The organism is Sphingomonas sp. R86521 (assembly GCF_042466235.1).
Classification (GTDB): domain Bacteria; phylum Pseudomonadota; class Alphaproteobacteria; order Sphingomonadales; family Sphingomonadaceae; genus Sphingomonas.
This window is the reverse complement of sequence record NZ_JAXHBY010000001.1, coordinates 1,683,463-1,798,805: the sequence shown is the minus strand read 5'-3', so window position 1 is coordinate 1,798,805 and position 115,343 is coordinate 1,683,463. Positions and strand designations below refer to the sequence as shown.

Sequence of the window (115,343 nt, the reverse complement as noted above, 5' to 3'; positions counted from 1 at the left end):
CGCGCATCGCCTTGTCGACCGATTTGCGGGTGCGCTCCACCTCGGCGGCGAACAGCGGATAGCGCTTGGCGTCCGCCGCCATCAGCTTCAGGCCAGCGCCGTCGAACAGCACCGGCGCGGTCTGCGCGTGCCCGATGCCCGGCGTCGTCGTCGCCAGCACGATGCCCAAAGTCCAAAGCGGAATACGCATCAAAGGCCCTTTTCATTGTCGGCGATCACTTCTCGGGGCGGCCCCCGATAGGTGAGTTCGCGCACCGCCGGCGACGGCGTGCGCGTGAAGATGTTGTGGCGGATAAGCGTGTGCGGCGATCCGACGCTGTGCGCGATGCGGATACCGGTCGCGTGGCGGAAGCGGTTGCCGGATATCGTCGTGTCCTGGACGCCGGACAGCATGATCGCGCCACCACCGGTGATCGTCGAGCCGGACAGCGTGAAGCGTGGCCCGAAGGTACTTTCATCGGTACCGGCGCGCAGCATGTCGGCGATCGTGGCGACGCGTTCGAACTGCGCCCCGTCGATCGTCACCTGCTCGGCGCCGTACCAGCCCTTGCCACCCGTCTCCGCTGCCAGCGCGAGCACGGCGCCCGAGACACCGGCGATACGGCTGTCGCGGATCGTGATGTCGCCGGCCAGCGTTCCCGGGGTGGTCGCCAGCACGCCGAATCCGGGCGCGCCATCCATGTGTTCGAAACGGGCGTTGGTGACGAGGATACGGTAGTTGGCGAGCATCGACCGTGCGCTGGTGCGGATCACGGCGTTGCCGGCGATTTTGGGCGCACCGGTGCCATCGATCACGACGCCGTCGAGCGCCAAGCTGCCGCCGTCCTCCAGCTGGAACAGCGTCGCCGCTTGCTGCCGTAGCGTCGCGCCGCCCGCAGGGGTCGCGCGGACCGTGAGCGGGTGCCGGACGATCAGCGGTACCGCGACCGGATAGTCGCCGGGCGCCAGTTCCAGCACGCCGCCGGGGGGCGTGCTGGCGAGTACGCCGCCGGATGCCACGCGAACGACCGGCCCGGTGCCGAATGCCACGGTTCGCGACGCCGGCTTCGGGTACCAGTCGACGCCGACCTGCGCACGGGTGATCGGCGCCAGATCGCGGCCTGCTCCCACCCCCGCGAGTGCGGGATCGACCGGGTAGAGCAGGCCGTTCTTTGCGCGCACGAGCTTGACCGCGCGCTGGGCCAGACCGGGCGCGGACGGGCTGGCGGCATCCATGACGTTGCCCTCAAACGTGACGCCCGCTGCGTCGCCCTCGAGCCGCAGCGGATCCTGCCCGCCCGCGCCGGTGATGAGGTTGCCTGCCATCCGCGTCTCGCGCGGCGGCTGCGACCGTTCGGCATCCGCGCCCGCACCGATCGTCACCTGCGCGACCTGGATCAGGCTGTTGCGCTCGATCGTTGCCAGCCGCACCGGCATGTAGCGGTTGACGGGCGAGTTCGGGACGCCGTTCATGACCGCGATCGCGCTGGTGAAGTCGACCCCGGCGAGCCCCTCCATGTAATTGTTGCGGATCGTCTGGCGCTCGTTGATCACGCGGATCCCGCCGGTATGTGCGACGCCCTGCCCCAGGAACACATTGTCCTCGACGCGATTGCCGCTGCCGTGGCGCAGCACGACCGAGCCCTGCGAGCGCAGGAACAGGTTGCGGCGGACGCTGTTGCCGCCCGACTTGACCGAGACGATCTCGACCTCGCCGTCGCATTCCTCGAACAGATTATCCTCGACGATTGTATGCGAATCGCTGCCGGATTCGGTGCTGGTGCCGATCCGGATCGTCTCGCCGCCGTTGGACCCGAGCGGCGGGCGCGGCCCGAAATAATTATGGTCGATGCGCAGCCGGTTATCGAGCGGCATACCCTTCTGCCGCACCACCACCATCATCGCGCCAGCGTTCTGCTTGCCCTCGAAATGCGAATGATCGACGCGATTGTCGCTGCCGTAGATCGCAATCCAGTGATCCTCGCGCCGGCGATCGGGGTTGTTGAAGCGATCGATGACGACGCCGGTCAGGCGACTGTGATCGGCCCAGTGCTTCGCATCGGTACGGAACGCGATGACGTCGCCGCCCGTTGCGTGGCCGTCCCGGAAGACGAGGTTGGCAACGACGAGATAGCGGCCGGCGAGCTTGAGGCTCGACGTGCCCGTCAGGACGACCCGACCGGGATGCTGCGCGGTCAGCGTGATCGGCCGATCCGCCGTCCCGTTTCCGACCAGAACCAGCGCAGCGTCGCGCCACTCGCCATCGGCCAGCGCGATCGTATCGCCCGGCTGCAGCCGCGGCACCGTGTCCCCGAACTGCGCGACGTCACCGACTAGCCAGTCGCGCGCCAACGCCGGTGCCGCCCCCGCCATCAGGGCCGATATCGCGATGATCGATAAAACGCGCAAACCTCATCCCTCTGACGCGGCCGTTCGCGGACCTGCTATTGGACTAGCAGATATATGCCGATCTGCGGGACGCATGTCCATACCAGATTGTCGCACCAGAAATCATCGAAGGGAGCAACGCTTATCGGCCGTGGTCGCGATTGCCCCTCTCTAGTGCGGCGTACCGCGAACGGCTAAGGCCCCGTCGACAGACCACCAACGCGGTCTGCGCACTATTCCCGTTTGCCCGATCGGTTCTTGAAGATGGACGACGCACACCCGCCTTCATGGCGTGTCGCCGGTTTCGCGCTGTCGGCGGCGGGCGCGATGCTGTTCGCGATCAAGGGCGTGCTGATCAAGCTGATCTATCGCTACGGGATCGATACGACGAGCCTGCTGGCGATGCGGATGGTGCTGGCGGTGCCGGTGTTCGCGCTGGTCGGCGCGCACCGGTGGTGGCGGCTGGATCGGCACGCGCGACCGGACGCCCGCACGCTCGGGCTCGCCATGCTGGTCGGCATCATCGGCTATTACGTGTCGTCCTGGCTCGACTTCCAGGGACTGCAGACGCTGGATGCGCAGATCGAGCGACTGATCCTGTTCACCTATCCGTTCTTGGTGATCCTGTTCGGGCGCGTGCTGCTGGGGCATCCGCTTCGCGCGCATGCCCTGACCGGCGCCGGCTTGAGCTATGTCGGCCTGTTCGTGATGTTCGCCGGCGAACCGACGCGGCTGGGGACGGCGGCGCTGATCGGCGGCGCGTTCGTCGCGACCGCAGCGGTGACCTTTGCGCTTTACCAGCTGTTCGCGCGCGAACTGATCCTGCGCTGCGGGCCATCGCTATTCACCGCAGTCGCGATGAGCGCGGCCGGCGTGACGGCGTTGCTCGCGTTCTTCCTGACGCACCGCGCCGCGGCGCTGGTGCCGCCGTCGGGTGCGTGGGCCTTGATCATGGCCTTGGCGGTGTTCGCGACGATCGTCCCTGCGTTCCTGATGTCGGCGGGGACCGCGAGGATCGGCGCGCAGGGCACTGCGATCGTCTCGACGATCAGCCCGGTGGTGACGATCGGCGTCGCGATCATGGTGCTGGGCGAACCGTTCGGCTGGCCGGAGGCGGTTGGGACGGTCTGCGTGCTGGGCGGCGTCGGTTTCTTCAGCGTCATCGAAAGCCGCACGCGCATGAAACCGGCGGACGAAGACGTACCCGCCTGACCGGGAGCAAGCTGCTTTACATCGGCAATACACCTGATAGCTTGGGCCCTACGGGGGACCATCGATGCTCGAACTTACCAATGTCACGCACGTGTACGCCAACGGCACGCGGGCGCTCGACGATGTGACGCTGAGCGTGCCCAACGGGATGTTCGGGCTGCTCGGGCCCAATGGCGCGGGCAAGTCGACGCTGATGCGGACGATCGCGACGTTGCAGACGCCGACCGCGGGCTCGATCCGGTTCGGGGACATCGACGTGATCGCGAACCCGGAGGCGCTGCGCGAGACGCTCGGTTATCTGCCGCAGGATTTCGGCGTGTACCCGCGGGTCAGCGCCTATGACATGCTCGATCACATGGCGGTGCTGAAGGGCATCGCCTCGGCGCGCGAGCGCAAGGAAACGGTCGAGACGCTGCTCAACCAGACCAATCTCTGGGCCGTGCGGAAAAAGGCGATCGCGGGGTTTTCGGGTGGCATGCGCCAGCGCTTCGGGATCGCACAGGCGCTGATCGGCAACCCCGCGCTAATCATCGTCGACGAACCGACCGCAGGGCTAGACCCAGAGGAGCGCAACCGCTTCCTCAACCTGCTGGCGGAGATCGGCGAGAACGTCGTCGTGATCCTGTCGACACACATCGTCGAGGACGTCGCCGACCTGTGTCCGCGCATGGCGGTCTTGGCGGCGGGGCGGATTCAGCTCGAGGGCGCGCCGCTCGACCTGATCGAACGGACCCGCGGTACCGTCTGGGCCAAGACGATCGGTCGCGACGAGCTCGACGAAAGCCGGCTGCGCTACGAGGTGATCTCGACGCGGTTGTTCGCCGGCCGGACGATCATCCACATCCTGTCGCCCGACGATCCCGGCGACGGCTTCACGGCAGCACGCGGCGGGCTGGAAGACGTGTATTTCTCCACCCTCGCGCGGTCGCGGCGCGTGCCCGCGGCGGACATGACCTCCTCGACCATCGCGGCCTGAGCGCGATGTTCGGCCAGATCGCCCGCTTCGAACTCCGCTATCAGTTGCGCAACCCGGTCTTCTGGACCGTCGCGATCCTGTTCTTCCTGCTGACCTTCGGGTCGATGACGATCGACCAGATCAAGATCGGCAGCGGCGCCAACATCCACAAGAACGCGCCGGTGGCGATCGCGCAGATCCACCAGATCATGTCGCTGTTCTTCATGTTCGTGACCACCGCGTTCGTCGCCAACGTGATCGTGCGCGACGACGAAAGCGGGTTCGGCCCGATGGTGCGATCGACCCGGGTCGCGAAGTTCGACTATCTGATGGCGCGCTTCCTCGGCGCGTTTACCGCGGCGGCGCTGGCGTTCGCCGCGATCCCGCTGGCGATCTGGCTCGGATCGCTGATGCCATGGGTCGATCAGGAGGCGCTGGGGCCGAACCGGCTGCACGACTTCGCCTATGCGTATTTCCTGCTCGCGCTGCCCAACGTCTTCCTGACCTCGGCGATCTTCTTCGCGGTGGCGACGATGACGCGGTCGATGATGTATTCGTACCTCGGCGTGATCGTGTTCCTGATGCTGTACCTCGCGCTGATGTCGATCATCCGCGCGAAGCCCGAATGGCGCGCGGCGGGCAGTTATGTCGAACTGTTCGGGATGGGCGCGTTCGGTTCGACGACGCGCTACTGGACGGCGAGCGAGGCGAACGCCGGGATGCCGCCGTTCGTCGGCGTGCTGATGTGGAACCGCGTGATCGTGATCGCCGTCGGGCTGGTCGCGATGGGCGTCGCCTATGCCCGCTTCTCGTTCACCGAACGCGGCGTCTCGAAACGACGATTGCGCCGGCAGCAGCGCGCGACCGAGAAGCTGGCCGCAACCGCGCCGCTGACCGTAGATCGCCTTCCCGCCGCGCGTCCGGCAGAAGCGAACTGGACGCGGCTGATAGCGCGCTGCCGGTTCGAGATGGCGCTGGTGTTCCGCAGCCCGGCGTTCGTCGTGCTGATGCTGGTCGGGCTGTTCAACGCGCTGGCCGCGTTGCTGTTCGCCAACGAGATGTTCGGCGCGCCGATCCGCCAGCTCACCTTCGCGGTGATCGGCACGCTGGAGGGCAGCTTCAGCATCATCCCGCTGATCATCGCGATCTATTATTCGGGCGAGCTGGTCTGGCGCGACCGCGAACGGGGGATGCACGAGATCGTCGACGCGACCTCGCTGCCGAACTGGGCGTATCTGGTGCCGAAGGTGCTGGCGATCACCGGCGTGCTGTTCGCGACCGCGGTGATCGCGGCGCTCACCGCCTGCGTGGTCCAGCTGGCACGCGGGCAGACCGATCTCGCGCTCGGCCATTATCTGGCCTGGTGGGTGCTGCCGATGACCGCGGATGCGGTGATCCTCGCGGTCCTCGCGGTATTCGTCCAGGCGCTGAGCCCTAACAAATATGTCGGCTGGGCGATCATGGTCGTCTATCTGGTCGCCACGATCACGCTGACCAATCTGGGGTTCGAGCACCCGCTGTATCAATATGGAAGCACCGGCACGGTCACGCTGTCCGACATGAACGGCGCGCAGGTCGGCGGCCCCCGCGCGTGGTGGCTCAGGCTCTATTGGGGATCGGTCGCGTTGGCGTTGTGCGTGTTCGCGCACCTGCTGTGGCGCCGCGGTACCGAGACCCGGCTCCGGGTCCGCCTTGCGCAGATGCCCCGCCGGCTGCTCGGCGCGCCGGGCGCGGTGATGGCGAGCGCGCTGGTCGTGACCGCGGCCAGCGGCGCATTCCTGTATCACGACATGGATGTCATCAACCGCTATCGCACCACGCAGGACGGCGAGGCGCGGCTGGCGAGCTACGAGAAGAAATACCTCCGATACGCCAAGCTGAAACAGCCGTCGGTCACCGACATGCGGCTGAACGTCGCGCTCTACCCCGACCAGCGGCGGATGGAGTCGAGCGGCAGCTACGCGTTCGTCAACGACACCGGCGCGCCGTTGTCTGACCTTCACGTCCGCCTGATGAACGATCAGACGCATCTGGGCAAAATCGTCATCCCCGGCGCACGGCTGGTGATGAACGACGGCGATCTGCAATACCGCATCTACCGGTTCGCGACCCCGCTCGCGCCCGGAGCACGCGGCACGATGGCGTTCCAGGCAACGCGGTGGCAGCGCGGTCTGGTCGCCAACAACGACGATACGCGGGTCGTCGGCAATGGCGTCTTCCTGCAGAACGCCGAGTTCGCGCCGCAGTTCGGGATGAGCCAGGACGGCCTGCTGCAGGACCGCGCCAAGCGTCGCAAATACGGCCTGACGCCCGAACTCCGCCCGGCCAAGCTGGAGGACCGTTCGGCGCAGGCGCGCAACCTGATCAACAACGCGCCGTGGGTGCGGTCGGACATGACCGTCTCGACGATCGCCGGCCAGGTGCCGGTGGCGCCGGGTCGCAAGGTCGCCGACTCCACGGCAAACGGACGCCGGACCGCGCGGTTCGTGTCGACCGCGCCGATCCTCGCCTTCTTCTCGGTGCAGTCGGCCGCCTATGCCGAACGATCGCGGACTGTCGACGGCACGCAGCTGACGGTGTTCTACGATCCGCAACACGCCTTCAACGTCGATCGCATGCTCGACGCGATGCAGCGCTCGCTCGCCTATTACCGCGCCAATTTCGGGCCGTACCAGTTCGACTATGCGCGCATTCTCGAATTCCCCGGTTACGCCAGCTACGCGCAGGCCTTCGCCGGGACGATCCCCTATTCGGAACGCATCGGCTTCGTCGCGGACACCCGCAATCCCGACAAGATCGACTATGTCAGCTATGTCACCGCGCACGAGCTGGGACACCAATATTGGGGCCATCAACTGGTCAGCGCCGACATGCAGGGCGGGTCGATGCTGATCGAGACCATGGCGCAATATTCCGCGCTGATGGTGATGAAGCACCAGTACGGCGACGACAAGATCCGGCGGTTCCTGAAATACGAACTCGACAGCTATCTGCGGTCGCGCGGCGGCGACGTGGTCGAGGAACTGCCGCTCGATCGGGTCGAGAACCAGGGTTACATCCATTATCGCAAGGGGTCGCTGGTGATGTATCTGTTGCAGGACCGGCTGGGCGAGACGCGCGTCAACGCGATGCTGCGCGGCCTGCTCGCCCGCTACCGGTTCAAGGGCAAGCCGTTCCCGCGCTCGCTCGATCTCGTCGCAGGCTTCGTGTCACTGGCGCGCACGCCCGCCGAACGGCAGTTGGTGCTTGACCTGCTCGATCGCATCACCGTGTACGACCTGAAGACCACCGCCGCGACCACGCGCAAGCTGGCCGACGGCAATTTCGAGACGGTGCTGACGATCGACGCCGCCAAGTTCTACGCCAACGGCACCGGCGTCGAGAAGGCCGCACCGCTTCTGGACACGATCGACGTCGGCGTGTTCGACCAGCGCCCCGGGCTCGGCAGCTTCGCCGCGAAGGACGTGATCCTCAAGGAACGCCGGCCGATCGTCTCGGGCGTCCAGACCGTCCGCATCGTCACGCGCCACAAGCCGGCGTTTGCCGGGATCGATCCCTACAACATGTACGTGGACCGTAACGGCGACGACAACGTCGTCGCGGTTACGGCCCCGTCATGATCCCCCGCCCCGCTTATTCGGACGCGGTCTTGCGGTAATCGAGTGGCGGTTTGCGATCGCCCAGCATCGCCTTGTAGGTGAAGTTCGGCCCGCGACGCTTCTCGAACTCCGCCTTGGCCGCTGCGATCTCGGCAGGATTGCGGAACAGTTCCGCCGCGGTCAGCGCCAGCGTCTTGGTGGCGACGATCGCGCCCTTCACGCCGATGCTGGAGCCCGCCGCGGCGACGTTCTGCCAGCTATGCCCCGCCGATCCCGGCACGAAGGTGGCGGTCGACAGCCCCACCGTCGGCGTCACCCAGCTGACGTCGGACACGTCGGTGGATCCGCCGATCGCCTTGGTCTCCAGCTGAGCAGGCTCGATCTCGGCGACGCTTGAAAGCGCAGGCGCGCCAGCTGGCATCGATTTCTGCAGCTCGGTCGCGAACGCGGTCTCCTCGGGGGTCCAGGTGATGCCGCCCGCAGCGTGCAGCCCGCGGTCCATCGCCTTCATCAGGACCTCGTTCGACAACAGGCTGTAGACGCCGCCGGTCTGTTCGAAATCGACCGTCGTCTCGGTGCCCATCGCGGCGCCCTGCGCGGCCTTCTTGACGCGGTCCATCACCGACTTGACGATCTCGGGGTCCTGGTCGCGGACATAGTAATAGACCTCCGCCTCGTCCGGCACGACGTTGGGCGCCTTGCCGCCGTTGGTGATGACATAGTGGATGCGGGTGTGGTCGGGGACGTGCTCGCGCATCATGTTGACCATCATGTCCAGGCCCTCGACTCCGTCGAGCGCCGACCGGCCCTTTTCCGGCGCGCCCGATGCGTGCGACGATCGGCCGTGGAAGCGGAACTTGCCGGAAATGTTGGCGAGCGACGGCGCCTGCGACGCCGAGTTGGTGTTGCCGGGGTGCCAGTGCAGCACGGTATCGACGTCGTTGAACAGCCCTTCGCGAACCATATAGACCTTGCCCGATCCGCCCTCCTCGGCGGGCGTGCCATAGACGCGGATTTCGCCCTGGACCTTAGACTTGACCATCCACTCCTTGACCGCGATCGCAGCATAGGTGGAGGCGGTGCCGAACAGATTGTGCCCGCAACCATGCCCTGCATCACCGCCCAGCGGCGTGCGCACCGGGGATGCCGCCTGCGACAATCCGGGCAGCGCGTCGTACTCGGCTAGGATGCCGATGACCGGTCCGGTGCCGACCTTGAAGCTGGCGACGAACGCGGTGGGTTCGCCGGCAACGCCTGCCTTCACGGTAAACCCCGCGGCCTTCAGGCGCTGTTGCAGCAACGCCGAACTCTGCGTCTCGAGATAGCCCATCTCGGCATATTTCCAGATCGCCAGCGCGGTGTCGGAGATCGGCTTGGCGTTGGCGTCGACCGCCCCGATCAGCGCGGTACGGTCGGCGGGCGCTAGCTCCTGCGCGGCGGCAGGCACGGCGACGGTCGCCATCAGCGCCGCCCAGAGCATCTTCGTCTTCATGGATATGACTTTCACAACAGGGGGACGGGCGGATCGAAAGGTCAGAACTTCTTGGTAATGCCCATGAAGAAATACCGGCCGATCACGTCGTAGTTCTGCGCGTCGTAATTGGCCTCGGTGTCGCCGACCTGCGGTGGCTTCTTGTTGGCCAGGTTGGTGATGCCCATCCGGAACTCGGTCTTCTCGCCGGTCTCGAACCGCGCGTTCAGGTCGAACACGTTATAGGCAGCGACGCCGCGCGTGGTGCTCGCGGGGTTCACGACCTTCGCGGACGAGATCATGCTGTCGATATAGCGCCAGCGCAGCCCCAGGCTGGCCCCGCCCAGCGAATAGGTGAACGACGTCACCGACTTCCATTCGGGATGCGCAAGGCCCGCCGTGGTCTCGACGCCGGTGCCGATGCTGCCCGCATAATTGTAGCTCGGTGCGCCCGGCAGTGCCTGGATCTTGAACGATTCCAGATAGCTGACCGCGGTGTTGAGCGCGATCGTGCCGGAGTCGCCACCCAGCCCGATGTCGGACAGGTTGACCTTCCAGTCGAACTGCACGTCGATGCCGCGGACCTTGAACGTGCCGAGGTTGAGCAGCGGCTGCAGTGGATTGACCGGCACGCCGTTCGCGGTGTTGCGCGAGATCAGCGAGCAGTAATAATTGCTGGCGGCGTATTGCGGGTTGTTGCCGCCCGAGTTGAAGCAGAACTGGAACGCCTGCGCGATCGACAGCGGACCGACCGCCTGCTTGATGTCGATGCGGTAGTAATCGATCGACAGCGACATGTTGCGGAACACCGGCGACGAGAAGGGCGACTGGATGACGCCACCCGCCGAATAGGTGTCGGCGATCTCCTCCTGCAGGTCCGGGTTGCCGCCGGTCAGCGCGAACACCTGCGCGGTGCCGAGCTGATAGCTGTCGATGATCGCGGTCGGGATGCCCTGCGACAGGCACAGCGCGCGGACCTGCCCGCCGTTGGCGCCGACGCGGTAGGACGAACGCACGTCGCACGGATCGCCGGTCGACGTCGTCGCGGTCGGGCTGCCGATCGCGACGCTGCCGGTCGACACGGGGGCGTAGAGCTCGCCCACGCTCGGTGCGCGGATCGCGCGGTTGTATCCGCCGCGCAGGCGCAGCGCGTCGAACACCTGCCAGTTCGCATCGGCCTTGTACGCATGCACGCCGCCGACCGAATTGTAGTTCGAATAGCGATAGCCGAGATCGAGATCGAACTGCTTGATCAGCGGGATGTCGTGCAGCAGCGGCACGAGCAGCTCGCCATACGCCTCGCCGACCTTGACCTTGCCACCAGCGGCGCGGAGCACGCTGTAGCCGAGGATGTCGCTGGTGCCGTCGGGCAGCGACAGCTGCGAATCCGGCTGGAAGGCGTAGGAATTCTCGCGGTAATCCGCACCGACCGCGAAGCGCAGCTCGCCCGCGGGCAGGCGCGCGATGCCACCCTGGATGTTGCCCTCGACGGTGCGCTGCTTCAGTTCGTTGGTGTTGAGCGTCCGGCGCGAGATGTAGCTGATGCACTCCTGCGACGGCGTGATGTTGCCGAACGGGTTGAAGCCCCCTGCGCACAGGTCGGCGCCACCGGTCGGGCTGTTGAGCAGCCGCGCGACCGCGCCTGCGCTGGCGCCGCCGCTCTGCGCATTCTCGAACTTCGCACGGCTGGTGTTGGCATAGAGATCCCAGGTCCAGTCGCGCACGCCGATCTTGCCGGATAGCCCCGCGGTGATCTGGTACACGTCATACTCGTAGCTCTGGATCCGCGGACCCAGGATGTTGAGCGCCTTGTAGAAAGTGACGGGCGCGCCCGGCGTCGGCCGCGACGCGAGAATCGATCGGAACGCCGGCGAGATGAACGGATTGGTCGTCGGCACGGTCAGGCCGTAGACGTTCGAGGCAAGCGTCGGATTGGTCAGCCCGGTCGAGCTATAGGTCGTGTAGCTGAACTGGGTGAACGCCTTGATGTTGTCGGTGACGTCGTAGTCGACCTTGCCGAACACCGAATACCGATCGAGATCGGCTTGGATCGACCCGCCGTTATAGCCGAAATTGACCTGCTGGCTGTTGGTGCCGCTGTTGACGATATAGGCCTCGTCGGTCTGCGGATCGCGGTAGTTGAGCACCGGCACGCCCGAGCTGCTGAACAGCGTCTGGTCGGTGTTGAACCCGATCTGCCCGGTATAACGGCCCGCCGCGTTGCCGGTCAGCGCCTGGGTACCATATTGCCCGACGAACACCGAGTTGACCGCGGCGAGCGTCGGCAGGTTCGCGCCGAACAGCGCGCTGCCCTGCGGGATCGTGCTGAGCCCCGGGGTCGTGGTGCGGAAGGTGAAATAGTCGCGCTCGGCCTGCTGCGCGGTGTCGCGGCGGGTATAGTCGATCGACAGCACGGCATGGCCGCGTTCGTCGGCGAACGCCGATCCCGCGGTGGCGGTGATGCGATAGGTGTTGCCGTCGCCGTAGTTGCTGACGCCGGTCTGGCCGTTCAGCTCGATCCCCTTGAAGTTGCGGCGCAGGCGAAAATTGACGACACCGGCGGTGGCGTCGGACCCATAGGTTGTCGACGCGCCGCCAGTGATGACCTCGATATTCTCGATCAGCGCCTCGGGGATGGTATTCAGATCGACCGAGCCGTCGGGGTTGGACGGCTGCAGGCGACGACCGTCCATCAGGATCAGCGTACGCTTCGAACCGAGCCCGCGAAGGCTGGCATTGGCCTGCCCACCGTTGAGTCCGGTGCTGGTGCTGCCGGTATTGCCTTGCCCGAACGCGCCGGCGAACTGCGGCATCTGCGACAGCGCGCTCTCGACGGTGATGCGGCCGGTATTCTCCAGCGTATCGCTCGACAGCGAAACGATCGGGCTGTTCGCGACATAGTCGGACCGGGCGATACGCGACCCGGTGACGGTGATCTCTTCGGCGGGTGCATCGTCGGACTGTTCGGCCTGGACGCTGGCCGGCGGCGCGGTCGGCACGCTGCTCTGCGCGTGCGCGGTGCCGGCGACGACTGCGATGGAGGCGCAGCTCCCGACGAGAAACGCGCGCGTGATACCCCGTGCAACCATGTCGTATTTCCCCTTGAACCAACCGCATCGTTGGCGGCCTCAAGGATCAAGACGCGGTCGAAGGACGGCCCCTCACGCACGACGTGTAAAAAAGTTGCAACAAAAAGGGAGCGGCCGTTTCCAACCGCTCCCCAGATGCTATCCTCGTGTACTATTATATCATGGTGTCAGCGCGTGGCAGCCACCGACGGTCCGTATAGCAGCCCGTTGAACAGCAGCTTGAACGTCGCATAGGGCTGCGCACGCTGGGTGACCTCGGGGCCCATCGCGAACAGTTTTCCCTTGCCGAGATCGACGTCTGCCACCGCGACCGTCCCGTCCAGTTTCTCCTGCCCGACTGCCCAGCCACTGCGCAACGGCGCCTTCCCCTCGAACCACGCCACCCGCTTCGCGCCGGTTCCCGTCAGCGTGAACGGCTGGCTCTCGTCGAAGAAGATATCGACCGTCGGGGTCATGCCGTACGCCAGCGGCTGGCGCGTATCGATCCGGGCGGACAGCAGCGAACCAGGAATGTAGAACTGCTTCTTGTCGAGCGCGGCCAGCGTCCCGTCGGCCTTCTTGGTGACCAGCGCAGGCTGGATCTGCGGATCGAGCAGCGTCGCCAGCCGGTTCGCGCTGCCGACCGTCAACACGGTGCCGCCCGCCTTTGCGAACGCCGCGATCGCCGGCAGCGTCTTTTCGGGCGTCACCTCGCCCAGCCAGCCGCGATAGGCCGCCGGGATGTCCTTGGCGTCGGGCATCCCGAACCGATAGCCGCCCGGATACGGGCCGCCCGCCGTCGTCGGCACGGTCCCATCGGCGAACAGCAGCACGTCGTATTTGGCGTTCAGGTTCCCGGCATCGAGCTCCTGCGGATAGACCACGCTGAACGGGAACTCGTATTGTTCGAGCAGCCAGCGGGTCCAGCCGGCGGGGATGACGCCGCCATAGCGATCGACCAGCCCGACGCGAACCGGCTTCAACGCCAGTTTGGCGCCGACCGGCGCGCGGGCCACCGCATAGGCGTCGATCCCGAGCTGCGTCGTCGACGACGCCAGGATAGCGCTCGCGGCCGGCGACGCCGGAATCCAGATCGCGCCGGGCGCCAGATCCTTGCCGCCCGCCTTGGTCGCGGACTCGATCCACGACACCGACACGCCAGCCTTCAACAGCCGGTTGGTCAGCATGAAGCTGTTGTTCGCCTCATGCCCGACGATCCACCCCGCCTTGCCCGATCCGACCACCCGGCCTGGCGTCACCGCCAGCAGGTCCGGCACGCGTTCGAACGTCCCCGAAAAGCCGTCGAGCACGCGGTCGAAAGTCACCCCCATCTGGTACGCCAGCGTATAGCCGGTGATGTCGTACGGCGCTTTGGGCGGACCGCCCGGGAATTCGGGATCATGCGGATGATCCTGCGGTTCGAACATGTCGATCACGTGCGGGCGATAGGCTTGCGCGGTCTTCACCACGTACGATCCCGCCGGGTAACGCTTGCCGCCGGCGGTGAACGGCGCGGTGGCGCGATCGACGTCGACGCCGTTCTTGATCAGCGCGTTGAGGAACGCGATCGTCGTCGGCATGTCGCGCTGGTCGGGCGCCAGCACATAGCCGCGCGGATCGCGCCTGGCCGGGTCCTGCAGCACCGTGGCATAGAGCGACGATGCGACCATGCCGTCCTTGGCGCGGCTGTTGTACCCGACATAGCCCTCGTCGGCCTTGGCCCCCTTGCCCGCTTCCTTCAGCGCATCGACGCGTTTGGGCGTGGTGGTCCAGCTGTCCTTGCTGCCCCGTGCGACAGCCTGGCTGCCCATCCGCCAGATGTTCATCAACAGCCGCTCGCGGTTGCGCGACGCGTAATCCATCACCGCGCGATCCAGCGACCATTGGTATTCCAGGCTATCCTTCAGATGCCAGTCGCCCGGCGCGATCGGCAGCGGCTCGTCGCTACGCGCCAGCTGGGTATCGGCGATCAGCGGGATCTTCTCCGGCGTCGGCCCGCCGATGATCTCGGTCAGCAACCCGATCGAGTTGTGGAAATACGCCACCGATCGCTCCATGCCGTTGTGCCAGGTCGAATAGGGCGCCGCGCTGCGCATTCCCGATCCGCCCTTCTGCTCCGACACCAGCCGGCTGTGCATCGCCGACCCGACCTCCTGCAGTTCGGTCATCACGATCGGGTTGTAGTTGAAATTGAACGGATCGCGGAACGGCGGCACGAACACCACCATGCCCGCGGGACCGGTCTGGTGCTGGTTGAACACGATCTGCGGAAACCATTTGCGGAACAGCATCGTGTTGACCGCTTCGGTCTCGGGCATCTGCACCATGAAGCTGTCGCGGTTGTTATCATGGCCGATATACTTCTGGTACAATCGCGGAAGCGTCTTGAACTCGCGGGTACTCTTGTCGGCGTTGCGCATGTACCAGTCGGCGACCAGCTGCAGCCCGTCCGGATTATCCTGCCCGAACAGCACGATGTCGTCGTTCAGGATTCGCATCGTCTCGGCATCGGTGCCGGTCAGCATGCGGTACAGCACGTGGATCTGGCTCTGCGTCGTCACCGTCTCGGACGCGTGCATGCCGGCGTCGATCCAGACGATGGCCTTGCCCTCGTCGGCCAGCGCCTGCGCCTCGGCTTCGGTCCGCACCTCGGCCTTGGCGAGTTTCCGCGCGATATCCTGGTAATGGTCGAGCTTCGCCAGGTTCGCGGGCGAGCTGACGATCGCGACCCACATCGTGCGGCCCTCCGCCGACTTGCCGATATCGACCAGCTTCATCCGGTCCGACTGGCTCGCCAGCTTTTTCAGATACGCTTCATAGGCATCGTAGTTGGCGAGGAAATAGTCGCTGCCGGGCTCCTGCGCGAACGCCTCGAACGGCGCGGTGATCGTGCCGACCTTGGGGGTGATCGGTTCGGCGGAGGCGGCACCCGCGAGCGCAAACACCCCCGCGCCCAGAAGCAGCATGGTCTTCGTCATACGATATCCCCCTTGTGCCGCCGGACGTTGCCGGCCCCGTATCGATCAAGACGCACGCGCGAACCGCCCCCTCAGCAGGCCGCGACAATAAATCAGCCGGGCAACAGGTCGAACGCCACCGTCAGCCGCGAAGCCTCGCCGGAGAACGGTTCGGTGCCGTGCCAGAGATAGGACGGGAACAGCACCAGCTGCCCCGCCACCGGCCGGACATGCCGCATCGGCGGCAGCGCGGGGCTGGTCGGCACGCCCGGCCGTCCGAACGCCAGCCAGCCCTGCGGTTCTTCCGCCACGGACTCCGGCAGGTCGACATAGAAGGCGGACGACAGCCAGCCGCGCGGATGGACGTGATCGGTGTGATAGCCGCCGGGCTGCAGCAACACCGACCACGCGCCCGCGAACCGATACGATCCCGTGTTGCGTCGCCGCACCGGGTCGTCCCCTGCTCCCAGCTGCGCCAGATGCGCACGGATCGGTTTGTCGAGCGCAGCGAACAACGCGCGCAGCACCGGATGATCGACCCGGCTCAGATCCTCCTGCGTCTGGCTGCCGTGACGCAGCGACTGGTCGAGCGGATGCGTCCGCCACGCGTGCCGCTCGCAGAGGCTGACGGCGACATCGCGCAGGAACGCGGCAAGCGTCGCCCATCCCGGCGGCACGTCGATACTCTGCGCGGAAATCAACGCCGGATCGTCGCAGAGTGCCGCATGGCGCGGATCGCCGAGCAGCCGCCAGCCGGTGGTGAGCAACGCAATCACGCCCTGATCGTCCGGTGCCGCCACCCCGATCCGTTCCGCCAAGCCGGCGCCCTCCGCGACACGACCGAGGTGGAGCAACGCCTCGACCGCCGCCTTCGCCGCTTCGGTCGACGACGGCGCGAGCCGCAACGCTGCGGTCGCGTGCGCAAGCTGAGCCTCGCCATCCCCCAGAGCCGCGCGCGCATTCGCCGCGAGCAGGTGCAGTCCGGCATCCGGCGAACGTGCGATCGCACGGTCCAGCACCGCCGCCGCCCGCGCCGGTTCGCCCGCACTCATCAGCACGACCGCCTCGACCGACGCCAACGCCGGCACCCGCGCCGCATCGACCGAGGCCAACGCCGCGCCGACATCCGCGGTCCGCATCCAGCGCAACTGCGCCAGATCGCGGTGCGCGGTCACATAGTCCGCGCGCATCCCGATCGCCGACAGGAACGCCGCCTCCGCCGCATCCAGATCGCCTGCCCCCTGCAACGCACGGGCATGAACCAGCCAAGTCTCGGGCGCCTTCGATCCCTTGGCGAGCGCCCGCGCCGATGCCGCCGCAGCAGCGGTGAACTCCCCCAGATCCCCCAGCGTCGAGGCCAGGTTATGCTCCGCCACCGCGCTTTCGGGCCGTTCCGCGGCGGCGCGGGCATACAGCGTCGCGGCGGTGCGCAGGTCGCCCGCCGCCTTCGCCTGCCGCGCCTGCTCCATCGCGGCGGATGCGGTCACTTGGGCTCGGTCACCATCAGCACCGCGAGCGCCAACGTGCGGATCCCGGTGCGGATCGCCTTGTCATGATCGGGTGCGAAGAACGGCGAATGGTTGCTCGGCACCGCCTCGCCCTTCGCCTTGTACGCAGCCAGCGTCGCGGCATCATAGCCGCCGATCGTGAAATAGACCGAGGGCACGCCGGCATCGACGAACGCCGACCAGTCCTCGCTCGCCGACCATCCGGGCGCGGTCGCAGGCAGATAGGTGACGCGGTCGCCGCCCGCCGCCGTCAGCGCCGCCGCCGCGCGCTCGGCGAGCGCATGGTCGTTGAACACCGCCGCGGTGCCGTGCAGCCATTTCACCTCGGGCGCGGGCGCCATCGACATCGCCGCCGAGGCGTCGGCGGTCCGCTTCACGCCGTCGAGCAGCAGCTGCCGCACATCCTTGTCGAACGAGCGCAGGCTAAGCTTCAACACCGCGGTGTCGGGGATGATGTTGCCGACGGTGCCCGCCTGGAATGCGCCGACGGTGACAACGCCGAACGCGTTCGCGTCCTTCTGGCGGCTGATCACCGCCTGCACGTCGGTGACGAAATGCGCGCCCATCACGATCGGGTCGATCGTCGCGCTCGGCATCGATCCGTGCCCGCCGCGACCCTTGAAGGTCACCTGCACGCTGTCCGAATTGGAACTGGTGACGCCGTCCTTGACCAGCACCGTCCCCGCCTCGCCCGATCCGACATGCGCGGCAAAGCCGTAATCCGGCTTGGCGAATTTGGTGAACAGCCCGGCGTCGAGCATCGCCTTGGCGCCCTTCAACTGTTCCTCGGCGGGCTGGGCGATGAACATCAGCGTGCCCTTCCACTGCGCCTTCATCGCCAGCAGCGCCTGCGCCGTCCCGACCCACGCCGCCATATGCACGTCATGCCCACAGCTGTGCGCGACGAACGTCGTCTTGCCCTCGAACTCGGTCTGCGCGCGGCTGGCATAGGGAAGCCCGGTCTTCTCCTCCATCGGCAACCCGTCGAGTTCGGTGCGGACCATCACGGTCGGCCCGGGACCGTTCCGATAGATCGCGACCACCCCGGTTCCGCCGACCTTCTCGGTCACGGCAAAGCCCAGCGCCTTCATTTTGCCCGCCAGCAACGCGGCGGTCCGCACCTCCTGCATCCCGATCTCCGGATGCGTGTGGATATCGCGGTACAGCGTGTCGAGCGCGGGATAGGCCTTCTCGATCTGCGCATCGATCGTTGTACGGTCGCGCGCCGGATCAGCCGACGCCGCGCCGACACTCGCCATCATCGCACACCCGGTCAGCAGCAGCCGCATCGTCTTCATCCGAAATACCCATCGTTCGAGACCGGGGACGCGCGTCCCCTTGCCATGCAAGACGCGGTTGTGCGCGATGCCCTCACCGCTGCAAAGCCGCGCGGATCAGAAATCGCGATCGAGCGACAGCATCACCGTGCGCGGCGCGCTGCTGTAGAGTTGCCGCTCGCCGAACGCGCTCGACGTCAGCCGGTTCGCACCGATCGCGTTCAGCAGGTTGCGCACCGCGATCCCGGCGCGCCACTGCGCCAGCCGGATATCGGCGTTGGCGTCGATCACGAACCGCGCCGGTGTCACCTCGTAATAGGTGCTGCGATCGTTGAACGCGGTGCGCACACGCGTCGCGCCGACCGCGTCGACGCCGACCGTGACGATCTTGCCGCCCGCCACCAAAAGACTGGTCTGCGCCCCAACCGCATAGGCGAGCCGCGGTACGTTGGGCAGCGGATCGCCGCGCCGCCCTGCGCCGTCGGTGGTATTGACCGGCTGATCCTCGCCCAGCCGGGCATAGGTATAGTTGGCCGACCCGGTCAGCCGCACGGCGCCGATCGCCAGGCTCGCCTTCGCCTCGACCCCATCGATCCGCACCGTGCCGATATTGGTGTTGTACCCGAACGCGCCGTTGACGCTGGATGCCGCATAGATCGTGTCGGACCAGTCGATGTGATAGACCGCGCCCTCCAGCCCGATCCGCCCGCCCGCGATCCTGGTCCTGGCGCCCAGTTCATAGCTCCAGACATGGTCGGCGTCGTAACTGCGTTCCTGATCGGTCAGCTCGGGCGTGATGTTGACCCCGCCGGGCCTGAACCCCTCCGCTGCGATCGCATAGACCAGCGTCTCGCCCGGCAGGCGATAGGCGAGCTCCGCCTTCAGATTGGTGCCGTCGTCGGCGCGCGCGTAGCGGTCGGTGCCGATCGCGCCGGTACCGGTGATAATGTTGGGGACCGGCACCGACCCGTAAGCGGTGCGCGTGTAATGGAAATACCGCAGGCCCAATGTTGCCGACAACCGCGGCGCCAGCCCCCAGCGCGTCTCTGCGAACAGCGCTTGCTGGTCGAGCGCGCTGTGCAGCAGCCGCAATCCGGTGATGTCGAGCGGCACGATGAGCAGTCCGGTCGTTGCGTCGGCACGAACCGTATAGCTCTCCGCCGAATCGCGCCGATGCTCGATGAACGCCCCAACCGTCCAGGCCAGCGTGCCCTGCCGGTCGGACGACGCACGGACCTCCGCGGTCGTGCTCTGGACGTGGAACGGCTGGTACAGCACGCCCGGCAGCCGCGTCTGCAGATAGGCCTGGAACGCGCTGCGCTGATCGGCCGTGCACCCGGTATCGCCGGCGAGCATCGCATAGCGCCGGCAGCTCGCCTCGCTCGTCGCCTGCCGCGCCAGCACCTGCGTGAAGTCTGCCTGCTTCACGATCGTCCAGTGATAATGCGATCCCGTCGCCACGATCGCGACATCGCCGGTGGTCCAGTGCGCGGTGACGCTGGCCAGGTCGAGCCGCTCACGGTTGGGCGTGCGCACCGGCTGGTCGTTGCGATAGCGGCCGAGGTCCGGGTACCAGAACCCGGCATCGTCGATCCGCGTGTCCTGATGCAGCGCCAACGCATCGACGCGCAACCCCTGCACCGGCATCCAGGCGAGGCCCAGCCGGACGCCTTCGCGCAGTATGCCGCCGGTGTCCTTCAGCCCGAGCCGATCGTTGTCGACATAGCCGCCGGTGGTCCGCCGGTGCACGACCACCCGCGCCGCCAGCGTATCGCGCACGATCGGCGCGTTGACGACGGCCGCGACGTTGCCGCCCATCCCACCGCCCTGCACCGCGGAAACGCCGGTCTCGACATGCCCCGTCCAGCGCGTCGCATCGGCCTGGTTGAACAGCACCCGCAGCGTACCACCCATCGAACTGGCGCCGTACAGCGTCCCCTGCGGCCCGCGCAGCAGCTCGATCCGGTCGACATCGACCAGGTCGACATCCGGCGTGCTCGCGGCGGGATCGAAGGTCGTCCCCGACGGTCCGCTGATCGGCGTCTCCCCGTAATAGACCCCGACGGTCGACTCCCCGGTGCCGGTGACGCCCCGGATCGCGATCCGCTGCTGCAGCGGCGCGGTCGCGATCGGTACGAGCCCGGGCAGCAGCGCGGCGGCACTGCGCAGGTCGTACGCACCCCGCGCCATCAACTGCGCGCCGGTCACCGCGTCCATGCTGATCTCGGTATCGCCGAGCGCGGTCGGCCGTTTCAGCGCGGTGACGACGATATCAGCCAGCGGTGGCGCGACCTCGACCATGACCGCAGGCGATCGCGCTGCGGGTATCGCGCGCACGACAGTCCGGGGAACGATGATGATCACCCCGGCGCGCCCGTGCTTTGCGACCAGCCCGGTATCGGCCAGCAACGTCTTCAGCGCACGATCCGGATCGATCGGCCCGTGCAGCGCCGGGGTCGTGCGGCGGCCGATTATCATCGGATCGAACAGGATCTGCTGCCCGGTCTGCGTCGCCAGCTGACGCAGCGCGACGTCGAGCCGCCCCGCCGGAATCGCCAGCACCACCCGGTCGCGCGGAGAGGCCGCGGCGACGCTGACGGCGCCGCACGCCGCGACGATCGCGATCGTTCGTGAAAGGCCACGGGCATGCATCAGGACGTGTAGTTCGACCCCCCGGTTAACGCGGTTGCCCCTCCCGCCCGTTCTTATGACGGTTTCGTCACACTGTCCGCTTGACGCCCGACTGGCAACATGATCGATTATGACAGATATATAAAAGGGGGATGCCACGGGCTCGGGTGGATAGAAAACGGGGCGCGATCATGCGGAATTCCAGTGCGCGCATAGCTGCGGATGGCGGCGATACCGTCGACCTGTCCCGTCATCTGAGCGCGGTCCGCCGGTTCCTGATGAAGCGCGCGCCGATCGGCGAGGTCGACGATCTGGTCCAGGAGGTCGCGCTGCGCATGCAGACCCGCCGCGCCACCGATGCCATCGACAATATCGAGGGCTATCTGTTCCAGGTCGCGCAAAGCGTGCTCACCGATCGCGGCCGCCGCGACACCGTGCGCCACCGCTCGGCGCACGACAGCCTGGAAGAATTTCATCATCCCGTTGAGGACCGCTCGCCCGAACGCGTCCTACAGGGCAAGGAACATCTCGCGCAGCTGATCGCGGCGATGAACGACCTGCCCGACCGCACCCGGCTGGCATTCGTTCTTCATCGCTTCGAGGAAATGAGCTACGCGGCGATCGCCCGACACATGGGCATATCGGTGAGCGCGGTCGAAAAGCATATCATGAAAGCCATCAAGCACCTCGCAGGTTCGCTGCGCTGATGGACTCCGCATCGGCGGATCCTGACGCCGCTGCAGCGGCAGCGGCCTGGTATGCGCGCCTGCATGCCGACGATGCGACGCCCGCAGACCGCGCGGCGTTCGGACGCTGGCTGTCGGCCGAGGACGCGCATGACCGTGCCTGGCACGAACTCGTATCCGCAACTCGCGTCCTCGATGACGCGCGCAACGATCCAGCCCTCCTCGCGATGATCGCGGCGACCCGCGGCGACGTGCGGGCAGCTCCGGCGCGTCGCCGGTGGCCGATGGCGGCCGCCGCGGCGGTGCTGCTGTCGATCGGCGGCACCACGGCGCTCGTCCTCGACAAGCATGCAGCGCCGGCGGCTACTGAGGTTGCGGCGGTACGCTATGTGACGCCGGTCGGCCGATCGCGCGATATCACGCTGTCCGACGGGACGCTGATGACGCTCGACGCCGACTCCGCCGTCCGCGTCTCCGCCCCCGGTGCCACGCGCCGCGTCGCGATCGATCGCGGCCAGGCCTTTTTCCAGGTCGCGCATGACGCGGCGCATCCCTTCGTCGTGTCCGCCGCCGGCAACAGCGTCACCGCGCTCGGCACCCAGTTCGCGGTACGCACCGCCAGCGACCGCGTCGTCGTCAACCTGGTCGAGGGATCGGTGCGCGTCGACACCCCCGTCCTCGGTCGCACCACAACGCTGATCCGCGGCAACACCCTGACGATCGGCGCATCGGGGCTGCACCTCACCCGCGCCGGCGCCGATATCGCGACCGGATGGCGCAAGGGCGAACTGACGTTCGACGCGACGCCGCTGGGCGAGGTCGTCGCCGAACTCAATCGCTATTCGGTGCAGCGCATCGAACTGACCGACCCGCGGCTCGCGAAGCGCGTGTTCAGCGGCGTCCTGCGGACCGGTGGCGGCGGAACCGCGCTCGCCGATGCGCTATCGGCGTACGGCATCGCGCGCGTCGATCATGCCGACCGGACACGACTGGTACTTGCACCCTTGTCCTGAAGGGTGGCGGGCGCTCTCGCCCGCCAAGCCCAGACCACCTTACACGGTCAGAACGACCTTCCCGCCGCCGCCCTTTTCCAGCAGTGCATGCGCGTCGGCGGCCTCGCTCAGCGGCATGCGCCGGCTGACCGGCAGCACGAAACTGCCGTCGGCAATGTCGTCCGCAAACGCGCGGAGCGTGACGGCATCGGGTTGCGCGAAGACGCGGCTGATCTCGACCGAGTCCTTGGCAGCGCCCTCCGGCAGCACCGAGGCATAGCCAAACCGCCCGCCGGGCCTGACCTTGCCGAGAAGCTTCGCCGCCACCGCGCCGCCAACCGTATCCGCGACGCCATCGACGGCATCAAGCTGCGCGATGGCGTCGTCGTCGTCGAGCGCCAGCACCGCATGCGCGCCGAGACTCTCGGCCTCGGCGACCTGCCGGCCGCGGACGCCGACGATCACCTTGGCGCCAAGCTTGAGCGCGGTATGCACCGCTGCGCGGCCCACGCTGCCGAGCGCGCCGCTGACGATGATCGTCTGGCCCGCGGTCACGCGCGTGGCCCCGCGGACGAGCTGATCGCCGGTCAGCACTACGAGGGGAATCGCCGCGGCATCGACCGGGTCGACCCCGTCGGGCAGGTGCGCCACCTGCGCTTCCGGCACCGCGACACGCTCGGCATAGGTCGTATCGGCCATCGCGATCACGTGATCGCCGGGCTTGAAGGTCCGCACCTGGTCTCCGACCGCCAGCACGACGCCGCTGACGTCCCTGCCGAGGATCGCCGGCAAGGTCAGCGGGAAATCCTTTTGCCGCGCGCCGGATCGCACCTTCCAGTCGATCGGGTTCACGCTGGTCGCGATCGTCCCGATCAGGACGGTGTCGGGACCGACCACGGGATCCGGCACGTCGTCGTCGTAGCTGAGCACTTCCGGGCCACCATATTGATGCATCCGAACCGCTTTCATCGTCTTCTCCTCCGTCGTCGGTGGCGCCGGATATAGGTATGGTCGGGTCGCGGTGCCACGAACGCCCAGGCCTGTGCCGCGCGCGTCAGTCGGCGACGTCGACCGGGTGCGTGACCACGATCTCGGGGCGGGCTGCGGCGATGTCGCGGGCCGCCATCCCGAACGCCTTGAAATGGTCGGACGCCATATGCTGCTGGACCGCGGCATCGTCGACATACAGTTCATTGAAGACGAACCGGCGGTCGCCCTCGGTCTCGCGCCACAGATCGTAGTGCAGCACGCCAGCCTCTTTGCGCGACGCCGTGACACAGGTCCGCGCGGCGGCGACGAACGCATCGTCCTGGCCCGGCTTGACGGTTACGAAGGCGACGATCTTGACGGCCATGATTCACTCCTGCGCTGGTTGGCGGTATCAGGGCCTATACGCACCGCACGCCGGATCGGCCGCCACATAACGACGCACGCTCGTGGGTACGGCCTAGAGCGCGAGGTCCGGACTGCGATCCGGCTTGACCCGTGTCGCCGCGGGCGCAGTCTTCGTCGCGATATGAACGGCGGGCGACGGGACGCTCAGTTGCAGCGTATCCGCGGTGCTCGCCCAATGCGCCGCCAGCATCTCGGGATGGTCGTTCAGCGCGATCCCGTAACTCGGCACGATCTCGCGGATCTTCGCCTGCCACGCCGGTGTCGCCAGCTGCGAGGCGAAGACCTTCTTGAGCAGGTCCAGCATGATCGACGGTGCGGTGGAGGCACCCGGCGACGCGCCGAGCAGGGCCGCGATCGATCCGTCCTTCGACGCGACGATCTCGGTGCCGAGCTTCAGCACGCCGCCCTTCTGGGGATCGCGCTTGATGATCTGGACGCGCTGGCCCGCCTGCCACAGCCGCCAGTCGCCCTCCTTGGCGTGCGGGAAATACTCGCGAAGCGCGGCCATCCGGTCCGCGTCGGACATGATCAGCTGTCCCGCGAGATATTCGACCAGCTCGAAATCGTCCCAACCCACCGCCACCATCGGGCGGAAATTATCGATCGTCACCGACTTCGGCAGATCGAAATATGACCCTTCCTTCAGGAACTTGGTCGAGAACGTCGCGAACGGGCCGAACAGCAGCGCCTGCTTGCCATCGAGATACCGCGTATCGAGATGCGGCACCGACATTGGCGGCGAACCCACCGCGGCCTTGCCGTAGACCTTGGCCAGATGCCGCTTCGCCACCGCCGGATTGTCGGTTACCAGGAACGATCCCCCGACCGGGAAGCCGGCATAGTCGTCGGCTTCGGGAATACCGGACTTCTGCAGGATCGGCAGCGCCCCGCCACCGGCACCGGCGAACACGAATTTCGCGGTCACCACCTGCTTGTCGTCGGTCTTCATGTCGCGGTACGTCACCCGCCACGTGCCGTCGGGGTTGCGCTCCAGCTCGCGGACCTCCTTGCCGGTGCTCAGCGCGAAACCCGGCTGTCGCTGCAGCGACGCGATATACTGCCGCGTCACCTCGCCCCAGTTGCAGTCGGTGCCGAGCGGCGATCGCGTCGCCGCGACCTTGGTGTTGGCGTCGCGACCCTGCATCATCAGCGGGACCCACTGCGTGATCTGCGTGGGATCGTTCGAGAACTCCATCCCCGAAAACAGCGGGCTCGCGGCCAGCGCCTGCCAGCGCTTGTGCAGGAACGCGACATTGGCGTCGCCCCACACCAGGTTCATGTGCGGGGTCGAATTGATGAACGATCGCGGGTCGTGGAGCATGCCCGTCTTGACCTGATGGCTCATGAACTGGCGCGTGACCTGGAACTGTTCGTTGATCTCGATCGCCTTCTTGATCTCGACCAGCCCGTCCGCCTTGTTCACCGGCGTGTAGTTGAGCTCACACAGCGCCGAGTGCCCGGTCCCCGCGTTGTTCCACCCGTTCGAACTCTCCTCGGCGACCTTGTCGAGCCGCTCGACCATCTCGATCGTCCATGACGGCTCGAGCTGGCGCAGCAACAGGGCGAGCGTCGCGCTCATGATGCCGCCGCCGATCACCAGCACATCGACCTTCCGCTCGGGCGCGGCGCCCTGTGCCTGCGCGAGCGGCATCAGCGAGGCCGAGCCGCCGACCAACGCGGATCCGAGCAGCCCGCGACGGGTCATCCCGCGGTCGGCGACCTCGTCGTTACCGCCTGCGCCGTGACCCTCGTTTGCTGATCCAACCACGTGTTCGTCCTTCCGGTTCGGTGAGCGCGCAAGCCGCTCACCAAGAGCGCGACGCGACGACATGGCACCCCACGCAAGACGCGACAGTTGAGCCGGATACGATATGGCGGCCGCACCCATGCGGGCCACGGAGTTTTGTCGCATTACGCTATACCACTGAATATGTGGCACTTTCTGCGGCCTCCGCGGGATTTCGCAGCGTCTCGCGGGCAGGTTTCGGGACACCAATCCCGCGCAATGTGCCGAAAGTTGCATACCGGGCCGGCGATGCTATTCACGTCGGATGCGACGGACGGGGAGCGTAGAGGATCGGCTCTGGCTGCTGGCAACACTGGCCGTTGCCGTCGCCGCGTTCCTGATCGCGGGGCATCTGGCGGAGCGTCGCGCGATCGACGAGCGGCGGTCGCAAGCATCGATCGACGCGCGGCTCCGCGCCGCGCTGCTCGACAGCGAACTCGCGCGGTTCCGGTTGCTGCCACTGACGCTCGCCGACGACCGCGACGTGATCGCGGCGATCGATGGCTCGGCTGCCGCGCAGGCTGCGCTCGACCGCAAACTGGAAGCACTGGCGCAGATAACACGCGCCGCTGCGATCTACGTGATCGGATCGAACGGCATCGCGGTCGCCGCGAGCAACTGGCGATCGCCGCAGAGTTTCGTCCGCAACGACTACACCTTCCGCCCCTATTTTCGCGACGCGCGCGCCGGGCAGGACGGCAGCCAATACGCGCTGGGTACGGTCAGCCACCGCCCCGGCCTCTACCTCGCGCGCTCGACCGCCAATCGCGGTGCGATCGTCGTCAAGCTGGAGTTCGACGCGATCGAGCGCGAATGGGCGCGCGCCGGCGGTGTCTCGGTCGTACGCAATCCGATCGGCATCGTTCTGGTGACCAGCAAGCCGGGATGGCGTTTCGCTGCGACGCATCCGCTGTCGACCGACGACACCCGCCGGTTCCGCGCCGAAACGCGGGTTCCCACCACCGCCTTGTCGGCTCTGCCCCTCGCGCCGTCGAGCAAGCCCGACCTTTTCACGGGCGCTCGATCGACGATGGTCGCGCAGTCGGCACCGACGACGCAGCCCGGCTGGCGCCTCACGGTCTTCGCGCCGATCGACGCGGCGGTTGCTGCGGCAAGGCGGCTCGCGGCGCTGGCCGCATTGGCGACGATCGCGATCGCGGCGATCGCCTGGTCGATACGCCAGCGCGTGCTGAACGCCGCGCGGAGGACCGCCGAACTGGAACGGGCGGTGGCGGAACGCACCGCCGACCTGCGCCGCGAAATGGACGAGCGCGCCAGCAGCGAAGCCCGCGCCGCCGATCTTCGCGAAGGTCTGCGTCAGGCGAACCGGCTCGCCGCGCTGGGGCAGATCACGGCGAGCGTCGCGCACGAGACCGCGCAACCCGTCACCGCGATCCGCACCTATGCGCTGTCGAGCGAAGCGCTGCTCGACAGCGGCGCGCTCGACGACGTGCGCAGCAACCTGACCGCGATCGGCCGCCTCGCCGACCGCATTGCGACGATCACGACGCAGCTGCGCGGTTTCTCGCGTCGACAGGCCGGCACACTGCGACCGGTGCTTGTCGCCGATGTCCTGGACGGCGCGTCGCTGATCATGAAAGACCAGCTGCGCGACGTGACGCTCCAGCTTCCCGCGATCGAACCCGGGCTTGCCGTCATCGGCGGCAAGGTGCGGCTGGAACAGGTGCTGGTCATCCTGTTGCAGAACGCGGTGGAGGCGATCGCAGACCGTCCGTCCAGACGGATCGCGCTCGATTTGACGTCCGACGACATCACCGTGCGGCTATCGATCAGCGATTCCGGCCCCGGCATTCCGGCCGAGCTGGCCGCACGGCTGTTCACGCCGTTCGTCACCACCCGGCCGCAGGGGCTTGGGCTGGGACTGGTGATCGCGCAGGATATCATGACCGAACTCGGCGGATCGCTGCGGCTGATGCCGGCGGATTCGGGCGCAATGTTCGAGATCGGGATGCGACGGGCATGACGCCGGACCAGAAACCATCCGCCGTCCTGATCGACGACGACGACGACCTGCGCATCGCGACCGCGCAACTCCTGACGATCCGCGGGTTCGACGTCCGCGCCTTTGCCGACGCCACGACCGCGCTCGCGCATATCGATGCCGACTTCCCGGGCGTGGTTATCACCGATGTCCGCATGCCGGGGATGTCCGGGATCGCGCTGTTCGAGACGCTGCACGACCGCGATCCCGACCTTGCCGTCATCCTGATCACCGGCCACGGCGACGTCGCGATGGCGGTCGACGCGATCAAGGCAGGGGCGTGGGATTTCCTGACCAAGCCGTTCGATCCCGAAGCGTTGATCGCGGCGGCGGCCCGCGCGGCAAAGGCACGGTCGCTGACGCTGGAGAACCGGCGGCTGCGCGCCGCCGCGGATGCCGAGGCCGGCGCGGCGCTGATCGGCGACACCGCGGCGATCGTCCGCCTGCGTGGGATGATCCCGATGCTGGCGGACGCCGCGCTAGACCTCGTCATCGAAGGCCAGTTCGGGACCGGCCGCGAGCATTATGCGCGACTGATCCACCGCGCCGGCCGCCGCTCGCGCCACCGGTTCCTCAAGATCGACTGCGCAACCGTCACCCTGCCCTCGCTCGAACGCGAGCTGTTCGCGCGCAACGGCGTCATCGCACGCGCGCACCGCGGCACGGTCTTTCTCGACAATCTGTCGCGCGCCAGCACGACGCTGCAGGATCAGCTGGTACGCCTCGCCGAGACCCGCACGGTGGCGTTCGAGGGCGTCGATCCCGACCCCGTTGACGTCCGCATCATCGCCTCGCTCGACGAAGGCCAGCGCGAGCGGGTATCGGCGGCGCTCTATCACCGTCTCGCCGGCGTCCCGCTGCGGATGCCGCCGCTCGCCGAACGCACCGCCGACATCCCGGTGCTGCTCGCCCATTTCATCGGTATCGCCGCCCGCCAGCATGACGTCCCGATGCCGTCGCTCGCCGATCATGTCCACCGACTGGCGACGCGCGAATGGCCGGGCAACGTCCTCGAACTCGCCCGGACAGCGGAGCGAATCTGCCTCGGCCTGGAGGAAGACGCCGTAACATGCGACACCCCGCCCGCTCCGCTGCCCGCACGCCTCGACGCATTCGAACGCACCGCCATCGTCGAAGCGGTCACCGCATCCGACGGCGGCATCGCAGGCGCGATCGAGCGCCTCCAGATCCCGCGCAAGACGTTCTACTACCGGGTCAAGCGGCTCGGCATCGACCTGCGCGCGCTTCGCCAACGACGTCCGTGACGGTCCACCGGACCATCACGGACGGCCAAATCAGCTTCCGGTCTTGCCCGCCACCGGCGCTTCCGCGGCGACCCGCGAGCCATCCGCGTTCAGCCCCAGATCCTTCAGCAGCGGTCCGACCTGCGGGTCGGCGCCGTTGAAGTTGCGGAACATCGGGGCGTAATCCTCGGTGTGCCCCTTCGACAGGATCATGTCGCGGAAACGCTGGCCGTTGGCGCGGGTCATCCCGCCATGCTGCTCGAACCAGTTGAATGCGTTCTCGCTCAGCATCTTGGTCCAGCTATAGGCGTAATAGCCCGCGGCATAGCCGTTGCCCCAGATGTGCAGGAAGTAGCTCGACCGGTAGCGCGGCGGCACGTCCGCGACGTCCAGCCCGGTGGCGGCGAGCGCCTGCGTCTCGAACACATCGGGGTTCTGCTTGCCCTGCGCCGCGGTCAGCGAGTGCCAGCTCATGTCCATCTCGGCGGCGGCGAGCGCCTCGCCGAACGAATAGCCCGAATTGAACGTCCCCGCGCGCTTGATCTTGTCGACCAGGGTCTGCGGGATGACCTGCCCGCTGCGGTAGTTGACCGCGTAATGCGGCAGCACCTTGGGATCGAGCGCCCAATGCTCGTTGAACTGCGACGGGAACTCGACGAAATCGCGCGCGGTGTTGGTGCCCGAGACACTGGGATAGGTCTGGTTCGCGAACAGCCCGTGCAGTGCGTGGCCGAATTCGTGGAACATCGTCGTCACGTCGTCGAAGCTGATCAACGCGGGCTGCCCCGCCGACGGCTTGGTGAAATTGCCGACGTTGTAGATCACCGGCTTGGTACCGATCAGCTTCGACTGGTTGACGAAGTTCGACATCCAGGCGCCGCCATTCTTGTTGTCGCGCTTCCAGTAATCGAAATACATCAGCCCGACCGACGCGCCGTTCGCCTCGGTCACTTCATAGACCATGACGTCCGGCTGATAGACCGGAATGTCGGTGCGGCGCTTGAAGTTGAGCCCGTACAGCTGGTTGGCGGCGTAGAAGACGCCGTCGTTCAGCACCTTGTTGATCTCGAAATACGGCTTCAGCTCATCCTGGTTGAGGTCGTATTTCGCCTTGCGGACCTGCTCTGAATAAAAGTCCCAGTCCCACGGCTTGAGCTGGAAATTACCGCCGGTCGCCTTGATCTGCGCCTGCAGCTCGGCGGCTTCGCGGTGCTGCTCCGCCGCCACCGGCGTGCCGAGCTGCTGCATGAAGCCGAGCGCGGTCTTCGGGGTCTTCGCCATCTGGTCCTGCAGCACATAGTCGGCCCAGGTCGCAAAGCCGATTAGCTTGGCCTTTTGCGCCCGCAGCGCGGCGATCTGCGCGATGGTGTCGCGGGTGTCGTTGGCATCGCCCTTTGCGGCACGGGTCCAGCTGGCGTTGAACAGCGCCTCGCGGGTCGCACGGTCCTTCAGCGTCGCGAGTTCGGGCTGCTGCGTCGTGTTCTGCAGCGTCAGGACGTACTTGCCCGCCATCCCGCGCGCCTTGGCGGCATCCGCAGCGGCGGCGATCTCGCCGTCGGACAGCCCGGCGAGCTTGGCCTTGTCGTCGACCACCAGCGCGCCCGCCTTCGCCGACGCGAGCAGCTTCTGCTGGAACGCCGTCTCCAGCGTCGAGAGCTGGCTGTTGTAGCGGCTCAGCGTCAGCTTGTCGGCGGGCGACAGCTGCGCACCGGCACGGACCATATTCTCATAGGTCAGCGTCAGGACCTGGAGCTGCTCGGCGTCGAGGCCCAGCGACTGGCGCTGGTCGTACAGCATCTTCACGCGGGCGAAGAGCGCGGGGTCCAGGTTGATCGCGTCCTGGTGCGCGGCGAACGCCGGTGCCAGGTCGGACTGGGTCTTTTGCAGCGTGTCGTCGGTGTTGGCGCCGACCACGCCGTAGAACGCCATGCTGGCGCGCTCCAGCAAGCGACCCGACCGCTCCATCGCGGCGATCGTGTTCTCGAACGTCGGGGCACTGCGCGCACGTGTGATCGCGTTGATCTCGGCGCGCTGCGCGGCCATCCCGGCGCGGAGTGCGGGGGCGTAGTCGGTGCTCTTGATGCGGTTGAACGGCGGCGCCTGGAACGGCAGCGTGCTCGCCTGCGCAAACGGATTGGCCGCGGGCAGCGGCGCGGTTGCGACAGCAGGCGCAGCCGTCTGGGCGAACGCGGTGGTCGACATCAGCAGGATCGTGGCAGAGGCGGCAAGAAGGCGCATGGATGCTCCATAATCGGGTGTATGACGCGTCAGATGCACCCGTGCGGATCGCAGGGCAATGGCCGCAAGCGCGCTATCTCAACCTGTTACGCACCGCGGCGGACGCGCCCCCGGCACCGACCGTCGATCATGTCGGCGAATTCACGAAACCCGGCCTCGTCTGACCGGTTCAGCCTCAATGAAAACCTTCGAAAACCAGATCGCCATCGTCACCGGGGGCGAATCCGGGATCGGCGCCGCCTGCGCCAAGACGCTCGGCGAGGGCGGCGCGCGCGTCGTCATCACCTATTTCAAGGATGCCGCAGCCGCGCAGGCGGTCTGCGACTCGATCGGCGGCGCGGATCGCGCGATCGCGGTGCAGGCCGACGTCGGCGACGAAGCCGCGGTCGAGCGCCTGTTCGCCCGCGCCGAGGAGGCGTTCGGCACGGTCACGCTGCTGGTCAATTCCGCGGGGCTCAACATGAGCGGCGTGATGCTGGTCGACATGGCGCTGGCGCAGTTCGACCGTGTCATCCGCTCCGACCTCTACGGACCGTTCCTGACCTGCCGCCGACTGGTCCGCGCGCTCGAGGCGAAGCAGGCCAAGGGCCGCATCGTCAACATCTCGTCGATCCACGAACGCGCCCCCCGCCCCGGCGGCGTCGACTATGATTCCGCGAAGGGCGGCCTGTCGCAGCTGACCGCGACGCTGGCGCTCGAACTCGCACCCAAGGGCATCGCGGTGAACGGCGTCGCGCCCGGCATGATCCTGACGCCGATGAACCAGTCTGCGCTCGACCACCCGGACGAACTCGCTGCGAAGGAAGCGGCGATCCCGTGGAAGCGCGCCGGGCGTCCCGACGAGGTCGCGGCGCTGGTCGCCTTCCTGCTGTCGCCGGCGGCGGACTATATCACCGGCACCACCGTGACGATCGACGGCGCGCTGTCGCTGACCGTGGCGCAGGGCGCGTGACGCTCACCTACGCGGTCGAGCAGCTCGACACCGTGACGATCTCCGCGGCGTCGATCATCGACGGCATGGACCTGATGAGCCCGTTCGTCTGGCGCGAAGGCGACCTCTACCGGATCATGATCCGCGGCGTGCCCTACCCGCTCGGGCCGCACGATCCGACCGGGATCATCGCGCGCGGGGCGAGCCGCGACGGGCTGGCGTTCACGATGGATGCCGGCCTCGCGATCACGCCCGGCCCCGGTGCCGAGGATTTGGGCGGATGCGAGGACCCGACCGTGCTCGTCACCGCGCACGAATATCTCGTCTATTATACCGGTGTCGATGCCGCCCGGGCGCAGGGCTGCATGATCCTCGCGGCGGGTCCCGACCTGACGATGCTGGTCAAGGAGGACCTGGTCCTCAAGGCACCGCCGGGCGAAGGCAATATCAAGGAGGCGACGCTCGCGCAGACTTCCGCGGGCGACTGGCGGCTGTTCTACGAATATGCCGCGGACGGCGCGTCGCGGATCGGCATGGCCAGCGGCCCGACCGCAAAGGGCCCCTGGACCGTCCAGCCCGATCCGTTCGGGATCCGCGAGGACAGCTGGGACAATTGGCACCTCTCGACCGGGCCGATCTGGCAGGAGCCCGGCGAGGACCCGGTGATGTTCTACAACGGCGCAACGCACGACGCGCGGTGGCGGATCGGCTGGATCAGCTTCAGCCCGGATTTCGCGACGGTAACCGGGCGCGGGCTGGAACCCCTGCTGGTCCCGCCCCCCGCGGTCACCCGCGAGGCCACCGACATCGCATTCGCCGCGTCGACGGTCGCGCACGGCGACGCCATCGCGCTTTATTACTCGCTGGAAGACCGCATGCTGCGGCGCGCGTTGATCGGACGATACCGGCGGTAGATACACGTGCCGGATCTCAGAGCCGAGACCGAATTATCCCGGGTAGGTCTGAACCAGCAGTCGGGGGAATACCGTCTCGATCGGCCTGGTATCCGGCAGGACATAGACATAGCCGCCCTTGCGCTGGAACAGCGGGCGTATCGTCTTGGCATAGGCCGCCGCGGGGACGTTGATGCAGCCGAAGGTGATGCGGTTGTCGGTCGGCGTCGGCGACAGCATCCGCTTGCGGCGCTGTTCCTTCTTGTTCGCACCCGGCGGGATCGGGTGGATCGCGACCGACGTCGCGTAATCGACCCAGAGTATCCTCTCCTTGCCGATCGGACGGCCGAATTTGGCGAGGAAGCGGCCGGCGGGCGTGGTCTTCTCGGCGGGGCCGATCTCGGCAAGGTTCTTGCTGCCGATACCCGGCGTGGCGTCGTCGCCGACCGCGATCCCGATCAGGACCGGAACCTGGCCGAGCGGTTTGCCCTTGCCGTCGAACATCAGCATCGCCGCCTGCGTCTTGTCGACGATGACGTACGGCAGCGCATGATTGTCGTTCGAAGCGGCCACCCAATCGGCAACCCGCGTCGCCTCCGCCGACGGGCCTGGCGGCGCTTCGGGGTCCGCAGTCACCGGTAGCAGCTGTGCGGGTTCGGCCTGCTGCGCGCTCGCAGCGGTCGAGACGAACAGCGCGAACCCGGCCAGCGCCCGAAAGACATCGTTCATTGCAATGGCGCTCAACGTAAATCGGCCGTCCCGGGAAGGAACGGCCGATGGATAGATCGAAAAGGTCGGTGGGTGATCAGTTGCGCGGGCGCTTCGCAGGCTTGCGCTCCTGCGCCTGAAGCCGCTGGTCGATGCCGTCGACGCGGCCAGTCAGCTGGTCGAGCCGCTGGCCGCTGTTCTGCAGCTGGCCCGAGGCGGCCTGGGCTTCGGCCAGCGCCGACTTGGCGGTGCCGTCGGTTTCCTGCAGCTTGGTCTCGAGCGTGTCGACGCGCTGGCTGACAGGCGCGATCTGCTCTCTCACATACGACTTGGTGGCGCAGCCGCCGAGGCCGACGGCCCCCGCCAGGAGCACGACTGCAGGGGTAAATTTCGACGCGAATGAGGACATCGTTTCTTCCAATCACTAAATACGCCCCCAAACTGAAGCCCAGCGCCGCCGGTTCGACAATCCGCATTGTGTCCGGCCGTGCATCTCGCGGGATCAGCGGATCGCATCCGCGCCGTGGCTATCGCTTTCGTTTGCGGGGCTGGTCGGGCGCGAACGGGTCCGTCGGGATACGCTCGCCGCGGTTCTTCGCAGCCGGTCCGGCCGCAGGCTTCGCCGACAAGACGCCGACGCACTCACGCAGTGCCGCAACCGCTGCGCCGCTCCCTTCGAGGTTCAGGCGCTCGACCGCGACGTCCCCGCGCGAGATGTCGAAGGCCTTGGACGCGGCGAAATACCCCGGAAATTTCGCTTCGAAGCTGGTGACGAACCCCTGCTTGCCATCCGCAGCGATCCCGACCGCGCCGTGCTTGGCATAGCCGCCGCTCGACAGGCGAAAGTCGAGGCTGAGCTCGTCGCGCGGCTTGATCGACCAGTTCGCGTTCAGGACCGACACATGGTTGGTGCCATCGCGATCGAGGCCAAGGAGCAGCGTAGTCTTCCCGGCGCGGTCATACTCGCGGGTCAGGAAACAGCCATTCTTGTCCCGGCTCACCGCGACCGTCCAGTCGCCGACATCGCGTGCCGGGTACTCCTGCGCCGACGCCGCCGCGCCGATGGACAGTCCGATCAGGCCGGCGAACGCGAACAAGGCCCGCGCGGCACGCGTTCGCGACTGGCCATTACGCCTGGTGACGGCGACGGGGTGTTGCACTGGCATAAGCATATCTCCTCGGTCGCATTAACTTGCTCCCGCGACCTTGGCCACGGGGTCGCGCCGGCCGACGCGAAAACCGTAACAACCCCCATTTTCGACCATTGATCGAATTCAGGAATTTGAGTATATGCGACCTGATCTTACTATGTGAGACTACGGACCTGCGGAAAACGTGGGCCATTTGGGGAGAGCCTGATGAGCAAATTCCATACCATCGCCCAGCTGTTGGTCGCCTCTGCATTGCTCGCGGCTCCGACCGCGATCGCCGCGCAGCAGACCGAGACCGCGCCGACACCCCGCGAATGGGTCGATCCCCTCACCCATCACCGCATCGTCCGCATCTCAGACGAACCCGGCAGTTCCAGCCTGTACTTCAATTACAACGGCTTCACCCCGCAGGGCGACAAGCTGCTCATCTCGACCCCCAAGGGCATCTCGGCGTACGACCTCAAGACGCGCAAGCTCGCGCCGGTCGTCGCGATCCCGCAGCCGTTCCGCCTGCTGTTCACCGGCCACAAGACGCGGTCGGTCTATTACCAGACGCTAGGGACAGCGGGCGACCGTTCGGGCGCCAAGACGGTGTTCGCGGTCGACATCGATACCGGCAGATCGCGGAAGATCACCGACGTGCCGAACGGCGACATCCAGACGATCAACGCGGACGAAACGCTGCTCGGCGGTGTCCTGACCGATCCAGGCGCGACCGCGGGCGTGCTGCAGACCTTCGCCAAGCGCGACGCCCGCTTCGACCAGTCCGACTACCGCGCCAACTGGCCCGACGGCCGGCCGATGAGCTATGCGGAATCGAAGGAAGTCCGCATGAACGAGCGGCTGGAATCGGCGATCCCGATGTCGATGTTCGTGGTCGACACGCGGACCGGGCAGCACCGTACCATCCGGCGCGCGACCGACTGGCTCAACCATTTGCAGTTCTCGCCGACCGATCCGAACGTCCTGATGTTCTGCCACGAAGGGCCATGGCACAAGGTCGACCGGCTCTGGCTGATGCGCGTCGACCAGCCCGACGCGGCACCGGTCAAACTCCACACCCGCACCATGAACATGGAGATCGCCGGGCACGAATGGTTCAGCCATGACGGCAAGACGATCTGGTACGACCTGCAGACGCCGCGCGGCGAGGATTTCTGGGTTGCCGGCTACGACGTCGCCAGCGGGCGGCGCACCAAATACCATCTGCAGCGCAACGAATGGTCGGTGCACTTCAACAGTTCGCCTGACGGCACGATGTTCTCCGGCGATGGCGGCGACGCCGAAATGGTCGCGCACGCCCCCGACGGGAAATACCTCTACGCGTTCACGCCGCACGGCATCCCCGACGTCGCCGGGCTGAAGGCGCCGAATGCCGAGACGCTGATCCATCCCGGCTTTTTCACGTCCGAGAAGCTGGTCGACATGGCCAAGCAGGATTACCGGCTTGAGCCCAACGGCGTCTTCACGCCCGACGGCAAGTGGCTGGTATACCGTGCAAACATATCCGGCGCGACCCAGGTCTACGCCGTCGAGATCGCCAAGACACGATAACGACCACCAACCCGTAGCCGTGAAAACACGGCACGGTCTTGCACGACAACAAGCATCCAACAGGGCGCTCAGAGGGGAATATCATGCGTAACGTCTATCATCGTCGCTTCGCCACCGGCTCGGCCACCGCGGCGCTCGCGATCGCGCTGGCGATGCCGGCAACGGCCGTCGCACAGAACACCCTCGTCAGCCCGCAGGACCCGGCGATAACCGCCCCCGCGCAGCAGCCGACGCCGACCGATCAGCAGCCGCAGGCGACCATCGCCGCCGACCCCGGCGCGCAGGGCCCCGACATCGTCGTCACCGGGTTCCGCCAGTCGCTCGCCTCCGCGATCCAGATCAAGAAGCAGTCGGCCGGCGTCGTCGACGCGATCAACGCCGCCGACATCGCCGACTTCCCCGACGCCAACCTCGCCGACTCGCTACAGCGCATTCCCGGCATCTCGATCGAACGCGACGGCGGCGAAGGCCGTACCGTCACGGTGCGCGGCCTCGGCGGCGATTTCAGCCGGACCCGCTTCAACGGGATCGAGGCGATCTCGGCGACCACCGGCTCGACGCTCGGCGCCGGCGTCAACCGCGGCCGCGCGTTCGACTATTCGGTGTTCGCCTCCGAGCTGTTCAATTCGATCATCGTCCGCAAGACCCAATCGGCCGAAGTCGACGAGGGTTCGCTCGGCGCAACCATCGACCTGCAGACCGGCCGCCCGTTCGACAATCCGGGGTTCCAGGCCGCGATCTCCGGCCAGGCCGCCTATTACGACATCAACGACAAGGTCGCGCCGCGTCTGGTCGGCCTGATCAGCGACACCTTCGCCGATGGCCGCATCGGCCTGCTGCTGTCGGCGGCGTACAATACCCGCGTCACGCAGGAGGATGCCTATAGCAACACCTCGCTGACCGATTACAGCGATCTCAACAACGGCTTCTGCCCGGTCGTCCCGAACACCCCGACGACCCCGGTCAACCCGCTGATCGGCACCGCGCCGCGCACCTCGCCGTGCATCGCCGCGACCGGCGCCAATCCGGGATCGACGCCCGCCGCGTACAACACGATCAACCAGCCGGGCGTCTTCGTGCCCCGCCTGCCCGGCTATGGCCGCTTCCTCAACAAGCAGGAACGCCTGGGCCTCACCGGTACGCTGCAGTTCAAGCCGAGCGACACCAGCGTCATCACGCTCGATGCCGCCTATTCGCGTTACAAGCAGGACAAGAACGACCTCGCCACCAACCCGATCAGCCTCAACCGCGGCGCCGGGGTCGCGGCAGCAGGCCTGACCGCGGCGCAGCTCACCGGCCGGCCGAACATGAAGGTCCGCGACGCGGTCGTCGAGAACGGCCAGCTGGTCTACGGCGTGTTCGACGGCACCGACTTCTCAGTCACCAACAGCCACGATATCTCGACGACCAAATTCTACCAGGTCGACCTGCACATCGAGCAGGAGATCGGCGACCGCGGCCATGCCTCGATCCTTTACGGCCAGTCGGACTCGGTGCTCGACAACCCCTATTCGCGGCTCGTCACGTTCAGCCGCTTCGACGGCAACGGCTTCGTCTACGACGCCCGCGGCGACAACAAGACCACGCCGCTGGTCAGCTATGGCTTCGACGCGACCAATCCGTCGAACTGGCAGTTCCAGAACGGCTACGACAATATCCGCGAATTCACCTCGCGCGTGACCAACCGGCTGCGCAACCTGAAGGTCGACTTCAAATACGAGCTGACCGACGAACTGACCGGCAAGATCGGCATCGCCGCCAAGCGCTTCACCTTCATCTCCGAACGCCAGCAGCGCATCGCCGGCACCACGGTCATCCCGACGCTGGCCTCCGCCGGGTTGAGCATGGCCGATGTCAGCCTGCCCGCGATCACGATCGACACGATCGGTATCCCGAAGGGGTCGAGCAACAGCTTCATCGTGCCCGACATCGACAAGATCATGGCGGCGTACAATGTCGATTGCTACTGCATCAACCAATATGGCGACTTCCGGATCGGTAGCGTCGGCACCGGTGCGCAGGGCGACAACCGCGCCGTCGTCGAGCAGGATATCAGCCCGTACATCCAGCTCGACTGGAAGATCGCGCTCGCCAACGGCATGACGCTGCGCGGCGACGCCGGCCTCCGCTATGCCAAGACCTATCAGCGCTCGCGCGGCTTTGTCGGCACCGGCACGCTGGTGCGGGTCAAGCGCAACTACGACGACTTCCTGCCCGCACTGAACGCCGCGCTCGACATCACGCCGAAGATCACCGTGCGCGCCGCGGCCGCCAGCGTGATGTCGCGGCCTTCGCTCGGCTTCCTGACGCCCGGCGGCTCGATCGGCACCGCACAGTCGCCGTTCACCGCGACCGTCGGCAATCCGCAGCTCGACCCGTACCGCGCGACCAATATCGACGCGAGCGCGGAATGGTATTTCGCGCCCGGCGCGATCCTGTCGGCCGGCTATTTCTACAAGGATATCGCCAGCTTCGTGCAGCAGATCAGCTCGACCACGACCTATGCCGCAGCGGGCCTGCCGCTCGGCCTGCTGACCGCGTCTCAGGACCCCAACACCACCACCAACATCACGTCGTACGTCAACACCACCGGCGGCAAGATCAAGGGGTTCGAGCTGCAGTACCAGCAGCCCTTCACGTTCCTGCCGAGCTTCCTGTCGAACTTCGGCACGATCCTGAACTACACGCACATCAAGTCGAACATCCGCTACATCCTGACCACCAATGCCAACGGCCCGACGCTGATCGCGCCGCTGACCAACGTGTCGCCGAACGCCGCCAATGCGACGCTCTATTACGAGGACAGCCGACTGTCGGCGCGCGTCTCGCTCGCCTATCGCGACGAATATGTCCGCCAGGTCCCGCTGCGCTCGGGGCTCGCCGACTATACGGGGTCGTACAGCACCACCAACGTCGATGCCTCGCTGTCGTACAAGCTGACCGACGGGCTGACGCTGTCGTTCGACGCGATCAACCTGACCAACCAGGCGACCAGCTATTGGGACGGCGTCGGCCTGCGCGACCAGCAGGTCTATTCGAAGACCGGCCGCCAGTTCTTCGCCGGCGCGCGGTACAAGTTCTAGCACCGTCCGGACGACCTCCGACACACCCCCAAAGCGTCATATAAAGAATTCTTTATATGACGCTTGACCCCGCTCGCCGAAGCTGGGACACACGTCGCGTCAAGGTTCTTCGGCCGTGAGAGCGCGCCGAAGCTAAGACGGGAAGCCGGTGCGGATCTCCTTTCAGGAGCCAGATCCTATGCCGGCGCTGCCCCCGCAACTGTAAGCGGCGAGCGGCGGTCATCGAGTGTCACTGGCGGTGCGAACCGCTGGGAAGGCCAGACCGTCGTTACGACCCGTGAGCCAGGAGACCTGCCTTCGACGCGATAACGTCCACCGGCGGGGATCCCGGGCTGGCTGCTTGCATGCGCACGGCCGGGCCCTGTCCGGACGCGTGTCGATGCCTGTGACCATCCGTCTTCCTCGCCCTTCATCGGGGTATGAAGACCATGACCGTCACTGTTGCCACACTGGGCTTTCCACGCATCGGCCCACGCCGCGAACTGAAAACCGCACTCGAACATTATTGGGCGGGCAAGTCGTCCGAACCGGACTTGCTGCAGGCCGCATCCGGCCTTCGCACCGCCGCCTGGACGCGACAGCGCGCGCTCGGTGCCGACTGGCTGCCGTCCAACGACTTCTCGCTCTACGACCACGTCCTCGACACCAGCGTCATGCTCGGCGCGATCCCCGACCGCTATGGCGCCGGCGATGGCCAGGCCGATCTCTCAACTTATTTCGCAATGGCGCGCGGCACCACGGACGCCGGCGAAGGCTGCGGCCATAGCCACGCGAGCCTGACCGCCTGCGAGATGACCAAGTGGTTCGACACCAACTATCACTACATGGTCCCCGAACTCGCCGCCGGGCAAAAACTGGCGCTGAACCCGCTCAAGATCGTCGACGAATATCGCGAGGCCAAGGCGCAAGGGTTCGAAACCCGGCCGGTCCTACTCGGCCCCGTCACCTGGCTCAGCCTCGCCAAGGGCCGCGATGTCGATCCGTTCGATTTCCTCGAGGAGGTACTCGGCCTCTACGCGGTGATCCTCGGCCATCTCGCGCGCGCAGGTGCCGAATGGGTGCAGATCGACGAGCCCGTGCTGGTGCTCGATCTCGACGACCGCCAGCGCAGCGCGCTCACCCGCGCCTATGCCCGGCTGTCGCGGTCGGGCGTCAAGGTGATGCTCACCACCTATTTCGGCGGCCTCGGCGACAATCTCGGTTTCGCCACCGCGCTTCCGGTCCAGGGGCTGCATGTCGATCTGGTACGCGCGCCCGATCAGATCGACGCGGTGCTGAAGACCGCACCGGCGTCGCTGCTGCTGTCGCTCGGGATCATCGATGGCCGCAACATCTGGCGCGCCGATCTCGAACATCTCCTCGCCCGGCTCGCCCCGATCGCCGCGACCCGCGACGTCATCCTCGCGCCGTCCTGCTCGTTGCTCCACACCCCGGTCGACCTCGCGCTGGAACGGAAGCTCGATGCCGAGGTGACTCAGTGGCTCGCCTTCGCCGTTCAGAAGATCGAGGAGCTCGCGATCCTGAAGCGCGCGCTGAACGAGGGCCGCGACACGGTTGCGACCGAGCTGGCAGCATCCGCTCAAGCCGTCGCCAACCGCAGGACCTCCCCGCTCGTCCACAACCAGGCGGTCGCGGAGCGCATCGCCGCAGCGACGCCGGCGATGCGCGATCGGCAATCGCGTTACCCGATACGCAAGGTCGCACAGGCCGCGGTCATCGACCTGCCGGCATTCCCGACCACGACGATCGGATCGTTCCCGCAGACCGCTGAGGTCCGCCACGCGCGCGCCGAGCATAATCGCGGCAACCTTGATCACGCAGCCTACCTGCAGTTCCTCCGCGAAGAAACCGAACGCGCGATCCGCTGGCAGGAGAAGGTCGGACTCGACATGCTCGTGCACGGCGAGTTCGAACGCAACGACATGGTGCAGTATTTCGGCGAACAGCTGTCGGGCTTCGCCTTCACGGTCAGCGCCTGGGTCCAGTCTTACGGCTCGCGCTGCGTCCGCCCGCCGATCCTGTACGGCGACGTATCGCGGCCAGAACCAATGACCGTCGACTGGTGGCGCTATGCGCAGGGCCTGACGACCAGGCCGGTCAAGGGCATGCTCACCGGGCCGGTGACCATCCTCAACTGGTCGTTCGTCCGCGACGACCAGCCCCGCGAGGCGACCTGTCGGCAGATCGTCCGAGGCCGAGATGGTCGCGCTGATGCGGCTCGCCGGGCAGTATCTGCGGCCCGAGCAGCTTTGGGTGAATCCCGACTGCGGACTGAAGACGCGGAAGTGGGACGAGGTGAAGCCGGCGATCGCGGCGATGGTCGCCGCCGCCAGGACGCTGCGGGCCGACCTGATGGCGCAGGGCTGAACCGATGGTGACGAAGGACGCGGTGGCGGTACATGACGTCGTCCGGTTGATCGACATGGTCTTCCCGGGCGACACCAACCACCACGGCACGCTGTTCGGCGGCGTGGCGCTCGCGCACATGGACAAGGTGGCGTTCCTCGCGGCGTCGCGTCATGGCCGCGCGCCCTTCGTCACCGCCTCGTGCGAACGAATCGACTTCGCCGCACCCGCGCTGAAGGGCGAACTGATCGAGGCGACCGGGCGGATCCTCCGCGTCGGCACAAGTTCGATCGACGTCGAGGTCGAACTGGTCGCCGAGACCTTGCTCAGCGGCGACCGTCGCCTGTGCACTCGCGGCCGCTTCACGCTGGTCGCAATCAAGGGTCCGACAACCCGGCTGCCGTTGCCGGCGATGCCGCTCGGCCAGGATGCGCCCGGCGGCCAATCGCTGCGGATGATGGACATGGTCTTCCCGCCGCAGACCAACCATTACGGCACGCTGTTCGGTGGCGACGCGCTGCGGATGCTCGGCAAGGGCGCGTTCATTGCCGCGACCCGGGCATCGCGTGCTGTCATGGTCATGGCGGCATCGGACCGCGTCGATTTCCGCGCCCCGGTCCGGGAGGGCGACATGACCGAGATCATGGCCGACGTCGTGATGACCGGCAGGAGTTCGATGCGCGTCCGTGTCGCCCTGTGGTCGGAAGATTTGCTCACCGGCGTCCGTCAGCACGCCGCATCGGCGGAATTCGTCATGGTCGCGGTCGACCCGAACGGCAAACCAAAGCCGATCGACCGCTAGACGAGCCGGCGCAGGCAACGCGCGCCACTGCGGCCACACGTCAGCGACGACCGCGTTGTACTAGGTCGATAGTATAAAAATCAGTCGAGGAATCAGTCCCGCTCGATCAAATACTCGCGATAGACTCTTACCTTGTATACTTAACGTAAGTTATATTTTCGAGACGTGCATCTTTACCGGTCAATAGCCGTTTATCCTATACGACCAACATAGGTTAGGTAGGTTGCGCGATCTGATCGCACCCCACCCTCATGGATGCGCAAAGTCGCACCACGCCAAAGAGTTCGGAAACATCCTCTGCTCCGCTGCCGGCGGAAGCCACGGATGACGCGGTTTCACGAACGTCGGCGGAGACACTTCATGCAACCGATCTTTCGTTCGGACATAGGCGATGGCGCGCGTGCGCGCATCCGGTTCGTCCCGATCCACAATGCTGCGTTCTGTGCCGAACGCGCTCGGACATCTCCTTTCGACTAGCAGTCGCACAGGATCCACCGTCGGCTTGCGGACGGGAAAAACCACCAGAACTTAGACACTTGCACGACCCTGCGCTTCGCGGGGCCAGGATCATCATGCTCAAAAAATTCCTCGTCGGCGCTACCGCGTCGGTGCTCGCCCTCTGTCCCCAGCCTGCGCCCGCGCAGACGTTGATCCTTCCCGGTGCATTGCTGCTCGCCGGATACCGCGCGACCTGCGGGCCGGTCGACACCGTGATCCAGCCGATCAACGACATCGCCGCCGCGTATAAGGCCGCATCATCCTCCATCCGCGCGTCCTCGACCTGCCCCGCGCCCAACAGCTCTTCTGGTACACGCATGAATGCGCGCACCAGATCTTCGGTCCCGGCGAAGCGGCGGCGGATTGCTGGGCGGTGCAACAGGGCAAGATCCAGGGCTGGCTCTCCCGCGCCGAACTGACCGGACTCGGCGTGTCGATGCGGCAGTTTCCGGGTGATGCCGACCACGCCGATGGCCCGTCGCGCCTGGTCTACATGAACAAGTGCTATGCGGCCTGAAGACGGGGGGGACTGACCGCCAGCTCGTTCGGCTGCAAATTCAGGTACGGCTGATGCACTAGGGCTATGCATCCATGCCCTGCACGACTTCTTAGCTGGTCGCGCCATCGGGCAGCGCCGCCCGAACGGGCGCCACGCCCTCAAACTGTCATGCACGCCGCGTAACGCGCTCCGACAAGGGGGCGACATGGCCTGGCTTCGCGATATAGACCGATGGCTGATCGACGCAGTGCTGCCCGGAGCGGTGCGTTATCGTGCGCTGGCGGCGCGGCTAGTCGGCGCGGCCGATGCCGAGGATCTGGTCCAGGAGGCGTATGCCAAGCTGCTTGGCGCACCCGACTGGCGGGCGATCGGCAACCCGGTCGGGTTCACGATGCGCGTCGTCCACAACCTCGCGCTCGACCGGTTGCGCCGCGCGCGCATCGTCCGGATCGACCATATCGCCGCTGCCGACCTGCTGGAGATCCGCGACGACGGCCCCGACGCACTGGCCGTGCTGTCGGGCAAGACCGAACTTGCCGCGCTGGTCGCGGCGGTGGACCGCCTGCCCTCGCAATGCCGAAAAGTGGTGCAGATGCGAAAATACGACGGTCTTTCGCCGCAAGCGATAGCGGACATGCTCGGCCTGTCCGTCTCTACGGTAGAGAAGCATCTCGCCAAGGGGCTTGCCATGCTCGTGGCCGGGCGAACCGCCGACTTGGCGGCCCCGTACCAGGAAGATAAGGTCGGTCCATGGAAAGGACGCAAACGCCAAGTCTGACCGAGCAGGCCGCAACCTGGCTCGTCGCGCTAGACGGCGGCAAGGCGGACCTGCCCGCGTTCGAGGCCTGGCGTGATCGCGATCCACGCAACGCCGCCACCTTCGCGCAGGTCGCTGCAGTCTGGACGAACCTGTCGGATGCAAGGTCGCTGGCGTCGACCGATCCGATCGCCCCGTCGCAGCCGGCGGCGCGCCTGTCGCGTCGTCATCTGCTGCAGGCCGCGTCGGTGATGGGCATGGTCGGCGTCGGCCTGACCGGAACGCGGCTTTGGGCACGGTCGTCGGCAACGACGGCGGTCGGCGAACGGCGGACGATCCTGTTGCGCGAAGGCACGCGGCTGGATCTGAACACCGACACTGCCGTCGAATGGACCGACGGTGCGGACGGCGCGCGGGTCTGGCTGAACCGCGGCGAGATCGCGCTCGATATAGCACGCGGCGACGGCGCGTTGACCACGGCCAGCGTGCAGGCCGGCCTGACGCCGGGACGGTATAATGCGCGCGTCCAGGGCCCGACGAGCACCGTGCTGGTTCTGGCCGGCGCACTCAGCGCGCCAAACGCGACGCACGTCGAGGCAGGGCAGCAACTGACCGCTGGTGTCGGCAAGGCGACGATCACGGCAGACGTCGGAGACACCGCACGCGACCGCGCAGCCGGCTGGCGTCGCGGCGAAATCGTGCTCTCGGGCCAGCCGCTGGACGCGGTCCTCGCCGACTATAACCGCTATTTGACCCGCAAGCTCGCGATCGGCGATCCGAGCCTTCGCGCGATCCGCATCGGCGGCCGCTTCACCTCGAACGACCCCGACGATTTCCTCGCGGCACTGCACGCGTCGTTCGGGATTACGGTGCGTCGGCAAGGGTCGCTGACGGTCCTCTATTCGCAACCGCACAAAATTGTTCCCGCCTAACTAGCGGTTTCGCCGGCCTCCCCCGTCAGCAGGGTACAGACCCTGGGGGATCGACATGCGAAACTTGATGATGGCGGGCGCAAGCCTGGTGGCGTGCGTCGCGCAACCGGCACTGGCGCAGGATGCACGACCGAAAAGCTTCGACATTCCCGCGCAGGATGCGACGCAGGCGCTCAACAGCTGGAGCAAACAGGCGGGGATCCAGCTGCTGTTCCCCTATGACGGACTGCAGGGCCGCCGCACCGTCGCTATCCGCGGGCGCTATACATCGCGCGCCGCGCTGCTGCGGTTACTTACCGGCCTGCCGCTGCAGATCGCGACCGAAAGCCCGTCGACGATCGCGCTCAGCACGCTCACGCCGGCCACCAAGACCATCGCGCAAAACCCCGAGGGTCCGTTGGACGACATCGTCGTGACCGGGACGAACACCCGGCTGACGCAGTTCCGCGCGCCCTATTCGATCAGCACCATGCGCCGCGAGGACATCGACCAGCAGAGCCCGCTCAGCACCGCCGACCTGATCGGTTCGCTGCCCGGCTTCTATGCCGAGGCGACCTCGGGTGAGGTATCCGCGACGGTGTACACCCGCGGCCTGCCGCTCGGCGGCTACCGCTTCGTCCAGTTGCTCGAGGATGGCCTGCCGATCTTCAACGAGAACCAGGAGGGCACGATCCTGCCCGATGTGTTCGTCCGCGACGACCTGATGACCGAACGGGTCGAGGCGGTCCGGCTCGGCACCTCGCCGATCCTGTACAACAACGCGCCCGGCGGCGTGATCAACTTCATCACCCGCAAGGGCACCGACCGCTTCAAGGGCGACATCCGGCTGACCGCGCAGGACAACGACGCGCAGCGGATCGATGGCTATGTCAGCGGCCCGATCGCCGACCGACTGACGTTTGCGACCGGCGGATTCTACCGGATCGGCGACGGCCTGCGAAAGACCGGCTTCACCGCCGACAAGGGCGGGCAGCTGCGCGCCAACGTCACCTATCGCGACGATCGCGGCGAGCTGACGGTCTATGCGAAATACCAGAACGACCGGAACATATTCTATCTGCCGATCCCGCTCAACGACCCGCGCGATCCCAGCAGCAGCCTGAAGGACCTGATCGACCCGTTGCGCGGCACGCTGGCGTCGACCAACGTCCAGTTCCCACGGCTGCGGATGGTCGACGGCAGCCCCGCCGGAACGACGATGACGCGCGACCTGTCCGACGGCCGCCACCCCGACGTCTTCACCGCAGGCGCCGACGCCACGGTCACGCTCGGCGGCTTCACCTTCCGCAACCTGTTCCGGGTCACCGACGGCACGCTGAGCGGAGACTCGCTGTTCTCGACGACCGCGGTGCAGGACGCGACCACCTATCGCAACGCCGCGCTGACTCGCGCGCGCGCCGCGTTCGGCACTGGTGTCGCCGGCATCCGCTACGCCTATGCCGACAGCGCCACGCCCGGCCAGCAGAGCTTCGACCCCGCGACGACCCGCAACCTGGTCGTCCAGGCACAGTATCAAACCGCCGATACCAAGTTCAACAACGTGTTCGACAGCCTGTCCGCCAGGCGTTCGTTCGAGACCGGGTTCGGGTCGCACGAGGTCTCGATCGGCGGCTATTTCTCGCGCTACCATTTCGACCAGACGCAGTACGCCGCGGACATGCTGTTCGAGGTGCGCAACCGTCCGCGGCTGCTCGACCTGGTCGCGGTTGACGCCGCCGGCAATACGGTGGGCATGGTCACCGATCACGGGGTCGTCCGCTACGGCGCATCGACGTTCGTCGGCGGCGGCGTCGACAGTACCGCGCTCGCCTTCTACGTCGCCGACACCTGGCGCCTCGGCAAGCTGCAGATCGACGGCGGCTTTCGCCACCAGTCCACCCGGCAGTCCGGCTATGGCATCAACACCGTCACGCAGAACCTCGGCACGCGGGAAACGCTGGCCGACGATGCGGTGATCGGCTCGGCGGGAACGCGCACCAACCGCCGGGAACGGTTCGGCGGCAACTCCTACACGATCGGCGGCCTGTACGAATTCGCCGACAATTTCGTGATGTTCGCCCGCTACACCCGCGGCCTGCTGACCCCCGCCTTGTCGAACATCACCCGCGGTACGGTCGTCACCAACAGCTATGTTGACCAGAAGGAGATCGGCGCGCGCTATCGTAACAAATTCCTGTCGGCGAGCGTGACCGCGTTCACCAACAGCTTCGACAATCTGTCGGTCACGACGGCGGTGGTCGATCCGAAAACCAATCTGGTCCGCAGCTTCGTCCTGGTCGGCAAGAGCGATACGCCGGGGTTCGAGGGCGAACTGACGCTGAACCCCACCGCGTTCTTCTCGCTCACCGGCAACCTGACCTACCAGGAACCCAAGCAGGTGAACCTGCGCGAACAGGGCAGCACGCAGCCGTTCGCGTTCAAGGTCGGGCGCAACGTGGCGCGGATCCCGAAGCTGATCTTCAACGTGACCCCGGCGGTGAATTTCGACATCGCGGGCAGCGCGACCCGGCTTTACCTCAACGCTGCGCATGTCGGCCGCCGCTTCGTCGATGCCGCCAACACCACTCTCCTGCCAGCCTATACCGAGTTGCAGGCCGGGTTGATCGTCGATCGTGGCCCGGTCCGCGCGCAGCTCAACGTCTCCAACCTCACCAACGCGTTTGGCCTTTCGGAGGGCAATCCGCGGCAGGACACGCTGACCGGACAGGGCACCCCGGAGGCGATCTATGGCCGGCCGCTGTTCGGCCGGCTGGTCAAGCTGAGCCTGCAATACAGCCTGTAGCCCACCGCGACCGTCATCACGGTGTCGCCCATCCACGACATGCAACGGCAGACCGGCAGCGATACGCGCCGATACCTGCTTGAAGAGAGTGAAGTCTCATGCTGACCCGGCGTACGATCATCGGCGCGGCCGCCGCCGCCCCTGCCCTGCTCGGCTTCGGACGCGCGGGCGCGCTGACACCCGAGCGGCTGTTCAGCTTCGGCGTCGCGTCGGGCGATCCGACCTCCGACGGCGTCGTGTTGTGGACCCGGCTCGCCACCCGACCGCTCACCGGCGACGGCGGCATGGGAAGCGCACGCGTGCCCGTGCGGTGGGAGATCTATGACGACGATGGCGCGCGCCATCTCGTCCGCGCGGGCGATGCAGTCGCCGAACCCGTATGGGGCCATTCGGTGCATGTCGAAGTTAGCGGGCTCCAGCCGGGCCGCCCCTATTGGTACCGGTTCATCGCCGGTGGCGAAGCGAGCGCGATCGGCCGCACGCGCACCGCCCCTGCCCGCCATGCGCTGCCCGATCGGCTGCGCTTCTGTTTCGGGTCGTGCCAGAAATACGAGGACGGGCAGTTCGGCGCCTGGGCCAATACCGTCGCCGAGGATCCCGACCTGATCGTCTTCCTGGGCGATTACATCTACGAGGAGGATCCGTCGGTCGGCACGCCGCGGGTCCACCTCAACCCCGCCCCGGTCGATCTCGACGGCTACCGCGTGCGCTACGCGACCTATCGGCTCGATCCGCTGCTGCAGGCGGCACACGCGGTCGCGCCGTGGATCGTGACGTGGGACGATCACGAGGTCATCAACGACTATGCCGACCTGGCCGACCAGCATAACAGCGATCCGGCGGTGATGGCCCGGCGGCGGGCGGCGGCGTATCAGGCCTATTACGAGTTCATGCCGCTGCGCGCCTATTCGCGTCCGCACGGCCCCGACATGCGGCTGTACCGGACGCTCGACTGGGGCCGGCTCGCCCAGTTCCAGGTGCTCGACGACCGGCAATATCGCTCGCCGCGTGGCTGCCAGACGCATGTCCGCGGCGAGATGTCGGTGTCGGTCGTCAAGGATTGCCCTGACCTCCACGATCCGAAGGCGTCGATCCTCGGCATGCCGCAGGAGAAATGGCTGCTCGATACCCTGTCGGCGACCAAGGCGCGCTGGAACATCCTGACGCAGCAGACGCAGATCACGCCCTATCCGCGGCGTGATCCGGCGCACCCGGATGGTCCCGCCGACATGCAGACGGTGGATACCTGGCAAGGCTATCAGGCCTCGCGCAATCGCCTGTTCGCGCGCTGGCAGGATGCGGCCGTGTCGAACCCGCTGGTGATCGGCGGCGACATCCACGCCTTCGTCGCCAGCGACATCAGCTACCGCGGCAAGGCACTCGCGCCCTGCTTCGTCGGCGGGTCGATCACCACGCAGGCGGGCGACAAGTTGCTGGTGCAGAACACCGCCGACCTTCCCGCCTATCGCTTCGCGCGCAACGACGTGCGTGGCTATGGCCGCATCGACGTCACGCCGACCCGGTGCGACGTCGCCTTCCGCGCGCTTCGCAATCCGCTCGATGCGCGGACCGAGGCGTACGACCTGACCAGATACGTCGTCGAAGACCGCCGGCCAAGGATGCAGGCGGCCTGACCCGGCGCGCCACCGCGGCGACGCCTCACTCATCACCGACATCTGACCGGCAGCCGAAAGCGTGCGCCGTTCCAAGGGGACCATCATGAACCGCCTCCGTACCGCCATATCGCTGACGGCCTCGCTGCTCGCGCTTACCACCGCCACGACGCTCGCAGCGCAGACCGTACCGCCAACCGACGATGCACCCGAAGCCGATATCGTCATAACCGGCCAGCGCGCCAGCCAGGCCCGCGCGCTCGCCGCCAAGCGTGACGCCATCGGCGTGATCGATGTCGCCGCCGCGGACGATATCGGCCGCCTGCCCGATCGCAACGTCGCCGAGGTGATCGAGCATCTGCCCGGCGTCGGCGTCACCTACGACCAGGGCGAAGGGCGTTATGCCTCGGTCCGCGGCGTCCCCTCGACGCTCAACGGCTACACGCTCAACGGGCTCGAGATCGGCAACCCCGACGGCACCACCCGCGCCCTGCCGCTCGACATCGTCTCGGGCCAGCTGGTCAACCGCGTCGAGGTCGCGAAGGTAAAGACCGCGGACATGGACGGCCAGGGCATCGGCGGCACGATCAACCTGGTCACCGAGACCGCGTTCGACTTCAAGGAACCCTTCGCGCTCGCCGCCACCGCGAAGGCCGGGTACCAGGAGCTCAACGGCAAGGTCCCGTACCAGGCCGACGCCAGCATCGCGAAGCGCTTCGGCGCCAACGAACAGTTCGGCATCGTCCTCGGCGGCAGCTATTCGAAGCGCGATTTCACCAGCGACGGCTTCTACCCCGACGACTGGCGCCCGGTCGCAGGCGCAGCGCGCGGCGGCGTCCCGACCAACATCAAATACACCGAGTACAACCTCACCCGCACCCGCATCGGCGGCGCCGGCTCGCTCGACTGGCACCCGAGCGACCACCAGACCTTCTACGTCCGCGGCGTCTATTCGAAGTTCATCGAGGACGAGGTCCGCGGCCGCTACCGCCTCGATTTCACCAGCACGCCGTTCACCTTCGATGCGGGCGGCCTGACCGGATCGGCGCCCGGCACGCCGAGTTCGCAGACCGGCGTGGCGGGCACCGGCACCGAACGCCGCCAGGACCTGCGGCTCGACTACAAGGTGAAGACGATCGGCACCGCGATGGTCGGGGGCTCGACCGAGATCGACAAACTGAAGCTGGAATACGCCGGCTCGCGCAGCCGCAACACCGTGCTCGACCGCTTCAGCACGTGGCAGTTCCGCTGCAACCCCGGCCCGGTCAGGTTCGACTTCACCGATACCATCTACACCGCCGCACCGCTCACCGACTGCAACGCCAACCAGCTGCAGTTCCGCCAGTACAACCAGCAGACTCAGCGCGGCGTCGAGAAGATCTGGCAGGGCAAGCTCGACGCGACCTACGACCTCGGCGGCGAGAGCTTCTTCAAGGTCGGCGCGAAATACCGCACCTCCGACCGCGACTTCGACCAGAGCAACCCGGTCTATGATCGCGGTGCCAATGCCGCCACCCGCTTCACGCTAGGCCACTACAACCTCCAGGGCGGATCGGTCACGGTGCACCCCGACAACACCGATACCGACAAGGGCTATGTGAACACCCCGCTGATCGACCCGGCCGCGATCAAGGCGTTCACCGCCGCGCAGCTCGCCGGCAATCTGTTCGTGCTCAACCGCGCGACCTCGCTGACCAACGACACGATCGCCGACTTCCAGCTGAAGGAGGACGTCGGCTCGGGCTATGCGATGGCCAATCTGGCGTTCGGCACGATCACCGTCACGCCCGGGCTTCGCTTCGAACACACCCGGCTGACCGTCACCGGGTACCAGTTGCAGAACACCGCGACCGTGGTCCCGCTAACCCGCAAGACCGATTACAACGACTGGCTGCCATCGCTGATCGTGCGGATCAAGCCCAGCGAAGAGACCGTCCTGCGCGCCTCCTACTCACGCAGCCTCGGCCGTCCCGAATACAACACGCTTTCCCCGGGCGGCTCGATCGACACCGGCAACGGCATCGTCACGCTCGGCAACCCCGACCTGAAACCGTATCGCGCGGACAATCTCGACGTCTCGGGCGAATGGTATTTCGCACGCGGCGGGCTGTTCAGCGTCGGCGTGTTCGCCAAGCTGATCAAGAACCCGATCTTCACGCAGACCACCACGCTGACCAACACCGTCTACAACGGCGTCACCTACGCGACGCTGGCGATCGCGCAGCCGTTCAACGCCGACAAGGGCGACATCGTCGGCATCGAAGCGCAGTTCCAGCAGCAGTTCACCTTCCTGCCGGGTGTGTTGTCGGGGCTCGGCATCCAGCTGACCGGCACGCTGACGGACTCGACGCTGCGGCTGCCGACCGGACGCACCTCGACCTTCCCCAGCCAGTCCGAATATCTCTACGGCGCCGAGCTGTTCTACCAGCGCGGGCCGGTCGAGGCGTCGGTCGCCTATCACAACACCGGCCACGCGCTGCTCGCGGTCGGTGCGCTCGACTATCAGGACCAGTCGAACGACGATCTCAAGCGGCTCGATGCCAAGGCGAGCATCGCCCTGCTCGAGAACGTCACCGTCTTCGCCGAGGCGCAGAACCTCACCGACGCGCCGACCCGCCAGTATCAGGGCAACCGCAAGGACTGGATCATCCAGAACGAACGCTATGGCCGGACCTTCTACGGCGGCGTGTCGGTGAAGTTCTGATGCGCACCGCGTTCGCCCTGATCTCGACCGTGCTGCTGGCTACCGCCGGCATCGCACAGGACACCGTCCCGACGCTCGCCCCCGCAACCGTGGTGTCGCGCTTCGTCGCCGAGGAAGCCCGACAAGGCGTCGCGGTCGATGCGCGCTTCTTCTACCCGCTGAGCAACAACCGCATCGGCAAATACGACAAGGCGACCGGCAAGCGCGTCGCGCAATGGGAGGGGCCGCGCGCGCTCTACCCGCACATGAATTCGTGCGTCGTCGACGGGGCCGAGCTGGTCTGCGCCGCGTCCAACTATCCCAGCGTACCGATGTCGAGCGCGGTGGAGATATTCGACACCGCGACCCTGCATCACATCCGCAGCATCAGCCTGCCGCCAATGCCAGGATCGCTGACCTGGATCGAACGCCGCGGCGATGCCTGGTTCGCGGGCTATGCCAACTACCCCGAAGCGCGCGGCGGCGAACCCGGCCACGACCACCACTGGACGCTGCTGGTGCGCTTCGACGCGCAGTTCCGCAGCACCGGATCCTGGCATTTCCCCGACACCGTCCTGGCCCGCTTCGCGCCGATGAGCTGCTCCGGCGGATCCTGGGGCGACGACGGGCTGCTCTACGTCACCGGCCACGATCGCCCGGAACTCTATGCGCTGCGCCTTCCCGAGGCCGGCACCGTCCTCGAGCACGTCGCGACCATCCCGCTCGCCACCGGCGGCCAGGCGATCGCGTGGGACCGCTCGACACCGCGGATGCTGTGGTCGCTCGATCGCCAGACGAAGAACGTCGTGGCGAGCCGGGTGCCGCCAGCGTAACTTACGCAACCCGCGTTATTTCGCCAACGCGACAGAATAAGTGATCCGGTCGGCCGTCGCCGACTGCACGGTGATGGCGAGGTCGTTGATCCGCACCGGCCGTTCTCGCGGGTCGGCCTCATGGATCTGGCCGGAGCCAGGATGGACAAGGTCGTCGATCGAATAGCCGCGGATTTCGAACTGGTACTGCCCGTCCTTGATCCCCTGATACGCGACATCGTAAATCCGCCCGACTTCGTTGGACGGATACTCGGCCGGGTTCGGCACCTGCGTCCCCTTCGCGTAATCGCGCGGCGGGACCATCGGCTGACCACGCGCCACGGTCTGCGTCCGGCCGAAGGTGGAGGGCGCCGGGGCGGTCGAGCGAACCACGACGGTCGCAGGCGCCGCCGCCATGCTGTCGTGCAGCGCCCGCGGGGTACGGCCCTTCCCGGCATCGCCGAGCAACGCCTCGGTAAAGGCTGCATCGTCGATCCCGATCGGAAAGAACCCCGCCGCAGCACGCGCGCCTTCGTCCGCGCACACGAAATCCAGCGCCGCGCTATCGAGCGGATCGACCGCGTTCGCCATTCCGGCCTTGGGCCGCGTCGACGTATCGATCACCGCCTCGTCATACCCGAATTGCTGCACGCCCACCCAGCCGATCTGTCGCCTGGCGCAATCGGCCTGCAGGATCTTGACCGCCATCGCGACCGGATTGCCGTGTTTGCGGATGACGTCCTTCGACGAGAAGCCGATCATACCTTTGTGATGCTCGATCGAATTGGCGTCGATAAACACCGCGCGCCTGTCGTCATGCGCGACATACCACCACGGCGCGGCAACCGCCGGCGTCGCCAGCACGAACGCGAGCGCTGCCAACGGATAGTATCGGGCCTGCCGCATGTCAGCGCACCGACCGGTAGAGTGTCGGCCAGTCCCCCGGCTCGATCCCGCCGCACGATTGTTGCAGGTTCATCTCCGACAACTGGAAGGCCTTGCCGTCCCATATCCAGCTCGCCGACATGCCGCAGTCCGCCATGCCGCGTCCCTTGGCTGCGGTGCTGAGCGTGCCGGTCTTCGGATCGAACGACGCTTCGGTGAAATACGCCACGTCGCTGCGGTCGGGATCGTTGCCGAGATACGGCGTCGGCGCGACCAGACGTTGGGCGCGCCCACCCTTGCGCGGCGCAATGAAGCCGAGCGACGATCCCTGGTACGCGCCCATGATGCACGGAACGAAGACCAGCGCGCGACCGGCGTCGAGCGCATACGCCTCCGGCTTCTCCGGCGTGTCGCCGCAGTCCTCCTTCGCGAACACCGCTTTCTGGTCCGCGCGAATAGCGGCGATCAGGCGATTTGCCTCGCCGGCCGCGAGCGTGGCGGTAACCGGACGGTTGGGCACGCGCGGCACCGGCGGCGCCTTGGGCACGCCGGATGCGGGCAACGCGCCCGGCTTCAGCAGCGCCGTTACGCCGCCCGAACGCCCCTGCCGATCGTCCATCCGCAACATCGCGGCCGCAAAGCCGTCCAGCGAGATCGCTTCACCCCCCGTGATCGTCACCTTGGTCGCGTTGCGCAGCCGTTGCACCAGCGCGCGGATCGCGACCAGATCGTCGCTGGTCGCCGCGTTCTCGTCAGCGGAGGCCGACACCGACCAGCTTCGTGCGTCGAGTCCGGCGGGCTTGCCGTCGATCATGATATCCTTGAGCGCGAACCGGTGCGGAACGCTGATCGACGCGGCGAGTGTGCCCTTCGCGCCGGCATCGCGCTCGATCACGATCTCCGCGCCCTGGCTTTCGTCGCCGAACCCCTTGGCGACGCAACTCAGCGTATTGTCGCAAACCACCAGCCACGACCGATAGCCGTCATAGGACTGCATCGTACCCGCAGGCGATGCCGCCAGCGTTGCGGTGGCCGTCATCATCAGGGCAGCAGCTTTGCCGATTTGGCCGATCATCGCGAACTCCTTGCCTCATGCCTGTACCATAAGCGTGGCGATGCGGCGCGGCCAACCCGCTACGCGGCGGCCGATCCGATCGATGCGCGCAGCGACCGATATCCGTTGACGGATGATCGGCGATTGGCTTGGAAGGACACAATCGCAAATAGCGAACATGCCGGGGGAGAGAATGATGCAGACGAAGATGTCGGTCGCGAGCGTACTGGCCCTGTTGGGCGCCGGTGCGGCACTTGCTCAGACGCCTGCCCCCACGGTCACAACCGCGACTTTGTCGCCCGTCGCCCACCCCGAGCTGTGGCCCAAAATCGTGTCGCGGCCCGCACTTGATCCCGCAATCGAGCGGAAAGTCGGCGCGATGCTCGCCGCGATGTCGATCGAGGACAAGGTTGGCCAGATCATCCAGGCCGATATCGCCACGGTGAAGCCCGACGACCTCCGCACCTACAAGCTCGGATCGGTGCTGAACGGCGGCAATTCCGCGCCCAATTCCGACGAACTCGCCCCGCCCGCGGAATGGCTGAAGCTCGCCGACGCGTTCTACGATGCGTCGATGCAGCGCAGCGATGGCCGCCCCAAGGTCCCGGTGATCTGGGGTACCGACGCGGTCCACGGCAACAATAATATCATCGGCGCGACGCTGTTTCCCCACAATATTGGGCTGGGCGCGACCCGCGATCCGGCGCTGATGGAAAAGATCGGCCGCATCACCGCCAAGGAAACCGCCGCGGCGGGGCTCGACTGGAGCTTCGCGCCGACGCTCGCGGTCGTACAGGACGACCGCTGGGGCCGCACCTATGAAAGCTATTCCGAGGATCCGGCGGTCGTCGCCAGCTATGCGGGCGCGGTCGTCACCGGGATCCAGGGCAAGGTAGGCACCCCCGACTTCATGACCCCGGGCCACGTCATCGCCACCACCAAGCACTTCGTCGGCGACGGCGGCACCGGCGGCCGCGACCAGGGCGATGCGAAGGTCTCCGAGGAGACGCTCCGCGACGTCCACGCCGCCGGCTATCCGCGCGCGATCGAGGCCGGAACGCTGACAGTGATGGCCAGCTTCTCGAGCTGGAACGGCGCCAAGATGCACGGCAACAAGAGCCTGCTCACCGACGTGCTCAAGGGGCGGATGGGCTTCAACGGCTTCGTCGTCGGCGACTGGAATGCGCACGGCCAGATCGCCGGCTGCACCAACGAGAACTGCGCGGCGGCGATCAACGCCGGGCTCGACATGTTCATGATGTCGGGCGACTGGAAGAAACTCTACGCGAACACGCTGGCGCAGGCCAAGTCGGGCGAGATCGAGCCCGCGCGCCTCGACGACGCGGTCCGCCGCATCCTCCGCGTCAAGATGCTCGCCGGCACCTTCACCGCGGGCAAGCCGTCCACCCGACAGTTCGCCGGCAAGTTCGACCTGATCGGCTCCCCCGAGGGCCACGAGATCGGCCGCCAGGCGGTCCGGGAATCGCTGGTACTGCTGAAGAACAATGGCAACGTTCTGCCGCTCAAAGCCTCGGCGCGCATCCTGGTGGCCGGCAAGGCGGCGGATGACATCGCCCAGCAGGCCGGCGGCTGGTCGATCACCTGGCAGGGCACCGACGTCCCACGGCGCGGCTTCCCCAACGCCACCTCGATATGGAGCGGGATCGACCAGACGGTCCGCGCGAACGGCGGCACCGCGACCTACTCCCCGACCGGCGCTTATACCGCGAAGCCCGACGCCGCGATCGTGGTGTTCGGCGAGACCCCCTATGCCGAGTTCATGGGCGATCGCCCGACGCTGGAATATTCGCCCGGCGACAAGAGCGATCTGGCGCTGCTCCGCAAGCTGAAGGCGGCAGGCATTCCGGTCGTCGCGGTGTTCCTGTCGGGACGCCCGATGTGGGTGAACGCCGAACTGAACGCCTCCGACGCGTTCGTCGCGGCGTTCCTGCCGGGCAGCGAAGGCGCCGGCGTCGCCGATGTGCTGTTCGCCGGCAAGGGCAAGCCCGCCTACGACCTCCACGGAAAACTCGCCTTCTCCTGGCCTCGCCGACCCGACCAATATGTCCTGAATGCGCGCGACCCGCACTACGACCCGTTGTTCGCGTTCGGCTACGGCCTGACCTATGCCAGCCGTACGACGGTCGCCGCGCTCGACGAGACCCGGCCGGCGGGCATGGCGGTCGACAGCGGCGGCGTGTTCTTCGCCAAGGGCAAGGTGCCCGAGGCGTGGAGCCTGTCGCTCGGCGAAGGCAGCGGATCGACCCGCATCGTCGGCAACGCCGGCCGCAGCCCGGCGGGCGCGCTGACCATCGCCGGCGTCGACCGCAACGCGCAGGAGGATGCGCGCCGCTTCACCTGGTCCGGCACGCGCGAAGCGGAGATCGGCATCACCCCCAACAAGGCGCTCGACATCGCCCGCGAAGTGAACGGCGAGCTGAGCCTGATCGTCCAGTTCCGCGTCGACGCAAAGCCGAGCGCCGCGGTCGCGCTGGCGATGGCCAGCCCCGGCAAGACCGCCGCGCTGCCGGTAACCACCATCCTGCGCGCCGCGCCGATCGGCCAGTGGCAGACCCTCGCGGTCCCGCTCAAATGCTTCGCGGTCGCCGGCGTCGATCCGCGCACGGTGACCGATCCGTTCCAGCTCTCGACCGCGGGCACGCTGACACTGTCGATCTCCGACATCCGCCTCGCCCATGCGGATGCCGCGGCGATGCAGTGTCCGACTGGCTGATCGACCTTCCCGCTCTCCCCCTGACCGGCCCAGACGCAGGGGGAGACCGCGGCATCGGCTTTGCTAGCCCGGCACGACGTATGAGGTTGTGGTGATCCGGTACACAAGGCTCGCGTTCCCGCCGGGAAGCGCGACCGGCCCCTCCTCCGTCCTGCTAGCGACCAGCAGATAGCGTCCCGGCTTGGCGGCACTGGTCTCGACCGTACCGTCGGCATCGGTCGTCAGCTCGGTCTTCGACCGATCGGGCGCATACAGCGCAACCTTCGCGCCGGGCAGCGGCTTGCCGTCGCGCGTCAGCACGAAGCGCGATCCGTTCGCGGTGACCGGGGCAAGCTCGAACGGCAGCTTCGCCCGCGGCTCGGCACGCCCGGCGCGCGCGTAATAGACCACGCCCTCCTTCTTCCCGTCCGGTCCCCAGAGTGCGAACACCGTATCGTCCCAGGCGCGAACGTCGCCGGCGGGTAGTTTCGTCTCCAGGAACCCCGCCCGCCGAGTCAGCACGGCGCCGGGCCGCGCGAGGATCCGCGGCGCCTTCAGCTTGGCGAACTCGGGATCGCCGCCGACGGGCATCGGTTCGCCCGGCTCCCCCAGATAGACGCGCGCAGGCCCCGAACCGTCGCGCTCGATCCAGATTTCATGCGCCTGCGCCGCGGCCGGCAGGCAGAGGACGAGGGCGGCGAGGAGCGGAATACGCATAAGCTTGGGTCCTTGTACGGAAGATCGCGAAAGACGGATCGGATTGGGCGCTCGCAGCGGCGTCACGCCGGTGCTCTGAAACCCCACGCTAAAGATGACTGCTACCTCAGCTGCTGTTGCGAGTCGATATCAATCTAAATTTTCTGTCATCTTGTCTTAGTCATAACCCAGCCGCAAAGGCCCGCACGGTTACCGGCACGCCGATCTCATACGGTGTCGGAGCGAAACCAAAGCGGCGGACGAACTTGCCGCCGTCGACGACATACGGCCGGTCCCAGGTGAAGCCGACATCGGCGACCTCCTTGGCAAACCGATAGACCAGACCCAGCGGACGGAGCAGCGCCAGCGGCACGCCCCACACCCGCAGCTTGCGACCGTCCACGGCAGCCGCCATCGCGAGAAGCGCACGCGGCGTGCGGGTCGGCGCGCAGGGCATGTTCCACACCTGACCGAAATCCTCGTCTTGCGCGTCCAGCAACATCACCGCGGCGCGCGCGATATCGGGGACATAGGCGAAATCGTGCGGGGTATCGGCGGGCACCAGCAACTGCGCGGGTTTGCCCTTCGCGACTTCACCGATCGCGAGCGCGCCGAGGTGCGACACCGTGACGCCGGGCCCGTAGAAATCGGTGCACCGCAGCGCCGCCACCCGCACGCGGTCGCGCGCGGCCTGCCAGATCCGCGTCACCTCGGCGAGGATCACCGGTTTCTCGCCGACGGTCCCGAGCGGCATGTCCTCGGTACGCGGCGCGGTCTGCGGCCCGAGCTGGTAGAGGTTGTCGATGAAGACCAGCCGCACGCCCGTAGCCGCGCACCCCTCGACGACGTTCGTCATCGCCAGCGGCCAGACCGTACGCCACAGCCGCGCGTCGTAGGCGAACCCGACCGCCAGCACCGCCTGCGCGGCACCTTCAAGCGCGTCGCGAACGTTGTCGGCGTCGAGCACGTCGCACGGCATGTGCTCGACCTCCACGGCAAGGTCCGCCGGACGGTGCCGCGTGGCGACCCTGACATGGTCACCGCGCGCCACGAGCTGCGCGACGATCGGCTTGCCGACCGCGCCGTATCCGAACACCGTTATCTGCTGGGTCATGATCTATCTCCGTTGCTGTGCAACCGGATTAGACGATGGCTGGACCCTCGAAAATTGCGCAACGGCGTTGGCCTGCTATACGCAAACCAATGAACACAAACCCTGACTGGGCGCTTTACCGTACGTTGCTAGCGGTCCTTGACGAGGGCTCACTCTCGGCGGCCGCGCGGCAACTCGGGCTGACGCAGCCGACCGTGGCGCGTCATGTCGACGCGCTTGAGGCCGCCTTGGGCGCCGATCTGTTCGTGCGGTCGCAGCGCGGACTGGACCCGACCGATCTCGCCCAGTCGCTTCGGGCGCACGCACAGGTCATGGCGACGACCGCCGCCGCGCTGCTGCGCACCGCCAGCGGGACGTCGGGAACCGTCGCGGGCACGGTGCGGGTCAGCGCCAGCGACGTCGTCGGGGTCGAACACCTGCCGCCGATCCTGGCGCAGCTGCGGCGCGATCATCCCGCGCTGGCGATCGAGTTGACGCTATCCGACCGTGTCGAGGACCTGCTCGTCCGCGAGGCCGATATCGCCGTGCGCATGACCGAGCCGACCCAGACGGCGTTGCTCGCGCGCCGGCTGCCCCCGGTCGAGATCGCGTTCCACGCGCACCGCGACTATTTGGCGCGGCGCGGAACGCCCGCCAGCATCGCGGCCCTCTCCGCGCACGACATGATCGGATACGACGCCGAAACCCCCGCCCTGCGCGCGATGGCCGCGCAGATACCGCAGCTCGATCCTCGCAGCTTCGCGCTGAGGACCGACAGCAATCTCGCCCAGCTCGCCGCCATTCGCGCGGGCTTCGGCATCGGCCTGTGCCAGTCCGCGGTGGCGCAGTGCGACCCGGCGCTGGTCCGAATCCTCCCCGACGTCGCGCTGCCGCTGCCGCTCTGGATCGTCATGCACGAGGACCTGAAGACCAGCGCCCGGTACCGCGCGGTGTTCGACGCGCTGGCCGCCGGACTGGCCTGACGCGCCATCCGGATCGGCCCTACGAAAGCCCCTATGAACCGTGTCGATAGCGCAGCGCGTCGACCAGCAGCGAGAATGCCGCGGACGGCTGGCGGCGACTGGGATAATAGAGGTGGTAGCCGGCAAACGGCGGGCACCAGTCCGAAAGCACCCGCACCAGCGCACCGCTCGCGAGTTGCTCCGCCACCAGATCCTCGAGCACGCAGGCCAGGCCGAGGCCGTCGAGTGCGGCACGCACGATCATCCGCATGTTGTTGAAGACCAGCTGGCCGTCGACCCGAACATGCAGATCACGCGCGCCCTTCTCCAGTTCCCACGCATAAAGGCCGCCCGCGGTCGGCAGGCGCAGGTTGATGCAGCGCTGTTCGGACAGGTCCTGCGGCGTTTTGGGTTTTGGATTTGCAGCGAAATAGGCCGGCGCGCCGACCACCGCCATGCGCAATTCGGGGCCGATCCGGACGGCGACCATGTCCTTCGCGATCGACTCGCCAAGCCGCACGCCGGCGTCGAAGCGCTCGGCGACGATGTCGGTAAACCCGGAATCGATCGCGAGTTCGACGTGCAGATCGGGATAGCGGTGGAGCAACGGCGCGATCACCGGCCACAGCACGGTGTGCGCCGCATGCTCCGATGTGGTCATCCGGATCGTACCCGCCGGCTTGTCGCGCAGGTCGCTCAACGCCGCGAGCCCCCCGTCGATGTCTGCAAAAGCCGGGCCGATCGTCCGCAGCAGGCGCTCGCCCGCTTCGGTCAGCGCAACGCTGCGCGTGGTTCGCGCCAGCAGGCGCAGCCCAAGGCGGGTTTCCAGTCGCCTGACGGTATGGCTCAGGGCCGACTGCGACGTGCCAAGCTTCGCTGCGGCACGCGTGAAGCTGCCCTCTCCGGCGACTGCCATGAACGCCAGCAGGTCGCCGGCTTCCTCGCGCTGCATTCATGATCCTGGAATATGACTTCATGCCGAATATAGCGGCTAATCGGGAAAGTCTGCAGCCACTATCTTCACGTCATCGAAGCCGACTTTGCAGGAAGAGACCGACGATGGAAAAGCGTATCCTTGGGACTAGCGGGCTGGAGGTTTCGGCACTCGGCCTCGGCTGCATGGGGCTGAGCTATGGCTACGGCCCGGCGACCGACACCGCCACCGGCCTCGCGCTGATCCGCGGCGCGTTCGACCGCGGTGTCACCTTCTTCGACACCGCGGAGGCATACGCGCAGGGCGCCAACGAGGCGCTGGTCGGCGAGGCCGTCGCCGGCTTCCGCGACGAGGTCGTGATCGCCACCAAGTTCGGCTTCCTCGACGGCGAGGTGATGAAGGGCCTCGACAGCCGCCCCGAAACCATTCGGGCCGTGACGGAGGCGGCCCTGAAGCGCCTGCGCACGGATCGGATCGATCTGCTCTATCAGCACCGGGTCGATCCGAACGTCCCGATGGAGGATGTCGCGGGGGCCGTGAAGGACCTGATAGCGGCCGGCAAGGTGAAGCATTTCGGCATGTCCGAAGCCGGCACAGCCTCGATCCGCGCGGCACATGCGGTGCAACCCGTCGCCGCGTTGCAGAGCGAATATTCGCTGTTCTGGCGCGAGCCCGAGAAGGAAATCCTCCCGCTGCTCGAAGAACTGGGCATCGGCTTCGTACCGTTCAGTCCGCTCGGCAAGGGCTTCCTGACGGGCAAGATCGACGCCACCACGACGTTCGGCGAAGGCGATTTCCGCGCCGTCGTCCCGCGTTTCGAAGCCGAAAACCGCAGGGCCAACATGGCACTCGTCGATCGCATCGGTGAACTGGCGACGAAGCACGGCGTCACCAACGCGCAGATCGCGCTTGCCTGGCTGCTCGCGCAAAAGCCGTGGATCGTGCCGATTCCCGGCACCACCAAGCTGCACCGCCTCGACGAAAACATCGGGGGTGCGACCGTCGCGCTCTCCGCCGACGATCTGCACGCGATGGACACGGCGCTCCTGCAGGTCACACTGGTCGGTGAGCGCTACCCGACCGCGATTCGGGACCGCCAGGGGCGGTAATTCGCGGCCGATAAGTCGCAGGCGTGTCGACCTGCCAGTCTGCAAACCAGGAGGATCATATCATGCATATCACGCGTAGCGGCGACATCGCCTCGGCCGCCGGGCCGGCCGACTATTTCACCGGCCAGGTCCGGATCGATGCACCGTTCAAGGGAAGCGGCGCGCTCAGCGGCGCGACCGTGACGTTCGAGCCCGGCGCGCGCACCGCCTGGCACACCCACCCGCTGGGGCAGACGATCATCGTCACCACCGGACTCGGCTTCGTCCAGCGCCAGGGTGGTGCCGTCGAGCAGGTGCGACCGGGCGACATCGTGTTCTTCGAACCCGGCGAACGCCACTGGCACGGCGCAGCCCCGACCTGCGGGATGAGCCACATCGCGATCGCCGAAGCGCAGGACGGCAAGGTGGTCGACTGGCTCGAGCAGGTCAGCGACGCCGATTATACCGGCGGACAGCGCTGATGGCGGGCACCGCGACAGCCGTCACGCAAGCCCCAATGACCTCGGTCGTCGTCGTCATCGGAGTTGGATCGGTGCGGGACGCATATCCTGCTGGACGGCGGCGTCACCGCGAGCTTCTTCTACGAAAGCTCGCGCCCCGGTAGGGCGAACCCTTGCTCTGATACGGACGCGGCGATCGTCGGCGCGTCCTCTGCTGTCATAAAAACATCGAACTCATCGCGGCATGATGTACGCGTCCCCGATCAAGCGGCGACTGTGCCAGAAAGACAATGAGTATGATGCGTTCGATCGGATGGATGACGGCGGCACTGGCGCTGGCGGGATGCGCGAGCACGGGGCAGCCGGGGGGGCCGATGGTGGCTGCGCCCGCGAAGCCGCAGATCCGGAGCCTGACCTACGCGACGACGCCCTGTCACGGATTTTGTCCGGTCTATACCGTGACCGTCGCGGCCGATGGCGCCGGCGTGTTCACCGGTACCCGCAACACCACGGTGCTGGGCGAGCGGCGTTTCACGGCGACGCCGGCGCAAGTCGCGGCGTTTTTCAACGGGCTGCAACCCTATCTCCCCGTGGGCGAGTTGCTGCTGGCTGGCCCGGACGCCTGCAAGAGCTATGCGACAGACCTGCCTTCGGTCGACGTGACCTGGACCGGCGGGACCGGTTCGGGTCACCTGCTGTTCGATTATGGCTGCGATCGGACCGAGCACCGTGCGCTGGCCGACGCGTTGCGCGCTGCGCCGCAAGCGCTGCCGATCGCCGACCTGATCGGGAAGCGCTGACCGTGCCGAGGAACGTGCGCCTGCTCGCGGCGGTCCTGCCGCTGCTCGCAGGCTGCGCGTCGACCCGCCCGATCGAGGGGCCGGTGCGGCTGGGGCAGATCGCGTCGGTAAACGGCCCGCGAGTCCGGCCGGACAGCGTCGTCGAGGACAGCCGCTGTGCGCCAGACGTGCAGTGCATCGTCGCCGGACGCCTGGTCGTGCGCGCCACCGTGCTCGGCGGCGGCTGGTCGAAGCAGTTCGACTTGACGCTCGGCACGCCCGTCAACGTCGCGGACGGCAGCCTGACGCTGATCGCGGCAAGACCACCCCGCCCCCTCACTCGACGGAACGCGAAGCCCCTGCCCTACCGCTTCACGTTCCAGTTCCAGGGCGGGCTTTAACCGTCCTCAGGCGGCCATCGCCGCCATGCGGGCAGCGTGCTTCTCTTCCTCGGTCCACACCTTGCGCTCGCGCGGCGCCTTCTCCGGCTTGACCTGTTTGACCGGGCCGCCACCCAGCACCGGGGCGCGCTTGGTTGAATGGCGCGCGACTTCGCAATGCCAGGGGTGATCGTCCTGGACGGTCAGGGGCTGGCCGATCTCGCGCTCGACATCGTGCAGCCAGGCGCGCTGCTCGGCATCGCACAACGTGACCGCGAAGCCGCTGCGCCCGGCGCGCCCGGTGCGGCCGATGCGGTGGACATAGCTTTCGGGCAGGCTCGGCAGGTCATGGTTGAAGACGTGCGTCACGGTGTCGACGTCGATCCCGCGCGCCGCGATATCGGTCGCGACCAGGACCTGCACGGTGCCGGCGCGGAACGCGTCGAGTGCGCGCTCGCGCTGGCCCTGCGACTTGTTGCCGTGCAGCGCTTCGGCGGTGATGCCGCCCTCCGTGATGAACGCGCAGACCTCGTTGGCGATGTTCTTCTGCAGCGTGAACACGACCGCCTGGCCCATTTCCGGCGTCCGCAGCAGCGCCAGCAGCGCGGCCTTCTTGTCGGCGGCATCCAGGAACATCACCGACTGCTCGATCCGCTTGGCGGTGGTCGACGGCGGCGCGATCTCGACCTTGGCGGGGTCGCGCAACAGGCTCTCGGCCAGCGCGGCGATCGACTTGGGCATCGTCGCCGAGAACAACAGCGTGTGGCGGTCCTGCGGCAAGGTCGCGACGATCTGCTCGATCGGCTTGGCAAAGCCCATGTCGAGCATCTGGTCGGCCTCATCGAGCACCAGCGCCTCGAGCGCGGACAGGTCGCACAGCCGCTGTTCGATCAGATCCAGCAAGCGACCCGGGGTGGCGACGATGATGTCCACGCCGTCCTTCAACGCCGCGACCTGATGAAACTGGCTGACGCCCCCGAAGATCGTCGTCACGCGCAGCGGCTGGTGGCGACCGAAGCTCTCGAACCCGGCAGCGATCTGCGACACCAGTTCGCGCGTCGGCGCCAGGACCAGGACGCGAGCGCCACCCTTTGGCGCCGGGCGAGGATTCACGGCCAGCCGGTGCAGCAGCGGCAGCGCGAACGCCGCGGTCTTGCCGGTCCCGGTCTGCGCCATGCCGAGCATGTCACGCCCGGTCACCAGCATCGGGATCGACTGCGCCTGGATAGGCGTCGGGTTCGCATAGCCCTGCTCCGCGAGCGCCTGCAGCAAAGTCGGTGCGAGCGAAAGATCGGCGAAAGTCATGGTCATCGTCACGCGGCGCCTCCAGCGCAGAGCAAGGCCGCGCCGGGTCTGGCTTAGCGTAGGAGCGCGGGCGTTAGATTTTATGCTGCACCGCGTCAACGTCGAAGGCCGCGCTACCCCTCGCGAAAAGGACCATAGTTCAGGTCCGTACGACCTTCAGATGAACGAAAAGATATAAACAGGACCTGGGAGTTGGTGTAGATCGGCTACGCGGGCGCACCGCATCGAAGCGGAGATTGCCAATGTCGCTCATCGTCAACGGAAACACCGTCGCGGGGCCGCTCGACCCCAGGGTGTCGTTGCTGGATCACCTCCGCGAGACCCTCCACCTCACCGGCACCAAGAAGGGCTGCAACCAGGGGGCGTGCGGCGCCTGCACCGTGCTCGTCGACGGCACCCGCATCCTGTCCTGCCTCGCCCTGGCGGTCCAGTATGACGGCCGCGCGATCACCACGATCGAGGGGCTGGCCGAGGCCGGCACGCTCCATCCGCTGCAGGCCGCCTTCATCGAGCATGACGGCTTCCAGTGCGGCTATTGCACCCCCGGCCAGATCTGTTCCGCGATCGGCATGGCGGCAGAGGCACGTCGCGGCGTTCCCAGCCATGTCAGCGACGACCTCACCGCCACGGTGACGCTGACCCGCGAAGAGGTCCAGGAGCGTATGAGCGGCAATTTGTGTCGCTGCGGCGCCTATAACGGCATCGTCGACGCGATCCGGGCAACCGTCGCCGCGGAGCCGGCTGCATGACCCCCTTCACCTACGCGCGCGCCAGCGACATCGCCGATGCGGTACGCCTGGGCGCCACCGAAGCCACCGCGTATCTCGGCGGCGGTACCAACATCGTCGACCTGATGCGCGAGACGGTGGCGCGGCCGGAACGCCTGGTCGACGTCACCGGGCTGTCCGATGCGATCACCGAGACTCCCACCGGCGGGTTGCTGATCGGCGCCGGCGTCCGCAACACAGCGCTCGCCGAACATCTTGGCGTACGGACGCGCTACCCGGTGCTGTCGCGGGCGATCCTGGCAGGCGCCTCCGCGCAGATCCGCAACATGGCGACGGTCGGCGGCAACCTGTTGCAGCGGACCCGGTGCACCTATTTCTACGACACCGACGGCGCACGCTGCAACAAACGCATGCCCGGCACCGGGTGCGATGCGCGCGACGGCTTCAACCGCATCCACGCCGTCCTCGGCGCCTCCGATGCCTGCGTCGCCACGCATCCGTCGGACATGTGCGTCGCGCTGACCGCACTCGATGCGATCGTCCATGTCGAGGGACGCGACGGCACCCGGACGCTGGGCTTCGGCGAGCTGCATCGCCTGCCCGGCGAACGGCCCGACCTCGACACGATGCTGGCACCGGGCGAGCTGATCACCGCCATCGAACTCCCGCCGCTGCAGGTCGCCGCCAATTCGACCTATCGCAAGGTCCGCGACCGCGCGAGCTATGCGTTCGCGCTGATCTCCGTCGCCGCCGCGCTGGAGATGGAGGGCGATCGGATCGCCGACATCAGAATCGCGTTCGGCGGCGTCGCCCACAAGCCGTGGCGCGCCTCCAAGGCCGAGGCAGCATTGCGCGGCGGCCCCGCCACCGAAGCGGCGTTCCGCGCCGCCGCAGCCGCGGAGTTCGCGGACGCCCGGCCACTCAGCCACAACGCGTTCAAGCCCGCACTGGCGGCACGAACGCTGGCCGCGGTGTTGGCCGATCTGGTGAAGGGAGAGCGCGCATGAGCATCGTCGACACCGCAAAACAGGCCACGCAGGGCCTGGTCCAGGGCGCGATGCAAAAGCTGGTCCCGCTGGCGCCCGACAGCTGGATCCCCGGCGGTCGTCCCGACCCGCTGATCGCGCGCAAGCACGGGCTGATCGGCAAGCCGACGTCGCGGCTCGACGGCGCGCTGAAGGTCACTGGTGAGGCCGGGTTCGCCGCCGAGTTCCGCTTCGACGCGATGACCTATGCCGCGCTCGCCTATGCGACGATCCCGCGCGGGCGGATCTCGGCGATCGACAGCATCGCCGCGGAGAATGCGCCCGGCGTGGTGGTGGTGATGACCCACCGCAATGCGCCGCGGATGAACACACCCGGCGTGTTCGGATCGTCGCCGACCGCGGTCGGGCCTGCGGACCTGCCGATCCTGCAGGACGACCGCATCCACTGGAACGGCCAGCCGATCGCCTGCGTCCTCGCCGAAACGCAGGAACAGGCCGATCACGCCGCGTCGCTGCTCCGCTTCAGCTATGACGAGGACCCGTCGACCACCAGCCTAGCGGGCGCGAAGGCGAACGGGATCGAACAGGGCCTGTTCATGGGCCAGCCGCTGCTCAACCACGTCGGAGATGCCGAGGCCGCGCTCGGCACTGCGTCGCACGTCGTCGACCAGGTCTATCGCACCCCGCGCCACAGCCACAATCCGATCGAACCCCATGCCGCGACGATCGCGTGGGTCGACGGCGAGCTGATGATTCACGACGCCAGCCAGATGGTCACCGCGCAGGCGCAGACGATCGGTGACGTGTTCGATCTCGACCCCGGACAGGTCCATATGACCTCGCCCTATGTCGGTGGCGGCTTTGGCTGCAAGGGCCTGTGGGACCATCAGATCATCGGTGCGGCAGCGGCAAAGCTCGCCGGTCGACCGGTCCGTATCACCCTGTCGCGCGAGGGCGTGTACCGCGTCGTCGGCGGCCGCACGCTGACCGAGCAGCGCGTCGCCCTCGGCGCCAATGATGACGGCGACCTTGATGCGATCATCCACACCGGCCTGTCGATCATGACGCCGCACAACAACATGCCCGAACCCTTCATCCTGGGCACGCGCGCGGCCTATGCCTGCCCCAACATCACGCTGCAGGTCGAGGTGGCGCGGATGAACATGCTCGCCAACACCTTCATGCGCGCACCGGGTGAGGCGGTCGGCACGTTCGCGCTCGAATGCGCGATCGACGAGCTTGCCGTCGACCTGAAGATGGATCCGGTCGAACTGCGGATCCGCAACGAACCCGACAAGGACCCGGTCTCCGGTATCGCGTTTTCCTCGCGCAACATCGTCGAGGCGTGGCGCGCCGGCAGCGAACGGTTCGGCTGGGCTGAGCGCAGCGCCCTGGCCGGTGAGACGCGTGACGGCGAATGGCAGGTCGGCATGGGCTGCGCGACCGGCACCTATCCCTATTACCGGATGCCCGGCGCTCAGGCGCGCATCACCCTCTCCCGCGACGGCGACACCGTGCGCGCGAAGATCGAAGTGGCGGCCGCCGAAATGGGCATGGGGACCGCGACCACCACCGCCATCGTCGGCGCGGAGCGGCTGGCGCTGTCGATGGACCAGATCGAAATCGGGTACGGCGATACGTCGATCCCCGGTGCGATCATGGCCGGCGGATCGCAGCAGACCGCCGCGATCGGCGCCGCCGTGATCGCCGCGCACAACGCGCTGGTCGCCGAACTGCTCAGGCTGGCGGGCAACGATTCCCCCCTCGCCGGCCTGTCGGCGGACGCGGTGGGCAGCGTGGACGGCGGCCTCGCAAAGCTCGACGATCCATCGTGCCGAGAAAGCTATGCCTCGATCCTGGCGCGGGCCCAGCGCGACAGCGTCACGGTGACCGAGGCGGCGTCCCCTCCCCTCGAACTGATGCACTGGTCGATGCATTCGCACAGCGCGATCTTCTGCGAAGTCCGCGTCAACGCGGTCACCGGCGAGATCCGCGTCAGCCGCATCCTTGGGTCGTTCGACTGCGGCCGTATCCTAAATCCGAAGACCGCCAAAAGCCAGTTTCGCGGCGGTATCATCATGGGTCTGGGCATGGCGCTGATGGAGGAAACCCAGTTCGACGAACGCAACGGCCGGATCATGAACCCCAGCCTCGCCGAATATCATGTCCCCGTGCATCTCGACGTGCCCGAGATCGACGTGCTGTGGACCGACATCGCCGATCCCCATACCCCGATGGGCGCGCACGGCATCGGCGAGATCGGCATCACCGGCGTCGCCGCGGCGGTCGCGAATGCGGTCTACAACGCCACCGGCAAACGCATCCGCGACCTGCCGATCACGCTCGACAAGCTGCTATAGAAAGGCGTCGAAGGACTTCCCTCCCACCCGCCGACGCGAACACGCGTCACGGTTCGATCTGCATCACCCTCAGGTCGGCTTCGAGCTGAAGCGCGCGATCCCGCACGGCGATGGTCTCGGCATGCGCCTGCATCGGAACGTACATCGTCCCCTGTCGCGTGCCGTACAGCGCCGACCGTGCCTCCGCGTCGGCGGCGCGGAAAGCGAGCCATGTCCGCTGTGCCTGTCGTAGCTGTTGCGCCGCCGCGGGCGGAAGCATCTTGAGCAACCCCTGATAGGCGATGTTGAGCCGGTGGTCGTAGCTGCGCGCCGCCTGGGTTTCGCAAGTCGTCTGGCCACCGGTGCTGCTGTTCGCTGGATCGCCAACGCATTTATCGAGCACCATGGCGGTGCGATCGGTAGCAATCGCGAAAGACGGCGTCGCCGCCATGATCGAGGCGATCAGGAACAGTGTTCGGCGCATGCAGGAAAGTCCATGATCATTGGCGTCGTTTTGCGCTACCCGTGGTGATCGAGAATAGAACAGACCGACCGTGGAGGATAGAATGAAGAAGAGTCCGCTGGTGTTGCTGATCCTTGGCCTTGTGCTGTTGGCGGCTGGAGGCTTCATGATGTTGAATGGCGGCCCGCCCAAGGCCGACCCGGCGATCGTCGCGCAATGCCGCGATCGGATGCGCGACCAGGGGGCGGACATGCTCGCAAAATGCCAGGAACAGGCGTTCGCCACCGCGATGACCGCGACCGACGCCAATGTCGCCGCGCGCGCGATCAGCACCGCGAACAACGCGGAAGTCGGGGGGACCATGCTCGGCATGTTCTTGCTGGGACTGGGCGTGGTGCTGACGATCGCCGGCGCGATGATCGCGCGGCAACTGGGGCGGGCGACACGGCGCTGAACCGCAGCGCCGAGCCAGGACTGTGCCTGTGCCCGTGCCTGTGTCCATGATCGCGTGGCTGGTGTCCGTTGCCGTGTGCATCGCTCTGCTGATCAGGACATCGCGATACGGCATCGGCCTCATCGTCCGACGCGCGACCGGCGCAGTCGTCGGGGCCATGGTGCTGCTCGTCGCCATCGCCCTGGTGTTACGCGCCCTGAGCATCCAGCCAACGCACGGCGTCTCGACCGCGCTGTTCCAGATGTTGTTCACGATCGTCGTCACCGCGATGCTCACCGCCATCAACCGTATCTTCCACGGCATGGTCGATGCGCAGATCGCGTTCCACACCCGCTACAACGCCGCAAACCTGCGCCGCTTCCCGATCAGCGTCCTGATCGGCCATGCGCGGCAGCTGAAACTGTTCGGCACGACGATGTGGTGCTTCGGGTCGGCCTTGATGCTCTACGGCGTCTGGTTCGACATGACGGTGTAAGCGACGGCGCGCCACGCGAGGAGGTTTTATAGGGTCAATGACATGACGCGTATCCTGATTGCCGGCGCAACCGGACTGGTAGGTCGCCACGTCCTGTCCCAGGCATTGGCGGATCGGCGCGTCGACGGCATCGTCGCACCGACGCGTCGGGCACTACCGGCGCATCCTAAGCTCCTGAACCCGGTGTCCGACATGACGGCGCTGCCCGCCGATGCCGACTGGTGGGCGGTCGATGGCGTCGTGTGTTCGCTCGGTACGACCAGAGCCGCAGCCGGTTCGGCAGAGGCGTTCAGAGCGATCGATCTGGATCTTCAACGCGACGTTGCGCGGCTTGCCCGAGAGCACGGCGCGGAACGGTTCGCGCTGACGTCGTCGACCGGCGCCAATGCCCGATCGCGGTTTCTATACCTGCGAACGAAGGGGGATCTCGAGGCAGCCGTCAGGCACCTCGGATGGTCATCGCTCACGATCCTCCGCCCCGGAGCGATCCTCGGCGATCGCGACGAGGTGCGGACCGCCGAACGCGTGACCGCTGCCGCGCTCCGTATCCTCGGACCGTTCCTTCCGCGCGCCTACCGCGGTAATCCTGCCCATGACATTGCGGCCTCGCTGCTCGACGCGGCGCTGAACGGATTGCCGGGCACGCACATCGTCGAAGCGGGCGAGATACGCTGAAGACCCGCCGGTACGATCATGCGACCCGGTGTCGGGCGTCGGCATCCGCGCCATTCAGTGCGAACGCCGCCATATCACGCTCCGCCTACATTCCCGCAGCCGTCGGCCGCACGATGACCTCGTTGATATCGACGCCATCGGGCTGTTCCAGCGCATAGCGTATCGCCCGCGCGATCGCGTCCGGCGTTAGCGACTTCTGCCGCCACGTCGTCAGGGCGCTGGCGATATCTGGATCGGTGATGTCGTTACCCAGTTCCGTCGCGACCACGCCCGGCGAGATGATCGTCGTGCGAATGTCGTCATGCTCCTGCCGCAACCCCTTGGTGATCGCCCACACCGCATATTTGCTCGCGCAATAGACAGCCGCGCTGGGCGGACACGACCCGATCACCCGCCCGCCTATCGGCGCGCGCAACTTCGAGCCCGTTGCGCTGGCCACCATTGAGAGTGCAGCGGTGCTCCGCTTCCTGATGGCGCAACCCGCCCCCTCGCCCGCGATCCGCCAGCGGTCGCGGACGGCGCCGCTTGGTTCGCCGCACACGGCACTACCGGCGTGGCATGGACCGCGCCGGGCGGACCCGACGGCAACCGCCTGGCGGCCAGCCCGGCGCCGGACCAATCTGGGTCCGCTTCTACGACTCCGCGACCGGCAAGCCTATCTTCGGCGACCGCGACCGATCGATCGACGACGACGTCAACAAGATCAGCGTCGAGCGCCGCAACGGCTATAGCTGGTGGGGCAACGCAGGCACGGAGTTTGCTAGAGCCTATGCGAAATGGCGGTGACCGGAACCTCATGCCCTACAGCATTTCGATGATCGCCGCTATCGTGGCGCGCGTCGACGATGAGTGCGCGAAGGGGGAACTGATGGCCAGTTCCCCGCCCGCACCCGTATCAATCCGGGACCGCACCTCGATGCCCTCGAACGATCCTGCGAGATCGGGCATATCGCCGGCATAATTAAACGGAATGGCAACGACGGCGCGCGTGGTTGCCGGCGTTCGAACGGGGCGAGCCGACACGCGGTAAGGCATAACCTGACGCACTTCGGAAGCGTTCAATGTCGTCCACCTTCGCCCGATGTTCGACGTGCATGGTCCGACCGAGGGATCATTGGCGGCGCCGTTGAAGGCGGTTACGGACCTGCAACGCCAGGGTCCGGTGCGCCAAAATTGGCCTCGGCAACGTCACGGTCACGCAATTCGACGAAGCGCGCGGTATCGCGAGATCGTCTGCGTTCAGAGTCAGTATAATATTGCCTATCGCGGTGCCGATACATGGATCACCATGCTGGCTGGCAAGGGGGTTGCCGATGCCCCGTTCTTCCCGCTTGGTGGGTTCCGCCCTCTCCAGTCGGCTGCGCTTTCCGAGGTCTCGTCGAGACTGCACGCGACGCCGATGCAGGTCGCACTCGCCTGGCTCTGCAACGAGCGCCCACCATCCTGCTGATGAGCACGTCTCGGTGTCGAATCTGCACGAGAATCTCGCAACCGCATCGTTGACGAAACCAAACGATGCGCTCGGCGACCTACGCGATTGGATTGGAAGAGGGACACCGCCACGCCGCTTCGCTCGGAGAGAATCCAACAGCAGACGTACGCATCTGGTCTGGGCTACCCGCTGTCGTCGCTGCAGTTGCCGATAGTCCTGCGGCGAGCAGCGCTTCCTCTATGGTGATTAAATATGGCGGTGCGGAACACCGCTATCAGGAACTGCCATTGCCTTCGATATTAGCTGAGACGGCAAAACGCCCGTCGGTCGATATCAAACGTCTTCGTCGGCGACTTGTCACTAAAGCGCCACCATTCCGTAACCGCAATGACCTGCATTATGGCTAGCCGCTGGGACGGGGGGCGGCCGTTGGGCCGCTGCGACGGGGTATTGCAATGATCTATCTTTTGCGCTGCAAATCGCGCTACGGCCGCGCCGTTCTGATGGCCGCAGTCGCGCTGACCGCGTTCGCGCCCGTAGCACATGCACAATCCGTCGAGACCCACACCCTAGCCGCCGATACCGCAGCCGAAACCGACACCGACACCGATATTGTCGTAGTCGGCGCCGGTGAGACCCGCTCGGTATCGACCCTGTTGCCCGCGAACCTCGACGCGCTGCCGCCAGGCACCAGCATTCAAAAGGCGCTCAACATGCTGCCCGGCGTCAGCGCACAGTCGATCGATGCGCTGGGGCTCAACGAACAGTCGATGTCGCTGCAGGTGCGCGGTTTCAGCACCACGCATCTCGGCTACACGCTGGACGGCATGCCGCTCGGCGACGGCGCCTACAACAATTACAATGGCCTTACGATCAGCCGTGCGTTGATCTCGGAGAACCTCGGCCGCGCCGACCTCGCCACCGGGATCGCCGGGCTCGGCATCGCCTCGACCAGCAACCTTGGCGGCGCGGTGATGTATACCAGCAGCAACCCAAGCAAGGCCCTGGGGCTGAAGATCAGCCAGACCGTCGGCAGCGAGAATGCGCTGCGCACCTTCGTCCGGCTCGACACCGGCGAATATGAGGGGCTGTCGGCGTACGTCTCGGGGCAATATGCCCGGCAGGACCTGTTCGTCGACCAGGGCGCGTACACGCGGTCGACCAGCAAGCAGGTCAACGCCAAGATCATGTACAAGACCGACGGCTTCCGGCTCACCGCCTTTGCCGACATCTCGCGCACCAACCAGGCCGACGACGCCTATCTGTCGAAGGAGATGCTCGGTCGTCGCGGTTGGGATCTCGGTGGCTACGCACCCGACTGGCAGACCTATCTCGGCCGCAATGCCTGTGCGGTGACGACGACGCCGACCAAGTGCGCGCCCTCGGTGCTGCCGGAGAAGATCGGCGACGTCACCTATACCAACGGCCAGATCCTGCGTAACGACGAGCTGTTCTACCTCGCCGCGGACATCGACATCGCCAAGAACCTCAGCGCCCGCGTCCAGGGGTATCGCCACACCGACAAGGGCGCCGGCAACAACTTCATCTCCGGGCTTTCGACGCAGGGCACGGCAACCACCGCCGACGACCTGCCGGTGCAGATCCGCGACACGCGCTACACCATCGACCGCGATGGCATCCTCGGCAGCCTGAGCTGGCGGATCGGCTTCAACCATTTCGAAGCGGGCGTCTGGACCGAGGGCAACACCAGCAGCGCGTCGCGCTACATCCGCAACGACGTCAGCGGACCGTTCGATCTCGGCCGGTTCCTGGGCGGCCAGCCGGCGACGGCGCAGTGGGTGCAGGAGACCGACTGGACGACCCGGCAATTCTATCTGCAGGACACGGTGTCGCTGCTCGACGATGCGCTGAGCTTCGACTTCGGGTTCAAGGGCACCTATTCGCGGTCCGAAGCGCGCGCCGTGCCAGGCATTGCCAAGGCCGCGCCGCCCGCGTCCACGCAGTTCGCGACCGGCACGCTGGTAGCCAAGGATTACTTCCTTCCGGAAGCGGGCGTGCGCTACGAAGTCGCGCGCGGGCACGAGCTGTTCGCAAGCTATGCCGAGAACATCGCGATGTACCAGGGCGGCTTCAAGCTCGGGCCGCAATCGGTGACGCAGGCGATCTGGAACGTGCAGGGGGCGACGCTGAAGCCGGAGACGTCGCGCAGCGTCGAGGGCGGCTATCGGTATGTCAGCCGGCTGCTGCAGGTGTCGATGACCGGCTATTGGGTCAAGTTCGACGACCGGTTGCTACAGTACAACCCGTGCCCGACCAACCAGCAGCAGAATCCGGGCTGCGGCAACTCCTTCCACAACGCCGGCAGCGTCACCGCCCGCGGCGTCGAGCTGGGCGTTCTGGTGAAGCCTTTGCCGTGGATGACATGGTATAATTCGGCCTCGCTGAACAAGACCACGTACGACCAGGATCTGAACTTCTGCACGACCACCTGCGTGCTCTACGCCACCGATGGCAAGCAGCAGGTCGATACGCCGAAACGGCTCTATTCGAGCATGCTGACGCTGACGCAAGGCGGCTTCTCGGCGTCGGTACAAGGCAAATACACCGGGAAGCGCTTCTACACCTACACCAACGACCAGGGGTTCGGCGGCTATGCCACGGTCGATCTGGGGCTCAGCTACAGCTTCGACGACTTCGGCCCGTTGAAGGCCACCAAGCTGTCGCTGAACGTCACCAACCTGACGGACAAGCGCTACGCCTCCAATTTCGACAGCAGCGTGTTCGCGCCGAACGACCCCACGGGGTCGATCCTGGTATTCCATTCGTCCGCACCGCGGCAGGTCTTCGGGACGCTCGGTGTGGCGTTCTAAACGCCTGCTTTGAGCCTATGACGACAGTCTACCGACCTTCTCCACCGGCGGCGGAGGTTCCATACACGGTAGCAGCCGGACCGGACCGTCGTCGCTCGTACCGCGAATCGAACGGGAAAGCCGCTACCGCCGGCACGCGCACGTTCCTCGATGCCTGACGCCTCGCATCCGTCGCAGCCCATTAGAGAACACATGGCCGGGACAACTTATCTCTCGGCCGCACCCGACGGGTGGCGTCGATCTTTACTGGTGACATTCCGCCGGCGATGACACCACTACTGACAAGAACGGCCGCACTTCGACGATCTCGGGCATGCCGAGCTTGTCGCCTCCCCTCATCGGCCCGGTTCATGACGGCTAAGCGGCTATGTCACTTTGACATCGCCTGCGAAAGGCGCCGGACGAGACGACGAGCCGGTCGCTACTCACCGATCCGACCTTCGCGTTGCCTTATTAGAACTGCATGCAAGCGAGTCAGCGCACGCTGGCCGCCGCGTTCCGCCAAAAAAGCACCCAATTTCCGGCCGGGTCTACCGCGGCACGTCCGACGCCGCAGTCAATGCAGGCGCTGCTATCGACGCAGGCCTTGCCGGACCTAGCCCGATTGACGCGACTGCACTGACAACGACCACTTACGCGCCAACCGATCTTGGGCATGGTTTCTGCCACTGCATCAACCGATAAGGGGACACCGCGCCTGGAACAGCAATCCCGGAGCATACGATGGAGCTTGAACTGCACAAACCTGCTGACCTAACATTGTCTTACATCACTAGCGTCCCGAGCGACGCCAGTAAATTTAGACGAGCAGTAGAATTTGTCGAGAGCAGTCGAAGTACTCGATCGATCCGTACGGCGATGTCAACCTGCTACCGCGTAACGGCGCTGAGTTTGTCGACCCGGCGCTGCCCCACCAGCAGTCCGCCCTCCAACCTTGCGCAGAGCGCGGCATAATAATCGGCGAGGAAGCCGTCGTCGTCGCCGTCATCGGCAAGCCCCGCCTTGCGTCGGATTGCTGCCGCGACGGTGATCCGGGCAAGGTCGTCGCCACCACGGATCACGTCCTCTAGCGCCTGCAATTCGTAGATCCCGTACAGAGACAGAGCCTCCTCGGAGAATACATGGCGAGGCCGATCGGTGGCCGGCGCGAGATCGGCGGCCAGAGTGCTGATGCGGGTCTGCACCACCCACGTTCCGGCGACCAGATCGCCGATACGCAACCGGTCGCGGTTGAACAACGGAAAGAACAGAAAGATGCCGCTCCACAGCAAGGCGAAGATCGTCAGGAACGCATCCGCAGTTCCCGCCGCCGCTTGCGCGCCGAGGAACGACAGCGGCAGGAACACCTCGATCTCGCGCATCGCATTGCGCGCCAGCACCGCCCCCGCGGTCAACCTCGCGCCGTCGCGCGCGACGACGCGCAGTCCCATCAGCCGCTTGCCCGGCGTCGCGCCGCGCCCGCCCATCTCGAACAGGACGAACCAGCCGTTACGAAGCATGAATGCGCCGATCAGCCACAGGATCTTGGCAACATCGGCGCGGGTTGCCCGATCCAGCGCGTACAGCGCGGCCGTCACGGCGATCATGAAGACCAGCATGGCCGTGACGTCGATCAGGAACGCCGCAGCGCGCGTTCCCGCCCCGCCGAGTTCAAGCTGCAGATCGACGCCCTCGGGCGTGACGAAGCTGCGGCGCCGCGCAACGGGCGCGCTAGTCCGGCGAGCGGTACGCATAACGCCTCCCGATACCGTAATAATAGATCAACCACGCCCCCAGCATCGCCGCGCCGATAACCATGCGAGTCACGTCGCCGTTAACGACCTGCCGACCGACGCCCTCCAGGATCGCCGCGACGGCGAGCATCAGTACGACGCCCGCCGTCGCAATTGCGGCGGTGCGGCCGGCGGCGACCACCGCCTCCAGTCGCTCCAGCCTGCCGGGAAAGGCGATCGCGGTGCCGATCCGCATCCCGGCCGCACCGGCGATGATGACCGCGAACAATTCGGTCGTGCCGTGGATCGCGAGCCAAGCCAGGAAGTTCAGCCCCAGTCCCTTGTCGGCGAACACCGCGATCATCGCGCCGAGCATCAGCCCATTGTAGAAGATCAGCAGCGCGGTCGGCACGACGAAGGCGAAACCGAGCGCGAAGGCAAAGATCGCAATCTGTGCGTTGTGGCCGAACAGGAAGCTCGCGAAGACGCCGAGCCCATCGTCCTGGCTTTTGTATAGCGTCGCGCGCAGCGATTCCACCGAAGCCGCAGGATCGCGCCCGCCCGACAGGCCCTGGGGGACGATGCCCGCGTACCAGGACGGATCGGCCCGGACGAGCATATAGGCCGCGACCGCGCCTGCGAACGTCAGGAACGCCATGACCAGCGTCTCGCGCCACAGCGAGGCGACGGCACCCGGCCACCCCATCGCGAAGAATCGCCCAAGATCCCGCCACGCCGAATCCGAGACACCGTAAAGCTGGAAATAAGCGCGCGCGCACAGTTGCTCGAGATAGGCGACCAGCGCGCGATCGAGCGAGGTCTCGCGCGCGACCGACAATGACGACAACGTGGAGCGATACAGCAGCGGCAAAGCCAGCAGATCGTCGTCGGACAACGCGCGGACCGAGCGCTTCTCGATCCGGGCGATCAGCGACTCCAGCCGTGCCCAGTCCGCTTCATGCGCGGCGCGGAAGCGGCTGGCGTTGAGCACGGGCGGTGCGATATCGACGAACGCGCTCACAACAGGCTCCTACGCTTGAGGTCGACATAGCCCTCGACGAGCCGCTCGGCGAACTGATCGTATGGGCTTTCGATGACATGGACGCCGAGGTGGCGCAGCCGCAGCAATACCAGCCGTCGATCACGCAGCAACGCCGCGGCCGTCACCGCGCGGGTCACGTCGGCGGCCTTTCCAGGTGCGCGATCGACGATCGTCTCCAGTTCGTCGTCGCGCAGGACGACGATCAGCACGAGATGGGTCTTGAGCAGGCGCGCGATCGCCTTGACCATGAAGTCGGCGGAGATCGGATCGGTAAATTCGGTGAACAGCACGATCATCGACCGCCGCTTCAGTCGCGCCGCTAGGGTGGTCAGCGCGAAGGTATAGTTGGTCTCGTCGCCACTATAGTTGATCTCGGCGGCAAGGTGCTGGAGTTCGGTGAAGGCCCCCGCCCCGCCGATGAAGCCGCTGGCCATCCGCGGACGCGAATCGAACGCATGGAGTGCCACCCGGTCACCCAGTTTCAGCGCGAGCCACCCCGCCAGCAGCGCCGCCGATACCGCGCGATCGACGCGCGGGATGCCATCGACCGGCTCCGACATCTGCCGCCCGGAATCGATCGCGAAGACGATCTGGCTGTTGCGTTCGGTGCGGTATTCCTTGGCATAGAGCTTCATGTGCCGCGCGGACTGTTTCCAGTCGATCGCGCGCCGGTCTACACCCGTTCGAAACTCGACCAGCGCGTCGAAGTCGGTGCCGTCGCCGCGATCGCTTTGCGCCAGCAGGCCCTGCACCGCATGGCGCTGGAACACCTGCGCGCCCTGCCGACGCACCGCCTCGATATCGGGCAGGATCGGCAACGTCCGGTCCGCGTCGATCCTCGCCTGTCGCCACGCCAAACCCAGCGGCCCCGCCCAGCGCACCCAGATCGTGCCGAGCCGAGCGGTTCCGCGGCGCTGCGGCGTCAGCGCGATCGTCGCGGCGCCCCGACCCTCGACCAGCGCGATGTCCAGCGGCGCGGCGTCGGCAAACGCCAGCAGCGGATCGGGCGCCAGCGCCACCTGCGCCGCACGCACCGCCCGACGCGCCATGATCCGGATATCGATCGGCACGCTCAGGGCAGTCCCGACCGATGCCGACCTTGGCAGTGCCAGCACGACACTCGCCCCCGCACGGCCGAGCACCGCATCGGCGAACACCAGCGCCAGCACCGCAAGCGGCCAGCCAAGACCCGCATACCAGGTCGCCGGGAACAGCATGGCGACCAGCAGCGTGACCGGGGCCCCGATCGCCGCCGCCAGCACCGCCATGCGGGTAGGATAGATCAACGCGGCGCCTCGATCGTCTCGACGATCTGCGCGACGACATCCTCGATCGCCCGCCCGCCGATCTCCGCCGCGGGCGACAGGATCAACCGGTGGCGCAGCAATGCGGGCGCCAGTGTCTTCACGTCGTCAGGAATGACGAAGTCGCGGCCGTCCAGCGCCGCCCGCGCGCGTGCGGCCCCCGCCAGCATCGCGCCCGCCCGCGGGGAGGCACCGCTCTCCAGATCGGCGATGTCGCGCGTTCCACGGACCAGCGCGACGATATAGTCTATGACCTCGCCGACCAGCCGCACGTTCGCGACCGTCCTGACCGCCGCATCGATCGTCGCTGCGTCGGCACGCGCCTCGATCCCCCAGTCCGCGGGCGACATCGCCGTCGACCGCGCGCCGTGGTCCGCGACGATCCGTCGCTCCTCCGCTGCGGTCGGGTAGGACACCGTCTGCTTGAACAGGAACCGGTCGAGCTGTGCCTCGGGCAGCGGGTACACGCCCTGCTGCTCGATCGGGTTCTGCGTCGCGACGACGGTAAAGCGAGCGCTCAGCGCCAGGCTTTCGCCGTCGATCGTGACGGTCCGCTCCTGCATCGCCTCGAGCAGCGCCGCCTGCGTCTTGGGCGAGGTACGGTTGATCTCGTCCGCCAGCAGCAATTCGGTGAAGATCGGGCCTCGCGTGAGCGTGAAGGTCGACGTCTGGAAGTTGAACAGATTGGCGCCGATGATATCGCCCGGCATCAGGTCGGGGGTGAACTGGATACGACCGAACTCCAGCCCGACCGTCCTGGCGAACGCGTGCGCGAGCAACGTCTTGGCCGTGCCCGGCGGCCCCTCCAGCAGGATATGCCCACCAGCGAACAGCGATACCAGCAGTAGGTCGACGGTGTCGTTGTGCCCGATCACGGCCTTGCCGATTTCGGCACGGATCGCCTGCCCGAGTGCCTGAACCTCTTCTACCGTCACTGTGTCTTCTCCTGTTGCCATCGGTACAGCGCCTGCGCTGCGGCGAGCATGTCGGTGCGATGCTCGGCGCGGGTCGCGTCGGCAACCAGCGTACTGAACCGCGTCGTTCCCCCGAGATTGTCGAGATAACGATCGGCTTCGTCATCGGTCAGTCGCGCGGGAACGCCGAAGATGGTCCGTGCGTGCCCGCGGATCAGTGCGGCATAGCGCCCGCCTAGCATCCCTTCGCGTCCCGCCTTGCGGACGATCATCGCGCTGTTGTCGATGAGCGCGGTCTTGCCGAACGCGATCGCTCGTATCCGCGGTTGGGGCGCGCCGAAGCGGACCAGCGCTTGCCATCCGACCAGCGCCAAAGCCGCGACGATCGCCAGCGTCATCGCCAGAAACGGCGGTTCGAAGGCCAGCTTCAACGCGCTGCGTCCGCGCCCCAGGCCGTTCAGCGTCACGTCGAACGCGATAGCGTGGGAGTTGTTGGAATTGACGAAATCGAGCAGGTCCAGCGCCGCCCGGGCATGGTCCAGGCGGCGGATGCCGTGGTTGTCGAGCAGGTCCGGGTCGGCAAGGATGTACGTGTTGCTACGGCCGATCTGCCCCAGCACGATCCGCCCGGCATCGTCGGTGATCAGGGGTGTCAGCGCCGCAGACGTGACCGTCTGCAATGGTCGCGGCGCCGATACCGCGAGCGATTGCGGCGCCCCGTCACCGACGTGCAGCACGCGCGCGCCGCTCGGCCGGCGGGTCACGGTCATCACGGTCGAGGGGGCAAGGACGCCCGCAGGGTCGAACGACGGCAGCAGCCCACTGACATCGACCCACCCGCCCGTCTCGTCGTCCGCGATCGTCGCCCATTTCGGCAGCACGATCAGCGTCGCCTTGCCGTGCCGTGCCGCCATGAACTGGCTCATGTCGGTCGTGCCATGCTCGGGCGTCGCGACAACCAGATCCTCGGTCTTCCAGCCGTCATCGGCGCGCAGCACGCGGGGGTGGCGTCCGGTCGCACCCGCCAGTTCGACGATACCGGCATAGCCGGTAGCCGCGTTGGAAAGCGCGTGCGATCCGGCATTCCGCCCCGACTTCAGTTCAGGCGCATAGGCCCCCAGGAGCAACGACCCGGCAAAACCGATCAGCCCGATGATCAGCAGCAGTGCCACCGTCAGCGGCGAGAATACCCTGTCCGCGGTGCTCGTACGGCTGTCTCCTACGTCACTCACGCGTGCCACCGCCCCGGCAGTGCCAGGTCGGCATAGGCCGTGCGGGCAGTCTGCCAGTCTGCGTCCGTAACCAAGCGTCCGCCGAACAGGCTGCGCTCGACCAGCCCGGCGATGCTCGCGAACAGCGGACGGACCGCCGACGGCAACAGCGGCGCCGACGCGAGTTCGCGGCTGGTCAACGACGGTCGCCGCAGCGCCGGGCGGCGCCGAGCGATGTCGTCGATCGAATGGAACAGCAAATAGTGGATAGCCTCGGCATGGCAGCCCTCTGCGGCGAGCCGGTCCGCCTCGCGCAGCCACGCTCGCGCCGGCGCCGCATCGGGCATCCAATCGTCCTCATTGGCGTCCGGGGTCGGACCAGCGGGGCGTCGGCGCGCGGGAAGACGCCATTCGCCCGACCGGATACGCTCGACTAGCATCCAGATCACCGCCGCCCCAGCCCCGGCAAGCAGGGTCCACAGCAGGATGCGGGCATAGGGTGCATCAGGCATGAGGTTCGAAAGCCAGCGCAACAGCCGCCCGATCGGCCGGAACAGGTCGGCGAGCCAGCGCCCCAGCGCCTGGAACCATGCCGGCGCTTCGGGCGGCACCGGCGGGCGAGTCAGATTGAACTGGATCGACGGGTCGGCACGCAACGCGGCATGGGCAGCAGCCAGTCGGTCGGTTCCCACCGTCGGATCAGGTCCTGAAACTCCGATGATACCCCCCCGGCGATGCGACGCTGTCCCCGGGCCAGACTTAGCCGGATCGGCCACCGGCGCAATCCGCCATTCTTCATTCCGCCATTTGTGCAACATGATCGAACTGGACAGCGCGAAGTTCGCTTGCCACCATCAACTCCAGGGACTTTTGGGGGAAAGACAATGGCCAGCCACACCACCGTCGCGACGGACGTCGCGACGGGCCGCGGAATATCCGTGGGGAACGTCTTCGGACGCAGCGCAAACGTCATCAAGGCAAATCCGCTTGCGACGCTCGGCACCAGCTTTGGACTGATAGCGTTGCCGCAGATCGTGCTTGGACAGATCGGCCTGAGCGGGGCGGTGTTCCAGAATGTCCGCGAGGGGCGATATGCGCTGGTCGGCGTCTACGCAATCATCGTCGGCTTGCTATGGCTGATCGCCAGCGGAGCGCTGGTCCAGGCAACCGTCGCGCATCATCAGGGCCGACCGGCGAACCCGCAAGAGATGCTGCAGGTCGGGGTGTCGCGGTGCCTCCCGCTATTCGCGGTCTATCTTCTGCTCCTGATCGGCGTATGGGTAGGCACCATCTTCCTCATCGTACCCGGGATCATGCTCGCGGTGATGTGGTCGGTATCCCTGCCGGCGATCGTAGCGGAACGTCCGGGCGTGTTCGGTGCCTTTGGTCGTAGCCAAGCCCTGACAAAAGGCGCGCGATGGCACGTATTTGGTATCCTGCTACTCGCCTGCGTCATCTACCTTCTCGTCTCAATTGCGATCGGGGTCGCGAGCGTGGCCGGCTATGGCTCGCTGAGCGCGCTTACCGGCGGGGGCCAGGTACAAATGCCCGTGCCGACGCAGCCTTCATTGATCGTCCAGTTGCTGCAATCGATCATCACGACCGTCGTGCTGACCTGGTTCACCACAGTCGGCGCCGCGCTATTCATCGAATTGCGCGACTGGAAGGAAGGCCCCGACGCCGAGCGGCTCGCCGACATATTCGCCTGATCATGACGCGGCCGAGCGGACCGCGGGCCTATTATTGTTCTCACGCCGTCCAGCGGATGAGACACACTACGAAGATTTGTTTTGCGACGAATTGCAGTTGCGTATGGCCAATGTGACGCGGCTCTTACAGCCGCCCGCAAAGTATTCGGCACTAAGCCAATCTACGCAAAACGCTTACCTATTTCTAAATACCGGGGCAAAGGAACGGCTAAGTCGCCATTTGGAAATTCCCAGGCCTCCGCCTAGCGAGGACGCTTGCCATGAAACCGTCGCGCTCACGTATTACCGCGCCAAAACCGTTTCAGAGGTAACTCATTTTTTGTCCAACCACCGGGCAGCAGCCTCGCTGCTGCTATCCGGGCTCGAATTGAAAGCAATTGGCGTTTGCGGCGCCCCTTGGCGAACAGCGTCAATGACCTGTTCAAACTCGGCTACATGCTTGGTCGTCATACGGACCCCAGCGCCGATCACGATACAATCGAAAGCCTCGCGTGCGAGGCGGTTCAAGATGTCGTGACGCAAGTTTGCAGCTGCTCGAATTGGAAGATGCACTGCCTCCCAGCCGCGATCGTGCATCAACTCCACGTCCTTTTTATACCCTCGGTCACAATGACTTCAGTCAGGCCAGGCGGAATGGCCGGATCGGTGAAATCGACTGCGTCGGGCGCATACCCAATTACCAACACGCGAACCATCTGTTTCTCCTTTGCGAACTTTAGCTATTGAGCATAGATCGCCGCATCGAACGACTCTTCAAATTCGTACCATCTGCGCAGGCTCGCTTGCTGCGAAGCAAAGACCCGCATGCCCCGGTCCCGGATGGCGGAGCGGCACGGCACGCCCCTCGCCGCGCATCCGTTCGATCGCCTGCGGCCAGGACGGAATGTCGGCGCTGTCCTGAATCCAGCGAATGGTGCTGGCCTCGTCGCCCCATTCGCTCATCCTGGGCATCGCGTCGCGGTGGGCACCGCCGGTGACATAGGCGAGGAGCGCGGCCTCGTCGCGCCATACGCTCATCGTCCAATAGGCGCGGTCGCGATCGTGGCGCAGCGCTCCGGCGATGTAGCCGTCGCTTCGCCTGATCTGCGCAAGGCAGCGCTGCGCATGAATCAGGAAGAAGGGCAGGAACCGCAGGCTGCGAACGCGGAAGCGGGTGACGCTGACGACGAAGCTGCTCACAACGTCACCACCAGCTTGGTCGCCGAGACGCCGCGGCGCTGCCGCGCGAGCGCCGCCGGTATCGCCGCCAGCCCGTGCCCAACGACCTCGACTGCCGGGGCTGCCAGGTAGCGACCGTCGGCCAGCGCTTCGGGCAGGAACGTGTCGAAGATCATCGGCCCCACTTCGTTGCTGATCAGCGTGCTGCCCCAGATCATTTTCAGCGTCACCTTGTTGCGGCGTGCGCTGAGAGCGAGTCCGATGTTGCCCGCGACCGTGCCGGCCATCGCGGCGATCAGCTTGCGCCAATGGCCCCGCCCCGCCGGGACTGCGTCGAAGGACGCAGGCGGCGTCGCCATCGCGATGAAGCGATTGCCGTTGCAAAGTCCCAGGATGTCGATGCACGGCTGCACCGATCCCGCGCCGATCGCGACCGCGCCTGCGACCGTTTTCCCACGCAACGCCGCACCGATGTCGGCAACGACGGTCGGGCTGCGATAGTCGAACACAGCGGCCGCGCCGAGCCGCATGAGCAGATCGAAGTTGCGGGGAGAGGCGGTGGCGATAACCTCATAGCCCGCGGCGACGGCCAGTTGCACCGCGTTGACCCCGACGCTGGTCGACCCTCCCCACACCAGGACGATCTGACCGGTCGCCGGCGCTCCCTTGGCGGGCGCGTTCAGCGCTAGGAAATTCCGCTGGAAGAGCGCGCACGCTGCCGTCGAGATGCCGAGCGGGAGAGCGCTCGCATCTTCGAAGGTCAGCGTATCCGGAATTGCCGCCGTCATATGCGCGAGCAGGACGACATAGGTCTGGAAGGCGCCCTCCGCAGCGCGGTTACGCGTCTTGTCGGTGCTGCCGGCAAAACCCACGACGCGGTCGCCGAGCTTGAACCGTGTCACGTCCGGGCCGACGGCGACGACATCGCCGGCGACGTCGGAGCCGACGATGGCCGGGTAGTGCAGATAAGGGGTCATCAGGTCGCCCGCGGTCTGCACCAGGCGATCCATCGGGTTCACCGCGATCGCACGGGTGCGGATGACGATTTCGCCCGACTGTACGCTCGGAAACGGCGCCGCCCCCAAGGTGAAGGCGGCGCGCCTGGAGGAAAGCCACAGGGCGGTGTTGTCGGTCATGATCTATCTCCCGCGGTGCCAGGTGAGATGCATCGCTGGGATCCGAAATACGCCAGTGACATTGGACGGCCCATGCTGCCAAGTCCGTCAATTCATCGCCAGCGTCCAGGAATTGCCGTTATGGATCCTTTGTCGGATGTACTCAGCCTGCTGAAGCCGAGCAGCTACGGATTCCGAGGGCTCGATGCCGGCGGGGACTGGGCGCTTGCCTATCCCCCGGCCGAGGGCGTCAAATGCTTCGCCATTCACACCGGGACGTGCTGGATCGCACTCGATGGCGTAAGCGAACCCATGGCGCTGCACGCAGGCGACTTCATCCTGCTTCCCGGCTGCACCGCGTTCAGCCTCTACAGCGCGATCGGCGCGCCAGTGACCGACGCCTTCGCCTTCTTCCCGTCGTTCCCCGCCGGCGAGACCGGAGTCCTGGGTGGCGGCAGCAGCTGCTCCGGCGTGGGCGGCTTCTTCGACTTCACCGGGCTCCACACCGACCTGCTGCTCGGCATCCTGCCCCCGATCGTCCACATCCGGGCAGAGGCGACCAAGGCAGCGCTTGGCTGGCTGATCGATCGGCTGATGCGCGAGCTGCGCGACCCGCAACCGGGCGGCACGCTGATGGCGGGGCATCTGGCACAGACGCTGTTGATCGAGGCGCTGCGGCTCCACCTCGCCGAGCGCTCGCCGCGCAGCGCAGGCTGGCTGTTCGCACTGGCCGACACGCAGATGCGCGCCGTGATCTCGGCGATGCACGCCGAACCCGCTCGGCGCTGGACGCTGGCCGACCTCGCCCGTGTAGGCGGCATGTCGCGATCGAGCTTTGCCGTCCGGTTCAGGCAAACGGTTGGCGAGCCGCCCATGGACTACCTGACCCGCTGGCGGATGATGCTGGCAGCGGATCGGCTGGCAGGCGGGCGCGTCTCGATCGCGACCGTCGCACCGGCGGTAGGCTACGAATCCGAAAGCGCGTTCGGTGCGGCATTCAAGCGAACGTTCGGCCACTCGCCTCGGGAGTTCGCCAGGGCGGTGGCCGCGTAGCTGAACGGATGGACGCTAGCAATGATCTGGCGGACGCTCTTGCCGCCGATTTCAGCCGCCCCGCGCAGTCAGTCGACAGGAGCGGCGACCGACAATCCTGCTGTTTCCGTCTGCACAGAGTAAAGCTGTCGTCGTCCGCCGACATTGACTTACGCGTGCACGGCATCTGCACAATCGGCGTGAACGAGGGCGATAGTGTACCGAATTCGCTATAATAGCAATTGAGTACGAAAAACCATGGACCGCTGTAATTACAAGTCATTACGCTAGATAAACCGGAATGAATGTACGAACGATTTGCGTTTACCTAGTGTTCTCGCATCGCAATTCGCCTATCTCCCTTAACTAAAAGTTTTTTCACGGGGAGGGTATCAATGACTTGGACGTCCCTATCAAGTTTCAACGACTCGGTACTAACGAAACGCCATTTGTCGCCGAGGCTGAACTCAGCCCCGTATAGCCTTCGATCCTCGAATGCGCGGTCGCGAGAACGTGGCGATGCGTCGCGTTTACTACGATAACGTCGCAGCCTGCTGCTTCGGCGGCGGCGATGCCGGCGGGGGCGTCTTCGAAGACTAGGCAGTCGGCCGGTGCGACGCCGAGGCGTTCGGCGGCGAGCAGGAAGCAGTCGGGGGCAGGTTTGCCGTTCGCGACGTCCTCGGCGCTGATCAGCAGCGCAGGCAGCGGGATACCGGCAGCGGCTAGCCGGACCTTGGCGAGCGCGCGCGGCGCCGAGGTGACAATCGCCCAGCGGTCCGCGGGCAGCGAGGCGAGGAATGCGTCCGCACCCGGGATCGGCTCGACATCGCCCACATCCTCCATCTCGGCGGCGGTGATCGCGGCGGCTTCGGCGACCGGATCGACTCCGGGCAGGTTCAGACGGCGGATCGTCTCGACCGACTGGACGCCGTGGATGGTCGGCAGGAATGTCGCGACGTCGAGCCCGTGCGCGATCGCCCAGGCGGTCCAGCTACGCTCGGCCGACGCGATCGAGGTGAGGATGGTGCCGTCCATGTCGAAGAGGAACGCGGCGTAGGTGCGGGTGGGGAGATTGGTCATGATTATCCGTAGTGGAGGTGAGCCCTTCAACACCGTCATCCCGGGCTTGTCCCGGGATCCAGGGTAACGGACGCTGCGGTCTTGGCCCTGGATCCCGGGACAAGCCCGGGATGACGTTTCACCCAGTACCGGAACGACGGGGGACGCGAAAAAGCCGCCCCGGTTACCCGGAGCGGCTTGGTCGTTCAGCTGGAGACCAGCGTCAGATGTCGTCGCCGAGTGCGCCCTTGACGCTGCCCTTGACGTTCTGCGCGGTGCCCTTGACCTGCTGGGCCTCGCCCTCGGCTACCAGCTTTTCGTTGTCGGTTGCCTTGCCGATGGCTTCCTTGACGTTGCCTGCGACCTTGTTGCCGGCTGCTGCGACCTTGTCGGTGAATTCGCCCATGATGGCCTCCGATTACCTATTCGCGGACCGACGATCGGGCCGCTTGAAATGATGCAAGTAAAACCACTTGAGCCCGGTATCGGTTCCATGAAAATTGCTTCAGATCAGTCCCGCCAGCGGGCTCGACGGATCGGCATACCGGCGCTGGCCCATCCGCCCGGCGCGATAGGCCAACCTGCCCGATTCGACCGCGGCCTTCATCGCTGCTGCCATCATGATCGGATCCTTGGCCTCGGCTATCGCGGTGTTCATCAGCACGCCGTCGCAGCCGAGCTCCATCGCGACTGCGGCATCCGACGCGGTGCCGACGCCCGCATCGACCAGCACAGGGACCCCTGCCCCCTCGACGATCAGCCGGATCGTGACGCGGTTCTGGATGCCGAGCCCTGAGCCGATCGGCGCGCCCAGCGGCATGATCGCCACCGCGCCGGCATTCTCCAGGCGCTTCGCGGCGATCGGATCATCGACGCAGTAGACCATCGGCTTGAAGCCCTCGTTCGCGAGCACCTCGGTCGCGCGCAGCGTCTCAACCATGTCGGGATACAGCGTCTTCGCCTCGCCCAGCACCTCGAGCTTCACCAGTTCCCAGCCGCCCGCCTCGCGCGCCAGGCGCAGCGTGCGAATCGCCGACTCGGCGTCGAAACAGCCTGCGGTGTTCGGGAGGTAGGTGATCTTCTTGGGATCGATGAAGTCGGTCAGCATCGGTGCGTTACGATCCGACACGTTGACGCGGCGGACCGCGACGGTGACGATCTCCGCGCCGCTCGCCTCGAGCGCGGCGGCGTTCTGCGCGAAATCCTTGTACTTGCCGGTGCCGACGATCAGCCGCGAGCGAAAGGTCTGGCCGGCCACGCTCCAGCTGTCCGTATCGATCGCCGCGGCGTGATCGCCGCCGCCGACGAAGTGGACGATCTCCAGGTCGTCGCCATCCTCGACCATCACCTGCCCCAGCGTCGACCGCGGCACGACCTCCATGTTGCGCTCGACCGCGACCTTTTCGGGGACGAGCCCGAGTTCGCTGGCGAGCTGCGCCAGGGTCAGCCCGGCCGCGACGCGCTTGTGCTCGCCGTTGACGGTGATGGTAACGGTGCCGTCGGTGTGGGGCATGGATCAGTCCGCCGTGAGGACGTGTCTCGACTTCGCGCGACACGAGCTTGTAAGGATGGTGGCATATAGGGGGCCGTTCGCTGGCCCCGCAACCGCCATGCCCGAAACGGGAGCCCGATTTGCCCGACACCATTTTCGTCCTCAACGGCCCCAACCTCAACCTGCTCGGCACGCGCGAGCCCGAAATCTATGGCGACGAAACGCTCGACGACATCGCCGGCCAGCTCGAGGATCGTGCCCGCGAGCTCGACCTGACGATCGACATGCGCCAGTCCAACCACGAGGGTCATCTGGTCGACTGGATCCAGGAAGCGCAGGCCCGCGGCGCGAAGGCCGTGATCCTCAACGCCGGTGCGTTCACCCACACCTCGGTCGCGGTCCATGATGCAATCAAGGGTGTGAAGACTCCGGTGATCGAGGTCCATCTGTCGAACCCGCACGCGCGCGAATCCTTCCGCCACGTCAGCCTGGTCGGACAGGCCGCAAAGGGCACGATCGCGGGATTCGGCGCGCTTTCCTATCTGCTCGCGCTTGAAGCCGCCGCACGCTTCTGACAGGAGACCACGCCATGACCGATACCAATGATACGGGCGCGATGCAGGTCGACGTGAACCTCGTCCGCCAGCTCGCCGAACTGCTCGACACCACCCAGCTGACCGAGATCGAGGTCGAGGATGGCGCACGCCGCATCCGCGTCGCGCGCAAGGCCGCGCAGGCCGCGCCGGTGCAGCATTATGCGCCCGCCCCCGCCGCACCGCAGGTCGCGCCGCCGCTGTCCATTCCGCAGGCGGAGGTCGGCGCGTCCGCCCCTGCCCCGGCCGCCAACGCGGTCAAGTCGCCGATGGTCGGCACCGTCTATCTCTCCGCCAACCCCGAGGCCAAGGCGTTCGTCACGATCGGGCAGAAGGTCGCTGCCGGCGACACGCTGCTGATCATCGAGGCGATGAAGGTGATGAACCAGATTGTCGCGCCGTCGGCCGGGACCGTCACCGCGGTGCTCGTCGAGAACGGCCAGCCGGTCGAGTTCGACCAGCCGCTCGTCGTGGTAGAGTAACGTGCCGCAGATCAAGAAGCTGCTTATCGCCAACCGCGGCGAGATCGCGCTGCGGATCCACCGCGCGTGTCACGAGATGGGCATCAAGACCGTCGCGGTGCACTCGACCGCCGATTCGGACGCGATGCACGTCCGCCTCGCCGACGAGGCGATCTGCATCGGACCGCCGTCCGCGACCGACAGCTATCTGAACATCCCAAACATCATCTCCGCCGCCGAAATCTCCGGCGCGGACGCGATCCATCCTGGGTACGGCTTCCTCAGCGAGAACGCGCAGTTCGCCGAGATCGTCGAGCTCCACAACATCCTGTTCGTCGGGCCCAAGCCCGAACACATCCGCACGATGGGCGACAAGGTCGAGGCCAAGCGCACCGCGGGTGCCCTGGGCCTGCCGCTCGTCCCCGGTTCCGACGGTGCGATCAGCGACGTTGCCGAAGCCAAGCGGATCGCCGCCAACATCGGCTATCCGGTGATCATCAAGGCGGCGAGCGGTGGCGGTGGTCGCGGCATGAAGGTGTGCGAGAGTGAGGACCAGCTTGAGACGCTGATGCAGCAGGCGGGGTCCGAGGCGAAGGCTGCGTTCGGCGACGCCACCGTCTACATGGAAAAATATCTGGGCAATCCCCGGCATATCGAATTCCAGATCTTCGGCGACGGCAACGGCAACGCGATCCATTTGGGCGAGCGCGACTGCTCGCTGCAGCGCCGCCACCAGAAGGTGCTCGAGGAAGCGCCTTCGCCGATCATCACCCCCGAAGAGCGCGAGCGGATGGGCGGCATCGTCGCCAAGGCGATGGCCGACATGGCCTATCGCGGCGCCGGGACGATCGAGTTCCTGTGGGAAGCGGGCGAATTCTACTTCATCGAGATGAACACCCGGCTACAGGTCGAGCATCCGGTGACTGAGATGATCACCGGCCTGGACCTTGTTCGCGAACAGATCCGCGTCGCCGAGGGTCATCCGCTGACGTTGCGCCAGCAGGACGTCCAGTTCCGCGGTCACGCGATCGAATGCCGGATCAACGCCGAGGACCCGCGCACCTTCGCGCCGTCGCCGGGGCTGGTGAAGGCGTATCACGCGCCGGGCGGCATGCACGTTCGCGTCGATAGCGGACTGTACGCCGGCTACCGCGTGCCGCCATACTACGATTCGATGATCGCCAAGCTGATCGTCTATGGCACCACCCGCAACGGCGCGCTGCGCCGCCTGCGCCGTGCGCTCGACGAGATGGTGATCGACGGCATCACCACGACGATCCCGCTGCACCGCGCGTTGCTCGACGATCCGGAATTCCAGGACGGCGCGTATACGATCAAGTGGCTGGAAGAGTGGTTGGCGAAGCAGGGGGCGTAGCTTCACCCTGCCCTTGCCGAACCTCTCGCCGTCATCCCAGCGCAGGCTGGGATCTCCCCGGGGCAGATGCTGCGGCCCGAACCGGGAGGCCCCAGCCTTCGCTGGGGTGACGGAACGGGTAGTGAATTAACGGCGGTATGACGGAGCATTCGTGAAGGCGACGATCTACCACAACCCGCGCTGCTCGAAATCGCGCGACGCGCTCGCCCTGCTGCAAGAGGCCGGGGCGGACGTCACGATCGTCGAATACCTCAAGACTCCCCCTTCCCGTGCCGAACTCGTCCGCCTTTACGACCGCGCCGGCATGACCCCGCGGCAGGGCCTCCGCATGGCCGAGGACGGCGCGAAGGCGGTCAAGCACGCCGATGCCGAAGCGATCCTCGATGCGATGATGATCGATCCGTCACTGATCGAACGGCCGCTGGTCGAAACCGACAAGGGCGTGCGGCTCGGTCGGCCGACCGCGAAGCTCGCGGACATCCTCTGAACCCACTGCCGCTTCGATGGGCAGTATGCCGCCCGCTGCCGCTATTTCAGGCAGCGTTCGGCCGTGAAATCGGCGGTTGCCCGAGAGGGCGGACGCTGGCACGTTTGGTGCAAGGCGCCCGCGGGCGAGGGTCTGACACTCACATCACAACCGGGGGCATAGCCGCGTGAAAAAGATCGAAGCCATCATCAAGCCGTTCAAGCTGGATGAGGTGAAGGAGGCGCTGCACGAGATCGGCGTCAGCGGCATCACCGTGACCGAAGCCAAGGGCTTTGGCCGGCAGAAGGGCCACACCGAACTCTATCGCGGCGCGGAGTACGTCGTCGATTTCCTCCCCAAGGTGAAGCTCGAGGTCGTCGTCGAGGACGGCCTGGCGCAGCGCGTGGTCGAGGCGATCGCCGCGGCGGCGCAGACCGGCCGGATCGGCGACGGCAAGATCTTCGTGATCCCGGTCGAGAGCGCGCTGCGCATCCGCACCGGCGAACGCGACGACGACGCGATCTGAAGAACTCCCCTCCCGCCTGCGGGAGGGGTCGGGGGAGGGCCGGTCACACGGCGCTCCCCGAAATTTACAGGCCCTCCCCTAGCCCCTCCCGCAGGGCGGGAGGGGAACAGCAAGGAAAGAACACAATGGCGAATTCGGCAACCGACGTTCTCAGCATGATCAAGGACCAGGAGATCGAGTGGGTCGATCTGCGGTTCACCGATCCCAAGGGCAAGTGGCAGCATCTGACGATGGTCGCGAGCCTGATCGGCGAGGACGAGCTGACCGACGGCCTGATGTTCGACGGTTCGTCGATCGAGGGCTGGAAGGCGATCAACGAGAGCGACATGACGCTCAAGCCCGATCTCGACGCGATCTATATCGATCCGTTCTCGGCGACGCCGATGATGATCCTGATCTGCGACATCGCCGATCCGGTCACCGGCGAGCTCTACGCCCGCGATCCGCGCTCGACCGCCAAGCGCGCCGAGGCGTATCTGCTCACCACCGGCGTCGGCGACACCGTGTATGTCGGCCCCGAGGCCGAATTCTTCATGTTCGACGACGTCCGCTTCGAGAACAGCTATTCGACCAGCTATTACAAGATCGACGACATCGAGCTGCCGGGCAATTCAGGTCGCGAATACGAGGGCGGCAACATGGGGCATCGTCCCCGCGCGAAGGGCGGGTATTTCCCGGTCGCGCCGGTCGACAGCGCCGTCGACATCCGCGGCGAGATGGTCTCGACGATGATCGAGATGGGCCTGCCCTGCGACAAGCATCACCACGAAGTCGCGGCCGCACAGCATGAGCTGGGCCTGACCTTCGGCACGCTGACGCAGACCGCGGATCGCATGCAGATCTACAAGTATGTCGTCCACCAGGTCGCGCATGCGTACGGCAAGACGGCGACGTTCATGCCGAAGCCGATCAAGGAAGACAACGGTTCGGGGATGCACACGCATTTCTCGATCTGGGAAGGCAAGACCCCGCTGTTCGCCGGCAACGGCTATGCGGGCCTGAGCGAAATGTGCCTGTATTTCATCGGCGGCATCATCAAGCATGCGAAAGCGGTCAACGCGTTCACCAACCCGTCGACCAACAGCTACAAGCGCCTGGTCCCCGGCTACGAAGCACCGGTGCTGCTCGCCTATTCGGCGCGCAACCGCTCAGCCTCGTGCCGCATTCCGTACGGCACCGGCCCGAAGGCGAAGCGCGTCGAAGTGCGTTTCCCGGACGCGCTGGCCAACCCGTATCTCGCCTATGCGGCGCTGATGATGGCGGGCATGGACGGCATCCTGCACAAGATCCATCCGGGCGAAGCGATGGACAAGAACCTGTACGATCTGCCGCCGGCAGAACTCGCCCAGGTCCCGACCGTCGCGGGTTCGCTGCGCGAGGCGCTCGACTGCCTGGCGGCGGACCACGACTTCCTGCTCAAGGGCGACGTATTCTCGGCCGACCAGATCGAGGCGTATATCGAGATCAAGCGTGCGGAGGTCGCCCGTTGGGAGATGACGCCGAGCCCGGTCGAGTATGACATGTACTACAGCGGTTGAGCTGCCGGGCCGGCAGCTCAACCGCTGTCGGCCGGCGGGCGCAGTCCCGACCGACGGCGTGGCTTCGCCACGACGTGGTATGAGAAAAGGGGCGTCCGGCAAAACCGGGCGCCCTTTTTTCGCTTCCGCTACTCCCCGGCCCCTCCCCCGTCCGTCATCCCGGGCTCGTCCCGGGATCCAGGGTAACACGCGTCGCCGTTCGTGGCTCTGGATCCCGGGACGAGCCCGGGATGACGAAGCTGATACAGACTGCAGTTACCCTCGAGCCCGCGACAACGAAGCTGGATCGATAGCAACCGGCGGGCGTTCGCCCATATAAGCATCACACCCCGTCCCAAGCCCGACAGCCACAGCCCGAAAGTCCCCATGAACGCGCTTCTCGACACAGACGCCCTGCCCCGTTTCGACGCCGTCACTCCTGCCGACGTAGCCCCCGCGATTGAGACGCTCATCGCCCGCCAGACCGCAACCATCGATGCGCTGATCGAGAGCAAGCCAACCGCCTTTGACGCCGCCTGGCTGCCGCTCGAGCGGATCGACGTCGCGATGGACAATGCCTGGTCGACGGTGTCGCACCTCCACGGCGTCGCCGACACGCCCGAGCTTCGCGCCGCGCACGCCGCCGGGCAGCAGAGCCTCGTCGAGCAGGGCCTCAAGGTGGGCCAGAACCGCGACCTGTTCGACGTGCTGAACGCGCTCGCGACATCGCCCGGTTTCGCCGATCTGCCGCGCGCCGATCGCACCGCGGTCGAGCGCGCGCTCCGCGACTTCCGCCTGTCGGGCGTGGCGCTCGAACCCGCACAGCGCGAACGCTACGCCGAGGTCCAGATGGCGCTCTCCGGCCTGTCGAACGCGTTCGGTAGCGCGTTGCTCGACGCGACCGAGGCGTGGACCGAACTGGTCACCGACGAGGCGCATCTCGAAGGCCTGTCGCCCGCCGACAAGGCGATGCTCGCCGCCGCGGCCAAGGCCACCGGACAGGACGGCTGGCTGGTCACGCTGCAACAGCCGAGCGTCAACGCGATCCTCGGTTTTTGCGAAAACCGCGACCTGCGCTACCGCGTCTACCACGCCTATGGCACCCGCGCCTCGGATCAGGGCCCGAACGCGGGCGCGTTCGACAACGGCCCGCGCATCGCCGAAATCCTGAAACTGCGCCGCGAATCGGCGGCGTTGCTCGGCTTCACCGACCCGGTCGCGCTGTCGCTGTCGACCAAGATGGCGAGCGACCCGCACGAGGTTCTCGCCTTCCTCCGCGACCTCGCGAAACGCGCGCGGCCGGCGGCCGAAGCCGATGTCGCATCGCTACGCGCGTTCGCGGCGGAGTCGCTCGGGATCGCGGACCTTCAGCCGTGGGACACCGGCTTCACCGCCAACCGCCTCCGGCTCGCGAAGCACGCGATCGACGAGCAGGCAGTGCGCGCCTATTTCCCCGTCGACCGCGTCGTCGCCGGCTGGACCGCGCTGCTGGAACGCCTGTTCGGCATCCGCCTGGTCGCGCGCCCGGACGTCACCACCTGGCACCCGGACGCGCGCTATCACGACCTGGTCGACGCCGACGGCACGGTGTTCGCCGGGCTCTACACCGACCTGCACGCGCGAACCGGCAAGCGCGGCGGGGCGTGGATGGCGCAGGCGCGGTCGCGCGTCACCGATGGCGAGACGACGACGCTGCCGGTCGCCTATCTGACCTGCAACTTCGCCCCGACCGGCGGTGCGGTGCCGCCGCTACTGTCGCACGGCGACGTGATGACGCTGCTCCACGAGACCGGGCATTGCCTGCATCATCTGTTCGGGCTGGTCGATCGGCCGAGCGTCGGCGGGATCAGCGGGTTCGAATGGGACGCGGTCGAACTGCCGAGCCAGTTGATGGAGGATTTCGCCTGGGACCGCGACGTCCTGACCGCGATGTCGGGGCAGTACGAGACCGGCGAGCCGCTGCCGGGCGACCTGTTCGACAAGCTGGTCGGCGCGCGCCACTTCCTCGAAGGGATGGCGACGCTGCGCCAGGTCGAATTCGCGATGTTCGACCTGTTGCTGCATCTGGGCACGTTGGGGGACGACCCCGTCGAAGTACTCGACGCGGTGCGTGACGAGGTCGCGGTGACGCGGCCGCCGGCCTGGCACCGCTTCCCGCAGAGCTTCTCGCACGTCTTCGCGGGTGGGTATGCGGCAGGCTACTACAGCTACCTATGGGCCGAAGTGCTCGCCGCGGACGCGTTCGGCCGGTTCCGCGACGCCGGCCTGGTCGACCGCGCGACCGGCGATGCGCTGCGCACGCACATCCTGTCGCAAGGGTCGGCACGCCCTGCGCTAGAGAGTTTCCGCGCGTTCATGGGGCGCGATCCCGATCCGGCCGCGCTGCTGGTCCGCCGCGGCTTGGCCACGAGCTAACCGCCGGGCGAAAGAGCTTAACCTGCTGCAATACGCCGGGTCCGATCGTGTTTTGCACGCGTTGGGCGCGCGATGATCGATCTTTCCCACGAATCTCTGTTGCTCGGCTTCGGCGCCATGATCCTGATCGGGGCATGGCTGCCGTTGCTGCTCAAGAAGCTGCCGCTGTCGCTCCCGATCATCTGTCTCGGCCTCGGCGCGCTGCTGTCGCTGACGCCGTGGCTGCGCACCAATCCCGAGGCGCTGAGCCACAACCGGCTGCTCGAGCAACTCAACGAAGCGGTCGTCCTGATCGCGCTCATGGGCGCCGGGCTGAGGCTCGACCGCAAGTTCGGCTGGCGGCGCTGGGGGTCGACCTGGCGGCTGTTGCTGCTGGTGATGCCGCTGACGATGCTGCCGATCTTCGCGGTGGCGCACTATGCGCTCGGGCTGAGTGTCGCCGCCGCGCTGCTGCTGGCGGGGGCGCTGGCACCGACCGACCCGGTGCTGGCCGCCGATGTCCAGACCGGGCCGCCAGCCAGCGGCGAAGACGGAGAGACCCGGTTCGCGCTCACCTCGGAAGCCGGGCTCAACGATGGCCTGGCGTTCCCGTTCATCCTGCTCGCGCTGGCGATCCAGACGCACGACATCGACTGGGGCCATTGGCTGCTGGTCGACTTCCTCGGTGACCTCGCGATCGGGTCGGCGATCGGCATCGCGGTCGGCTGGGTGGCGGGCTATCTGATGTTCCGGCTGCCCAGCTGGAAGCTGTCGGACACCGGCGACGGACTGATCGGCGTCGGCGTGACGCTGTTCGTCTATGGGTTCACCACGCTGATCCACGGCAACGGCTTCGTCGCGGTGTTCGTCGCGGCGCTGACGATCCGTTCGACGCGGCCCGACGACGAGTTCCACGGCGCGATGGCGGAGTTCTCGGGCCAGATCGAACGGCTGCTGCTGGTGATCGTGATGCTGACGCTGGGCTGGGCGATCGGCCGCGGTTTGCTGGCCTCACTGACCTGGGCCGGCGCGCTGCTGTCGGCGGCGATCATCCTTGTGTTCCGCCCGCTCGCGACGCTGATCGGCTTTATCGGCTCGACCGCCAAGCTGCCGTCGAAGCACCTGATCGGGTTTTTCGGCATCCGCGGAATCGGCACGTTGTTCTATCTGCAATACGCCCTTAACCGCGCGGATTTCGCCGAGAACGCGCATATCTGGGCGATCGCGGGGACGACGGTGCTGGGCTCGATCCTGATCCACGGCGTGTCGTCGACACCGCTGATGGCAAAGGCCGACGCGCTCCGCCAGAAACCGCACCACTAGAGCGCGTCAATAATCCTTCGACACCCGCACGTTGGCGCTCTGTCGTCCCAGCGTCGAGATGCTTGACAGCAGCGACAGCCAGCGCGTGACCTGGAACTCGACCTGCGTCGCGCTGTAGCCCTGACCGTCGGTGACGATCTCCGCATACAGCCGCCGGGTAACGTATTTCCCCGCCGCGATCGAGGTGCCCTGCCCGGTCTGCGGATCCGCGGGCAGGATGCGCAGGCGGTCGAGCCCGGCCGCACGGCGCACCGCATTGATCGGGTTCAGCCCGCCGCCGCCACTCTGCAACGCCGCGACCGCCGCCGCCAGCTGCAGCGCCTCGGGCGCCGACAGGTTGGTGATCGAGGTCCCGAACAGCAGCCGCGACAGCAGTTCGTCCTCGGGTAGCGCAGGCGTGCTGGTGAACCCGATCTCAGGCTTCAGCGCATAGCCGGTGACGCGGATCGACGCGTTCAGCCCGGTCGAATCGGCATTCGCTTCGATATCCAGCGCCGGGTTGGCGGGCACCTCTCCGGCGAAGCGGATGATCCCGCGCGCCAGTTCGAACTGCCGGCCGGCGAAGTCGTAGTCGCCGCGGATCAGCGTCGCGCGGCCGGTGATCGCAGGGTTGTCGGGCTGCCCGGCGATCTGCAAATTCGCGGACCATTCGCTGGTCAGGCCGAGACCGCTGACGAGCAGCTGGTTCGGCGCGCGCGCGTGGATCGCCAGCGTCCACGGCGCGGTCGGCCGGGCAACCTCGTCGTCGCCGTCGGGCAGGTTGATCTCGCGGATGTTGAGCTGCGGCACCGCGCTCGCCGCGGTCGCCTGGCCGAGCCGATAGCGGCTCTTGTCGAGCACGACCTCGCCCGCGATCCTGCCGCCCGATCCGTCCGAGGTGAAGGTCAGCGGCCCGCTGACGGTCGCGCCGATATCGTCGCGGTCGATCATCACCGCGTGGTCCGCCTGCAATCGCAGGTCGAGGCCCAGCCCATGCGCGGCGGCGAAGTCGAACTGCCCGGTCCCGGTCACCCGCCCGCCCTTGCCCGCGTCGGCCGCGAACCGGTCGATCGCCAGCCGCGATCCGCCGAACCGCCCGCTCGCCTGGACGTTGGTCAACACGGTGCCGGTGGTCGCGCTCTCGATCCGTGCGCCGTTCGCCTGGACGACGCCGCGGATCACCGGGTTGGCGACGCTGCCGGTCACGTCGGCGCCGATCGCGACCGGGCCGGACAGGTCGAACAGCTCGACCCCCGTCAGCCGCCACAACGTATCCGCTGGCCCGGTGTAACGCAGTTGCGCGAACAGCCGCGCGTTGGTGATGCGGCTCGCCAGGTCGCCCTGCCCGAGCGGCGCGAGCTGCGCCTGCGCGCGGCCGATGGTCTTGCCGCCGGTGGCGATGACCGCGCGGACGCCCAGCTTGTCGGGCGACAGCACCGCCGCCAGCCCGACATCGACCGGCCGCGACGACAGCACCAGCCCGGCGCGGCTGAGCCCGCGGATCGTGAGGTTGGCCTTGCCGGTCGGCGCCGCGCCGTCGCTGGTCGCGACATCGAAGCTGCCCGACGCGGTGCCGCCCAGCCCGAGCCCCGGATAGCCGATGTCGAGTATCGCCAGCGGCATCCGCGTCAGCGTCGCGTCGATCGCGGTCGTCGCGCCGGTGAAGCGGCCGCCGACCTCCGCCTCGCCACCCGAGAAACTCAGCTTGGTCGGCGCGAGCCGCCAGCCGTCGCCGTCGCGGGTCACCACCGCAGGCGTGAGCAGTTTCAGCGGGCGGCGATCGAGCGTGCCCTGTGCGGCGATGCTGTAGCTGTCGGCGGTCACCTGCGTGACGCTCTGGATGTCGAACGCGCGGCCGCGCGATCCGGCGATCGACGCACGCATTTCGCCGATGCCGCCGCGCAACCGCGCGCTGCCGGTGAACCGCGCGAGATTGAGCGAACCGCGCCGCACCCCGCGTCCGGTCACGCTCGCGTCGATCGAGGTCCCCGCCGGGTCGAGCAGCGTGACAAGGTCGAGATGCCCTTGCCGCAACGTCACGCCGTCGAGCTGCGCCGCGGTCGCATCCAGATGCGCCTCGATCCGCTGAATGTCGCCGACCGGACGGAAAAGCAGCTCGCCGGACAGGCCGCCACCACCGACCCCGAGGCGACCTGCGAAACCGCCATCGACCACCGTCAGGCTGCCCGACGCGCGCGTCCCGCTGACGTTGAGCGCCGCGATCTGGATCGTCGCGGGCTGGCCCGGCGGCAACAGGATCGCGCCGTTCGCGGTGAACGGTCCCAGCCGCGAGCCACCGGCCGCGGTGAACGCATAGCCCTGTGCGGTCGGATCGAGATGCGCGCGGACCGCCTTCAACCCCAATGTCGCGTTCGGGGTTGCAAACACCAGGTCGAGGGTCGGCTTGTCGATCTTGCCGTCGAGTACCAAAGTCACCGGGCCATAGCTCTGCTGACTCCCGCCCCCCTCGAAGTGGAAGCTGCCGTCGCGCCGGCGGTAGCCGTTGCCGGCAAGCCGGATCTGCGGCGCGGTCAGTACCAGGTTGGTGAAGTGCAGGATGCCGTCGGGCGTGCGTTCCAGATTGGTGACGATCCGCGGCAATCCGCCCGCGAGGCTGCGGAAGAACGCGTTGTCGAGCCGCACCATCTGCGCGGTGCCCTGCCCGATCACGCGGGTGCCGTGGCCGCCGGGTCCCGGCACCACCCGCAGCGTCGACTTGACGTCGACGATGCCGAGCCCGGGGATCAGATAGCGGCCCAGCGCGCCGTTGATGCCGACCTCGAACTGTCCGGTCTTGAGGTCGAGCTGGAGGTTGATCCGGCCGCTAAGCTTGTCGGAGCGCAGCACCAGGTCGTTGCCGATCAGCGTCTGGGCGGTCACCGACAGCTTGCCGTCAACCGACAGGTTGCGCAGGATTCCGCCCGCGACGTCGCCGACCCCGGTCACGCGCGCGGCGGTGAAGCGGATCGGCACGGTCACCGGTGCCGGCGACAACCGCCCCTTGCCCGCGGCGTGGGCGTTCTCGAACCCGGTCTGGTCGAACGCGAAGCGCGCCGCATCGAGCCTATAGTCGAACGCCGCGGTGGCGAACGGTCCGTCGAGGATCGCGCGCAGTTCGATCGCGGTGCCGGTCATGTTGCCGAACAGCGCCGGCGGACGCAGCAGCCGCGCCGTGATCCGCACGTTGCGATAGGCGTTGGTGCCTAGGTCAATCGCGCCGGTGGTATCCACCGCCAGCGCCGGCGTCCGCAGCGAGAGTCGGCCGTCGAGCCGGCGGTTCTCGAACTGCGCCGCGCCGTTCACCAGCACCCGCGGCGCGGTCAGCCGCTGCAGCTTGCCGGTCAGCAGCGACGACGGCGCCAGCACCCCCGACAGCGTGTAGCGTCCGGCATTCTGCGCCAGCGCGAGGTCAACCACCCGCGTCCGACCGACCGAACCCTTGGCGGTGCCGCGCCAGCGTGCCCAGTTGCCGTCGCCGGTGACGTCGAACGCCACCGGCGCGCGCGCCTTGATCATCCGGGCCAGAACGCCGCCCGATGCGCCCCGCGCGGCGACGTCGATATCGAACGCATCGCGCGCCGGCTCCGCATCGATCCGCAGCGCGAGGCGATCGCTGCCGGCGACCAGCGCATTCAGTTCGACCAGCGCGCGGCCCGAGCGGATGTCCGCCTGCCCATTCAACCGGCCGACCCGCGCGGTGCCGAGGACCGGTTTTGCGAGCGTCAGCCGGTCGACCGCAAGCTGGCCGATGCGGATATCGAAATCGGGCAGGATCGGCCCGCGGCGCTTCGACGGCCGGGTCCGCGGGGTGTGGAGCAAGGTCGCCTGGGGAATCGCGAGCCGGCGGATCTCGAGCCGGTTCGACAGCCATTTGAACGGCGACCAGTCGAGTTCGACCTGCGGCGCCTGGAACACCAGGCCGTCGAGATCGTACACGCGGAGATCGACCAGCCGGGTATCGCCGTACAGCGACCCATCGATCCGCCCGACCGCGAAGCGCAATCCGTTCGCGGTGCGGATCGCGGCGATGCGGTCGGCGACGTAGCGATGACCGATATCGGTATCGACGACCAACAGCGCCGCGCCGAGGATCGCGACCAGTGCGAGCAGCGCGCCAACGATCCAGCGCCACCAGCGCCGGCGAGGTCGCTCTTCGCTCAAAACGCCTGTCCCAGCGACACATAGACCGCGACGCGGCTATCGCCCGAGCGCGGGTTGAGCGGGGTGCCGACATCCAGGCGGATCGGACCGAAGTTCGAATAATAGCGCACGCCCAGCCCCGCGCCGTACTGCAGCCCAGTGAATTTCGGCAGCGCGGAGGTATAGATGTTGCCGGCGTCGAAGAACGGTACGACGCCGAAATTGCCGAACGCCTTGACGCGCGCCTCGACAGCGAACTCGGTTAGGCTGCGTCCGCCGATCGGGTCGTTGTTCGAATCGCGCGGACCGATCGCCTGATAGCCATAGCCGCGGACCGACGCCCCGCCGCCCGCATAGAACCGCCGCGACGGCGCCACCTGGTCGCGCGGCGCACCCGCGATCGTGCCCAGCCGGGTCCGTGCCGCCAGCACCACGCCGTCATGCACGGTGCGGTACACGCTGGCATCGATCTGCGTCCGCGCATAGCCGAACACCGATCCTTGCAACGACACTTCGGGGCTGAGCCGGCCACCGAGCCGGAAGCCGCGCGTCGGGTTGAGCAGATCGTCCGACCCGTCGTAGTTCAGGCTGGTCGGCAACGCGCCGATGAAGAACGTGCGGCGCCGTGGCAGCCCGGTCGCCAGCAGCACGTCGCGCTCGTCCGACGCCACCAGCTCGCCGCCCAGCGACCACGTCCAGGTCTTCTGGAAAAAGATGTTGGTCTGTTTCTCCAGCCCGGCCGACAGCGTGAAGGTCCGCGCGTCATAGGCGTCGCGGTTGGTATGCGCAGCGGATACCTGCGCTGTCAGCACCCGGTCGCGCGCCTGAAAATTGCTCCGCCGGAACACCACGGAGCCGAGCTGCTCGCGCGTGCCGAGCACCGATCGCAGCGTCAGCGCACCCTCGGGCGGGAACAGGTTGCGGTGGGTCCAGCTGAGTTCCGCGCGCGCGCCTTCGCCGGTGCCATAGCCGAGCTCGCCCGCGACGGTATGCGGCGGCGCGGGGTCGAGCTTGACGGCGATATCGACGACATCCGGCGTCGCGCCCTGGACCGGCTTCACCGATACCGCGGAGACCAGGCTGGTCTGGATCAGCGCGCGGCGCAGGTCGTCGATCTTCGCGGCATCATAGGGCTGGCCGGGCGTGAACCGTGCGATTTCCTGGACGTGGTGCGCGTCGAACACGCGGTTGCCGGGCAGCGCGACGACCTGTCCGAACCGCCGCGCGCCGCCCGGCTGCACCGACAGGTCGAGCGTCGCGGTGCGGGTCGCGTGGTCGACGACGATCGCCGGATCGCCGACCGTGGCAAAGGGGAACCCCTCGCGCCCGATCTGCGTCGTCAGCTTCGCATCGCCGGCGACGATCGCGTCGGAATTGACCGGATCGTCGGCTTTCACGCCGAACGCGCTGGCGAGCCCTGGGGCCTTGTCGCCCGCAGCCGCGATCCCGTCGATCGTCACGCCCTTGAACCGATACAGCGTCCCCGGCACCGCCTCGATCACCACCAGCGGCTTCGCACCGGCCTCGACCCGGGTGGTGACGCTGGCGTCGTAATAGCCCTCGGCGCGCAACAGGCTGTTCAGCAGCGCGGCGTCTTCGCGCGCACGGCGGTCGAGTTGCGCGGCGTTGGCGGGCTTGCCGTCGTTGGCGTTCAGCGTCGACAACTGGTCGAACCTCGGGCGCAGCAGCGTGCTGGCGATATCGTCGATGCCGTCGACCCGCCAGCCATACCGGCGCGCGGCATCGGCATCGGTAGTCGTCGCGACGGTCACGGGATCGGCCGGCGAAGCTGCCAGATCTGGCCAGGCGACACCGATATCGGGCAGTGCCGCCAGCGGTGCGTTGGGGTCCAGCGACGGTGACGGATCAGCCGGGGCCACCTGCGCCCCTGCGCGATTGCTCGCGACGACAGCCAGCAAGGCCGTGGCCGCGCAAAAGCCGGCACGCCGAACGCGAAACACCATGACGGTCTCCTAGCCGCGCTTTGCCGCCCGCGACAGGCCCTTGTCGCGCGGCCCGCCCCCGCTTCCCGTCATCCTGACGAAACCGGTGAAGCCGGTACGGTGAGGCTGGCGTCCCGTCGCATGAGGTGGCATTGGCGCGGCATGTCGGATCCTCGCCCCAACGCCGCAGGCGGCGCGCTCATCGCGCTCGGTATGATCGGCGGCGCCGCGATCGGCTTCGCGGTCGGCCAGGCTACCCCTGGGTTCCTGATCGGGACCGTTGTGGGCGTTGTCGTGGCGGTTCTGGTCTGGCTCCGGGACCGGCGCTGAACTGCGCGGGCCATCGGCCTCTGCAGCCTCCGCCGTCCACCCCACTCTTCGTCATCCTGACGAAAGTCAGGACCCAGAGTTCCAAGCGCAGCGTCCGTAACCCTGGATCCTGACTTTCGTCAGGATGACGGAGTGGGGATGAGAAAGCGGCAGCTGCGGCCCATCAAACCGCGCGGACACTAGCGCAGCACGCGCATCTGCCAGACCACGCGCCCGACAATCGCCACCTCCCCCGTCGGAACCGCGCCGGCCTCCGGATTGTCGCTGCTGACCAACAGGCCATCCACCCCCGGCACCACCCGCTTCACCATCGTCGCGGAGTCGATCCGGATCACGAACACGCCGCCGCGCGGCCCCGGCCACCGGTCCGCGGTGTCGACGACGATATGATCGCCGTCGAGCAACCCCGGCGCCATCGAATCGCCGCGCACCCGGATGATCGCCGCCTGCCCGTCGCGTAGCCCCAGCCGGTCCGCGAGCGCCGGGTCGATCGCGTCCGTTCCCAGCACGATCTCGCCATCGACCAGCGCGCCCGGGCCGGCCGACGCGGCAACATCCAGCCTTGGCAAACGGAACGGCGCCGGACGCGCGATCGCGCCCAGCATCGTCTCGTCGACGCCGAAATACGCGGCCAGCATTCGTCGATCACGCTCGGCGAGTGTCCGCGGGGAGCCCCGCCGGACGAACTGCTGCAGATACGCCGCGTTGCGCCCGAGTATCGCCGACAACGCCGCCAAGCTGTCGCCTCGCGCCGCCGCCAGATCCGCCAGCGCGGCTCTCGGATCGGTTTCGACCATAGCCGACCCTAGCGTAGGATTTTTCCTAGACAAGTTGGAAATGCGAGAACAGATCAAGAACACATTCAGAGAATCGAAAGGAGTAGGCCATGTCCGTTCTCATCAAGATCGACCGGTATCTGCGGCGGACGGGCATGCCGGTGAGCAAGTTCGGCCGCCTCGCGGTCAACGATCCGCGACTGGTCCACGATCTGAAACGCGGTCGACAGCCCGGCCACGGCATCGTCGCGCGGATCGAAGCGTTCATAGACGGCGGTGCGGCATGACGCCTTCCCCCCGTGGGCCGGACGCCGGAACGCTGCTGGTCCGCGCGCTGCGAACGATGGGGGCCACCTTCGCCGTCAGCATCGATTCGATCAGCGGCCGCCCCTGGGCCAGCGCGACCTTCGCCGGCACGCGCTATGTGGTGACGCTTGCCGCCGCGGCCATACCCGGTGCTCGATCATGGTTGGACGCCCTCCCCGAAGCGCCATTCGCGCTGCGCGGTCATATCGTCGTCGACCTTTGCATCGACGCGGTCGAAACGATCGACGCCACGCTTCGCGCGACTCTCACCGTACTCACGCTGGAGGACTCGTGACCGACCGCTAGGGGTGGACTTTCAGCCGTTGAACTCCGAATTGGGCAGTACACCAAGGAGATGATGATGGCCGGAATGGGCAAGTTCGACTGGGCGGATCCGTTCCTGCTCGACGACCAGCTGAGCGAAGACGAACGCATGATCCGCGACAGCGCGAAGGCCTATGCGGACGACAAGCTCGCGCCGCGCATCGTCGACGCGTTCCAGCACGAACATACCGATCCTGCGATTTTCCGCGAGATGGGTGCGCTCGGCCTGCTCGGCCCGACCATCCCCGAGGAATATGGCGGCGTCGGTGCGTCCTATGTCGTGTACGGGCTGGTCGCGCGCGAGGTCGAGCGGATCGACTCGGGGTATCGCTCGATGATGTCGGTGCAGTCGAGCCTAGTGATGTACCCGATCCACGCCTTCGGCTCCGAAGCGCAGAGGCGCAAATACCTGCCCAAGCTGGCGAGCGGCGAATGGATCGGCTGTTTCGGGTTGACCGAACCCGATGCCGGATCCGACCCCGGCGGCATGACGACGCGCGCGAAGAAGGTCGACGGCGGCTACGTCATCTCGGGTGCGAAGACGTGGATTTCCAATTCGCCGATAGCCGACGTGTTCGTGATCTGGGCGAAGTCCGACGCGCATGACGGCGCGATCCGCGGCTTCGTCCTCGAGCGCGGGATGAAGGGGCTCGAGACACCCAAGATCGAGGGCAAGCTGTCGCTGCGCGCGTCGATCACGGGCATGATCATGATGGACGAGGTCGAGGTAAGCGACGACGGGATCCTGCCCGACGTACAGGGGCTGAAGGGTCCGTTCGGCTGCCTCAACCGCGCGCGTTACGGGATCAGCTGGGGTGCGATGGGCGCTGCCGAATTCTGTTTCCACGCGGCGCGCCAGTACGGCCTGGATCGCAACCAGTTCGGCACGCCGCTCGCCGGGCGGCAACTGTACCAGAAGAAGCTGGCGGACATGGAAACCGAGATCGCGCTCGGGTTGCAGGCGTCGCTGCGCGTCGGGCGGCTGATGGACGAAGGCCGGTTCGCGCCCGAGATGGTCTCGATCGTCAAGCGCAACAACGTCGGCAAGGCGCTCGATATCGCGCGCATGAGCCGCGACATGCACGGCGGCAACGGCATTTCCGGGGAGTACCACGTGATGCGGCACATGATGAACCTGGAGACGGTGAATACGTACGAAGGTGCGCACGACGTCCATGCGCTGATCCTGGGGCGGGCGATTACGGGTATCGCGGCGTTTTGAGGGTGGCTCCTGCCCCCTTGTTTCCCCGCGAAGGCGGGGACCCAGACTGGGCTCCCGCCTTCGCGGGAGAACATAGTTGGTAAGGGAAACGCCCCTCGCCGGCCTGAAGGTCGTCGAACTCGCCCGCATCCTCGCGGGTCCGTGGGCGGGGCAGGTCCTCGCCGATCTCGGTGCGGACGTCACCAAGGTCGAGAGCCCCGAGGGTGACGACACCCGCCGCTGGGGCCCGCCGTTCATCGACAACCACGACGGTAGCCGCGACGCCGCCTATTTCCACGCCGCCAACCGCGGCAAGCGATCGGTCATCGCCGATTTCGCCACCCCAGAAGGCCAGGCGATCGTCCACGCGCTGATCGTCGACGCCGATGTCGTGATCGAGAACTTCAAGGTCGGCGGGCTCGCGCGCTACGGGCTCGACCATGCCAGCCTGTCCGCGATCAACCCGCGGCTGGTCTATTGCTCGATCACCGGGTTCGGCCAGGACGGGCCCTATGCAACCCGCGCCGGCTACGACTTCATCGTCCAGGGCATGAGCGGGATCATGGACCTGACCGGCGAGCCCGCTGGGGCACCGCAAAAGATCGGCGTCGCCTTTGCCGATATCATGACCGGGCTGTACGCGGTGATCGCGATCCAGGCGGCGTTGAGCATGCGCGAGCGTACCGGGCGCGGGCAGCACATCGACATGGCGCTGCTCGACACCATGACCGGGGTGCTCGCCAACCAGGCGATGAACTGGTTCGCGAGCGGTGCCGATCCTTCTGACAGGGGTCCGTCCCGCGTCGGCAACGCCCACGCCAACATCGCGCCGTATGCGGTGTTCCCGTGCGCCGACGGCTGGTTCATCCTGGCGGTCGGCAACGATGGCCAGTTCCGGCGGTTCTGCGACGCGCTGGGGCTGGATGCACTGCGCGACGATCCGCGCTTCGCCACCAACGCCGGCCGCGTCGCGTTTCGCGACGACCTTACCGCCGGGATCGAGGCGGCGACGGTGCAAGTCGCGAAGGACGAACTGCTAGGCCGGCTAGAGGCGGTCGGCGTTCCGGCGGGCCCGATCAACAGCGTCGCCCAGGCCTTCGCCGACCCGCAGGTTATCGCACGCGGCATGGCGGTGACGGCGGCCCGGCCGGATGGCACGACGGTCGCCGGCGTGCGCACCCCGATCCGCTTCTCGGATGCCGAACTAGCCACCGACCGCGCCGCACCGTTGCTGGGTAGCGACTCGGATCAGGCCTGATCCACCGCCGCCGCGATCGGCCAATACGTCGCATAGCGTCGATGCGCGACGCGGTGATACGGGATCAGGTGCACGGGCTGCTGATCCGCCGCCGCGATCGTGAACGCCAGTGGCGCGTCGCCAGGACGGACCGCACCCGCGATCGTCGCCGCGCTCCCGACCAGCGTCGGCACCACGAACGGCTCCGCATTATACGCGCCATATTTGCGCTCGTTCACGACCATATCCGCGCCCGGCGCCACCGGATCGAACACCCCGGCGAGCACCAGCGGCCCATAGGTGAACGCGACGATATCCGGCGCGGCCGGCGCGCTTTCGACGGCGACGTCCATCGCCAGCCGCAATTCCACCGCGTCCCCCGTCCGCCACAGCCGCGCCAGCGTCAGGTACCGCCCCGGATCGTTCGACCGCAGCACTTCGAGACCGTTGACCAGTACCACCGCGCTCCGGCTCCAGCGCGGATGCCGCAGCTTCAGCGTCAGATCGGTCGGTCGCGCCAGGGTCCAGCGCAGCGTCGTCGTCGGCGCCTCGGGAAAGGTCGTGACCTGCGTCAGCGTCGCGCGCTTGTCTCGCCACATCATCGCCGACGGCACGAACAGGTTCACGTACAGCGCGTCGTCGTCGTGGAAATAGATCGAATCGCGGTATTTGACATGGTTCTCCATGCCGGTGCCGGTGCAGCACCAGAACGAGTCCTCGGGCGTGTGATACAGCTTCATGTATCCCGGCCGCGCGCCCTGGAAATAGGTCGCCATCCCGCTGTCCGGGTCCTGCGACGCGAGGATGCCGTTATACAGCGTCCGCTCGTAATAATCGGCGTAACCGACCTGCGGATCGTGCAGGAACAGCGCCCGCGTCAGCTTCAGCATGTTGTGCTGGCAACACGTCTCCGACCCCTTCGCCGAAAAGACATGGTCGGCGAAATTCGCCATCGGGAAGAAATGCTCGTTGTCGCCGTGCCCGCCGGTCGCGAACGAGCGCTTCAGCGCCACCGTCTTCCAGAAGAACGCCGCGGCGTCGTGATATTCGGGTTTGCCGGTGACTTCCCAGACCCGCTGGAAACCGACGAACTTCGGCACCTGCGTGTTCGCGTGCATGCCGTCCAGCGGATCGCGGCCGGCGGCAAGCGGCGCCATGATCGCCTTATGCGAGAACCGCTCCGCCAGCGTGCGATAGTCGGCATTGCCGGTCATCGCGTGGAGATCGGCGAACACCTCGTTCATGCCGCCATGTTCGGTGTCGAGCATGGTCTCGAACTGCGCATCGCTCAGCGGCCGGGTCGCCACCACCGCCCAGTCCGCGAGCCGGAGCAATACCGCGCGCGACGTATCGCTGTCGGCCAGCAAGGTCGCGTCGCGCAGGCCGGCAAAGACCTTGTGCAACGTGTACCACGGCACCCCGGTGATCTTGTCGCCGCGCAGATGTGCCGCGACCAATGCGGGGCCATCCGGAAACGCGCAAACCAGCCCCGATTTCGCCGCCGCCTGGCACGCCGCCAGTTCGTGCGCGATATGGTCGATCCTCGCCCGGAACCGCGCGTCGCGAGTCGATCGATAGGCGAGCGCGCACGCCGACAAATAGTGGCCGAGGGTATGGCCGTGGCAGTTGATGTCCGCCCACAACGGTGCGGACTCCCAGCCGCCATAGACAGGCGCCTTGGGCTTCAGCCCGGCGTTGACGCAGAAATTGTGGAGCATGCGGTCTGGCTGCAGCGCCAGCAGATACGCCTCCGTCTGGCGTTGCGCATGCAGGAACGGGCCGTCGTCCAGCGTCACGTCGGCCAGATCGAACGGCTTCAGCCTGGCCGTCGGGAGCGAACCGGACTGTAGTTCAGCGGCTGCCGATTGCGGAACGACCATCAACGATCCCGCGATCAGCGCGCTCGTCCCGGCGCTGGCCAGGATGTCGCGACGGGAATGGCCCGCACAGCAAGGGTCGGTCATCAGGTATCCCCTCGGGTCTGCGCGTTGCCGATGTCTCGGTCATGCTCGCGGTACTGGAAATAGGCGAAGTCCGCCGGATGCCCCGCACCCGACAGATCCTGGCACGCCATCCCCACGAAGGCACCCGTGAAGTTGGGCAGCCCCGGCACCGTCGCCTCGTCCGACAGGATGCTCGCATCGAATGTTTCGGGCAGCCAGCACCAGTCCGCGGACTCCGCCAGCCGATAGTCGAACCGCAGCGCTTCGTGATCGACCTGGACCCGCAACACGACCGCCCCTGCGCCGATCCGTACTGGAGCGGACAGCAGGGTGCTGCCCTGCCCGGACGGGATCGCCGACAGCACCTGGATCTGCCGCTGGCCATCGTCGTCGGCGGTGATGTGCAGATAGTGGAATTTGGTCGAGTTGTAGTAGCAGACCAGCCCCGCCGCCTGCTGGAAATGCCGCGGATCGAAGTCGACCTTAGTTTCCGCGGAATAGCGGAACGCCTGCTGTCGCCGTGCCACCAGCGCCTGGGTGAAATGGCTGCCGATCGTCTCGCGACCGTAGAGGCGCAGGTGCCCCGGCCGCTCGGTCAGGCTGAACAGCTGGTCCGGATACGGCGTGCGGAGCCACTGGAACGCAGCCGGCAAGTCGACTCGGTCGAAATCGTGACGTTCGTCGACCGGCGTCTCGCGGCCACCACCCGAATCCGGGTTCGCGCTGCCATCCACGGTCCTCAACCAGCCGTCGTCGCCCCAGCACATCGGCTGGATCGCAGTTTCGCGGCCCAGTACGCAGCGATCGCTCGAGGGAAGCGGACGCCCGCACAGATAGACCATCCACGTCTCGCCCTGCGGCGTCTCGACCAGGTCGCCGTGCCCGGTGCGCTGCAACGCCGCGTCCGGCTTCCCCATCGCGGTCAGCACCGGGCCATCGGGATGCGCCTCGTACGGCCCGAACAGCGAGCGCGACCGCGCCATCACGACGGCGTGGTTCCGCTCGGTGCCGCCCTCGGCGACGATCAGGTGATACCAGCCGTCGCGTTTGTAGAGGTGCGGCCCCTCGGTGAACCCGAGCGCGGTTCCCTCGAAGATCAGCCGCCGATCGCCGAGCAGCGCGCCGCTGCGCAGGTCCATTTCCTGCGCGACGATGCCGGCGAACCGTCCCCGACCCGGTCGGTGATCCCACAGCATGTTGAGCAGCCAGCTACGCCCGTCGTCGTCGTGGAACAGCGCGGGGTCGAAGCCGCTGCTGTTCAGATGCACGGGGTCGGACCAGTCCCCGTCTATGCGGTCGCACGACACCCAGTAGTTGTGGAAATCGCGGAGCGATGCGCCGCTCGCACCGTCGACCGTGGTCTGCCCGTAGCGCTTCACGTCGGTATAGATCAGGTGGAAGCGATCGTCGGCGTAGCTCAGGTCCGGTGCCCAGACCCCGCAGGAATCGGGATTGCCGCGCATGTCGAGCTGGCTCGCACGGATCAGGGGACGTCCGATCAACTGCCAGTTCGTCAGGTCGCGCGAATGGTGGATCAGCACGCCCGGATACCATTCGAAGGTCGAGGTCGCGACGTAGTAATCGGCGTCGACGCGCACGATCGACGGATCGGGATTGAACCCGCGCAGGATGGGATTGCGGGGGGTCATGCGGGCTTTCGTATCAGGGTCCAGAGGATCGCAGCGCCGACCAGGTCGAGCAGCCCGAGCAGGATGAAAAAGGGTTGGTAGCCGACCTGGGCGACCAGCGACCCGAGCACGAGCGTGAAGATCAGCACGCCCAGATTGGCGGCGGTGCCCGACACGCCGGTGGCGGTCGCGACCTGATCCTGCGGGAACAGGTCGGACGCCATCGTGATCACGGTGACCGACAGCGTCTGGTGCGCGAACCCGCCGACGCACAGCAACGCGATCGCCGCGACCGGGCTGGTCACGGTGCCGACGAACATCATCCCGGTCATCAGCACCGCGCCGAGCGTGAAGGCGCCGCGCCGCGCATCGATCAGCACGACGCCGCGCCGCTGCAGCCACGCCACCACCGCCGGGCCGAACAGGCATCCGAGATCGGCGGCGAGGAATGGCAGCCACGCGAACAGCGCGATCTGCTTGAGGTCGAAATGCCGGACTTGCACGAGGTACAGCGGCATCCACAGAGACAGCATTCCCCACACCGGATCGGCCAGGAACCGCGCCGCCGCGATCGCCCACAGATTGCGCCGCCGCAGCAGGTCGCGCAGCGGTGGCCGCCCCCGCTTGGTCGCGAGCGCGGCTTCCTGCCCGTCGACGATGTATGCATGCTCGGCCGCCGACAGCCGCCGGTGTCGCGCCGGCGGAGCGTACCAGGCGAGCCATGCGATTACCCACGCGAGGCCCAACCCGCCCGCGACGAAGAACGCGGCGCGCCAGCTGTGGTTGAACACCGCCCATGCCACCAGCGGCGGCGCGAACACCGCGCCGAACGACGCGCCGATCTGATAGATGCCGCCCGCGACGCCGCGCTCGCGCGCCGGAAACCATTCGGCGACCAGCTTCATTCCCGCCGGCTGCGCCGATCCCTCGACGAGCCCCAGCGCGCCGCGAAGCCCTGCGAACCCCAGCCAGCCGCTTGCCAAGCCGTGGCCCATCGTGATCAGCGACCACAAAGTCACGAACAGCGTGAAGCCGATCTTCAGCCCGATGCTGTCGAGGATGTAGCCAGCGATCGGCTGCGCCATGATCCCGACCTGGAACGCGCCGGTGATCCACGAATATTGCTGCGACGAGATGTGCTGCTCGGCCATGATCGCAGGTGCGGCGACGCCCAGCACGCTGCGCGCGAGGTAGTTGATGACCATCGCGACCACGAACAGCCCGATGATGGTCCACCGGATCTTGCCAAGCCGCCTCGCCATCCTCTCCCCCGCTCCAGTTCCCGGTAACGTTATCAACCCCGTGGTAGGCGGTCGGACGGAAGCGTGGCAAGCGCCGATATTGCATCGCCCGGGCAAACCGTTACGCCCTGCGGAGGATCGGTATGGGGGAGCACGATGTGAACGACCGCGCTCGGCGCCCCCGCAGCCCGACGATCATCGACGTCGCCGCGCACGCCGGCGTCTCGCCGATGACGGTGTCGCGCGTGATCAACGGCCGGCCGGGGGTCGACCCGGCCACGCGCGCCGGCGTGCAGGCGGCGATCGTCGCGCTCGGCTATACTCCGAACCTCGCCGCGCGCAGCCTGGTGACGTCGGCCGAACTCCGGATCGGCGTGATCTATTCCAACCCCAGCGCCGCGTTCATGAGCGATTTCCTGACCGGCGTGTTCGAGGAGGCGTCCGTGCGCGGCGCCCGGCTGATCCTGTTGAAAGGCGAGAACGGACACCCGCCGGACCGGAGCGCCCTGGAAGATCTTGTGAACTCGGGCATCTCCGGCCTGATCTGCGCGCCGCCGCTGGGGGAATGGCCCGCGGTACTCGAGGTCCTGCAACAGGCGCGCGTGCCGGTCGCGGCGGTCGGCGCACACGGGGTCGCGGGTGCGATCTGCGTGCGGATCGACGACCGCCTCGCCGCCTATGAGATGACGCGGCAGCTGATCGCGATCGGCCACCGCCGGCTGGGCTTCGTCACCGGCAACCCCGATCAGGTTGCCAGCCGGCAACGCCGCGACGGCTTCGACGCGGCAGTCGGCGAACGCGACGACGTCACGGTCACGATCGCACAGGGCGATTTCAGCTTCGCATCGGGCCTGACCGCGGCCGACGAGTTGCTGCAGGTGGACCCACGCCCGACCGCGATCTTCGCCAGCAACGACGACATGGCCGCAGCGGTCGTCTCGGTCGCGCATCGTCGGCACCTCGACGTTCCGGGCGAACTGACCGTGGTCGGCTTCGACGACACCACCGCCGCCGTGACTCTGTGGCCGCCGCTGACGACCGTCCACCAGCCGGTACGCCGGCTCGCCGCAGAAGCGCTCGGGCTGCTGGTCGCGGAGATCGGAACGCCGTCGAACACCGAGGCCGGACAGTCCGACCATGTGCTCGACCACGCCATCGTCGAACGCCAGTCGACCGCGCCGCCTCAGGACGCCGACCAAGTCTAGCCGCAATCGGGCGTTTCGATCGCCGGATCGCCATGGTACCGATACCACCAACCGCGAGTCGCGGCTCGTTCACCTGTCGTGACCGTGCCGGGCATCGCGGAAGAACAGCGAGGACCCGTGCGGCGCGGCCTTCGATCGATACAGCCGCTAGGGGAGTTTGCATGCGCACCATCACGACACGCCTGGCCTTGGGCGCCCTGCTCCTGGTCTGTACGAAGTCGGCGTTCGCGGGTCCGCGTCTGGACGGCGTGATCGGCGACCATGCGGTGATCCAGCGCAGCCAGCCGGTCGTCCTGACCGGCGTCGCGGCGGCCGGCGAAACGGTGATGATCACGCTCGCCGGGCACAGCGCCACTGCAAAGGCAGCGCGCGACGGCCGGTTCGAGGCGACGCTGCCCGCACTGCCCGCCGGCGGTCCCTACGACCTGACGATCGCAGCGCCCAGCGGTGCCGCCGTGCTGCGCGACATCCTGGTCGGCGACGTGTTCCTGTGCTCGGGGCAGAGCAACATGGAGCTCGCGG

Annotated in this window: 94 protein-coding genes, 3 pseudogenes and 1 riboswitch (2 of these 98 only partly in view); of the genes and pseudogenes, 55 read left to right on the top strand and 42 right to left on the bottom strand. The window is 66.9% G+C overall.

Annotated elements, in window-relative coordinates:
* Together SJY20_RS08360 and SJY20_RS08355 are read right to left on the bottom strand one after the other, a co-directional pair.
* Positions 1–190, bottom strand: the 5' portion of a protein-coding gene (locus tag SJY20_RS08360) for an alginate lyase family protein (protein ID WP_380786259.1). 1,994 nt of this gene lie to the left of the window's left edge; the window shows 190 of its 2,184 coding nt (coding positions 1–190); its start codon is at positions 188–190; its stop codon lies beyond the left edge, outside the window.
* Positions 190–2,352, bottom strand: coding sequence for a chondroitinase-B domain-containing protein (locus SJY20_RS08355; protein ID WP_380786258.1), 2,163 nt, complete (start codon positions 2,350–2,352; stop codon positions 190–192). The genes SJY20_RS08360 and SJY20_RS08355 overlap by 1 nt, the downstream gene beginning before the upstream one ends.
* 279 nt (positions 2,353–2,631) lie before the next feature.
* Here SJY20_RS08355 and SJY20_RS08350 point away from each other — a divergent pair, with 279 nt between their 5' ends.
* The 3 genes from SJY20_RS08350 to SJY20_RS08340 all read left to right on the top strand — a co-directional run bounded on the left by SJY20_RS08350 (position 2,632) and on the right by SJY20_RS08340 (position 8,154).
* On the top strand, positions 2,632–3,579 hold the full coding sequence (locus SJY20_RS08350) for a DMT family transporter (RefSeq protein ID WP_380786257.1): 948 nt from the start codon (positions 2,632–2,634) through the stop codon (positions 3,577–3,579).
* A gap of 64 nt (positions 3,580–3,643) precedes the next feature.
* Entirely contained in the window at positions 3,644–4,555 is a 912-nt protein-coding gene (locus SJY20_RS08345; protein ID WP_380786256.1) for an ABC transporter ATP-binding protein, read from the top strand.
* A 5-nt stretch (positions 4,556–4,560) separates the two neighbouring features.
* Positions 4,561–8,154: a M1 family aminopeptidase gene (locus tag SJY20_RS08340; protein ID WP_380786254.1), complete on the top strand. Its 3,594-nt coding sequence runs from the start codon at positions 4,561–4,563 to the stop codon at positions 8,152–8,154.
* 13 nt (positions 8,155–8,167) lie between these two features.
* On the opposite strand, the gene SJY20_RS08335 is transcribed toward SJY20_RS08340, so the two are convergent.
* From SJY20_RS08335 to SJY20_RS08310, 6 genes are all read right to left on the bottom strand, one after another.
* Entirely contained in the window at positions 8,168–9,625 is a 1,458-nt protein-coding gene (locus SJY20_RS08335) for an amidohydrolase (protein WP_380786253.1), read from the bottom strand.
* Between the two features lie 41 nt (positions 9,626–9,666).
* Positions 9,667–12,693, bottom strand: a complete 3,027-nt coding sequence (locus SJY20_RS08330) for a TonB-dependent receptor domain-containing protein (RefSeq protein ID WP_380786251.1) — start codon at positions 12,691–12,693, stop codon at positions 9,667–9,669.
* 167 nt (positions 12,694–12,860) lie between these two features.
* Complete coding sequence (locus tag SJY20_RS08325; RefSeq protein ID WP_380786249.1) at positions 12,861–15,650, bottom strand: M14 metallopeptidase family protein; 2,790 nt, start codon at positions 15,648–15,650, stop codon at positions 12,861–12,863.
* A gap of 92 nt (positions 15,651–15,742) precedes the next feature.
* Positions 15,743–17,116, bottom strand: coding sequence for a putative 2OG-Fe(II) oxygenase (locus SJY20_RS08320; RefSeq protein WP_380786247.1), 1,374 nt, complete (start codon positions 17,114–17,116; stop codon positions 15,743–15,745).
* Positions 17,113–18,435, bottom strand: a complete 1,323-nt coding sequence (locus tag SJY20_RS08315; RefSeq protein WP_380786246.1) for an amidohydrolase — start codon at positions 18,433–18,435, stop codon at positions 17,113–17,115. The genes SJY20_RS08320 and SJY20_RS08315 overlap by 4 nt, the downstream gene beginning before the upstream one ends.
* A 96-nt stretch (positions 18,436–18,531) precedes the next feature.
* Positions 18,532–21,066: a TonB-dependent receptor domain-containing protein gene (locus SJY20_RS08310; protein WP_380786245.1), complete on the bottom strand. Its 2,535-nt coding sequence runs from the start codon at positions 21,064–21,066 to the stop codon at positions 18,532–18,534.
* Positions 21,067–21,236: 170 nt separating this feature from the next.
* On the opposite strand from SJY20_RS08310, the gene SJY20_RS08305 reads away from it, so the two are divergent.
* Together SJY20_RS08305 and SJY20_RS08300 are read left to right on the top strand one after the other, a co-directional pair.
* On the top strand, positions 21,237–21,752 hold the full coding sequence (locus SJY20_RS08305) for an RNA polymerase sigma factor (RefSeq protein WP_380786243.1): 516 nt from the start codon (positions 21,237–21,239) through the stop codon (positions 21,750–21,752).
* Positions 21,752–22,744, top strand: coding sequence for a FecR family protein (locus SJY20_RS08300; protein ID WP_380786242.1), 993 nt, complete (start codon positions 21,752–21,754; stop codon positions 22,742–22,744). The genes SJY20_RS08305 and SJY20_RS08300 overlap by 1 nt, the downstream gene beginning before the upstream one ends.
* Positions 22,745–22,783: 39 nt before the next feature.
* Here the strand turns inward: SJY20_RS08300 and SJY20_RS08295 are convergent, their stop codons facing one another.
* From SJY20_RS08295 to mqo, 3 genes are all read right to left on the bottom strand, one after another.
* Positions 22,784–23,692, bottom strand: a complete 909-nt coding sequence (locus SJY20_RS08295) for an NADP-dependent oxidoreductase (RefSeq protein WP_380786241.1) — start codon at positions 23,690–23,692, stop codon at positions 22,784–22,786.
* Between the two features lie 85 nt (positions 23,693–23,777).
* Positions 23,778–24,077: a putative quinol monooxygenase gene (locus tag SJY20_RS08290; protein WP_380786239.1), complete on the bottom strand. Its 300-nt coding sequence runs from the start codon at positions 24,075–24,077 to the stop codon at positions 23,778–23,780.
* Positions 24,078–24,170: 93 nt separating this feature from the next.
* A complete protein-coding gene (gene mqo, locus SJY20_RS08285) occupies positions 24,171–25,886 on the bottom strand; it encodes a malate dehydrogenase (quinone) (protein WP_380786238.1) in 1,716 nt (571 codons plus the stop codon).
* 283 nt (positions 25,887–26,169) lie between these two features.
* On the opposite strand from mqo, the gene SJY20_RS08280 reads away from it, so the two are divergent.
* Together SJY20_RS08280 and SJY20_RS08275 are read left to right on the top strand one after the other, a co-directional pair.
* Positions 26,170–27,888: an ATP-binding protein gene (locus SJY20_RS08280; protein ID WP_380786237.1), complete on the top strand. Its 1,719-nt coding sequence runs from the start codon at positions 26,170–26,172 to the stop codon at positions 27,886–27,888.
* Positions 27,885–29,171: a sigma-54-dependent transcriptional regulator gene (locus tag SJY20_RS08275; RefSeq protein WP_380786235.1), complete on the top strand. Its 1,287-nt coding sequence runs from the start codon at positions 27,885–27,887 to the stop codon at positions 29,169–29,171. The genes SJY20_RS08280 and SJY20_RS08275 overlap by 4 nt, the downstream gene beginning before the upstream one ends.
* 30 nt (positions 29,172–29,201) lie before the next feature.
* On the opposite strand, the gene SJY20_RS08270 is transcribed toward SJY20_RS08275, so the two are convergent.
* A complete protein-coding gene (locus SJY20_RS08270; protein ID WP_380786234.1) occupies positions 29,202–31,388 on the bottom strand; it encodes a M3 family metallopeptidase in 2,187 nt (728 codons plus the stop codon).
* 2 nt (positions 31,389–31,390) lie between these two features.
* Here SJY20_RS08270 and SJY20_RS08265 point away from each other — a divergent pair, with 2 nt between their 5' ends.
* Genes SJY20_RS08265 through SJY20_RS08255 form a run of 3 tightly spaced genes read left to right on the top strand, consistent with a single transcriptional unit; the run spans position 31,391 to position 33,233 of the window.
* On the top strand, positions 31,391–31,552 hold the full coding sequence (locus SJY20_RS08265; RefSeq protein ID WP_380786232.1) for a hypothetical protein: 162 nt from the start codon (positions 31,391–31,393) through the stop codon (positions 31,550–31,552).
* 14 nt (positions 31,553–31,566) lie between these two features.
* Positions 31,567–32,340, top strand: a complete 774-nt coding sequence (locus SJY20_RS08260; protein WP_380786231.1) for an SDR family NAD(P)-dependent oxidoreductase — start codon at positions 31,567–31,569, stop codon at positions 32,338–32,340.
* Positions 32,337–33,233, top strand: coding sequence for a glycosidase (locus SJY20_RS08255; RefSeq protein WP_380786230.1), 897 nt, complete (start codon positions 32,337–32,339; stop codon positions 33,231–33,233). The genes SJY20_RS08260 and SJY20_RS08255 overlap by 4 nt, the downstream gene beginning before the upstream one ends.
* A gap of 33 nt (positions 33,234–33,266) precedes the next feature.
* Here SJY20_RS08255 and SJY20_RS08250 read toward each other — a convergent pair whose 3' ends face one another.
* The 3 genes from SJY20_RS08250 to SJY20_RS08240 all read right to left on the bottom strand — a co-directional run bounded on the left by SJY20_RS08250 (position 33,267) and on the right by SJY20_RS08240 (position 35,086).
* Entirely contained in the window at positions 33,267–33,941 is a 675-nt protein-coding gene (locus SJY20_RS08250; protein ID WP_380786228.1) for a hypothetical protein, read from the bottom strand.
* A 76-nt stretch (positions 33,942–34,017) separates the two neighbouring features.
* Positions 34,018–34,329 (bottom strand): hypothetical protein, encoded by a 312-nt coding sequence (locus SJY20_RS08245; RefSeq protein ID WP_380786227.1) that lies wholly within the window; start codon positions 34,327–34,329, stop codon positions 34,018–34,020.
* Between the two features lie 118 nt (positions 34,330–34,447).
* Complete coding sequence (locus SJY20_RS08240; RefSeq protein WP_380786225.1) at positions 34,448–35,086, bottom strand: hypothetical protein; 639 nt, start codon at positions 35,084–35,086, stop codon at positions 34,448–34,450.
* Positions 35,087–35,278: 192 nt separating this feature from the next.
* Here SJY20_RS08240 and SJY20_RS08235 point away from each other — a divergent pair, with 192 nt between their 5' ends.
* From SJY20_RS08235 to SJY20_RS08180, 12 genes and pseudogenes are all read left to right on the top strand, one after another.
* Positions 35,279–36,625, top strand: a complete 1,347-nt coding sequence (locus tag SJY20_RS08235; RefSeq protein WP_380786224.1) for an oligogalacturonate lyase family protein — start codon at positions 35,279–35,281, stop codon at positions 36,623–36,625.
* 83 nt (positions 36,626–36,708) lie between these two features.
* Complete coding sequence (locus SJY20_RS08230) at positions 36,709–39,708, top strand: TonB-dependent receptor (RefSeq protein WP_380786223.1); 3,000 nt, start codon at positions 36,709–36,711, stop codon at positions 39,706–39,708.
* Positions 39,709–39,793: 85 nt separating this feature from the next.
* Positions 39,794–40,022: riboswitch (cobalamin riboswitch) on the top strand.
* Positions 40,023–40,127: 105 nt separating this feature from the next.
* Positions 40,128–41,837: pseudogene (gene metE, locus SJY20_RS08225) on the top strand (5-methyltetrahydropteroyltriglutamate--homocysteine S-methyltransferase); the annotation flags it as partial.
* 70 nt (positions 41,838–41,907) lie between these two features.
* Positions 41,908–42,075, top strand: coding sequence for a hypothetical protein (locus SJY20_RS08220; RefSeq protein WP_380788610.1), 168 nt, complete (start codon positions 41,908–41,910; stop codon positions 42,073–42,075).
* A 4-nt stretch (positions 42,076–42,079) separates the two neighbouring features.
* Complete coding sequence (locus tag SJY20_RS08215) at positions 42,080–42,856, top strand: acyl-CoA thioesterase (RefSeq protein ID WP_380786222.1); 777 nt, start codon at positions 42,080–42,082, stop codon at positions 42,854–42,856.
* An 871-nt stretch (positions 42,857–43,727) separates the two neighbouring features.
* Positions 43,728–43,871 carry a hypothetical protein gene (locus SJY20_RS08210; protein ID WP_380786221.1) on the top strand — a complete coding sequence of 48 codons (144 nt, stop codon included), beginning with the start codon at positions 43,728–43,730 and terminating at the stop codon, positions 43,869–43,871.
* Between the two features lie 187 nt (positions 43,872–44,058).
* Positions 44,059–44,631 carry an RNA polymerase sigma factor gene (locus SJY20_RS08205; protein ID WP_380786220.1) on the top strand — a complete coding sequence of 191 codons (573 nt, stop codon included), beginning with the start codon at positions 44,059–44,061 and terminating at the stop codon, positions 44,629–44,631.
* Positions 44,604–45,542, top strand: coding sequence for a FecR family protein (locus SJY20_RS08200; protein ID WP_380786219.1), 939 nt, complete (start codon positions 44,604–44,606; stop codon positions 45,540–45,542). Before SJY20_RS08205 ends, SJY20_RS08200 begins: the two co-directional genes overlap by 28 nt.
* A 55-nt stretch (positions 45,543–45,597) precedes the next feature.
* Positions 45,598–48,324, top strand: coding sequence for a TonB-dependent receptor domain-containing protein (locus SJY20_RS08195; protein WP_380786218.1), 2,727 nt, complete (start codon positions 45,598–45,600; stop codon positions 48,322–48,324).
* 98 nt (positions 48,325–48,422) lie between these two features.
* On the top strand, positions 48,423–49,958 hold the full coding sequence (locus SJY20_RS08190; protein WP_380786217.1) for an alkaline phosphatase D family protein: 1,536 nt from the start codon (positions 48,423–48,425) through the stop codon (positions 49,956–49,958).
* A gap of 85 nt (positions 49,959–50,043) precedes the next feature.
* Positions 50,044–52,641, top strand: coding sequence for a TonB-dependent receptor (locus tag SJY20_RS08185; protein ID WP_380786215.1), 2,598 nt, complete (start codon positions 50,044–50,046; stop codon positions 52,639–52,641).
* Positions 52,641–53,453 (top strand): hypothetical protein, encoded by an 813-nt coding sequence (locus SJY20_RS08180; RefSeq protein WP_380786214.1) that lies wholly within the window; start codon positions 52,641–52,643, stop codon positions 53,451–53,453. Before SJY20_RS08185 ends, SJY20_RS08180 begins: the two co-directional genes overlap by 1 nt.
* A 15-nt stretch (positions 53,454–53,468) precedes the next feature.
* Here SJY20_RS08180 and SJY20_RS08175 read toward each other — a convergent pair whose 3' ends face one another.
* Together SJY20_RS08175 and SJY20_RS08170 are read right to left on the bottom strand one after the other, a co-directional pair.
* On the bottom strand, positions 53,469–54,338 hold the full coding sequence (locus SJY20_RS08175) for a hypothetical protein (RefSeq protein ID WP_380786213.1): 870 nt from the start codon (positions 54,336–54,338) through the stop codon (positions 53,469–53,471).
* A 1-nt stretch (position 54,339) separates the two neighbouring features.
* Entirely contained in the window at positions 54,340–55,392 is a 1,053-nt protein-coding gene (locus SJY20_RS08170) for a DUF1176 domain-containing protein (protein WP_380786210.1), read from the bottom strand.
* Positions 55,393–55,567: 175 nt separating this feature from the next.
* Between SJY20_RS08170 and SJY20_RS08165 the strand changes: the two genes are divergently transcribed.
* A complete protein-coding gene (locus SJY20_RS08165; RefSeq protein ID WP_380786209.1) occupies positions 55,568–58,105 on the top strand; it encodes an exo 1,3/1,4-beta-D-glucan glucohydrolase in 2,538 nt (845 codons plus the stop codon).
* Between the two features lie 63 nt (positions 58,106–58,168).
* Here SJY20_RS08165 and SJY20_RS08160 read toward each other — a convergent pair whose 3' ends face one another.
* Together SJY20_RS08160 and SJY20_RS08155 are read right to left on the bottom strand one after the other, a co-directional pair.
* The gene (locus SJY20_RS08160) at positions 58,169–58,801 is read right to left on the bottom strand and encodes a SpaA isopeptide-forming pilin-related protein (protein WP_380786208.1); all 633 of its coding nucleotides are present in this window, start codon (positions 58,799–58,801) and stop codon (positions 58,169–58,171) included.
* Positions 58,802–58,961: 160 nt separating this feature from the next.
* Positions 58,962–59,894, bottom strand: coding sequence for an NAD-dependent epimerase/dehydratase family protein (locus SJY20_RS08155; protein ID WP_380786207.1), 933 nt, complete (start codon positions 59,892–59,894; stop codon positions 58,962–58,964).
* 89 nt (positions 59,895–59,983) lie between these two features.
* Between SJY20_RS08155 and SJY20_RS08150 the strand changes: the two genes are divergently transcribed.
* Positions 59,984–60,856, top strand: coding sequence for a LysR family transcriptional regulator (locus SJY20_RS08150; protein ID WP_380786206.1), 873 nt, complete (start codon positions 59,984–59,986; stop codon positions 60,854–60,856).
* 31 nt (positions 60,857–60,887) lie between these two features.
* On the opposite strand, the gene SJY20_RS08145 is transcribed toward SJY20_RS08150, so the two are convergent.
* A complete protein-coding gene (locus SJY20_RS08145; RefSeq protein WP_380786205.1) occupies positions 60,888–61,787 on the bottom strand; it encodes a LysR family transcriptional regulator in 900 nt (299 codons plus the stop codon).
* A 107-nt stretch (positions 61,788–61,894) separates the two neighbouring features.
* On the opposite strand from SJY20_RS08145, the gene SJY20_RS08140 reads away from it, so the two are divergent.
* The 4 genes from SJY20_RS08140 (at position 61,895) to SJY20_RS08125 (ending at position 64,498) form a co-directional block, all read left to right on the top strand.
* Positions 61,895–62,878: an aldo/keto reductase gene (locus SJY20_RS08140; protein WP_380786204.1), complete on the top strand. Its 984-nt coding sequence runs from the start codon at positions 61,895–61,897 to the stop codon at positions 62,876–62,878.
* Positions 62,879–62,940: 62 nt separating this feature from the next.
* Positions 62,941–63,339: a cupin domain-containing protein gene (locus SJY20_RS08135; protein ID WP_380786203.1), complete on the top strand. Its 399-nt coding sequence runs from the start codon at positions 62,941–62,943 to the stop codon at positions 63,337–63,339.
* 275 nt (positions 63,340–63,614) lie between these two features.
* A complete protein-coding gene (locus SJY20_RS08130; protein ID WP_380786202.1) occupies positions 63,615–64,118 on the top strand; it encodes a DUF6438 domain-containing protein in 504 nt (167 codons plus the stop codon).
* 2 nt (positions 64,119–64,120) lie between these two features.
* Positions 64,121–64,498 (top strand): hypothetical protein, encoded by a 378-nt coding sequence (locus tag SJY20_RS08125; protein WP_380786199.1) that lies wholly within the window; start codon positions 64,121–64,123, stop codon positions 64,496–64,498.
* Between the two features lie 6 nt (positions 64,499–64,504).
* Here the strand turns inward: SJY20_RS08125 and SJY20_RS08120 are convergent, their stop codons facing one another.
* Complete coding sequence (locus SJY20_RS08120; protein ID WP_380786198.1) at positions 64,505–65,782, bottom strand: DEAD/DEAH box helicase; 1,278 nt, start codon at positions 65,780–65,782, stop codon at positions 64,505–64,507.
* A 242-nt stretch (positions 65,783–66,024) separates the two neighbouring features.
* Between SJY20_RS08120 and SJY20_RS08115 the strand changes: the two genes are divergently transcribed.
* The 3 genes from SJY20_RS08115 to SJY20_RS08105 are packed head-to-tail and all read left to right on the top strand — an operon-like array spanning position 66,025 to position 69,856.
* Positions 66,025–66,531, top strand: coding sequence for a 2Fe-2S iron-sulfur cluster-binding protein (locus SJY20_RS08115; protein WP_380786196.1), 507 nt, complete (start codon positions 66,025–66,027; stop codon positions 66,529–66,531).
* Positions 66,528–67,517, top strand: a complete 990-nt coding sequence (locus tag SJY20_RS08110) for an FAD binding domain-containing protein (protein ID WP_380786194.1) — start codon at positions 66,528–66,530, stop codon at positions 67,515–67,517. Before SJY20_RS08115 ends, SJY20_RS08110 begins: the two co-directional genes overlap by 4 nt.
* Entirely contained in the window at positions 67,514–69,856 is a 2,343-nt protein-coding gene (locus SJY20_RS08105) for a xanthine dehydrogenase family protein molybdopterin-binding subunit (protein WP_380786193.1), read from the top strand. Before SJY20_RS08110 ends, SJY20_RS08105 begins: the two co-directional genes overlap by 4 nt.
* 46 nt (positions 69,857–69,902) lie before the next feature.
* Here SJY20_RS08105 and SJY20_RS08100 read toward each other — a convergent pair whose 3' ends face one another.
* Complete coding sequence (locus SJY20_RS08100) at positions 69,903–70,319, bottom strand: lysozyme inhibitor LprI family protein (protein ID WP_380786192.1); 417 nt, start codon at positions 70,317–70,319, stop codon at positions 69,903–69,905.
* Positions 70,320–70,401: 82 nt separating this feature from the next.
* Between SJY20_RS08100 and SJY20_RS08095 the strand changes: the two genes are divergently transcribed.
* Genes SJY20_RS08095 through SJY20_RS08085 form a run of 3 tightly spaced genes read left to right on the top strand, consistent with a single transcriptional unit; the run spans position 70,402 to position 71,902 of the window.
* A complete protein-coding gene (locus tag SJY20_RS08095) occupies positions 70,402–70,752 on the top strand; it encodes a hypothetical protein (protein ID WP_380786191.1) in 351 nt (116 codons plus the stop codon).
* Positions 70,753–70,798: 46 nt separating this feature from the next.
* The gene (locus tag SJY20_RS08090) at positions 70,799–71,227 is read left to right on the top strand and encodes a hypothetical protein (protein ID WP_380786190.1); all 429 of its coding nucleotides are present in this window, start codon (positions 70,799–70,801) and stop codon (positions 71,225–71,227) included.
* A 42-nt stretch (positions 71,228–71,269) separates the two neighbouring features.
* Entirely contained in the window at positions 71,270–71,902 is a 633-nt protein-coding gene (locus tag SJY20_RS08085; protein WP_380786189.1) for an NAD(P)H-binding protein, read from the top strand.
* An 85-nt stretch (positions 71,903–71,987) separates the two neighbouring features.
* Here SJY20_RS08085 and SJY20_RS08080 read toward each other — a convergent pair.
* Positions 71,988–72,275: pseudogene (locus SJY20_RS08080) on the bottom strand (SDR family oxidoreductase); the annotation flags it as partial.
* Between SJY20_RS08080 and SJY20_RS08075 the strand changes: the two are divergent.
* Positions 72,271–72,351, top strand: a pseudogene (locus tag SJY20_RS08075) (hypothetical protein); the annotation flags it as partial. The pseudogenes SJY20_RS08080 and SJY20_RS08075 overlap by 5 nt on opposite strands.
* Before the next feature lie 76 nt (positions 72,352–72,427).
* Positions 72,428–72,688, top strand: a complete 261-nt coding sequence (locus tag SJY20_RS08070) for a pectate lyase (RefSeq protein ID WP_380786188.1) — start codon at positions 72,428–72,430, stop codon at positions 72,686–72,688.
* Positions 72,689–72,703: 15 nt separating this feature from the next.
* Here the strand turns inward: SJY20_RS08070 and SJY20_RS08065 are convergent, their stop codons facing one another.
* The gene (locus SJY20_RS08065) at positions 72,704–72,964 is read right to left on the bottom strand and encodes a hypothetical protein (protein WP_380786187.1); all 261 of its coding nucleotides are present in this window, start codon (positions 72,962–72,964) and stop codon (positions 72,704–72,706) included.
* Positions 72,965–73,417: 453 nt separating this feature from the next.
* On the opposite strand from SJY20_RS08065, the gene SJY20_RS08060 reads away from it, so the two are divergent.
* Positions 73,418–73,741 (top strand): hypothetical protein, encoded by a 324-nt coding sequence (locus tag SJY20_RS08060; protein ID WP_380786186.1) that lies wholly within the window; start codon positions 73,418–73,420, stop codon positions 73,739–73,741.
* A 48-nt stretch (positions 73,742–73,789) separates the two neighbouring features.
* Positions 73,790–76,165 (top strand): TonB-dependent receptor, encoded by a 2,376-nt coding sequence (locus SJY20_RS08055; protein ID WP_380786184.1) that lies wholly within the window; start codon positions 73,790–73,792, stop codon positions 76,163–76,165.
* A gap of 869 nt (positions 76,166–77,034) precedes the next feature.
* Here the strand turns inward: SJY20_RS08055 and SJY20_RS08050 are convergent.
* From SJY20_RS08050 to SJY20_RS08025, 6 genes are read right to left on the bottom strand one after another with little or no spacing between them, the layout of a single operon-like run.
* Positions 77,035–77,898, bottom strand: coding sequence for an RDD family protein (locus SJY20_RS08050; RefSeq protein WP_380786182.1), 864 nt, complete (start codon positions 77,896–77,898; stop codon positions 77,035–77,037).
* Entirely contained in the window at positions 77,876–78,898 is a 1,023-nt protein-coding gene (locus tag SJY20_RS08045) for a stage II sporulation protein M (RefSeq protein ID WP_380786180.1), read from the bottom strand. Before SJY20_RS08045 ends, SJY20_RS08050 begins: the two co-directional genes overlap by 23 nt.
* Positions 78,895–80,205, bottom strand: coding sequence for a DUF58 domain-containing protein (locus tag SJY20_RS08040; protein ID WP_380786179.1), 1,311 nt, complete (start codon positions 80,203–80,205; stop codon positions 78,895–78,897). Before SJY20_RS08040 ends, SJY20_RS08045 begins: the two co-directional genes overlap by 4 nt.
* Entirely contained in the window at positions 80,202–81,158 is a 957-nt protein-coding gene (locus SJY20_RS08035) for an AAA family ATPase (protein ID WP_380786178.1), read from the bottom strand. Before SJY20_RS08035 ends, SJY20_RS08040 begins: the two co-directional genes overlap by 4 nt.
* Positions 81,155–82,369: a hypothetical protein gene (locus SJY20_RS08030; protein WP_380786177.1), complete on the bottom strand. Its 1,215-nt coding sequence runs from the start codon at positions 82,367–82,369 to the stop codon at positions 81,155–81,157. The genes SJY20_RS08035 and SJY20_RS08030 overlap by 4 nt, the downstream gene beginning before the upstream one ends.
* Positions 82,366–83,040 (bottom strand): DUF4129 domain-containing protein, encoded by a 675-nt coding sequence (locus tag SJY20_RS08025; RefSeq protein WP_380786176.1) that lies wholly within the window; start codon positions 83,038–83,040, stop codon positions 82,366–82,368. The genes SJY20_RS08030 and SJY20_RS08025 overlap by 4 nt, the downstream gene beginning before the upstream one ends.
* Positions 83,041–83,232: 192 nt before the next feature.
* Here SJY20_RS08025 and SJY20_RS08020 point away from each other — a divergent pair, with 192 nt between their 5' ends.
* Complete coding sequence (locus tag SJY20_RS08020) at positions 83,233–84,057, top strand: hypothetical protein (RefSeq protein ID WP_380786174.1); 825 nt, start codon at positions 83,233–83,235, stop codon at positions 84,055–84,057.
* 312 nt (positions 84,058–84,369) lie between these two features.
* Here the strand turns inward: SJY20_RS08020 and SJY20_RS08015 are convergent, their stop codons facing one another.
* The 3 genes from SJY20_RS08015 to SJY20_RS08005 all read right to left on the bottom strand — a co-directional run bounded on the left by SJY20_RS08015 (position 84,370) and on the right by SJY20_RS08005 (position 86,351).
* On the bottom strand, positions 84,370–84,633 hold the full coding sequence (locus tag SJY20_RS08015; protein ID WP_380786172.1) for a hypothetical protein: 264 nt from the start codon (positions 84,631–84,633) through the stop codon (positions 84,370–84,372).
* Between the two features lie 177 nt (positions 84,634–84,810).
* Positions 84,811–85,236, bottom strand: coding sequence for a DUF3291 domain-containing protein (locus SJY20_RS08010; protein WP_380786169.1), 426 nt, complete (start codon positions 85,234–85,236; stop codon positions 84,811–84,813).
* Positions 85,233–86,351 (bottom strand): zinc-binding alcohol dehydrogenase family protein, encoded by a 1,119-nt coding sequence (locus SJY20_RS08005; protein WP_380786168.1) that lies wholly within the window; start codon positions 86,349–86,351, stop codon positions 85,233–85,235. Before SJY20_RS08005 ends, SJY20_RS08010 begins: the two co-directional genes overlap by 4 nt.
* 120 nt (positions 86,352–86,471) lie before the next feature.
* Between SJY20_RS08005 and SJY20_RS08000 the strand changes: the two genes are divergently transcribed.
* Entirely contained in the window at positions 86,472–87,383 is a 912-nt protein-coding gene (locus SJY20_RS08000; RefSeq protein WP_380786167.1) for an AraC family transcriptional regulator, read from the top strand.
* Positions 87,384–87,782: 399 nt separating this feature from the next.
* Here SJY20_RS08000 and SJY20_RS07995 read toward each other — a convergent pair whose 3' ends face one another.
* The 3 genes from SJY20_RS07995 to thiS form a co-directional block, all read right to left on the bottom strand.
* Positions 87,783–88,442, bottom strand: a complete 660-nt coding sequence (locus SJY20_RS07995; protein ID WP_380786165.1) for an HAD-IA family hydrolase — start codon at positions 88,440–88,442, stop codon at positions 87,783–87,785.
* A gap of 202 nt (positions 88,443–88,644) precedes the next feature.
* Complete coding sequence (locus SJY20_RS07990; RefSeq protein WP_380786164.1) at positions 88,645–88,827, bottom strand: CsbD family protein; 183 nt, start codon at positions 88,825–88,827, stop codon at positions 88,645–88,647.
* Between the two features lie 99 nt (positions 88,828–88,926).
* The gene (gene thiS / locus SJY20_RS07985; protein ID WP_380786162.1) at positions 88,927–89,934 is read right to left on the bottom strand and encodes a sulfur carrier protein ThiS; all 1,008 of its coding nucleotides are present in this window, start codon (positions 89,932–89,934) and stop codon (positions 88,927–88,929) included.
* Between the two features lie 119 nt (positions 89,935–90,053).
* On the opposite strand from thiS, the gene aroQ reads away from it, so the two are divergent.
* The 8 genes from aroQ (at position 90,054) to SJY20_RS07945 (ending at position 98,568) form a co-directional block, all read left to right on the top strand.
* Complete coding sequence (gene aroQ, locus SJY20_RS07980; RefSeq protein WP_380786160.1) at positions 90,054–90,488, top strand: type II 3-dehydroquinate dehydratase; 435 nt, start codon at positions 90,054–90,056, stop codon at positions 90,486–90,488.
* 14 nt (positions 90,489–90,502) lie between these two features.
* Positions 90,503–90,988: an acetyl-CoA carboxylase biotin carboxyl carrier protein gene (gene accB, locus SJY20_RS07975; RefSeq protein ID WP_380786159.1), complete on the top strand. Its 486-nt coding sequence runs from the start codon at positions 90,503–90,505 to the stop codon at positions 90,986–90,988.
* Position 90,989: 1 nt separating this feature from the next.
* Positions 90,990–92,342: an acetyl-CoA carboxylase biotin carboxylase subunit gene (gene accC, locus SJY20_RS07970; protein ID WP_380786157.1), complete on the top strand. Its 1,353-nt coding sequence runs from the start codon at positions 90,990–90,992 to the stop codon at positions 92,340–92,342.
* 151 nt (positions 92,343–92,493) lie between these two features.
* Positions 92,494–92,829 (top strand): arsenate reductase (glutaredoxin), encoded by a 336-nt coding sequence (arsC, locus tag SJY20_RS07965; RefSeq protein ID WP_380786154.1) that lies wholly within the window; start codon positions 92,494–92,496, stop codon positions 92,827–92,829.
* A gap of 166 nt (positions 92,830–92,995) precedes the next feature.
* Entirely contained in the window at positions 92,996–93,334 is a 339-nt protein-coding gene (locus tag SJY20_RS07960) for a P-II family nitrogen regulator (RefSeq protein ID WP_055875939.1), read from the top strand.
* A gap of 125 nt (positions 93,335–93,459) precedes the next feature.
* Entirely contained in the window at positions 93,460–94,872 is a 1,413-nt protein-coding gene (glnA, locus tag SJY20_RS07955) for a type I glutamate--ammonia ligase (RefSeq protein ID WP_380786152.1), read from the top strand.
* A gap of 366 nt (positions 94,873–95,238) precedes the next feature.
* On the top strand, positions 95,239–97,266 hold the full coding sequence (locus SJY20_RS07950) for a M3 family metallopeptidase (RefSeq protein ID WP_380786151.1): 2,028 nt from the start codon (positions 95,239–95,241) through the stop codon (positions 97,264–97,266).
* Between the two features lie 72 nt (positions 97,267–97,338).
* The gene (locus tag SJY20_RS07945; protein ID WP_380786148.1) at positions 97,339–98,568 is read left to right on the top strand and encodes a cation:proton antiporter; all 1,230 of its coding nucleotides are present in this window, start codon (positions 97,339–97,341) and stop codon (positions 98,566–98,568) included.
* A 6-nt stretch (positions 98,569–98,574) separates the two neighbouring features.
* Here the strand turns inward: SJY20_RS07945 and SJY20_RS07940 are convergent, their stop codons facing one another.
* Complete coding sequence (locus SJY20_RS07940) at positions 98,575–102,708, bottom strand: translocation/assembly module TamB domain-containing protein (RefSeq protein ID WP_380786146.1); 4,134 nt, start codon at positions 102,706–102,708, stop codon at positions 98,575–98,577.
* Positions 102,705–104,651, bottom strand: coding sequence for an autotransporter assembly complex family protein (locus SJY20_RS07935; protein ID WP_380786145.1), 1,947 nt, complete (start codon positions 104,649–104,651; stop codon positions 102,705–102,707). The genes SJY20_RS07940 and SJY20_RS07935 overlap by 4 nt, the downstream gene beginning before the upstream one ends.
* A gap of 141 nt (positions 104,652–104,792) precedes the next feature.
* On the opposite strand from SJY20_RS07935, the gene SJY20_RS07930 reads away from it, so the two are divergent.
* A complete protein-coding gene (locus SJY20_RS07930) occupies positions 104,793–104,960 on the top strand; it encodes a hypothetical protein (protein WP_380786144.1) in 168 nt (55 codons plus the stop codon).
* Between the two features lie 179 nt (positions 104,961–105,139).
* Here the strand turns inward: SJY20_RS07930 and SJY20_RS07925 are convergent, their stop codons facing one another.
* Entirely contained in the window at positions 105,140–105,757 is a 618-nt protein-coding gene (locus SJY20_RS07925) for a helix-turn-helix transcriptional regulator (RefSeq protein WP_380786143.1), read from the bottom strand.
* A gap of 89 nt (positions 105,758–105,846) precedes the next feature.
* Here SJY20_RS07925 and SJY20_RS07920 point away from each other — a divergent pair, with 89 nt between their 5' ends.
* The 4 genes from SJY20_RS07920 to SJY20_RS07905 all read left to right on the top strand — a co-directional run bounded on the left by SJY20_RS07920 (position 105,847) and on the right by SJY20_RS07905 (position 108,825).
* Positions 105,847–106,023 carry a hypothetical protein gene (locus SJY20_RS07920; RefSeq protein ID WP_380786142.1) on the top strand — a complete coding sequence of 59 codons (177 nt, stop codon included), beginning with the start codon at positions 105,847–105,849 and terminating at the stop codon, positions 106,021–106,023.
* A complete protein-coding gene (locus tag SJY20_RS07915; protein WP_380786139.1) occupies positions 106,020–106,337 on the top strand; it encodes a hypothetical protein in 318 nt (105 codons plus the stop codon). Before SJY20_RS07920 ends, SJY20_RS07915 begins: the two co-directional genes overlap by 4 nt.
* Positions 106,338–106,403: 66 nt before the next feature.
* Positions 106,404–107,588: an acyl-CoA dehydrogenase gene (locus tag SJY20_RS07910; RefSeq protein WP_380786138.1), complete on the top strand. Its 1,185-nt coding sequence runs from the start codon at positions 106,404–106,406 to the stop codon at positions 107,586–107,588.
* A gap of 76 nt (positions 107,589–107,664) precedes the next feature.
* Positions 107,665–108,825, top strand: a complete 1,161-nt coding sequence (locus tag SJY20_RS07905; protein WP_380786136.1) for a CaiB/BaiF CoA transferase family protein — start codon at positions 107,665–107,667, stop codon at positions 108,823–108,825.
* On the opposite strand, the gene SJY20_RS07900 is transcribed toward SJY20_RS07905, so the two are convergent.
* From SJY20_RS07900 to SJY20_RS07890, 3 genes are read right to left on the bottom strand one after another with little or no spacing between them, the layout of a single operon-like run.
* Positions 108,816–110,768, bottom strand: coding sequence for a glycoside hydrolase family 127 protein (locus tag SJY20_RS07900; RefSeq protein ID WP_380786135.1), 1,953 nt, complete (start codon positions 110,766–110,768; stop codon positions 108,816–108,818). The genes SJY20_RS07905 and SJY20_RS07900 overlap by 10 nt on opposite strands.
* Positions 110,768–112,396: a glycoside hydrolase family 43 protein gene (locus SJY20_RS07895; protein ID WP_380786134.1), complete on the bottom strand. Its 1,629-nt coding sequence runs from the start codon at positions 112,394–112,396 to the stop codon at positions 110,768–110,770. Before SJY20_RS07895 ends, SJY20_RS07900 begins: the two co-directional genes overlap by 1 nt.
* A complete protein-coding gene (locus SJY20_RS07890) occupies positions 112,393–113,637 on the bottom strand; it encodes an MFS transporter (protein WP_380786133.1) in 1,245 nt (414 codons plus the stop codon). The genes SJY20_RS07895 and SJY20_RS07890 overlap by 4 nt, the downstream gene beginning before the upstream one ends.
* A gap of 137 nt (positions 113,638–113,774) precedes the next feature.
* Between SJY20_RS07890 and SJY20_RS07885 the strand changes: the two genes are divergently transcribed.
* A complete protein-coding gene (locus tag SJY20_RS07885) occupies positions 113,775–114,821 on the top strand; it encodes a LacI family DNA-binding transcriptional regulator (protein ID WP_380786132.1) in 1,047 nt (348 codons plus the stop codon).
* A 161-nt stretch (positions 114,822–114,982) separates the two neighbouring features.
* Positions 114,983–115,343: the start of a sialate O-acetylesterase gene (locus SJY20_RS07880; RefSeq protein WP_380786130.1), read on the top strand. Its footprint extends 1,586 nt past the window's final position; 361 of the gene's 1,947 nt are visible here — the first part of the coding sequence; its start codon is at positions 114,983–114,985; its stop codon lies beyond the right edge, outside the window.

Excerpts from the sequence above, each read along its gene's own strand:
- SJY20_RS08115 (WP_380786196.1), top strand. The coding sequence starts at position 66,025 with ATGTCGCTCATCGTCAACGGAAACACCGTCGCGGGGCCGCTCGACCCC.
- SJY20_RS08140 (WP_380786204.1), top strand. The coding sequence starts at position 61,895 with ATGGAAAAGCGTATCCTTGGGACTAGCGGGCTGGAGGTTTCGGCACTC.
- SJY20_RS08005 (WP_380786168.1), bottom strand. The coding sequence starts at position 86,351 with ATGACCGACAACACCGCCCTGTGGCTTTCCTCCAGGCGCGCCGCCTTC.
- SJY20_RS07915 (WP_380786139.1), top strand. The coding sequence starts at position 106,020 with ATGACGCCTTCCCCCCGTGGGCCGGACGCCGGAACGCTGCTGGTCCGC.
- SJY20_RS08165 (WP_380786209.1), top strand. The coding sequence starts at position 55,568 with ATGCAGACGAAGATGTCGGTCGCGAGCGTACTGGCCCTGTTGGGCGCC.
- SJY20_RS08270 (WP_380786234.1), bottom strand. The coding sequence starts at position 31,388 with ATGCGCCTTCTTGCCGCCTCTGCCACGATCCTGCTGATGTCGACCACC.
- SJY20_RS08160 (WP_380786208.1), bottom strand. The coding sequence starts at position 58,801 with ATGCGTATTCCGCTCCTCGCCGCCCTCGTCCTCTGCCTGCCGGCCGCG.
- SJY20_RS08300 (WP_380786242.1), top strand. The coding sequence starts at position 21,752 with ATGGACTCCGCATCGGCGGATCCTGACGCCGCTGCAGCGGCAGCGGCC.
- SJY20_RS08240 (WP_380786225.1), bottom strand. The coding sequence starts at position 35,086 with ATGCCAGTGCAACACCCCGTCGCCGTCACCAGGCGTAATGGCCAGTCG.
- SJY20_RS08095 (WP_380786191.1), top strand. The coding sequence starts at position 70,402 with ATGAAGAAGAGTCCGCTGGTGTTGCTGATCCTTGGCCTTGTGCTGTTG.
- SJY20_RS07925 (WP_380786143.1), bottom strand. The coding sequence starts at position 105,757 with ATGGTCGAAACCGATCCGAGAGCCGCGCTGGCGGATCTGGCGGCGGCG.
- SJY20_RS08020 (WP_380786174.1), top strand. The coding sequence starts at position 83,233 with ATGGCCAGCCACACCACCGTCGCGACGGACGTCGCGACGGGCCGCGGA.
- thiS (WP_380786162.1), bottom strand. The coding sequence starts at position 89,934 with ATGCCCCACACCGACGGCACCGTTACCATCACCGTCAACGGCGAGCAC.
- SJY20_RS08340 (WP_380786254.1), top strand. The coding sequence starts at position 4,561 with ATGTTCGGCCAGATCGCCCGCTTCGAACTCCGCTATCAGTTGCGCAAC.
- SJY20_RS08090 (WP_380786190.1), top strand. The coding sequence starts at position 70,799 with ATGATCGCGTGGCTGGTGTCCGTTGCCGTGTGCATCGCTCTGCTGATC.
- SJY20_RS08105 (WP_380786193.1), top strand. The coding sequence starts at position 67,514 with ATGAGCATCGTCGACACCGCAAAACAGGCCACGCAGGGCCTGGTCCAG.
- SJY20_RS08205 (WP_380786220.1), top strand. The coding sequence starts at position 44,059 with ATGGCCTGGCTTCGCGATATAGACCGATGGCTGATCGACGCAGTGCTG.
- SJY20_RS08060 (WP_380786186.1), top strand. The coding sequence starts at position 73,418 with ATGCGCTCGGCGACCTACGCGATTGGATTGGAAGAGGGACACCGCCAC.
- SJY20_RS08260 (WP_380786231.1), top strand. The coding sequence starts at position 31,567 with ATGAAAACCTTCGAAAACCAGATCGCCATCGTCACCGGGGGCGAATCC.
- SJY20_RS07935 (WP_380786145.1), bottom strand. The coding sequence starts at position 104,651 with ATGGTGTTTCGCGTTCGGCGTGCCGGCTTTTGCGCGGCCACGGCCTTG.
- SJY20_RS08315 (WP_380786246.1), bottom strand. The coding sequence starts at position 18,435 with ATGAAGACGATGCGGCTGCTGCTGACCGGGTGTGCGATGATGGCGAGT.
- SJY20_RS08280 (WP_380786237.1), top strand. The coding sequence starts at position 26,170 with ATGCGACGGACGGGGAGCGTAGAGGATCGGCTCTGGCTGCTGGCAACA.
- SJY20_RS08310 (WP_380786245.1), bottom strand. The coding sequence starts at position 21,066 with ATGCATGCCCGTGGCCTTTCACGAACGATCGCGATCGTCGCGGCGTGC.
- SJY20_RS08235 (WP_380786224.1), top strand. The coding sequence starts at position 35,279 with ATGAGCAAATTCCATACCATCGCCCAGCTGTTGGTCGCCTCTGCATTG.
- SJY20_RS08325 (WP_380786249.1), bottom strand. The coding sequence starts at position 15,650 with ATGACGAAGACCATGCTGCTTCTGGGCGCGGGGGTGTTTGCGCTCGCG.
- SJY20_RS08215 (WP_380786222.1), top strand. The coding sequence starts at position 42,080 with ATGGTGACGAAGGACGCGGTGGCGGTACATGACGTCGTCCGGTTGATC.
- SJY20_RS08230 (WP_380786223.1), top strand. The coding sequence starts at position 36,709 with ATGCGTAACGTCTATCATCGTCGCTTCGCCACCGGCTCGGCCACCGCG.
- SJY20_RS07930 (WP_380786144.1), top strand. The coding sequence starts at position 104,793 with ATGTCGGATCCTCGCCCCAACGCCGCAGGCGGCGCGCTCATCGCGCTC.
- SJY20_RS08195 (WP_380786218.1), top strand. The coding sequence starts at position 45,598 with ATGCGAAACTTGATGATGGCGGGCGCAAGCCTGGTGGCGTGCGTCGCG.
- SJY20_RS08245 (WP_380786227.1), bottom strand. The coding sequence starts at position 34,329 with ATGTCCTCATTCGCGTCGAAATTTACCCCTGCAGTCGTGCTCCTGGCG.
- SJY20_RS08155 (WP_380786207.1), bottom strand. The coding sequence starts at position 59,894 with ATGACCCAGCAGATAACGGTGTTCGGATACGGCGCGGTCGGCAAGCCG.
- SJY20_RS08290 (WP_380786239.1), bottom strand. The coding sequence starts at position 24,077 with ATGGCCGTCAAGATCGTCGCCTTCGTAACCGTCAAGCCGGGCCAGGAC.
- SJY20_RS08145 (WP_380786205.1), bottom strand. The coding sequence starts at position 61,787 with ATGCAGCGCGAGGAAGCCGGCGACCTGCTGGCGTTCATGGCAGTCGCC.
- SJY20_RS07950 (WP_380786151.1), top strand. The coding sequence starts at position 95,239 with ATGAACGCGCTTCTCGACACAGACGCCCTGCCCCGTTTCGACGCCGTC.
- SJY20_RS07910 (WP_380786138.1), top strand. The coding sequence starts at position 106,404 with ATGGCCGGAATGGGCAAGTTCGACTGGGCGGATCCGTTCCTGCTCGAC.
- SJY20_RS08330 (WP_380786251.1), bottom strand. The coding sequence starts at position 12,693 with ATGGTTGCACGGGGTATCACGCGCGCGTTTCTCGTCGGGAGCTGCGCC.
- SJY20_RS07895 (WP_380786134.1), bottom strand. The coding sequence starts at position 112,396 with ATGACCCCCCGCAATCCCATCCTGCGCGGGTTCAATCCCGATCCGTCG.
- SJY20_RS08150 (WP_380786206.1), top strand. The coding sequence starts at position 59,984 with ATGAACACAAACCCTGACTGGGCGCTTTACCGTACGTTGCTAGCGGTC.
- SJY20_RS08050 (WP_380786182.1), bottom strand. The coding sequence starts at position 77,898 with ATGCGTACCGCTCGCCGGACTAGCGCGCCCGTTGCGCGGCGCCGCAGC.
- SJY20_RS08265 (WP_380786232.1), top strand. The coding sequence starts at position 31,391 with ATGCTCCATAATCGGGTGTATGACGCGTCAGATGCACCCGTGCGGATC.
- SJY20_RS08055 (WP_380786184.1), top strand. The coding sequence starts at position 73,790 with ATGATCTATCTTTTGCGCTGCAAATCGCGCTACGGCCGCGCCGTTCTG.
- SJY20_RS07990 (WP_380786164.1), bottom strand. The coding sequence starts at position 88,827 with ATGGGCGAATTCACCGACAAGGTCGCAGCAGCCGGCAACAAGGTCGCA.
- SJY20_RS08305 (WP_380786243.1), top strand. The coding sequence starts at position 21,237 with ATGCGGAATTCCAGTGCGCGCATAGCTGCGGATGGCGGCGATACCGTC.
- SJY20_RS08100 (WP_380786192.1), bottom strand. The coding sequence starts at position 70,319 with ATGCGCCGAACACTGTTCCTGATCGCCTCGATCATGGCGGCGACGCCG.
- SJY20_RS08190 (WP_380786217.1), top strand. The coding sequence starts at position 48,423 with ATGCTGACCCGGCGTACGATCATCGGCGCGGCCGCCGCCGCCCCTGCC.
- accB (WP_380786159.1), top strand. The coding sequence starts at position 90,503 with ATGACCGATACCAATGATACGGGCGCGATGCAGGTCGACGTGAACCTC.
- SJY20_RS08220 (WP_380788610.1), top strand. The coding sequence starts at position 41,908 with ATGGTCGCGCTGATGCGGCTCGCCGGGCAGTATCTGCGGCCCGAGCAG.
- SJY20_RS08120 (WP_380786198.1), bottom strand. The coding sequence starts at position 65,782 with ATGACTTTCGCCGATCTTTCGCTCGCACCGACTTTGCTGCAGGCGCTC.
- SJY20_RS07900 (WP_380786135.1), bottom strand. The coding sequence starts at position 110,768 with ATGACCGACCCTTGCTGTGCGGGCCATTCCCGTCGCGACATCCTGGCC.
- SJY20_RS08110 (WP_380786194.1), top strand. The coding sequence starts at position 66,528 with ATGACCCCCTTCACCTACGCGCGCGCCAGCGACATCGCCGATGCGGTA.
- SJY20_RS08175 (WP_380786213.1), bottom strand. The coding sequence starts at position 54,338 with ATGCGGCAGGCCCGATACTATCCGTTGGCAGCGCTCGCGTTCGTGCTG.
- SJY20_RS08180 (WP_380786214.1), top strand. The coding sequence starts at position 52,641 with ATGCGCACCGCGTTCGCCCTGATCTCGACCGTGCTGCTGGCTACCGCC.
- glnA (WP_380786152.1), top strand. The coding sequence starts at position 93,460 with ATGGCGAATTCGGCAACCGACGTTCTCAGCATGATCAAGGACCAGGAG.
- SJY20_RS08000 (WP_380786167.1), top strand. The coding sequence starts at position 86,472 with ATGGATCCTTTGTCGGATGTACTCAGCCTGCTGAAGCCGAGCAGCTAC.
- SJY20_RS08135 (WP_380786203.1), top strand. The coding sequence starts at position 62,941 with ATGCATATCACGCGTAGCGGCGACATCGCCTCGGCCGCCGGGCCGGCC.
- SJY20_RS07995 (WP_380786165.1), bottom strand. The coding sequence starts at position 88,442 with ATGACCAATCTCCCCACCCGCACCTACGCCGCGTTCCTCTTCGACATG.
- SJY20_RS08250 (WP_380786228.1), bottom strand. The coding sequence starts at position 33,941 with ATGAACGATGTCTTTCGGGCGCTGGCCGGGTTCGCGCTGTTCGTCTCG.
- SJY20_RS07945 (WP_380786148.1), top strand. The coding sequence starts at position 97,339 with ATGATCGATCTTTCCCACGAATCTCTGTTGCTCGGCTTCGGCGCCATG.
- SJY20_RS07890 (WP_380786133.1), bottom strand. The coding sequence starts at position 113,637 with ATGGCGAGGCGGCTTGGCAAGATCCGGTGGACCATCATCGGGCTGTTC.
- SJY20_RS08275 (WP_380786235.1), top strand. The coding sequence starts at position 27,885 with ATGACGCCGGACCAGAAACCATCCGCCGTCCTGATCGACGACGACGAC.
- SJY20_RS08200 (WP_380786219.1), top strand. The coding sequence starts at position 44,604 with ATGGAAAGGACGCAAACGCCAAGTCTGACCGAGCAGGCCGCAACCTGG.
- SJY20_RS08130 (WP_380786202.1), top strand. The coding sequence starts at position 63,615 with ATGATGCGTTCGATCGGATGGATGACGGCGGCACTGGCGCTGGCGGGA.
- SJY20_RS07920 (WP_380786142.1), top strand. The coding sequence starts at position 105,847 with ATGTCCGTTCTCATCAAGATCGACCGGTATCTGCGGCGGACGGGCATG.
- SJY20_RS08335 (WP_380786253.1), bottom strand. The coding sequence starts at position 9,625 with ATGAAGACGAAGATGCTCTGGGCGGCGCTGATGGCGACCGTCGCCGTG.
- SJY20_RS08355 (WP_380786258.1), bottom strand. The coding sequence starts at position 2,352 with ATGGCGGGGGCGGCACCGGCGTTGGCGCGCGACTGGCTAGTCGGTGAC.
- SJY20_RS08015 (WP_380786172.1), bottom strand. The coding sequence starts at position 84,633 with ATGCACGATCGCGGCTGGGAGGCAGTGCATCTTCCAATTCGAGCAGCT.
- SJY20_RS08085 (WP_380786189.1), top strand. The coding sequence starts at position 71,270 with ATGACGCGTATCCTGATTGCCGGCGCAACCGGACTGGTAGGTCGCCAC.
- SJY20_RS08185 (WP_380786215.1), top strand. The coding sequence starts at position 50,044 with ATGAACCGCCTCCGTACCGCCATATCGCTGACGGCCTCGCTGCTCGCG.
- SJY20_RS08170 (WP_380786210.1), bottom strand. The coding sequence starts at position 55,392 with ATGATCGGCCAAATCGGCAAAGCTGCTGCCCTGATGATGACGGCCACC.
- SJY20_RS08345 (WP_380786256.1), top strand. The coding sequence starts at position 3,644 with ATGCTCGAACTTACCAATGTCACGCACGTGTACGCCAACGGCACGCGG.
- SJY20_RS08350 (WP_380786257.1), top strand. The coding sequence starts at position 2,632 with ATGGACGACGCACACCCGCCTTCATGGCGTGTCGCCGGTTTCGCGCTG.
- SJY20_RS08295 (WP_380786241.1), bottom strand. The coding sequence starts at position 23,692 with ATGAAAGCGGTTCGGATGCATCAATATGGTGGCCCGGAAGTGCTCAGC.